Source organism: Frateuria sp. Soil773 (assembly GCF_001428405.1).
In the GTDB taxonomy this organism is placed as follows: Bacteria; Pseudomonadota; Gammaproteobacteria; order Xanthomonadales; family Rhodanobacteraceae; genus LMSL01.
This window is the reverse complement of sequence record NZ_LMSL01000040.1, coordinates 203,060-315,878: the sequence shown is the minus strand read 5'-3', so window position 1 is coordinate 315,878 and position 112,819 is coordinate 203,060. Positions and strand designations below refer to the sequence as shown.

The window sequence follows — 112,819 nt, the reverse complement described above, 5'->3', positions numbered from 1 at the left end:
CCAGCATTTCGAACACGGTATGCAGGGCGACGGGCGCCATCCCCGCCGGGCTCAGTCGTGGTGCGCTGCGCTGCGGTCGCGGCCGGCGCCCAGCTTGCGGTCGAGCGAGCCGAACAGCTTCTTGAAGGTGCGCGAGAACTTGCCGCGCCGGGTCTTGCGCACCTTCTCCTCCTCGCTGGTGAGCCAGGCCACCTGGATCACCCTGCGCTCGCCCTCGTAGGGCAGGTGGCCGTGGAAGGAGTTGTCGCAGCGCTTGAAGACCGCGAACTCGCCGTACAGCGGCTTCAGCTCCGGCGCCACCATGTCGTCGATGTCGTCGATGCGCTTGAGGAAGCGCAGGCAGCCGTCGCTGGTGTCCGGCCACTGTGTGTTGAGGTAGAGCAGGGCGGTGGCCACCTTGGAGCGGCTGTCGGTATGGATGGTGCCGTGGCGCCGGTTGAGCAAGCGGCACAGGGTCACCAGGGTCGGGTACTGGCCGAGGTTCTCGATGCCGAGCCGGCGCCCCACGGCGCTGGCGAACTCCGGCGCGGTCAGGTGCTGCACCAGCGCGTTGATGGTCGGGCCGCAGTCGCTGGAGTCGTAGGGAAAGAAGCCGGCGCTGGCGTAGCGCGGGAAATCCTGCTCCAGCGCGCTGCGCGCGTCGTCGGGCAACTGGCCGTGCGCGATCATGAACGGGAACGGTTCCAGCCGAACCTCGGTGTCCGAACGGTCGAGACGGGCAGGATCGAGCAGGACGGCGTGGTTCATGGATGGGACGGTCTCGGGCAGGTGGCGCGCTAGTTTAGCTCCGCTTAACGAGCAAACCACGAGCCATGTGACGCCACCGTTCACGTGGATCGACAGTGGACACGAAGGCCCTTCGCGCCTATCATTTCGTCCCGCCCAAGACTTCTCTCGACCCAAGGTCCACAAGCCTGCTACGCGCGGCTTGCGGACCTTGCTGTACCCAAAAGGCGGCCTTCCCATGCCCATTCCCGCTCTGCTTGCCCTCGAAGATGGCAGCGTGTTCCACGGCCATGCCGTGGGCGCGACTGGCGAAACCATCGGCGAGGTGGTGTTCAATACGGCGATGACGGGCTATCAGGAGATCCTCACCGATCCGTCCTACTCCCGCCAGCTCGTCACCCTGACCTATCCGCACATCGGCAACACCGGCTGCAACGCCGAAGACGCCGAATCCACCGCCGTGCACGCCGCCGGCCTGATCGTGCGCGACGTGCCGCGCCTGGCCAGCAACTGGCGCAGCCGCGAGAGCCTGCCCGCCTACCTGCAGCGCCACGGCATCGTGGCGATCGCCGGCATCGACACCCGCCGGCTCACCCGCATCCTGCGCGAGAAAGGCGCACTGAACGGCTGCATCGTGGCGGGCGAATCCGTCGACGAGGCTGCGGCGCTGGCCAAGGCGCGCGCCTTCCCGGGCCTCAACGGCATGGACCTGGCCAAGGTGGTCAGCGTGACCGAGCCCTACGCCTGGAAGGAAGGCAGCTACGACCTGGACCGCATGGCCTTCAACCAGCCGGCGCTGCGCTTCAAGGTGGTCGCCTACGATTTCGGCACCAAGCACAACATCCTGCGCCTCCTGGCCGAGCAGGGCTGCGACATCACCGTTGTGCCGGCGCAGACCCCCGCCGCCGAGGTGCTGGCGATGAAGCCGGACGGCGTGTTCCTGTCCAACGGCCCCGGCGACCCGGCGGCCTGCGACTACGCCATCGCGGCCACCAGGCAGTTCCTGGACGCGAAGATCCCGCTGTTCGGCATCTGCCTCGGCCACCAGATCATGGGCCTGGCGCTGGGCGCGAAGACGCTGAAGATGAAGTTCGGCCACCACGGCGCCAACCACCCGGTGAAGGACCACGACGACGGCCGCGTGCTGATCACCAGCCAGAACCACGGCTTCGCGGTGGACCCGGCCACGCTGCCGGGCAACGTGCGCGTCACCCATACCTCGCTGTTCGACGGCTCGCTGCAGGGCTTCGCGCTCACCGACCGCCCGGCGTTCTGCTTCCAGGGCCACCCGGAGGCGAGCCCCGGCCCGCACGACATCGTCTACCTGTTCGATCGTTTCGCCGCCCTGATGGAGGCCCGCAAGAATGGCTAAGCGCACCGACATCAAGAGCATCCTCATCATCGGCGCCGGCCCGATCGTGATCGGCCAGGCCTGCGAGTTCGACTACTCCGGCGCGCAGGCCTGCAAGGCGCTGAAGGAGGAGGGCTACCGGGTGATCCTGGTGAACTCCAACCCCGCCACGATCATGACCGACCCGGAAACCGCCGACGCGGTCTACATCGAGCCGATCAACTGGCAGACGGTGGAGCGCATCATCGCCAAGGAGCGCCCGGACGCGGTGCTGCCCACCATGGGCGGCCAGACCGCGCTGAACTGCGCGCTCGACCTCGCCGACCACGGCGTGCTGGACAAGTACGAGGTCGAGCTGATCGGCGCCAAGCGCGACGCGATCCGCATGGCCGAGGACCGCGAGCTGTTCAAGCAGGCGATGGCCGAGATCGGCCTGGACTGCCCCAAGGCGGAAGTCGCCAAGAGCTTCGAGCAGGCGGTGGAGATCCAGGCCAAGGTGGGCTACCCGACCATCATCCGCCCCAGCTTCACGCTGGGCGGCTCCGGCGGCGGCATCGCCTACAACAAGGAAGAATTCGAGGAGATCGTCAAGCGCGGCCTCGACCTCTCGCCGGTGCACGAAATCCTCGTCGAGGAATCGGTGCTGGGCTGGAAGGAGTTCGAGATGGAGGTGGTTCGCGACACCGCGGACAACTGCATCATCGTGTGCTCGATCGAGAACCTCGACCCGATGGGCGTGCACACCGGCGACTCGATCACCGTGGCCCCGGCGCAGACCCTCACCGACAAGGAATACCAGCGCCTGCGCGATGCCTCCATCGCGGTGCTGCGCAAGATCGGCGTGGACACCGGCGGCTCCAACGTGCAGTTCGGCATCAATGCCGAGAACGGCCGCGTGGTGGTGATCGAGATGAACCCGCGCGTGTCGCGCTCCTCCGCGCTGGCCTCCAAGGCTACCGGCTTCCCGATCGCCAAGATCGCGGCCAAGCTGGCCGTGGGCTACACGCTGGACGAGCTGAAGAACGACATCACCGGCGGCCTGACCCCGGCCTCGTTCGAGCCGACCATCGACTACGTGGTCACCAAGATTCCGCGCTTCGCGTTCGAGAAGTTCCCCGCCGCCGACGCGCGCCTCACCACCCAGATGAAGTCGGTGGGCGAGGTGATGGCGATGGGCCGCAGCTTCCACGAGTCGCTGCAGAAGGCGCTGCGCGGCCTGGAGATCGGCAAGACCGGACTCAACCCGACCGGGCTGGACATCGGCACGGGCGAGGGCCTGGCCACGCTCAAGCGCGAGCTGCGCGAGCCGCGGCCGGACCGCGTGTTCCACCTGGCCGACGCGTTCCGCGCCGGCCTGTCGCTGGAGGAGGTGCACAACCTCAGCCGGGTCGATCCGTGGTTCCTCGCCGCGTTCGAGGACATCGTGCTGGCCGAGAGCGAGGTGCAGGCGCAGGGCCTGACCGCGCTGGACGCCCCGCGCATGCGCGAGCTCAAGCGCATGGGCTTCTCCGACGCGCGCCTGGCCGAGCTGACCGGCACCGACGAGGCGGCGTTGCGCCACCTGCGCCGCACCCTGGGCGTGCGCCCGGTATACAAGCGGGTGGATTCCTGCGCGGCCGAGTTCGCCACCACCACCGCCTACATGTACTCGACCTACGAGGAAGAGTGCGAGGCGGCGCCGACCGCGCGCGACAAGATCATCGTGCTCGGCGGCGGCCCCAACCGCATCGGCCAGGGCATCGAGTTCGACTACTGCTGCGTGCACGCCGCGCTGGCGCTGCGCGATGACGGGTTCGAGACCATCATGGTCAACTGCAACCCGGAAACCGTCTCCACCGACTACGACACCTCCGACCGCCTGTACTTCGAGCCGCTCACGCTGGAAGACGTGCTGGAGATCGTCGACCTGGAGCAGCCCAAGGGCGTGATCGTGCAGTACGGCGGGCAGACGCCGCTGAAGCTGGCGCGCGCGCTGGAGGCCGCCGGGGCGCCGGTGATCGGCACCTCGCCCGACTCCATCGACCTGGCCGAGGACCGCGAGCGCTTCCAGCAGATGATCGTGAAGCTGGGCCTGCGCCAGCCGCCAAACCGCACCGCGCGCAACGCCGACGAGGCGCTGGCGCTGGCGCGCGAGATCGGCTACCCGCTGGTGGTGCGCCCGAGCTACGTGCTGGGCGGCCGCGCGATGGAAGTGGTGTACGACGATGCCGACCTGGCACGCTACATCCGCGAGGCGGTGCAGGTGTCCAACGATTCGCCGGTGCTGCTGGACCGCTTCCTCGACCACGCCGTCGAGGTGGACGTGGACATCATCGCCGACGCCGAGGGCAACGTGCTGATCGGCGGCATCATGGAGCACATCGAGGAGGCCGGCGTGCATTCGGGCGATTCGTCCTGCTCGCTGCCGCCGTACTCGCTGACCGCCGAGGTGCAGGACGAGATGCGCCGGCAGGTCGCCGCGATGGCGCGGGAGCTGAAGGTCGTCGGCCTGATGAACACCCAGTTCGCGATCCAGGGCGACACCGTGTTCATCCTCGAGGTGAACCCGCGCGCCTCGCGCACGGTGCCGTTCGTGTCCAAGGCCACCGGCGTGCCGCTGGCGAAGATCGCCGCGCGCGCGATGGCCGGCCGCTCGCTTGCCGCGCAGGGTGCGACCAGGGAAGTGATCCCGGCCTACTACTCGGTGAAGGAAGCGATCTTCCCGTTCCTCAAGTTCCAGAACGTCGACCCGATCCTCGGCCCGGAGATGCGCTCCACCGGCGAGGTGATGGGCGTGGGCCGCAGCTTCGGCGCCGCGTTCGCGCGCGGCCACGATGCCGCCGGCATCAAGACGCCGCCGAAGGGCAAGGTGTTCGTGTCGGTGCGCGATGCGGACAAGGAACGCCTGCTGCCGGTGGCGAAGGAAGTGCTGGCGCGCGGCTTCAGCCTGGTCGCCACCGAGGGCACGGCGCGCTATCTGGCCGAGCACGGCGTGGCATGCGAACGCATCAACAAGGTGATCGAGGGCCGGCCGCACATCGTCGACCTCATCAAGAACGGCGAGATCGTCTATATCGTCAACACCACCGAGGGCAAGCAGGCGATCGCCGACTCGTTCTCGATCCGTCGCGAGGCCCTGCAGCATCGCGTCACGTACTCCACCACGGTCGCAGGCGCGCGCGCGCTCGTCCACTCGCTGGATTTCCACGGCGGCGAAGACGTGTACAGCCTGCAGGAATTGCACAAGGAGCTGAGCGCATGAGTCGCGCCCCCATCACCAAGGCCGGTTCGGAGCGCCTGCGCGCCGAACTCGAGCGGCTGAAGACCGTCGAGCGGCCGCGCATCATCGCGGCCGTCGCCGAGGCCCGCGCCCACGGCGACCTGAAGGAAAACGCCGAATACCATGCCGCGCGCGAGCAGCACGGCTTCAACGAAGGGCGCATCGCCGAGCTGGAGGCGGGCCTGTCCACCGCCGAGGTGATCGACGTGACCAGGCTGGCGGCGGGCAGCCGGGTGGTGTTTGGCGCCACCGTGGATCTCGAGGACGAGGACAGCGGCGACGCGGTGACCTACCAGATCGTGGGCGACCTGGAGGCCGACATCAAGCAGCGGCTGATCGCGGTGTCCTCGCCGATCGCGCGCGCGCTGATCGGCAAGAGCGAGGGCGACAGCTTCGAGTTCACGGCACCCAACGGCGTGAAGCACTATGAAATCACCGGTGTGCGCTACGAATAGGCGAACCGGTTCCGTCGCTCGCCGCCTGCGCCTGCGGCGAGCGGCCCTGCGGCTCCCTCATGTGCCGGAAACGTTCTTGTGACCGAGGTCGTCGAATCGCCGCTCGCATACGCTGCCGATGGGCAGGGGTATGTCGGGTTGCTGTTGAAGCCGGGCGGTGGAACGTCGTCGGCGGCGGTGGCGCTGCTTCCCGACTGGCGCGGACAAAGCGCCCTTGCGCGCGACCATGCGCGCCATCTGGTCGCGCTCGGTTGCATGGTGGTCATCGTCGACCTGTATGGCGACGGCTTCAATCCCGACAGTCCCGACCAGGTTGGACCGATGGTCCAGCGCCTGATCGCGCATCGCGATCGCGGCGTTGCGGCACTGGCGTCGTGCGTCGAGGCATTGCGGCAGCAGGCCGGCGCAAGGACGCCGGTGTTCTGCCTGGGCTACAGCGCGGGCGGGATGGTTGCGCTGGACTACGGTCGCAGCGGCGCCGACGTAGCCGGCATCATCGTGTGTTCGGCGCTGCTGAAAACCGCCGAGCCGGGCAAGCCCACGCGCATCGAGGCACCCGTGCTCGCATTGCAGGGCACGCAGGACGTCGTCTCGCCGATGGAGATGATTGCCGCGGTCATCCGGGAAATGGATGCGGCCGGCAACGACTTCCGCTTCGAACTCTACGGCCAGACCCATCACGCGTTCGACAATCCCGAGGCAGGCTCAGACCCAGGCGCGCGGCTGGTCTATTCGGCGCAGTCCGCGTTGTGGGCGCAGCGTGCGATCGCGGGTTTCCTGGCCGAGCATGGCCGGGTCTAGCGCGAAGATCGGACCGCTCGGGCACAAAAAAGGCCGCATCAAGCGGCCTTTTTTGTGCGTGGTACGTCGCGCTTAGCGCTGACGAGCCTTGAAGCGCGGGTTGCTCTTGCAGATCACGAACGTCTTGCCGCGACGGCGCACAACCTTGCAGTCACGGTGCCGCGACTTGGCGGACTTCAAAGAGGAAAGCACCTTCACGGCCAGCTCCTGGAACGAATCGAAAATACGTAAGCCGGCGATTTTAACCGGTTGCATGGCTTATCACAAGCCCATGGCCAGCTTCGCTTCGCGTACGGTGTCCAGGAATTGCGTCAGCGCCGGCGAACGGTTGTCGCCGCGGCTGGCTACCGCGAGCAGGAGGTAGGCGTCGGGGTCTTCCAGCGGGACGTAGCTGACCCCGGCCAGCCGCACCGCCTGCATGCTCGCCGGCACCAGCGCCAGGCCCATGCCGGCGGCGACCAGGGCGATCAGGCCGTTGAGCTGCTGGGCCTGCTGGCACACCCTGGGATGGAAATCGGCCTTGGCGGCAAGCTGCACCAGCCGGTCGTAGAGGGTGGCGGCCAGCTCGCGCGGCTGGATCACGAAACCCTCGCCGGCGACCTCGCCCAGTTGCAGGCTGGCGCGGTCCGCCAGCGGATGGCCGGAGGGCAGGGCGAGCAGCAGCGGCTCGCGGTCGATCACTTCCAGTTGCAGCTCGCGCGCATCCGTCTCGTGGCGGGGCTCGTCGCGCACGAAGCCCACGTCGATATGGCCGGCGAGCAGGGCGGCGAACTGCGGCTCGGTATACATCTCGTGCAGCTGCACCTGCACCTTCGGCGCGTGCCGGCCGAAGCGCAGCAACGACTGCGGCAGCGCCGGATGGAACGAGACCGACACGGTATAGGCCAGGCGCAACTGGCCGCTGAAGCCGGCCGCGGCCTGGGCCACCTGGGTGCGGGTCTCCTCGGCCTTGGCGAGGAGCTGGCGGGCCTGTTCGAGCAGGACCCGGCCCGGCTCGGTCAGTGCCACGTTGCGCTTGTCCCGGTCGAACAGCCGCACGCCCAGGCTCTGCTCCAGGGCCTGGATCTGCTGCGACAGCGGTGGCTGCGAGATGTGCAGCCGCTGGGCAGCGCGGGTGAAGCTCAGCTCCTCCGCAACGGCCAGAAAGTAACGCAGTTGGCGAAAATCGAACATATAGGGAAATCGAATAAATCAGGCGCCAAATATATATTGGATAAAGATGGGAATCGATCTTATCTTGGCACCCGTCCCGCCACTGTCCCCTCCCCCCAGGTGGCGGCGACCCTCGCTCCGCAACGACGCTATCCCCGCGATATCCGGTCTCTCCTCCCCCTGAACCGATATCGACGCGTCGTTCGCGGAGCGCTTTCGTTTCCGGCGTTCGTGTTTTCCAGGCCGGGATACGGCTTCGGAGCCTGTCCAAGGTCTCCCTGCCGGACTGGAATCCCCTCGCGCTCCCGCTCGTCATTCCTGCGAACCCCGAAAAGGGGGCAAGAGCAGGAATCCAGCGACTTTGTCTTCCCAAAGGCCGTTAGAGGCACTGGATCCCAGCTTGACCAGCCCTTCGGCTGTTGAGAGCCGCTGGGATGACGCGTCATTGGGGATACCTGGGGAGCTTTGAACCGGCTCTCAGAGCGTCGCGGCCAGCCGGGTTCCTTGGTCGATCGCCCGTTTCGCATCCAGTTCGGCCGCCACGTCGGCGCCGCCGATGACGTGCACTTCGGCACCGGCGGCGATCAATGCGTCGGCGAGCTGCCGGTTGGGCTCCTGGCCGGCACAGACGACGACGTTGTCCACCGGCAAGATGCGGGTCTCGCCGTCGATGCCGACGTGCAGGCCCTGGTCGTCGAAGCGTCGGTAGCTCACGCCGCCCAGCATCTTCACCTGCTTGGCCTTGAGCGTGGCGCGGTGGACCCAGCCGGTGGTCTTGTTGAGTCGTGCCCCGGGCCTGCCTTCGCTGCGCTGCAGCAGCCAGACTTCGCGGGCCGGCGCTTCCGGCCGAGGCTGCACGAGGCCGCTGCGCCGGGCCAGTTGCCGGTCCACGCCCCATTCGCGGGTCCAGCGGCCGATGTCCGTGCTGGGCGAGGGCGCGTTTTCCACCAGGAATTCGGCGACGTCGAAGCCGATGCCGCCGGCGCCGACGATCGCCACCCGCGCGCCGACCGGCTTGCCGAGGGCCAGCACGTCCAGGTAGCTCAGCACGCGCGGATCGTCGCTGCCCGGGAAATCCACCCTGCGCGGGGTGATGCCGGTGGCCACGACGAACGCGTCGTAGCCGTCGCCGAGCAGCGCGGTGGCGTCGGCGCGCCGGCCGAGCCGGACGTCCACGCCCAGGTCGCCCAGGCGGTGGCCGAAGTAGCGCAGCGTCTCGTGGAATTCCTCCTTGCCGGGAATCCGCTTGGCGTAGTTGAACTGGCCGCCGATCGCGTCGGCCTGGTCGATCAGGCTGACGGCATGGCCGCGTTCGGCCAGGGTGCTGGCGCAGGCCATGCCGGCCGGGCCCGCGCCGATCACCGCGATGCGCCTGCGCCGTGCGGCCGGCGCAATCTCCAGCTCGGTCTCGTGGCAGGCGCGCGGGTTGACCAGGCAGCTCGCGCGCCGGTTCTGGAAGACGTGGTCCAGGCAGGCCTGGTTGCAGGCGATGCAGGTGTTGATGCGGTCCGCGCGGCCGTCGCGGGCCTTCGCCGCCCAGGCCGGATCGGCGAGCAGCGGGCGGGCCATCGAGACCATGTCGGCTTCGCCGGCGGCGAGGATCCGCTCGGCCGCCTCGGGCATGTTGATGCGGTTGGTGGCGACCAGCGGGATGCCGACCTCGGGCCGCAGCTTCGCCGTGACCCAGGCGAAGCCGGCGCGCGGCACGCTGGTGACGATGGTGGGGATGCGCGCCTCGTGCCAGCCGATGCCGGTGTTGATGATGCTGGCGCCGGCGGCCTCGACGGCCTTCGCCAGCGCGACGATCTCGCCCCAGTCCTGCCCGTCTTCGACCAGGTCGAGCATGGACAGGCGGTAGACGATGATGAAGTCTTTGCCGACCGCTTCGCGGGTGCGGCGCACGACCTCGACCGGGAAGCGCATGCGCCGGGCCGCGTCGCCGCCCCAGGCGTCGTCGCGGCGGTTGGTGCGCGATGCGATGAACTCGTTGATCAGGTAGCCCTCCGAGCCCATCACCTCGACGCCGTCGTAGCCGGCCTCGCGGGCCAGTTGCGCGCAGCGCACGAAGTCGTCGATGGTGCGCTCCACCCCGCGCGCCGACAGCGCGCGCGGGGTGAACGGCGTGATCGGGGATTTGAGCCGGGACGGCGCCACCGACAGCGGGTGGTAGCCATAGCGGCCCGCATGCAGGATCTGCAGGCAGATCCGCCCGCCCTCGGCGTGCACCGCCGCGGTGAGCTTGCGGTGGCGCGGCTTGTGCCAGGGCATCGACAGCCGGCCGCCGAACGGCTTCAGCCAGCCGGCGACGCTGGGCGCGATGCCGCCGGTCACCATCAGCCCGACCCCGCCGCGCGCGCGTTCGGCGAAATACGCCGCGAGCTTGTCGTAGTCGGCCGCCTTGTCCTCCAGGCCGGTGTGCATCGAACCCATCAGGATGCGGTTGGGCAGGGTGACGTGGCCCAGCTCGAGCGGGGCGAACAGGTGTGGGAAATTCATGGCGCACCGGATTCAAACATTCGTATGAATGTGCCGCCCTTTCCGGGGAAGAGCAAGCACCCGGCCCGGGCATCGGGCCGGCGACGGGCCGGGTCAGCGGGACAGGCCGGCGGATCAGGCCAGCAACTGGCGCACCAGGTCGATGTAGCGGCGCATGGCTTCTTCTTGCGGAACCCCGGCCAGTTGCGCCCAGGCCTCGTGCTTGGCGGTCCCGACGAAGTCGAAGAAGCCGGGTTGCTCGCCTTGGACGTCGCCTTCCGCCCCCTGCTTGTACAGGGCGTACAGGCGCAGCAGGGTGTCGTTGTCGGGGCGCTTGGCCAGTTTCTTGACGTCCTCGGCGGCCTGCTGGAACTCGCGGCGAAGATCGGTCATGGCAAGCGGCGGCCTGGAGGGCTTGGGAAGGGTGCGCGGCTAGATAGCATGCGCTCGGGAGGCGGTCAACGCGCGTACCATGGCGGTTCCTGTCGCCTGCCGGAAATGCCATGAGTCGTACCACCCCCGTACCCGTACTCACCATCGATGGGCCGTCGGGTTCGGGCAAGGGCACGATCAGCCGGCTGGTGGCCGACCGGCTCGGCTGGCGCCTGCTCGATTCCGGCGCGCTCTACCGCGCGGTCGGCTACGCGGCGGGCATGGAGGGGCTGGACCTGTCCGACGCCGACGCGGTGACCCGCTGCGCGCAGGCGACGAAGATCCGCTTCCACGCGGCCGCCGACGGCGGCGACACCCGGGTGGTGGTGAACGGGCACGACGCCACCGACGAGCTGCGCACCGAGACGGCCGGCGCCGCGGCCTCCGCGATCGCCTCGATTCCCTCGGTGCGTCAAGCACTTGTGGATCTCCAGCTAAGCTTCCGCAAGGCCCCGGGACTGGTCGCGGACGGGCGCGACATGGGCACGGTGATCTTCCCCGACGCCCCCTTCAAGGTGTTCCTCACCGCCAGCGCCGCCGAGCGGGCGAAAAGGCGCTATAAGCAGTTGAAGGAAAAGGGACTCAACGTTACACTTGGCGGCCTTCAGCGCGAAATTGAAGCGCGTGACGCCCGCGATGCCTCGCGGACCGTCGCGCCGCTCAAGCCGGCCGGGGATGCGGTTCTGGTGGATACCACCGGCATGCCGATCGCGGACGTCGTCGCCAAAGTACTCGCCGTCGTGCAGCCGTAAGCGGTTGCGTGGCGGTTTTCGCGCCCCTGCCGCGGCAGGGGTTTTGGTCAACGGTGCCAACGGCGCCGCCTTCGCGGGCGGCCCTGCGACACCCACAACCGGTGGGTTGTCCAGCCCGGTGCGCATTCACAACATCCGACGGCGCGCACTCGGTCAACAGCCTTTTCTAACCCTGGAATCAACATGACTGAAAGTTTTGCCGAACTGTTTGAACAGAGCCAGCAGGCCATCTCCAAGCTGAAGCCCGGCGCCATCGTCACCGGCATCGTCGTGGAAATCCGCAACGACGTCGTCGTGATCAACGCCGGCCTCAAGAGCGAAGGCATCGTCCCGATCGAGCAGTTCAAGGACGAGAAGGGCGAGTTGGAAGTGCAGGTCGGCGACGAGGTGAAGGTTGCCCTCGACGCCCTGGAAGACGGCTTCGGCGAGACCAAGCTCTCCCGCGAGAAGGCCAAGCGGTCGATGGTGTGGGACGACCTGGAGCAGGCGTTCGACAAGGAAGAGACCATCACCGGCATGATCTCCGGCAAGGTCAAGGGCGGCTTCACCGTCGACATCAAGGACGTCCGCGCGTTCCTGCCGGGCTCGCTGGTCGACGTGCGCCCGGTGCGCGACCCGGTCTACCTCGAGGGCAAGGAACTCGAGTTCAAGATCATCAAGCTCGACCGCAAGCGCAACAACGTGGTGGTCAGCCGCCGCGCCGTCGTCGAGACCGAGTTCTCCGAGGAGCGCGAGAAGCTGCTGGAGCGCCTGACCGAAGGCGCGGTGGTCAAGGGCACGGTCAAGAACCTCACCGACTACGGCGCGTTCGTGGACCTGGGCGGCATCGACGGCCTGCTGCACATCACCGACATGGCGTGGAAGCGCGTGCGCCATCCGTCCGAAGTCGTCAACGTCGGCGACGAGCTGGACGTGCGCGTGCTCAAGTACGACCGCGAGCGCAACCGCGTGTCGCTGGGCCTGAAGCAGCTCGGCGACGACCCGTGGGTCGCCATCGCCCGCCGCTACCCGGTCGGCAGCCGCCTGTTCGGCAAGGTCTCCAACGTCACCGACTACGGCTGCTTCGTCGAGATCGAGCCGGGCGTGGAAGGCCTGGTCCACGTGTCCGAGATGGACTGGACCAACAAGAACGTCAACCCGGCCAAGGTGGTGCAGGTCGGCGACGAGACCGAGGTGATGGTGCTGGACGTGGACGAAGAGCGCCGCCGCATCTCGCTGGGCATCAAGCAGACGCGTTCCAACCCGTGGGAAGCGTTCGCCGCGATGCACAAGAAGAACGACAAGGTCTCCGGCCAGATCAAGTCGATCACCGACTTCGGCATCTTCATCGGCCTGGAAGGCGGCATCGACGGCCTGGTCCACCTGTCCGACATCTCCTGGCAGGCCTCGGGCGAAGACCTCGTGCGCAACTTCAAGAAGGGCGACGAGATCGAGGCCGTGGTGCTGGCGGTGGATCCGGAGCGCGAGCGCATCAGTCTCGGCATCAAGCAGATGGAGCAGGATCCGTTCGGCCAGTTCATGGCCAACAATCCTCGCGGCACCATCGTCAACGGCACCGTGAAGGAAGTCGACGCCAAGGGTGCGGTGATCGACCTGGGCGACGGCGTGGAGGGTTACCTGCGCGCCAACGACATCGCCAAGGAGCGCATCGACGACGCCACCCAGCACCTGAAGGTGGGCGACAAGGTCGAGGCCAAGTTCACCGGCATGGACCGCAAGGGCCGCCAGCTCGCGCTTTCCATCCGTGCCAAGGACGAGGAAGACCTGAACGACGCCATGGCCGAGTACTCCTCTGCCGGCGGCGGTACGACCAAGCTGGGTGCGCTGCTCAAGGAGCAGCTCAACAAGGCCGACTGAGCTTCCGAAGCAGGAGCCTGACGCGGGGCGGCATGCGTGCCGCCCCGCCGTTTCACGTCACGGACATTGGGGACCATGACCAAATCCGAATTGATCGAGGCGCTGGCACGGCGCCAGACCCATCTCGCCTTTGGTGACGTCGAGCTTGCGGTCAAGAGCGTGATCGAGCAGATGAGCCACGCGCTGGCGCATGGCGAACGCATCGAGGTGCGCGGGTTCGGCAGCTTTGCGCTGCACTACCGGCCGCCGCGCATGGGGCGCAATCCCAAGACCGGCGATGCCGTGGCGCTGCCCGGCAAGCACGTTCCGCACTTCAAGCCCGGCAAGGAACTTCGCGAGCGGGTCAACCAGCACCTCGAAACGCAGGTGCAGGACGCCTGACGGCGTCACGTTCCGGCGTATTCCATGCAGGCAGGCGGCGCGAGCCGGTCCTGCCTTTTTTGTGCCCGCGCGGCGCGGCCGCCGAGGCCCGGTCGCCGGATGAATCCCTGCTGCCCGGAGCCATGGCGGCGCCTGTGCCTGCCATGGGCAATCGGGTAAAGTCAGGCCCATGCGACTGCTCGTCATCCTCCTGCTCGTGTTCTTCGTGGCCGCCGGCGTGGTGGTCGGCGCGCTCAATGCCGACCTGGTGAGCTACGACCTGGCCTTTGCGCACGTGCAATGGCCCAAGGGCGCGGCGCTGCTGGCCGCGGTCATCCTGGGCTGGCTGCTGGGCGGAATGACCGCCTGGCTCGGCCTGAGCGTCCGGCACCGGCGCCTGCGCCGCGTGAGGGCAGGCGGCCAGGCGGCGCGCGAACCCGACGGCAAGAGGTCGCCGGCCAGCGCATGAGCATCCTCTATGTGCTGGTCCTGCTCGTGCCAGCCGCCTTCGCCTGTGGCTGGTTCTCCGCCCGGCGGGCGGCGGTGCACCGTTCCGGGATGCGCGTCAGCGAGCTGTCGTCGGACTACTTCCGCGGCCTGAACTACCTGCTCAACGAGGAGCAGGACAAGGCGATCGAGGTGTTCCTCAAGCTCGCCGAGTACAACCGCGACACCGTCGAGACACACCTCGCGCTGGGCAACCTGTTCCGCCGCCGCGGCGAGGTCGATCGCGCGATCCGGCTGCACCAGCACCTGGTCTCGCGTCCCGGGCTCACCGATGCGATGAAGACGGTGGCCCTGCTGGAGCTGGGCGAGGACTACATGCGCGCCGGCCTGCTCGACCGGGCCGAGACGCTGTTCTCCGATCTCGTCGCGATGAATGCGCACGCTCCCTCCGCGCTGCGCCACCTGGTCGCGATCTACCAGCACGAGCGCGACTGGCACAAGGCGATCGACCATGCGCGCCGGCTGGAGGCGATGACCGGCGAGAACGAGGCGCCGATGATCGCGCAGTTCTATTGCGAGCTGGCCGAGCGGGCGCGCCAGCACGGCGCCCGGGTGGAGGCGCGCGACTACCTGCAGCAGGCGTTCGAGTGCCAGCCCGACTGCGTGCGCGCCTTCATGATCACCGGGCGGCTGCACGCCGAAAGCGGCGAGAACGCCGAGGCGGTGCAGGCCTACGAATCGGCGGTGGCCGCCGACATCGCCTTCGTGCCCGAGATCCTGCCGCCCCTGCTCAACAGCTACGCGCGTTCGCAGCAGATGGAGCGCGCCGAGCGCTTCCTGCGCGACATCCTGGCGCGCTACCACGGCATCTCGCCGGTGCTCGCGCTGACCCGGTTGTACGAGCGGCGCGACGGCGAGCGGGTCGCGATCGACTTCCTCACTTCGCAGTTGCGCCAGCGGCCGTCCGTGCGCGGCCTGATGGCGCTGATCGACGCCACCATGGACAAGATCGAGGGCGAGGCGCGCGAGAACTTCCTGATCCTGCGCGACCTGACCAAGAAGCTGCTGGAGGGGCAGGCGATGTACCGCTGCAGCCGGTGCGGCTTCGGCGCCAAGGCGCATCACTGGCAATGTCCCAGTTGCAAGAGCTGGAGCACCATCCGTCCCATCCACGGTGTGGCGAACGAATGATGCAGGGGCGTTGGGGGATCGCCTTTTCCGTGCTGCTGGCCGCGCTGCTCGTCTCCAGCCTGCTGGTGCGCGCTGCCATCGCCTACGCGCACCGGCGCGGCATGCTGGACCAGCCCGGACAGCGCCGTTCACACCGTATTCCGACGCCGCGTGGCGGTGGCATCGGCATCGTCGTCGCCTGCGTGGCGGCCATGCCCGTGGCGCTGTCGGCCTTGCCGCCCGCGTGGCCGCGCCCGATCGTGGCGGCGCTGGTCCTGGCGCTGTCGCTGGTGGCCCTGGTGGGCTGGTGGGACGACCACCGCTCGCTGGGGATCCGGCCGCGGCTGGCGGTCCAGTTGCTGGCCACGGCCCTGTTCGCCGCCGCGCTGCTCGGCGAGGAGCGCAGTTGGCTCTGGCTGCCGTTGCTGGTGCTGGCCGGCGCCTGGAGCATCAACCTGCACAATTTCATGGACGGCATCGACGGCCTGCTGGCGCAGCAGGCCGTGTTCGTCGGGGCGGGGTTCGGCCTGCTCGCGTGGCATGCCTCGCAGCCGGCGCTGGCGCTGGCCGCCGGCTGCCTGGCGGCGGCCAGCGCAGGCTTCTGGATCTACAACCGTTCGCCGGCGCGGATCTTCATGGGCGACGTCGGCAGCGGCAGCATCGGCCTGCTGGTGTTCGCCCTGGCGGCGATGCTCTGGCGCGTCGACCCGGGGCTGCTCTGGCCGGCCCTGATCCTCTGTTCATGCTTTATTGCAGATGCCAGCCTGACCCTGTTGCACCGCTTCATCCGTGGGCGGCGCTGGTACACTGCGCACCGTGAACACCTGTACCAGTGGCTGGTGCGTCGTGGACAGACGCACACCCGTGTAACGGCGTTCTACCTGGCCTGGAACGTGTTGGTTGCCGCCCCGGCGGCGTTCCTGTCCAGTGTTCATGCAGCCATGGCCTTGCCTGCCTGTCTCGCCGTCTATACGGCCGCAGCCGCAACATGGACCGTTACCCGGCGCCGTTGCCTGAGGCGCGATCTGCACAAGGTTCGTCATGTCGCTACGTAAGCTCATCGGCATCATCCACCCGCGTACCGCCGTGGTCGTGCACGACCTGGCGATGGCCTGCCTGGCCTGGTGGATCGCCAAGACGCTGCGCTACGCCCTGAAGCCCGACGAGGTGGTCAGCTTCGGCCTGCTCGAGTTCCCGGTCGTGCTGGGCATGCAGGGCCTCATGTTCTACTGGACCGGCCTGTACAAGGGCGTGTGGCGCTTCGCCAGCCTGCCGGACCTGTGGAACATCCTGTGCGGCGCGATCATGGGCGTCCTGGCGATCTACCTGGGGCTGTTCCTGTACCACCGGATGGAGGGCGTGCCGCGTTCGGTGCTGCTGATCTACCCGGTCATCCTCACCGCGCTGCTGGGCGCGCCGCGCCTGGCCTACCGCTTCTGGAAGGACAGCCGGCTGGACCTGTTCCAGACCCGGGTCGCCAGGCGCGTGCTGATCGTCGGCGCCAACCGGGCCGGCGAGGCGCTGTCGCGCGACCTGCGCCACGACGGCCGCTACAGCGTGGTCGGCTTCGTCGACGACAAGAGCAACCTGCGCGGCGCCAGCATCAACGGCTATCCCGTGCTCGGCCGGCTCGACCAGCTGGTGGAGCTGGCGCGCGAGTCGGCGGTGGAAATGCTGCTGATCGCTATGCCGGGCGCCTCCACGATGGAGATGCGCCGCGTCGTCGAGCTGTGCGACAGCACCGGCCTGCCGTACCGCACGCTGCCGCGACTGGACGACGTGGTGGCCGGGCGCGCCCAGTTCAACGAGATCAAGGAAGTGGCGATCGAGGACCTGCTGGGCCGCGACGCGGTGGAGCTGGACTGGACGGCGATCCGCGAGACCCTGACCGGCCGGCGCGTGATGATCACCGGCGGCGGCGGCTCGATCGGCTCGGAGCTGTGCCGCCAGGTGGCGCGCCTCGGCGCGCAGTCGCTGATCATCGCCGAGCAGAGCGAATACAACCTCTACCGCATCACCAGCGAATTGCGGGCGGACTTCCCGGAGCTGATCCTCGAGGGCGTGCTGGTCGATTGCGGCGACACGGTCGCGATGCGCAAGCTGTTCGCCGAGTCGAAGCCGCAGGTGGTGTTCCACGCCGCGGCCTACAAGCACGTGCCGATGCTGCAGGGCCAGTTGCGCGCGGCGTTCCGCAACAACGCGCTGGTGACCCGCGGCATGGCCGACCTGTCGCACGAGTTCGGGGTCGAGTGCTTCGTGCTGATCTCCACCGACAAGGCGGTCAACCCCACCAGCGTGATGGGTGCGTGCAAGCGCGTGGCGGAGATCTACTGCCAGAACCTCAACGCACATTCGGATACCCGCTTCATCACCGTGCGCTTCGGCAACGTGCTCGATTCGGCCGGCTCGGTGGTGCCGCTGTTCCGCCAGCAGATCCGCGACGGCGGCCCGATCACCGTCACCCACCCGGAGATGACGCGGTACTTCATGACCATCCCGGAGGCCTGCCAGTTGATCCTGCAGGCGTCCTGCCTGGGACGCGGCAGCGAGATCTTCGCGCTCGACATGGGCGAGCCGGTGAAGATCCGCGACCTGGCCGAGCAGATGATCCGCCTCGCCGGCAAGAAGCCCGGCAGCGAGATCCCCATCGTCTACACCGGGCTGCGCGCCGGCGAGAAGCTGTTCGAGGAGCTGTTCCACGCGCTGGAGAACTACAGCGCCACGGCGCACGCCAAGATCTTCCTGGCGCAGCACCGCGAGGTGTCGTGGGAGCTGCTGCAGGCGCTCCTGAGCAGGGCCGTCGAGGCGTGCGCGAGCTACAACGAGGAAGAGCTGCGGCGCTGCGTGTCCAGCCTGCTGCCTTCGTTCCGCTGGAGCGACGCCGCCCAGCCGGACAACGTGGTTTCCATCCGACGTGTCGAATCAGGAGAGAGTCAGTGAGCAAGCCCTTGCGCAAGGTGGTGTTCCCGGTTGCCGGCCTCGGTACGCGCTTTCTCCCGGCGACCAAGGTGGTGGCCAAGGAGATGCTGCCGGTGCTGGACAAGCCGCTGATCCAGTATGCCGTCGACGAGGCGGTGGAGGCCGGTGCGGACACCCTGGTGTTCGTCACCAACCGCTACAAGCACGCCATCGCCGACTACTTCGACAAGGCCTACGAGCTGGAGTCGAAGCTGCAGGAGAAGGGCAAGGACGAACTGCTCGCCCTGGTGCAGGGCACGCTGCCGCGGCACGTGCGCGCGGTCTTCGTGACCCAGCCCGAGGCGCTGGGCCTGGGCCACGCGGTGCTGTGCGCCAGGCCGGTGGTGGGCGACGAGCCGTTCGGTGTGGTGCTGCCCGACGATCTGATCTGGAACCGGGGCAAGGGCGCCCTGCGCCAGATGGCCGAGCTGGCCGAGGCCGAGCAGGCCGGCGTGATCGCGGTGGAGGAAGTGCCGCACGACCAGACCGACAAGTACGGCATCGTCGACGCCGAGCGCGTGGACGACCGCAGCGCGCGGATCCGCTTCATGGTGGAGAAGCCCAAGCCGGCCGATGCGCCGTCCAATCTCGCGGTGGTGGGCCGCTACGTGCTGCCCGGCCGCATCTTCCAGTTGCTGGAGCAGACCACGCCCGGCGCCGGCGGCGAGATCCAGCTCACCGACGCCATCGAGGCGCTGCTGAAGGAGCAGGGCAAGGTGCTGGCCTACCGCTTCGAGGGCACCCGTTTCGACTGCGGCAACAAGGCCGGCCTGGTCCGCGCCACCATGCACATGGCCATGCAGGACCCCAAGCTCGCGCCGACCGTGCGCGAGTTCCTCGGCCAGCTCTGAGGCTGCCGCGCTTCCGCCGCCTGGCGGAACAGGTCGGCCGGAGCGCACCGCTTCCGGAGCCTGCCGCGCCGCCATGCCATGACGGCGCGGCGGCGTAGCCGGGCAGTCCTGCCGGCTGCCTTCGATGGCGGCAACCTGTCAGAATCCGGACCGCGTCCTGCCATCCCGGATGTGCAGGATTCATGCGAGGGGAACCGGGTCCGCCGCGCACCGCTGCCCATGCGGCGGCCGCGTGCGCCCGGGGGTCCCCGCAGGGCCTTGCCGGCCTTTCACAGGACGACAGTCGGGGAAGCATCATGGATCTGCTGCGGTTTCTGCTCTTGTTGCCGGTGCGCCTGGTGCGCGGCCTGCTGTACGGAATCGCGTGGATCCTGCGGCCGCTGGTCGGCAGCGTCGCGTGGTCGGCGCCAGCGTGGATGCCCGCGAGCGCGGCGGCGGTGCGGCGCCGGCCGCTGCATTTCGCCGGTGCGCTGGCGGCGCTGGTGATCCTCGCCGCCGGCGGCTGGTTCGGCTGGCAGTGGTACAGGAACCGGCCGAAGCCGGTCGAGCCGGACCGCATCACCTTCGAGGTCAAGGCGCCGGCCATCACCGACTACACGGCGGCGACGATCAGCTTCCATCCCCTGGTGGTGGAGTTCTCCGGCTCGGCCGCGCCGATCGAGAAAAGCGGCAAGCCGGTGACCGAGGGCATCGTGCTGGAGCCGGCGCTGAAGGGCGCCTGGCGCTGGACCGACGACCACACCCTGCGCTTCGAGCCCGCCGAGGACTGGCCGGTGGGCCGGCACTACGCGGTGCGCTTCGACAAGTCCAAGGTCTTCGCCGGCCACGTGCTGATGGCCGAGGACCATTTCGGCTTCCAGACCCGGCCGTTCGAGGCGAAGATCGGCAACGGCGAGTTCTACCAGGACCCGCAGGACGCCACCGCGAAGAAGACCATCGTGCCGGTCAACTTCAACTATCCGGTCGATCCGGCGCAGTTCGAGAAGCGCATCGCGCTGGCGCTGCTCGACCGCAACGGCAAGCGCGGGCCGGCGCTGAAGTACACGGTCACCTACGACCAGTACAAGCTCAATGCCTGGGTGCATTCGCAGCCGCTGGACCTGCCGCGCGACGACGGCGCGGTGTCGGTCCGGATCGACAAGGGTGTGCGCAGTTCGCGCGGCGGCGACGGCAGCGCCGAGCCGCTGGAAGGCCGGGTCCGGATCCCCGGGCTGTACAGCCTGGCCATCAACGACATCAACCCCACCCTGGTCGACAACGACAAGTACGAGCCCGAGCAGGTGCTGGTGATGGACGCCAGCGGCAGCATCCGCGGCGAGGACCTGGCCGCGCTGACCAAGGCCTGGGTCCTGCCCGCGCGCAAGCCGGGCGTGGAGCAGGCCGAGGACGATCCGCCGTATGGCTGGAGCGTTTCCGAGGTCGGCGAGGACGTGCTGCGCCGCTCGCAGCCGCTGAAGCTCGAACTGGTGCCCACGGAGAACGACTACGAGGCCGTGCAGAGCTTCCGCTACCAGGCCACGCCGGGACAGCGCATCTACGTGCGCACGGACAAGGGCCTGAAGTCGTTCGGCGGCTACGTGCTCGGCCATCCGCGCAGCGAAGCGGTGACCGTGCCCGACTATCCCAGACTGCTCCGCTTCATGGCCGACGGCTCGCTGCTGTCGCTGAGCGGCAGCAAGCGGGTCTCGGTGGTGTCGCGCAACCTGCCGGGCATGCGGCTGCGGATCGGCCGCGTGCTGCCCGACCAGTTGCAGCACCTGGTCAGCCTCAACCAGGGCAACTACAGCCATCCCGACCTCGGCTACGGCTTCAGCGAGGATCACCTGGTCGAACGCTACGAGCAGAAGCTGGCCTTTCCGCAGAACGGCCCGAGCAAGGCGCACTACGAGGGCATCGACCTCGGCCAGTACCTGAAGGAAGGCCGGCGCGGCGTCTTCCTGCTGCACCTGTCCGGCTACGACCCGGTGAAGGCGAAAAAGCAGGCCGACGCCGCCGCCAAGGCGAAGGCCGATGCAGAGAACGACCATGCGCCACCCGCGGACGACGCGGATGAGGCGGCGCAGGACGGGGACAGCGAGGGCGACGACGGCTCGATGCCCACCGACACCCGCCTGGTGGTGATCACCGACCTGGGCATGCTGGTGAAGCGCGCCCTGGACGGCAGCCAGGACGTGTTCGTGCAATCGATCCGCAGCGGCCAGCCGGTGGACGGCGCCAGCGTGTCGGTGCTCGCGATCAACGGGCAGACCCTCTACACCCAGGCCACCGGCGCCGACGGCGTGGTGCATTTCCCCAGCCTCAAGGGCCTGGAGCGCGAGAAGAAGCCGGTGATGTACGTGGTGAAGAAGGGCGAGGACCTGTCCTTCCTGCCGATCGGCAGCTACGACCGCCAGCTCGACTATTCGCGCTTCGACATCGGCGGCGAGCGCAACGCGGTGAACCAGGGCCAGCTCTCGGGCTACCTGTTCTCCGACCGCGGCATCTACCGGCCGGGCGACACCTTCCACATCGGCCTGATCGTGCGTGCCGCGAGCTGGACACGCAGCGTCGCCGGCATCCCGCTGCAGGCCGAGGTGGTCGACCCGCGCGGCGTCACGGTGAAGCAGTTGCCCCTGGAGATGGATCAGTCCGGCTTCGGCGAGCTGTCCTACGCGCCGGCCGAGACCGCGCCGACCGGTACCTGGACGGTCAACCTCTACATCGTCAAGGACGGCAAGGCCGGCGCGCAGATCGGCAGCACCACGGTGCAGGTGAAGGAGTTCCTGCCCGATCGCATGAAGGTCACCGCCAAGCTGTCGCAGCAGGTGCCCGAGGGTTGGGTGAAGCCCGACCAGTTGAAAGGCCTGGTCGACGTGCAGAACCTGTTCGGCACCCCGGCGGCGGACCGCCGCGTCGAGGCCTCGCTGACCCTGCGCCCGGCGTGGCCGGCCTTCCATAGCTGGCCCGACTACCACTTCTACGACGTGCGCCGCGCCAAGGAGGGTTACGAGGAGGCGCTGCAGGACGGCAAGACCGACGAGCAGGGCCGCGCCGAGTTCGCGCTGGATCTGAAGAAGTACGCCGACGCCACCTACCAGCTCTACTTCCTGAGCAAAGCCTACGAAGCCGAAGGCGGCCGCAGCGTCGCTGCGGCCGCGCAGACGCTGGTGTCCAGCAACGACTGGCTGGTCGGCTACAAGGCCGCCGACAGCCTCGACTACGTCAACCGCGGCGCCAGCCGCAGCGTGCGCCTGGTGGCGATCGACCCGCAGGCCAAGTCGATCGCGCTGGGCGGGCTGAAGGCGCAACTGGTCGAGCGCCGCTTCGTCTCGGTGCTGACCAAGCAGGATTCGGGCGTCTACAAGTACGAGTCCAAGGCCAAGGAGATCCCGGTCAGCGAGCAGCCGCTGAATATCGCCGCGGGTGGCATGGACTACGCCCTGCCCACCGACAAGCCCGGCAGCTATGCCCTGGTGATCCGCCGCGCCGACCGCACCGAGGTCAACCGGATCGAGTACTCGGTGGCCGGCGCCGCCAACGTCTCGCGTTCGCTGGACCGCAACGCCGAGCTGCAGCTCAACCTCGACAAGCAGGACTACGCGCCGGGCGAGACGGTGGAGATCGCCGTGCGCGCGCCGTATGCGGGCAGCGGCCTGATCACCATCGAGCGCGACAAGGTCTACGCGCACGCCTGGTTCCACGCCGACACCACCAGCTCGGTGCAGCACATCGCCGTGCCGGCGGATTTCGAGGGCAACGGCTACGTCAACGTGCAGTACATCCGCGACCCGTCCTCGGACGAGGTCTTCATGAGTCCGCTGAGCTACGGCGTGGTGCCGTTCTCGGTGAACCTGGACGCGCGGCGCAATCCGCTCACGGTCGATGCGCCGGCGCTGGCGAAGCCCGGCGAGAAGGTCACCTTCAAGCTGCATGCGACGCAGCCGACCAGGGCGGTGGTGTTCGCGGTGGACGAAGGCATCCTGCAGGTGGCCCGCTACAAGCTGGGCGATCCGCTGAAGTTCTTCTTCCGCAAGCGCATGCTGGAAGTGAACACCGCGCAGATCCTCGACCTGATCCTGCCGGACTTCGAGAAGCTGATGGCGATGGCCGCGCCGGGCGGCGACGCCGATGCGGCGATCGGACGGCAGCTCAACCCCTTCAAGCGCAAGCGCGACAAGCCGGTGGCGTACTGGTCCGGCATCGTCGACGTCGATGGCGAGAAGGATCTCGACTACACCGTGCCGGACTACTTCAACGGCAAGCTGCGCGTGATGGCGGTGGCGGTATCACCCGAGCGCATCGGCACCTTCGAAGGCGCCACCACGGTGCGCGGCGATTTCGTGCTGTCGCCGAACGTGCCCACCACGCTGGCGCCCGGCGACGAGGCGGAGGTCAGCGTGGGCGTGGCCAATAACCTCACCGGGCTGGGCGGCAAGCAGGTGCCGGTGGCGGTGACGCTGAAGACCGGCCCGCAACTGCAACTGGTGGGCAATGCGACGCAGAGTCTGTCGCTGGGCGAAATGCGCGAAGGCGTGGCGCTGTTCCGGGTCAAGGCAACCGACAAGCTCGGCTCGGCCAACCTCACCTTCACCGCGGGCTATGGCGACAAGTCGGCGAAGCAGAGCGTGGACCTGTCGGTACGGCCGGCCTCGACCTGGCGCACGGTCGTCCATGTGGGCCGCGTCGCCGCCAACGGCAAGGGCGACGTCGCCGGCCTGCGCACCATGTACGACGCCTATGCCAAGCGCGACGCCGCCATCTCCAGCCTGCCGCTGGTGCTGGCGCAGGGCCTTACCGCCTATTTGGTCGATTTCCCGCACTACTGCACCGAGCAGGTGCTGAGCCGGGCGATGCCGGCGCTGGTCTTCGGGCAGCGCCCGGAGTTCAGGCGCGTGCTGAAGTCGTCCGACCAGACCGGCGGCGCCAGCGAGGCGGATGCCCTGGCCGGCCTGTACGACGTGCTGCACACGCGCCAGAACGGGCAGGGCGGCTTCGGCCTGTGGACGGCCACGCCGGACGCCAATGCGTTCCTCACCGACTACGCGATGCACTTCATGCTGGAGGCGCGCGACCGCGGCCTCGGCGTGCCGCGCGACATGTTCGACGCCGGCAACGCCTACCTGAAGCAGATCGCCGGCGACGAGGGTGCCGATTCGCTCGACAGCCTGCGCCAGCGCGCCTACGCGGTCTACCTGCTGACCCGCCAGGGCATGGTCACCACCAACTACCTGGCGGCGGTGCAGAAGCGCCTGCAGGAAGGCTACGCCGCGCAGTGGAAGGACGATCTGGCCGCCGCGTGGCTGGCCGCGTCGTACCAGTTGCTGAAGCAGGACCGTGAAGCGAACCAGCTCATCGCCGGCCCGCTCAGGCTGCTCACCCGTACCACTCGCGACAAGGACTGGCAGTACGGCTACTACTACGATCCGCTGGTGCGCGATGCCAGCGTGCTCTACCTGCTGGCGAAGCACTTCCCCGAGCGCCTGAAGAACCTGCCGCCGGCCGCGCTGGACAACATCGTGGCGCCGCTGCAGCAAGGCAGCTTCAACACGCTGTCCTCGTCGATGACCGTGCTGGCGCTGGACGCCTATGCCGGCAACGCGCCGGGCAATGCCGACCAGCTCGGCATCGGCGCGGTGCAGGCCAACGGCAGCGTGCAGCCGGTGGGCAAGGCGGAAGGCATGCTGCAGACCGCGACCTGGGGCGCCGGCATCGACCGCCTGCGTTTCACCGACGCCAGCAACCTGCCGGCCTGGTACGTGGTGAGCGAGGGCGGCTACGACCGCGCTGCGCCGGCCAAGGCCCTGCGCGAAGGCATCGAGATCGTGCGCGACTACACCGACGTCGACGGCAAGGCGCTGGACCAGGTGGGCATCGGGCAGGAGATCGACGTGCACGTGAAGATCCGCGCCACCGGCGAACAGGGCGTCGGCGACGTGGCGATCGTGGACCTGCTGCCGGGCGGCTTCGAGCCGGTGATCGAGCCCGCGCCGCCGGTCACCGACAAGCAGGAGGGTGAGGACGGCGAGGATGCCGGCGGCGACAGCGAGGTGGACGCATCCGCATGGCGCTCGCCGATCGGCCTGTCCAGCTCCACCTGGCAGCCGGAGTACGCCGACATCCGCGAGGACCGTGTGGTGATCTACGGCGACGCCATCCCGGACGTGCGCGAGTTCGTGTACCGGATCAAGGCCACCAATGCCGGCAAGTTCGTGGTGCCGCCGGCCTATGGCGAATCGTTGTACGACCGCCGCGTACAGGCCCGTTCGCCGGGCGGCGGTACGCTGACGGTGGTGCGCAAGCCGTGAGTCCGCGCTGTCACTTCCTCTCCCCGCTGGGGAGAGGAGCGAGGTGAGAGGCCGGCGCTCGCCAGGCTCCTCGGCATGACCAAGCCAAGGTTTGTTGTCCTGCGCGCACTGGCCCGCTGGCTGCACCGCTGGCAGAACTGGCTGGCCGGCTTCGTGCTGGTCGCCGCGCTGCTGGCGGGTTGCCGGCTGTGGCCGCATCCGGCCCTGCGCGACGCATTGCCTTCGTCCACCGCGCTCTACGACGACCACGGGCACCTGCTGCGGCTGACCCTCGCCAGCGACGACCGCTACCGCCTGTGGGTGCCGCTGAAGGACATCTCGCCGCAACTGGTGGACGGCGTGCTGCTGCACGAGGACCGGTGGTTCCGCTGGCATCCTGGCGTCAACCCGTACGGCCTCGCACGCGGCGCCTGGGTCACCTACGTGCGGCACGGCGACCCGCAGGGCGGCTCCACGCTCACCATGCAGTTGGCGCGCCTGCTGTGGCGGCTCAATACGCGCACGCCGCTGGGCAAGCTGCGCCAGATCGGTCGCGCCCTGCAACTGGAGCTGTTCTATTCGAAGGCGCAGATCCTGGAGGCCTACCTCAACTACGCGCCGTACGGCCGCAACGTGGAGGGCGTGGGCGCGGCCAGCCTGGCCTACTTCGACAAGGAGGCCGCCCGGCTCAGCCTGCCGGAGGCGCTCACCCTGGCGGTGATCCCGCAGGATCCCACGCGCCGCCTGCGCGCGGGCCAGTCGGGCGACGCGGTGATCAATGCGCGGCTGGCCGATTCGCGCAACCGGCTGTTCGCCCGCTGGCTGCGCAGCCACCCGCGGGATGCCGCGCTGAAGCCGCTGTTCGCACTGCCGCTCAACCTGCGCCCGCTGTCGCAGTTGCCGTTCGAGGCGCCGCACGCGGTGGAGCAGGTGCTCGCGGCGCGACGCATCGACGGCGACACGGGCGATGCGCGCGTGGCGACCACCATCGACCTGGGCCTGCAGCACGCGCTCGAACGCCAGGTACGCCGCTACGTGGAGCGCAACGATGCGCGCGGCATCCGCAATGCGGCGGCGCTGCTGATCGATACCCGCGACATGGGCGTGAAGGCGCTGGTCGGCTCGGCGGACTACGCCGACGCTTCCATCCAGGGCCAGGTGAACGGCACGTTGGCCAAGCGCTCGCCGGGCTCCACCCTCAAGCCCTTCATCTACGCGCTGGGCTTCGACCAGGGCGTGCTGCACCCGCAGACCGTGCTGCGCGACGTGCCCACCGCATTCGGCCCGTACGCGCCGGAGAATTTCGACGGCCATTTCCTCGGTCCGGTCACCGCCACCGAGGCGCTGATCCGCAGCCGCAACATTCCCGCGGTGTGGGTGGCGTCGCAGTTGCAGCAGCCGAGCTTCTACCAGTTCCTGCGCGATGCGGGGATCAGCCGCATGGCCAGCGAGAAGCACTACGGCCTGGCCCTGGTGCTGGGCGGCGGCGAGGTGACCATGCAGGAACTCGGCGGCCTCTACGCGATGCTGGCGAACCGTGGCGAGCTGAAGCCGCTGCGGCTGCGCGCCGACGAGCCGCAGGCGGCCGGCACGCGGCTGCTGAGCGAAGAAGCCAGCTTCATGGTGATGGACATGCTGCGGCAGAACCCGCGCCCCGACGAAACCACCGGGGCGCAGCCGTCGCGGCTGCCGGTGTACTGGAAGACCGGCACCTCGTGGGCGTTCCGCGACGCCTGGACCGCCGGCAGCTTCGGGCCCTACGTGCTGGTGGTGTGGGTGGGCAATTTCGACGGCGCCGGCAATCCCGCCTTCGTCGGCGTGGAGGCCGCTGCGCCGTTGTTCTTCAATATCGTCGATGCGTTGCGCGCGGAACGCCCGGGGCTCGCCGAGCCGATCCGTCACATGCCGGCCCGCCTCAAGCGCGTGCAGATATGCCTTGCCAGCGGCGACCTGCCGAACCAGTGGTGTCCGCAGAAGGGCACCACCTGGTTCATTCCCGGCAAGTCGCCGATCCGGGTCAGCAACGTGCATCGCCCGGTGGTGATCGACGACGCCAGCGGCCAGCCGGCGTGTCCGCCGTATGCCGGCAAGCGCACGCACGTGGAGGTCTACGAATTCTGGCCGTCCGACCTGCAGCGCGTGTTCGCGCAGGCCGGCATGCCGCGCCGCACGCCGCCGCAGAACCCGGCTTGCAGCGAAGCCGGCCGTCCGGACGGCGACCCGCCGCGGATCACCTCGCCGCTGCGCGGCAGCGCCTATGCGATGCGACTGAAGCAGGAGGGCCGGCAGCGCATCGCCTTCAGCGCCACCACCGATGCCGATGCCCATGCCTTGTACTGGTTCGTCGACGACGCCTACGTCGGCCGCAGCGCGCCGGGCGAACTGCTGTTCTGGCAGCCGCCGACCGCCGGCAGCTACGACGTGCGGGTGGTGGACGACCACGGCCGCAGCGACCAGCGCCCGCTGGCGGTGACCCGGATCGAGTGAGCGGCGGTGCGCTGCGTTATCCTCGTTGTCCCCGTGCACGACACGCGCCGCCCATGATGCCGTCGTCCGATCCGTCGTATTACCGCGCCACCGCCACCTCGTATGCGCCCTACGCGCCGCTGCAGGGCAGCGCGCAGGCGCACGTGGCGATCGTGGGCGGCGGCTATGCCGGATTGAACACGGCGCTGGGACTGGCCGAGCGCGGCGTGCGCGACGTGGTGCTGCTGGAGCGCGAGCAGGTCGGCTTCGGCGCCTCCGGGCGCAACGGCGGTTTCGTGTTCGCCGGCTATTCGCTGGGCGAGCAGGCGCTGCTCGACCAGCTCGGGGAGCAGCGCGCAAGGGCACTGTTCAAGCTCACCGTCGAGGGCGTGCACCGCATCCGCGAGCGCGTGGCGAAGTACGCCATATCCTGCGACGCGGTGGACGAGGGCGTGATCTGGGCCAACTGGTTCCGCGATCCGCGCATCCTGCGCGAGCGCCAGCAACTGCTGGCCGAGCGCTACGGTGTGCAATGGGAGTGGCTGGCCCAGGCCGAACTGCGCCGGCGAGTCCATAGCGACCGCTATTCGGACGGTCTGTTCGAGCGCGACGCGCTGCACCTGCATCCGCTCAACTACGCGATCGGGCTGGCCGCGGCGGCGAGCGGGCAGGGCGTGCGCATCCACGAACGCAGCGGCGTGCGGAGCCTCCGGCGCGACGGCCTGCGCTGGCGGATCGAGACCGCGCAAGGCGTGCTGCACGCCGACCAGGTGGTGCTGGCCTGCGGCGGCTACCTGGCCGGCCTGCAGAAGCGGATCGACCGCGCGATCCTGCCCATCGCCACCTACGTCATGGCGACCGAACCGCTGGGCGAGCGCCTGGCCGGGTGCCTGCGGACGCGGTCCGCGATCTACGACACCCGCTTCGCGTTCGACTACTACCGCCCGCTGCCGGACACGCGCCTGCTGTGGGGCGGCCGCATCTCGATCCGCAACCGTTCGCCGCGCGCGGTGCAGCGCCTGCTCCGGCGCGACCTGCTGCGGGTGTTCCCGCAACTGGAGGACGCGCGGATCGACTACGCATGGTCGGGCCTGATGAGCTACGCGCGGCACCAGATGCCGCAGATCGGCGGCAGCGGCGACGGCCTGTGGTGGGCGCAGGCGTTCGGCGGCCACGGCCTCAGCTCCACCTGCGCCGCCGGCGAGCTGCTGGCGGCGGCGATTGCGGAGAACGATGACGGCTGGAAGCAGTTCGCCGATTACAAACTGCCCAGCACGCACCGGCCCGCCGGCTACCTCGCCGCGCAGGCCAGCTACTGGCGGGCCGAATTCAACGACTGGCTGAAGACGAGAGTGGAAGGATGAGCGACAGTGACGCAACCCCGGCCGTGACCGAGATCGGCTGGGCCGATTTCGAGAAGGTCCTGATCGTGGCAGGCACGGTGACCCGGGTGGAGCCGTTTCCCGAGGCGCGCAAGCCGGCGTGGAAGGTCTGGGTGGATTTCGGACCCTACGGCGAGAAGAAGACCAGCGCGCAGATCGCCGCGCTGTACGGCGCCGAGCAATTGGTCGGCCGGCAGGTCGTGGGCGTGATCAACTTCCCCGAGAAGCAGATTGGCCCGTTCCGCTCGCAGTTCCTGCTCACCGGCTTTCCCACCGACGAAGGCGTGGTGGTGACCGCCATCGAGCGCCCGGTGCCGAACGGCACACGGTTGGCCTGACATGGACGGCGCATGGCAATTGCGTCCCGCCGAATTGGCGGACGCCGGGGAAATCGCGCGGCTCAGCGGCGAACTGGGCTATCCCGTGGGTGCGCAGGAAATGGCCGGCCGGTTGGCGGCGATCCTGCCGCACCCGATGCACCGTGTCAGCGTAGTGGCCGAAGGCGGCACGCTGTACGGCTGGATCGCGGTGGAGCGGAGATTGACCCTGGAGGCCGGCGAGCGGATCGAGATCGTCGGCCTGGTGGTGAGCGGCGCGATCCGGCGCGGCGGCGTGGGACGGGCGCTGGTGCAGGATGCGGAACGGTGGGCTCGCGCGCAGGGATTCGATGCGATCCAGGTGCGCTCCAACGTGGTGCGCACCGAGTCCCATCCGTTCTACGAGCGCCTGGGCTACGTGCGCCGGAAAAGCCAGCACGTATACGCCAAGCCGCTGGAAGCGGAGCCGGGCTAGGGCCCCGCTTCCGGCCGGCGCGCGCCGGCCAAGGATGCCAGTGTGCGCGAGAACGCATCGCTTTCAAGCCATGGATTGTTCGCGCACGAAGTGGTTTCTCAGGCAGCCTGGCGCTCGTCCTGCAGCATCTGGCCGGGCTGGCGCCGGATCGCCACGGCGATGCCGGCAGCGATCAGCCCGGTGATGCTGGCGATCACGAACGGCTGCAGGTAGCTGCCGCCCTGCGTGCGCATGAAGCCGGCGAAGAACGCGGCGGAGGCGGCGCCGATCTGGTGCCCGGCGGCGATCCAGCCGAGGTGCTGGCCGACGGCCTGCTGCTGATCGAAGGCTGTTACGCCTCGGGGCAAATGTTCGGCAGGAACGGCCCGGCGCGTTCGCTGGTCGAGGTGGCCGATGCGCTGATCGATGCGAGCCTGCGCCGCTGAGAGCGGCTTCGGTTGTGCCTTCGATTGTGCACAACGGCCCCGCCGTCATTCCAGCGAAAGCTGGAATCCAGTGAAATACCTCGTGCGAAGCACTCGAAATGGGTTTGTGTGCTTCGCACGAGTACCTGACTGGATTCCACAGCTTTCGCTGGAATGACGGGTGGGCGAAGGGCGGGCGATACGGGCGCAAGAGCGGGGGCAAGAGCGCAATCACCCGGGTGTCCGGCAGACGCCACACCGCCCCGAATCGACCCGGAAAAGGCCATGACGCGCGCAGGCAGGCCGGGCATCATGCCGCCTCGTCCATCAACAGGGATTCCCATGAAATTCCCCATCCTCGCCCTGTGGGCGGGAGCCGCCCTGGCGGCCGCGCCGCTGCATGCGCAGAACCCCGACTGGAGTCAGCCGCAGAAGCCTTTCCGCATCTACGGCAATAGCTGGTACGTGGGAACGCGCGGACTCAGCGCGATCCTGATCACCTCGCCGCAGGGCCACGTGCTGATCGACGCGACGACGCAGGACAACGCCGCGCAGATCGAGGCGAACATCCGCCGCCTCGGGTTCCGCCTGAAGGACATCCGCGTGATTCTCAACTCGCATGCCCATTTCGACCATGCCGGCGCCATTGCCCGGCTGGCCAGCGACAGCGGCGCGCAGGTGCAGGCGAGCGCGGCGGGCGCGAAGGCGCTGGAGGCCGGCGGCGCCGATCCGGACGATCCGCAGTACGGCGAGGCGGCGCGCTTCCCGCCGGTTCCGCATGTGAAGGTCGTGGGCGACGGCGGGACGGTGCGGGTCGGGCCGATCGCGGTGGTCGCGCACTACACGCCGGGCCACACCCCGGGCAGCACGTCGTGGACCTGGCGTTCCTGCGAGAAGGATCGCTGCCTGGACCTGGCCTATGCCGACAGCCTCACCGCCTACAGCCGCGACGGCTACCGTTTCAGCGACGATCCGCAGCGGGTCGAGGATTTCCGCCGTTCGTTCGCGACCGTCGCCGGCTTGCCCTGCGACCTGCTGATTACCCCGCACCCGGGGGCCAGCGGCTTCCTGGACAAGGTCGCGGCCCGCGACAAGGGTCAGCGGCCCGATCCACTGGTGGACCCGGGCGCCTGCCGGGCCTATGCGTCGCCCGGGGCGCCCGCGCGCCGCATGCTCGACGCGCGGCTGGCGAAGGAGCGGGGCCAGCCCTGACGGCGGGCCGGGCGGCGGCGGGGAAGCCGGTACGTTTGGCGGGAAGCCTCAACGGTCCAGCCAGACCGCCAGCCCCTGCGCATTCAACTCGATGTCCATGCCCAGCAGTTCGTACAGCGCGTCGCGGCCTTGCGTCCAGCCGTGCGCCTCGGCGCGGACCGCGTAGAGGTCGGTCAGCGCCTCCGTCATCGCGGCGTGGCGGTCGGGCTGGCCGTCCGCGGCGCGGGCCAGCGCCACCATCGCGTCGATCTGCGCGTGCAGGTCGGCGGCGAGCCGTTCGACCGTTGCCACCCGGCCGTAGTGGGTGAGGTACATCGCTTCGGGGCGCAGGGCGACCAGGCGGTCGATCGACGCGTGCAGCGCCTCCGGATCGAACTGCACCGGCGAGGTGGTCGGCAGGATGAACGGCCCCTGGGCAGTGTCGAACTCGCGGTAGCTCAGACCGAAGGTGTCGCCGGTGAAACAGACGCTGGCGCGCTCGTCGTAGACGCACAGGTGGTGCCTCGCGTGGCCCGGCGTATCGAGGCAGCGCAGGACGCGCCCGGCCAGGTCCACCACGTGGCCGTCCGGCGCCTGCACCACCCGCCCGGCCGGGATCGGGCGCAGCCGGCCGTAGGTCCGCTCCATTACCTCTTCGCCGTAGACCGCGCTGGCGCCGGCCCAGAGCTGGGCCGGGTCGATCATGTGGCGCGCGCCGCGCGGATGCACCGCCAGCCGCGCGTTCGGCAATTGCGCGATCAGTTCGCCGGCGCCGCCGGCGTGGTCCAGGTGCACGTGGGTGAGGATCAGCCAGTCCACGTCGGCGGGGGCGAGGCCGGCGTCGCCGAGCGCCGCCAGCATGCGCGGCACCGCGTGGTTGGTGCCGCAGTCGACGAAGGCGCCCCGGCCGCGCTCGACGATCAGGTAGGTCGCGTCGAAGCGCGGGCGCACGAAGCCGGTGTCGATGGTGTGGATGCCGTGGTTGTCCGTCATGCTCGCGTTGTCCGTCATGCCCGCCTCGCGCTAGCCCGATCCGGCGAGGGTAGCAAGTGCGTCCGGCGCGATCACTTGCACTTTGGTCGCGTCACCCGCGCTTCGCCGGCGTCCTGGCCGGCCGCGGCATGCGCCACAGGTACCACGCCGCGGCGGTCCGGTGCGGGCTCCATGCCGCGCCGATCGCGGCCATCGCCTTCGGGCCCGGCGCGGCGTCGAGCGACTTCAGCAGGCGATAGCCTTCGCGCACGCCGAAGTCGTCGGCGGGGAGGATGTCGTCGCGGGCCATGGTGTAGATCAGGAACATCTCGACGGTCCAGCGGCCGATGCCTTTCAACGCCACCAGCCGTTCGATCAGCGCTTCGTCGCCGAGCCCGAGCGCCTCGGCCCGGCTCGGCACGATGCCGGCGAGGGTGGCCTCGGCGAGGCCGCGGATCGTCTCCGCCTTGCGCGCCGAGAATCCGCAGGCGCGCATGGCGTCCAGTTCCGTGTCGAGCAGGCATTGCGGCGAAGGGAAGGCGCTTTCGGGTTCGAGCGCGAGCAGGCGCGCGACGATCGCATCGCCCGCTTTCACGTGCAGTTGCTGGTATGCCACCGCACGTACCAGGGCTTCGAACGGCTCGCGCGCGGGCTTGGGCTCGTGCAGGCAGGGACCGATTTGCGCGACGGCACGGGCCCAGTCGGCGTCGAGCGACGCCAGGAAGGTGGCGGCGTCGGCATGCGCTGCGCGCGGCGGCTTGCGAGGGTTCAACGGCATGGCTCCATGGATGGCATGGCGGGGAAGGCGGGCAATGGCCGTGGCGGCAGAGGCTACCGACCGGCAGCGCCGACGGCTAGCCGGCGCGGCGAAAGGTCAGGTTGATCCGGCATTCGCCCAGCGATGGATGATGGCCGGGCTTCAGCGGCAGCACGCCGTGGAAGCGCAGCCGGGCCGGTCCGCCCCAGACGGCCACGTCGCCATGCGCCAGCGGCACGCGGCGCTGGCGGTCGGTGCGCTGCATGCCGCCGAACAGGAACGTCGCCGGCAGGCCCAGCGATACCGAGACGATCGGCTGGCCGAGGTCGCGCTCGTCGCGGTCCTGGTGCAGGCTCAGCCGCGTGCCCGGCACGTAGCGATTGACCAGGCACGCATCCGGCACGAAACCGTCGAAGCCGGCCTGCGCCGCCGCCGCGCCGGCGAGGTGCAGGAACGACGGCGCCAGCGCCGGCCATGGCCGGCCGCTTTCCGGGTCGACCGGGTCGTAGCGGTAGCCGCGGCGGTCGCTCACCCAGCCCAGCGGGCCGGCATTGGTCATGCCCACCGACATGCGGAACCCGCCGGGCGTGACCAGGTGGCGGAACGGCGCCTGCGCCGCGATCGCGTCGATCGCCCGCAGCAAGGCAGCGGCGTCGTCCAGGGCGAAGCCGCGCAGCACCACCGCACCATCGCACAGCGGCTCGTCGCGGCGTTCCGCGGACGGGGCGAACAGGTCGAGGTTCATGGAGGGATCGGGGCAGTCAGGTCGCGTCGTGGAAGATCAGGCCCAGTGTATGCCGATGCCCGGCATGCACGCGGCTCACGCCGTGGCGATGGTTCACCCGGTAGATGCCGCGCGTGCCACGTACCGGGCGATGGTGCACGGCGAACACCACGGCGTCGCCCTGGCGCAGCGGCACCACCTCGGGCCGCGACTGCATGCGCGGCCGCTGTTCGGTCAACACGAATTCGCCGCCGCCGAAGTCGCGCCCCGGTTCGGACAGCAGGACGGCGACCTGCAGCGGGAACACGTGCTCGCCGTACAGGTCCTGGTGCAGGCAGTTGTAGTCGCCCGCGCCGTACTGCAGCAGCAGCGGCGTGGGGCGCCGCTGGCCGGCGTCATGGCAGCGCTCGACGAAGTCCGCGTGCGTGCCGGGATAGCGCACGTCCACGCCCATGGCGGCGTTCCAGCGGTTGGCGATCGGCACCAGCGGCGGGTAGAGCGTCGCGCGCAGGCGGGCCACGAGACCGGGCAGCGGGTAGTCGAAGTAGCGGTACTCGCCGCGCCCGAAACCGTGCCGCCCCATCACCACGCGGCTGCGGAAAAGCCCGTCCTGCCCGTACAGGCCGGCCAGCATCCGGCACTGCTGCGGCGCCAGCAGCGTCTCGATGATGGCGCTGCCGCGGGCGTCCAGATCGTCGGCGACGCGCGCCCAGTCGCAGCCGTCTAGACGCGCGACGCTTTCGTCCGCGTCGCGCATGGCGGCTTGCAGCGATGCATTCATGCCTGCGCCTCGCGCCGCAGCAGGAGGCGCTTGCGCGCCATGCCCCAGCGATAGCCGGACAGGCCGCCGTCGCTGCGCACCACGCGATGGCAAGGCACCGCCACCGCCAGCGGATTGGCCGCGCAGGCCTGGGCCACGGCCCGCACCGCACGCGGCGCGCCGATGCGGCGGGCGACCTCGGCGTAGCTGGCGGTGGCGCCCGCGGGGATCGCCAGGAGCGTTTGCCACACCTGCTGCTGGAAACCGGTGCCGCGCATGTCCAGCGGCAGGTCGAGGCTGTGGCCGGTGTGCTCGACGAAACCGGCTACCCGCGCCAGCCAGGGCGCGTGGCGGGAAGCGTCGGCTGCCAGCCGGGCATGCGGAAAGCGACGCTGCAGGTCGCGCAGCAGCGGCTCGGGCTCGTCGTCCAGCAGGATCGCGCAGAGGCCGCGCGCACTGTGCGCCACCAGGAGCGCGCCGAGCGAGCAGCGGCCGACCGCGTAGCGGATCTCCTCGGGAGCCTCGCCGTGCGCCGTCGCCGCGCGCTGCGGGGATGGGGCCAGGCGTTCGGGGCGGCAGCGCTTGCAGGGACGGAACCCGGCGCGCTCCGCCTCCGCGCCGGAGGCGTGGAAGGCCACGTTCTCCGGCCGCATCGGGCGGGCCGCGCAGGACGGCCGGCAATACACGCCCGTGCTCTTCACCGAATAGAAGAACCGGCCGTCGGCGTGCGGATCGCGGGCCAGCACCCGGGCCCAGCGCGGATCGTTCGAGGTGGCGGCCGCGAGGGCGGCCTTATGGGTGGACGGTTTCATGGGACATCCCTCGTGGGAGTTTGCGTGCGGTCGAGGCTAGGGCGTGACGGCCGTCGCGGCACTCCGTTTCTTGCGCTGCCGGCCGCACCCGGGAACGCGCGGACGCAGGGCGTTTCCCGTACCCTGTCGCCAGGGCCCTGCGGAAGGGACCGCGCCGTGGAGGCGCGGGAATCCGCCCGGCCGACGGCATCCATCGACAGGGGAGATTCCATGAAAACGTTCCTGAAACTGGCGTTCGCACTCGCCTGCGCGGCGTCGCTGCAGGCGTGCGTCGTCACCACCAGGGCCTATGTCGATCCGCAGCACCGGCCGGCCAGCCAGGCGGCACTGCTGCGGCCGGCGCAGCCGATCCCGGTGAAGGTGCGTGCCGAGTTCCGCACCAACGGCGTGCCCACCGCCAAGGCGACGCCGGTACTGCAGCATGAGGTGGAGCAGGCGCTGCTGGCCGGCGGCGTGTTCGTGCCGGCCGTCGATGCCGGCGCAACCCTCGACGTCACCGCCAACGACACGACCGACCTTAAGGATGCCCATGCCAAGGGCGTGCACTACGGCCTGACGCTGGGCTCGTCGGGCATTGCGGTGGACGACGACTACGAGTTCACCATCGTCTATCGCAGCGGCGCCGGCGGCGACCACCGCTCCATCTACCGGCACGCGATCCATTCGACCATCGGAGACATCAGCGGCCCGGCCGGTGCGCAGCCCACCACGACGGCGCAGGCGTTCCGGAGCGTGGTGGAGGACGTGGTGCTCGATTTCACGCGGGACGCCCAGGCCGCGGGCCTCACCGCGCCGTGACCGCATGCCGCGGCGCGCGGCATGCGACGCGTCGGCGGCACGGGTTCACCACTGAAGCATCAGCTTGCCGATGTGCGCACTGCTTTCCATCACCGCATGCGCACGGGCCGCCTCGGCGGCGGGGAATACCTGGTGGATCACAGGGCGCAGCTTACCGGCGGCGAGCAGGGGCCACACTTTCTCGTGCAATTGCCGCGCGATGGCGGCCTTGAAGGCGACCGGACGCGGACGCAGGGTCGAGCCGGTGATCGTGAGCCGGCGGCGCATCACCGTGGCCGCATCCACCGTCGCCCGGCTGCCGCCGAGCGTGGCGATCACCACCAGCCGGCCGTCTTCGGCCAGGGCGTCGATCTCGCGCGGCAGGTAGTCGCCGGCGACCATGTCGAGGATCACGTCCACGCCGCGGCCGCCGGTGGCCTGCTTCACCGCTTCGACGAAATCCTCCTCGCGATAGTTGATCGCGCGTTCCGCGCCCAGGCGTTCGCAGGCCGCGCACTTTTCCATGCTGCCGGCGGTGGCGAACACGCGATGGCCCAGCGCATGCGCAAGCTGGATCGCGGTGACGCCGATGCCGCTGGACCCGCCCTGGACCAGCAGGGTCTCGCGCACGCCGCCTTCGCCGTGGCCGAGCCGGCCGCGATCGAACACGTTGCTCCACACGGTGAAGTAGTTCTCCGGCAGCGCCGCCGCCTCGACCATCGAGAATCCCGCCGGCACCGGCAGGCACTGCGCCAGCGGCGCCACCGCGTACTCGGCGTAGCCGCCGCCGGCGAGCAGGGCGCAGACCGGGTCGCCGGGCTTCAGGCCGAACGGATTGGCGCTTCCCGTATCGCCGTCGGCCAGGATGCCGGCCACTTCCAGTCCGGGCAGGTCGGAGGCGCCTGGCGGCGGCGCGTAGTGCCCCTGGCGCTGGAAGACGTCCGGCCGGTTGACGCCGGATGCGGCTACCTTGATCAGCACCTCGCCCGGGCCCGGCCGGGGCATCGGTCGCCGGACCGGGCGCAGCACGTCGGCCGGACCGAAACGGCTGATCTCGATGGCTTGCATGGTGGTCATGGCGCGCTCCGTGGAGGGGTGGGGATCGAAGCAACATTGACGCGCTGCCGCGAATATCAAGCATGGCGCCGCGGGTTGCCGACTCCGGTTGACCCGGCGGCGCAGCGGCGATAGACAGGCGGCATCGTCCCGCCGGAAACTTCCCGATGCTGCATACCCTGTTGCTGGTGCTCGATCTCGCCGGCACCTTCGTGTTCGCGCTCAGCGGCGCGGTGGTGGCGGTCCGGCGCGAGCTGGACCTGTTCGGCGTGCTGGTGCTGTCGTTCGCCGCCGGCAACGCGGGCGGCATCACCCGCGATCTGCTGATCGGCGCCATCCCGCCGGCGGCGATCGCCGACTGGCGCTATCTCGGCGTCTCCGTGCTGGCCGGTCTCGTCACCTTCTACCGCTACGCCGACATCGAGCGCATGCGCAACCCGGTGCAGTTGTCCGATGCCGCCGGGTTGGCCCTGTTCGCCGTCGCCGGCGCACAGAAGGCGCTGGCCTTCGGCCTGAATCCGGCGATGGCCGCCTTGCTCGGCATGCTCACCGGCGTCGGCGGCGGCATGCTGCGCGACGTGCTGGTGACGCAGATTCCCACCGTGCTGCGCGCCGACCTGTACGCAGTGGCCGCACTGGCCGGCGCCGCGGTGGTGGTGCTGGGCAGTCTGCTGCACCTGCCGCCGACCGCGACCACGCTGGCCGGCGCGGGCGCCTGCTTCGGGCTGCGCTACATGGCGATCCGCCATGGCTGGCATCTGCCGCGGGCACGTGCGGATGCCGCCACGTCGACGGACGGGCCGGGCAAATAGAGCGGGGATCTGTCAGCAGGCCACGATCGTGCGGGAATGCGGCGCGAATATTCCTGCTTCAGCGTGATCGGAAAGCCATTGCATGAAAAATCAGGCGCATACCGGTATTTCCTGAAATGCCTTCATTTCGCAATAGCGATTGCATTTGCGCTGATGCTTGCGAGATGGGCCATTGGAGATGCCAAGCGATTATTCGCGTGTAATCCACGATTTTTGCGAAGCAATAGTGAGACGTGGTAGCCAGATCGGTGCGACTGTGGCGCAACATTTTACGATGCAGCGTATGTCCGATTCATTCGAAGTCCGGAATAATGTCTTGCATCTCAATAGCTTCAGGATTTTCGTAATATTTCTCGATACGAGAACCTGACTGGCGGCTTCATTGTGAGTTGATTCATCCCGTGTTAAAGCTGGATTCGCCAGGGAAGGCAATCGAAGCGCAAACGCACCCTGGCGTGTAGTCACTTCCAACCAAACGCAAGGAGCAGTTTATGAAGAAGTCTACATCCGTGGTGATTTCGGCCCTGACGATGGCCATTGCCGGCGTGGCCACCGCCGCTCCCGTGCAGCACACCAACTCGGTGCAGTTGTCGAACGACACGGCGGGCGCTCTCGGAGCCTCGACGCTGAACCTGACCGCGATGTCCAAGCACGTGGATGTCGATACCGGCGACGGCCACTGGCATTACGACCCGGCCTTCACGTCCGCTACGGCGCTGGCCGATGCGGGCAACGCGTCGTATTCGTTCGACGTGTAAGGCCTAGGGAAGCCGCATCGTCGATGCGGCTTCCCTTTCGCGTCGCCGGACATGCCCGGCCTCACTCCACCTGCATGGACGCATCATGGCCACACCTTCGCCCAGGGAAATCTTCCAGGTCGTGGAAACCGGGCTCGACCCGGACGGTATCCTCGAACGCCTCCAGCTTGCCCGCCTGGCCTTGCAGCGCGACCGGCTGGCCCAGGCGATCGGCGGTACGCCGGAAGCGGCCTGCCTGACCGCGTCGTACGAACAACTCGGCGCCGTCCACCAGGCACGGCTCCTGCTCAGCGCCGACCTGGGGGAATGGCTCGCCCTGTGGGAGAAGGAGCGCAACGAAGGGGTCCATTCGACGAGCCTGGCGCAACTTGAAGAACTGCTCGACAGCGAGCGGATAGCAGCCAGTGCGCTGGGCGGTATGCCTTGCCCGCTCGACGAGGCGAAGGGACGCATTTGGTCGCCCATGGGCGACTATTCCTTCCTGCATCAGGGAGGCAGCGTCGAGGTGATACCGGCGCCCCGCATCGGCGACGTCATCGCCATCGATTTCGACAGCCCGTTGGCAAGATCCATGGACTACGCCAGCGGCGTGCTGTCGCAACCGCCGCTTCCCCTGGACGAAACCGAGAAAACGCGGGCGGTCGAAGTATTGCAGGCCGGGCTGGAACTGATCGACGCCTCGATGCCGTATTACGGGCGCCTGATACGCGAATTCACCCGCCGGATCATCGTGAGGAAATCGCTCGAGTCGGTGTCCGATGCCGTACCCGGCGCATCCATCTTCGCGTCGGAGCACATGACCCGGCAGATCGGCGCGATCCGCATGCTCAATCCGCACCTGCCCGAGTTCTCGGCCGCGATGGCGGCCGAAAAGATACTCCACGAGTCCATCCACAATTACCTGGCGGCGTGCGAGTACGTGCACGGGAGCTTCTGCCACAGGGGCAACGAGGTGCGGCCGGTATCGCCGTGGTCCGGCAATCCGATTCCCAATTCCTCGTTCATCCATGCGGTCTTCGTCTATTTCGCCTGCTTCAAGTTGATGGAGGCCGCCGGCGAGGCCGGGCTGCTTTCGGCGCCGGAGCACGACCAGGCGAGAATCCGTGCGCGGACGCTGCAATTCGTCTCCGGTTTCTTGAGCAATCAGTCCATGACCGATTTCCTGATCACCGCGGAAGGCGTCGACGCCGTTTTGCTCGAGCGCCTGGATGCCATGCAGGAAGCGATCCGCGCCAGGGTGCGCGTCGAGGAGGAGGACGTCGAATATGCCTAGGCCAGCCGTGCTTCTGCTGCACTCGGAGGGAGATCCGCTGCTGAAGATCGTCGCGGCGGCGGCGGACGGCGGCCCGGTCCGCATGGGGCTGGCCGAGCTTTGCAGCCATGTCCACGTGGATCACGGCAAGACGCTCCCGCGCGTGCTGCTTCGCGAAAGCGCCGGCGAACTGCGTGCCTACGGCTACGTGATCAACCGGCTCTTCGACATCGATGCCAGGTCGCTGTCCGCACACGTGGCCGGCTGGGGAAACCTTTCGCCATCGTGGTTCCACCGCGCCATGGTCAGCCTGTGGCCGGCAGGCACGGTGTGCTATCCCTGGGCCGCCAAGGGTGCGTCCCTGGTGCAACTGCCGCTTCCCACGCAGTGGCACGTAGTCGCCAGGAGCGGGATCGCCGTCGCGGTGCCGCGCTACGTGTTCGGCTTCGGCGAAAGTATTCCCGACACCAGCGCGCTGCGCGATCCGATCCGCAAGTCCATCTGGTCGTATTTCAGCTGGAGGGATGGCGACGTCATCGATGGCCCGGCAGGGACGCGCAACAGGTTCTACGTCGAGCGGCCGCAGGGCATCCCATTGCTCGGCGCACGCATCGGTGACGAAATCGTCACCAGGCCACTGCGCGGCGAGCGGATTCCCGAGCCGGAACGCCTGCGGCATGTGACCCGCCTGGTCAGCGACCTGTTCGACTGTCCCCTGTGCGAGATGCTGTTCTATTACGGCGACGATGGCGTGCTCACCTTCCATGCCTGCTCGACGCGCCTGGGTAGCGTGGCGGAAGACGCGTCGGCACGCGCGTCCATGCAACGCTGGCTGGCCTCGCTCTGCGCCGTCCAGGCGCCGTCGCGGCCAGCGGCAAGCCGGCGGGAGGAGGCTTTGGCACCATGATCCGTTTTCAGTCGATCCGCGCCGGAAACGTCCGGGCCAGCCATCAACGGCGGCGGAGGCGGGCATGGGCCGTGTGGCTGCTCCCGTTGCTTGCCGTATTAGGCCATCTGCCGGTCGCTTCCGCCGGAACGCCCGGTATCGCGGGCAGGCAGGACTGCGGTGTCCTTGCCACCGACGACATGCTGCGGGTCTGCGACCAGGGCCATGCCTTGACGTTCGTGCGGCAGCAGGATGGCTCGTACCGGATCGAGCCGTCGCCCGATGACGGCTTCTGGGGGCTTCGCGCCAACGAGCGGCTGCTCTCCGTGGATGGGCAGCGGGCCAGGACGCCACGGGACCTGCTTGCCCTGCTCGGGCGAAAACGGGCCGTTACCGTCCAGCTTGCCGACGGCAACGGAGCGCCGCTGCGCCGCCGTCTCGACGACGAGCGGTTGGCCGTATTCAGGTCCCTCGCGAAGGGCCCGGAACCGGCACCGCCGCCTCCGGGCGGCCTGCCCGTACCGCCATCGCCCGAGCCCGTGGTCCCAGGCAGGTAGCCGGCAATGGGCTTTCCATGATCGTGCGCGAAGCTGTCTCCAGAGGTTGCGGCATGTTTCTCTACTATTTCCGAGTGGCTTTGCGCAGCCTCGTCTCGTCCCCGGCGATGACCCTGCTGATGGTCGCGGGCCTGGCGGTGGGCGCGGGTACCTCCGCCGCCACCCAGACGGTCGTCGACAGCCTGGGCGCCGATCCGGTGCCGAGCCGGCGCGGCCAGCTTTTCCACATCGAGCTGGGCACCCTGGCACCGGGCCATGCCCACAAGGACGGCAAAGCCGCCAATGGGGAGTTGCTCAATTTCGATACGGCTCTTCAGATCCTGCGCGCCAGCCGGTACCCGCTCAGCCCGTTGGCTCTGTCCAACGTCAGCCTGCCGCCCACGGGGCAGGAGCGCTATCCGCGGCGGGCCAATGCCCTGATCGCCACCAGCGCCGTCTTCCACACCTTCGACATCGGGTTCCGCGAGGGCCGCGCCTGGTCGAAGGACGCCGATACCGATCCCACCTTCCAGGTGGTCATTTCCGACGAGCTGGCACGACGCTTGTTCGGGGAAGGCAGCGCGGTGGGGCGCATCATCAGCGTCGCCGGCCACAGCCTGTCGATCGTCGGCGTGGCGCGGGACTGGCAGCCGCAGCCCCGCTTCTACGCGTCGGACCTGGGCGGCGACCCGTTCGGGTCGGCCATCGACATCTACGTGCCGCTCAGCGTGGCCAGGGCAATGGCGATGCAGCCGCGGCAACTGGAATGCACCGGAGGGGAGACGAGCCCGCAGGCGTCCACCTGTGCCTGGCTGTCGCTCTGGACGATACTGGAGGATTCCGGGCAGCAGCGCGGGTTCCGGGATTTCCTTGCCCGGTTCGTAAGCCAGCAGAACTCGCTCGGCGCGAGCCTCGATCCGGCGACGGCGGCGGTGACCCCGCTCGTGAAATGGCTGGCCTCGCACAGCGCGGTTCCCGACGAGGCCAGCACCCAGCGCTGGCTGGCGCTCGTGTTCCTGATCGTGGGCATCGTCAATTCCATCGCGCTGCTGCTGGCCAAGTTCATGCGACGCAGCGGCGAGACGTCGTTGAGGCGCGCCCTGGGAGCCAGGCGAGCCGACGTCTTTGCGCAGTTGATGATCGAATCGGCGGTGGTGGGCCTGGCCGCAGGCCTCGTCGGGGCGTTCATTGCCTGGGCAAGCCTCATGGCGATAGCGGCGCAGCCGTCCCGCTACGCGCACCTGATCGGGATCGGCGTCACGACGCTGGGCTGGTGCATCGTCTTTTCGATCGGCGCCGCGGTACTGGCAGCGTTGCTTCCCGCATGGCGGGCCTGCCGGATATCCCCGGCGGGCAACCTGAAACTCCTCTAGGCATCCGGACCAGCCATGTCTCCAGCCGTATCCGCCCTCAAGCGCCATCGCCTGTCCGCGACGCTGATCGTCCTGGAAATCATCGTGGCGATGGCCGTACTGGTGAACGTGATCCACCTGACCGTACGCCACATGCGGGAAGTCTCGCTGCCCAACGGCATCGACGAGACTGCCCTGCTGGTGGCCCGGATCGGCGGCGGGAATCCCGCGGACAACGCCGATGCCGCGCGCTCGGCGCTGAGCCGGATCAGGGCGCTGCCGCAGGTCGCCGCCGCCGCGCCGACCAATGCGACGCCGCTTTCGGAGGCCAATTTCGTGGCCAGTTTCTCCACCGTGCCGCAGAACCACGATACGGATACCGTGTCCGCATCCAGCTATTTCGGGCTGGAAGGGTTCGCCCGCGCGCTGGATCTGCGCGTGATTGCCGGTCGGCCGCTGCAGCACGACGACTACGTGGGAGCGGACCTGGACCTGTTCACGCCCACCGGCGATGCCGTCCTGGTGACGAAATCCCTGGCGGAGCAGCTATGGCCCGGTGGACACGCGGCGGGGGCGCTGCTCTACGGGCCGCAGCGCGCGTACCACGTGGTCGGTGTGATCGACGACATCCTGCGGCCCAGCATGGATGCGGCCAATCCGTTCGCCGCGGTGGTCTTTCCGCTGGGTGCGGTCACCGCCGTCAACGCACCCTTCGTGAGCCAGTTCGCCATTCGGCTGAAGGCGCCCGGCTGCGTCGAGGCCGACGCATGCGAAAAGCTCATCGCGTCGATCGATTCCATTCTCCGCACCGAGTACGCAACGGCGGAAAAAGTCTCGGTCGATTCGTTCGCCCACATGCGCAGGGCCTATTTCTCCGCGGAGACCACTACCGCCTGGACGCTGTTGCTGGCGGCGATACTGACCATGGTCTTCACGGGCCTGGGCATCTTCGGGCTCACCTCGTTCTGGGTGCAGCAGCGGCGCAAGCAGGTGGGCGTCATGCGCGCGCTGGGCGCCAGCAGGACGGCCGTGTTCGGCTACTTCCTGGGCCAGAACGCGGTACTTACGGCGGCCGGCGTCGTCCTAGGAGGGGGCCTGGCCGTGAGTGCCAACCATGCGCTGCTCGTCTACCGGTCCGGTACGGCATTGCCGTTCCAGTACATCCTTTACGGCGCCTTGGCGGTGTTCGCCCTGAGCCTGCTCGCCACGCTGTTCCCGTCGGTGCTGGCGACCCGCGTGTCCCCGGCCAGCGCGATGCGTGGGCGTTAGCCGGGGTCGGTCTTTCCTCTGTTGCAAGAGACGCGGCGTGGTGCGGGGCGTCCGGCACCCTTCGGTATAGGAATCCCCGATGCCCGGGAACCGTTTCCCGGGCAAGGAAGCATATGCATGCAGCCACCGTCATCCGAACGGGAGGGCTATCACGGCGCCGCGTCGACCAGCACCAGTTCCGCGTCTTCCAGCGCGGTGACGCGCAGCACGGCTTCGTCGCGGATCGCCGCGCCGTCGCGCGCGTCGAGCCTTACGCCGTTGATCTCGACCGCGCCCTTGGCCGGCACCAGGTAGCCGTAGCGGCCGGCGGCCATGGTGTATTCCGCGCTTTCGCCGGCCTTGAGGGTGGCGCCGAGGACGCGCGCATCGGTGCGTAGGGGCAGGGCATCGGCGTCTTCCTTGAAGCCGCTGGCCAGCGCCACGAAGCGTCCGGAGCGGTCGCCCTTGGGGAAGGGGCGGGTGCCCCACGCGGGTGGCTGGCCCTGGGTGTCGGGGATGATCCAGATCTGGAAGATCCGCGTGGTGTCCGCCTCCTGGTTGTACTCGGCATGGGTGATGCCGCTGCCGGCGCTCATCACCTGCACGTCGCCCGCCTGGGTGCGACCCTCGTTGCCGAGGCTGTCGCGATGGCTGATTGCGCCCTCGCGGACATAGGTGATGATCTCCATGTCCGCATGCGGATGCGGCGGGAAGCCGGTCTGCGGCGCGATGGTGTCGTCGTTCCATACGCGCAGCGCGCCCCAGCCCATGCGGTTCGGGTCGTGGTAGCCGGCGAAGGAGAAATGGTGCTTGGCGTCGAGCCAGCCGTGGTCGGCACCGCCCAGGCTGTCGAAAGGTCTGCGTTCGATCACGGGAATGCTCCTGTGCATGGATGTCCGCGCCGTTGCGCGGCTGGCCGCCAACATAGGGGTACGCCGTCCGGTCTTGTAGGGGCGTGAAGGAAACGATCCGTTGCCGGAACGCATGGCCGGCCACCCCGGTTGCGGCGCCGCGGTGCCGATGGCTCCGGCACAGGCGATCCCCGCATCGACGGTTTGCTTACACATCCTCGGCCATTGCGGCTTAAGGTGCGCGGATTGCACCGTCCGGGAGAGCCCATGTCCACGCCAAGCGCCGTACCGCACATCGTGATACTCGGCGGCGGCTTCGGCGGCCTGTGGGCCACCCGCGCGCTGCGCTCGGCGCCGGTGCGCATCACCCTGGTGGACCGCACCAACCACCACCTGTTCCAGCCGCTGCTGTACCAGGTGGCCACCGCGGGCCTGTCCGGGCCGGACATCGCCGCGCCGCTGCGGCACATCCTGCGCCGGCAGCGCAACGTCACCGTGCGCATGGACGAGGCGCGCGGCATCGATCTGCGGCAGCGCCGCGTCGCGCTGGCCGGCGGCACGCTCGACTACGACTACCTGCTGGTGGCGACCGGATCGAGCCATGCCTACTTCGGCCACGACGACTGGGCCCGTCATGCGCCCGGCATGAAGACCATGGACGATGCGCTGGCGATCCGCCGCCGCATCCTCAGCGCCTTCGAGGCGGCGGAGCGCGAGCCAGATCCGGCACGCCGCGCCGCATGGCTGAGCTTCGTGGTGATCGGCGCCGGCCCCACCGGCGTCGAGCTGGCCGGCACGCTGGCGGAGATCGCGCACCACACCCTGCGCGACGAGTTCCGCGAAGCCGACCCGCGCACCGCGCAGATCCACCTGGTGGAAGCCGGGCCGAGGGTGCTGGCGGCAATGCCGCCGACGCTGTCGGCCGAGGCGCAACGCAGGCTCGAACGCATGGGCGTGCGCGTGCACCTGGGCGCCGCGGTCACCGGCGTGGACGAGGCCGGCGTGCAGGTGGACGCGCAGCGCATCGAGGCGCGTACCGTGCTGTGGGCCGCCGGCGTGGCCGCCTCGTCGCTGGGTGCGCAACTGGGTGCGCCGTGCGACCGTGCTGGGCGCGTGCTGGTGGAACCCGACCTGTCGCTGCCCGGGCATCCGGAGGTGTTCGTGGCCGGCGACCTCGCCCACGTCGAGCAGGACGGCCGGCTGGTGCCGGGCCAGGCCCCGGCGGCCAAGCAGATGGGCCTGCACGTCGCCGGCGCGATCGGCGACCGCCTGGCGGGCCGTACCACGCGCGCTTTCCGCTACCGCGACTACGGTTCGCTCGCCAGCATCGGCCGCGGCGCGGCGGTGGTCGACGTGCGCGGCATGCGCCTGTCGGGCCTGTTCGCCTGGTGGTTCTGGCTGGTCGCGCACATCTTCTTCCTGATCGGTTTCCGCAACCGCCTGGTGGTGATGCTCGACTGGGCCTGGTCGTACTGCACCTGGCAGCGCAACGCGCGGATCATCGTCGGCAAGGGCAATGACGATGATGATGACGCCTAGCGTGCAACCCGCCTCGCACGCTTGCGCGATGCGGCACGTGCCATTACCCTGCGAACCCCCATCCACCCAGACGCGCATAAGGAGGTCAAGAGAAATGATTGTTTCGTCCCACATCTCCGCCGGGCTGGCGCTGCACTGATCTTCCTCCGGATGGCCGCGACGCGGCGCATCCGCAGCCATTGGGCATGTCGACCCCGGCGTTTTCGTCCGGCTTCCCGCAAGGGCGGCCGCTGCGTATCGTCTTTCCCTGGGGTTCCACGCATGCCGTTTCCGACATTCACGCTCCACCAGCTCGGCTGGCGGCCGGGCCATGCCCGCCATCTCACGCTCGAGGACTTCGAGGCCGGCTATCCCGCCCGCGTCGTCGGCGTGCACCGCAATGGCCTGTCCGTGCTGTCCGCCCGCGGTGCGGCCCTGGTCGCGCTGCCGCACGCCGTGGCCGCAGCCATCGAACCCGCGGTCACCGTGGGCGACTGGGTACTGCTCGAAACGGAGGCGCCGCGCGTGCTCCGCATCATCGAGCGGCAGTCGCTGGTCGCGCGCATCGCGGCCGGCGGCGAGCACCGCATGCAGGCGATCGCCGCCAACCTCGACAGCCTGTTCGTGGTCACCTCGTGCAACGACGACTTCAATCCGTCGCGGCTGGAACGCTATCTCGCGGTGGCGTTCGAGGCCGGCATCGAGCCGGTCGTCGTGCTGACCAAGGCCGACCTCTGCGCGGACACCGCCGGCTACGTCGATGCCGTGCAGGCGATCGCCGCCGGCGTCGCCGCGGTGGCCGTCGATGCGACGTCGCCCGCTTCCGCCGCGCGGTTGGCTCCGTGGCTGGAAGAGGGACGGACGGTGGCGTTCGCCGGTTCGTCCGGCGTGGGCAAGTCGACCCTGGCCAACAGCCTCGTGGGCCGCGCCGCGCAGGCCACCGGCGGCATCCGCGAGGACGACGCCAGGGGCCGGCACACCACCACCTCGCGCGAGATGTTCGCCTTGCCGTCCGGCGCCTGGGTGATCGACACGCCGGGCATGCGCGAGTTGCGCATCGGCGCGGTCGAGGCCGGCGTGGGCGCGGTGTTCGACGACATCGAGGCGTTCGCCGCGCAGTGCCGCTTCCGCGATTGCAGGCACGAGGGCGACGCGGGCTGCGCGGTCGAGCGGGCGCTCGCCGAAGGCCGGCTGGACGCCCGCAGGCTGGCCAGCTATCGCAAGCTGCAGCGCGAAGCGGCCAAGGCGGCGTACACGGCGCGCGAACGCCACGAGCATGCGCGCCGCTTCGGCCTGATGAGCCGGCAGGTGCAGCAACTGCAGCGCGAGCGCAAAGGGCGCGACGCCTGAACGCGCGCGACGGGCGTCCCGGAGGTTCGCGGAACCTCCGGGACGCTCCTTCGCGGTGCGCGGCATGGCGTCCGCGAAATGCAATTGTCTAACAGCGGGGCGGATCGATAGCATCGCCGCATGCCTCGCTCCACGCCCACGCTGCTGACCCGCCTGCGCCGCCACCGCGGCCTGTGGGTACTGGCCGTGGCGGTGCTGTTGATCAAGCTGGTCAGCGGCACGATCTGCCTGGGCGACAGGCCGGCGGCGCGCATCGCCGCGGTCTCCGCGGTGCCGACGGTCGCCGTCGCGATGGCCCCGGCCGACGCCTCCGTCGATGCCGCCGACGCCTGCCTGCTCGGCGAGGCGGGCGGCTGCCACTGCGCCTGCGCGCACTCGGCGGCCTTGCCGGCGGCGCTCGTGCTGCCGGTGGCGCACATGGACGTCTCGTTCGCCTCGCCCGAAATCCATTCGGGCTTCACGCCGGCCGCGACCGGCTCGTTGCTGCGCCCTCCGATCGCCTGAAAACGCCCGTTCCGCGATGAAGCCGCCGTGCAGGCGGCGCGTCGCTCCGTGACCGTTTCCAGGAGAAGATTTCATGTCCGTCCCACGTACGGCATCGCTCGGTGCCGCATGCCTGCTGGCCATGGCGACCTTGAGCGCCGCGCCACGCCCCGATCCATCCCCATCCGCCGCCGCGCAGGCACCGTCGCCGTTGCAGGACGCCGTGCGCCGGGTCTGGGCGGCCAGCCCGGACGTGCAGGCCGCGCGCGCCGGGCTGGCCGCCGCGCAGGCGCGCGCGCAGGCGGCCGCGCAACCGCTGTACAACCCGTCGCTGTCGCTGGAGGCGGAGAACGCCGACGTCGACCGGCGCACGGCCGGAATCAGCCTGGCGCTGGATCTTTCCGGCAAGCGCCGCGCCCGCGCCAGCCAGGGGAGCGCCGACCTGCTCGCCAGCGAGGCGGGCTACGAACTGCTGCGGCGGGACCTCGCCGCGCGCTGGCTGAAAGCGTGGGCGACAGCGTCGCTGGCCGCGCGCCAGCGCGCGCTGGGCCAGCGCCGGCTGGCGCTGATGCAGCGTTTCGACGCGCTGGCCGCCGAACAGCTCAAGGTCGGCGACATCAGCAGCCCCGAACGCGACCTGGCCGGCCTTGCGCTGGGCGAGGCGCAGATCCAGCAGGCGGCCTTGATCGGCAACGAGGCCGCGGCGCGCGCGACGCTGTCGTCGATCGGCGGCGACGCGGTCGATCCACTGCCGGCGCTGGACAACGGCATGCCGCCGCCGGCGGGCATCGTCCCGTTGCCTGACGACGAGCGGCCCGAGTGGCGCCAGGCAAGCGCGCGGCAGGCGAGCGCCGATGCCGGCGTGCAGGTGGCGCGCCGTGCGCGGATACCCGATCCCACGCTCGGCCTGGTCGGCGGCCGCGTGCGCAACGGACCGCTCAGCGACCGGGTGATCGGGGTGATCATCGCGATCCCCTTGCCGGTACTCAACAGCGGTCGTGCCGAAGTCGCCGCCGCGCGCGCCGAGGCCGAGGCCGCCGCGGCCGAGCTGCGCGCACAGCGGCAGCGGCTGCATGCCGGGTTGCAGGAAGCGCAGGCGCGCTATGCCGCCCTGCGCGATGCGGCCGCCGCGTTCCGCCAGGGCCGCGCGGCCGCCTTCGAGGATCGTGCCGCCCTGCTGGAGAGGCTCTGGCGCGCCGGCGAGATCGGCACCTCCGACTACCTCGTGCAGCTCAAGCAGAGCCTGGACACCGCGCTGTCCGGCCAGGAACTGGAAAGCCAGGCCTGGCAGGCCTGGTTCGACTATCTCGGCGCCGCGGGCCGTCTCACCGACTGGCTCGACGGCCGCACCCAGGAAACCTCCCGATGAACCGTACTTTCTTCAAACGCAGCCTGCTCGGCCTCGCGCTGGGCTTTTCGATCCCGCTCGGCGCATGGGCGCAGGAACCCGCGCCGGCCGATCCGCTGGCGCTCGACGCCGAGGCGGTCAAGGAGGCCGGCATCGCGGTCGGCGTGGCCGCGCCGCAGGCGCTGGCCGAGGAGCTGAAGGCGCCCGGCGAAGTGGTCGTCGATGCGTATTCGACCGTGCTGGTGGCGCCCCGGGTGGAGGCGCAGGTGCTTTCCCGCAAGGCCAGGCTCGGCGAGGTGGTGAAGGCCGGCCAGCCGCTGCTGGTGCTGTCCAGCGTGCAGGCGGCCGAGACCCAGGGCGCGCTGATCGTGGCCGAGCAAGACTGGCGGCGGATCGCCTCGCTCGGCCCGCAGGCGGTGTCGGCGCGGCGCTACAACGAGGCCCGCGTGCAGCGCGACCAGGCCCGCGCCAAGCTGCGCGCCTACGGCTTGTCGGACGGCCAGATCGGCGCGCTGCTGCGCAAGGGATCGGCCGCCGCGGACGGCAGTTTCGAGTTGCTTGCGCCGGTCGCCGGACGCATCACCACCGATGCGTTCCTGGTCGGCGAACGGGTCGAACCCGGCCGCACGCTGTTCACCCTGGTGCAGGAGGACTCGGTGTGGGTGGAGGCGCAGCTGGCGCCGTCCGACGCCGAGCGGGTCAAGCCCGGCGGCGCCGCGCGCATCCTGGTGCACGGCGGCGAGCTGCCCGGCAAGGTGGTGCAGCGCGCGCACCAGACCAGCGAGCGCACCCGCACCGTCTCGGTGCGCATCGCGGTGGACAACCGCGCCGACCTGCTGCATCCGGGCGAACTGGTCGATGCGCGGCTCGCCATCGGCGACGCGGCGCCGGCGCTGGCGGTGCCGGCCGAGGCGGTCGTGCTGCTGCAGAACCAGCCCAGCGTGTTCCTCGACAAGGGCAACGGCCGCTTCGAGCCGGCGGCGGTGGAGACCGGCGAGTCGCGCGACGGCTGGATCGTCGTCACGCACGGACTGAAACCCGGCGCCCGCTACGTGCGCAAGGGCGCCTTCGCGCTCAAGGCGCGGCTGCTGCGTTCGCAACTGGGAGAGGAATGATGCTGGAGCGACTGGTCGAACTTTCCCTGCGCTACAAGGTGCTGGTGCTGATCGCCTTCGCGGCGGTCGGCTTCCTGGGTTTCCAGGCGGTGCGCCAGTTGCCGATCGATGCGTTCCCCGACGTCACGCCGGTGCAGGTCAACGTGTACACCGAGGCGCCCGGACTGGCCGCCGAAGACGTCGAGCAACTGCTGACCACGCCGGTGGAGTCGGCCCTGGCCGGCCTGCCGAAGGTGGAGCAGATCCGCTCGGTGAGCCTGTTCGGGCTGTCCTACGTGTCGGTCTATTTCGACGACGGCATGGACATCTACTTCGCCCGCCAACTGGTCAACGAGCGGCTGCAGCAGGTCGGCGACCGCCTGCCTGCCGGCTACGGCAAGCCCGAGATGGGGCCGAACACCTCCGGCCTGGGCCAGGTGTTCTGGTACACCGTGGAGCGTGCCGACGAGCAGCCGAGGGAGGCGAAGGGCGCCGCGCCGGACGACATGGACCTGCGCACGTTGCAGGACTGGACCATCCGCCTGATCCTGCGCACCGCGCCCGGCGTCGACGACGTCACCTCGTGGGGCGGGCAGGAGAAGCAGTACCAGGTGCGCATCGACCCGGTGAAGCTGATCGCGCACAAGCTCGGCTTCAAGGACGTGATCGCGGCGCTGCAGGCCAACAACGCCCAGGTCGGCGGCAACTTCGTCGACGTCGGCCGCGAGCAGTACCTGGTGCGCGGGCTGGGGCTGGTGCGCAATGCGCAGGACCTGGGCAGCATCGTGCTGAAGACCGAGGACGGCACGCCGGTGTACGTGCGCGACGTCGCCGCGGTCGTCGAGGCGGGCGCGCCGCGCACCGGCGCGGTCACCCGCGACGGCCGGGAAGTGGTGATGGGCCAGGCGCTGGCGCGCATCGGCGAGAACGCCAAGAGCGTGGTCGACGCGGTCAGGTCGAAGCTCGACACGGTGAGGCAGGCGCTGCCGCCCGGCGTGGCGGTGAAGCCGGTGTACGAGCGCACCGGGCTGGTCAACGCGGCGGTGGACACGGCGGTGCGCGCGCTGGTCGAGGGCTCGATCCTGGTGGCGCTGGTGCTGTTCCTGTTCCTCGGCGAGCTGCGCAGCGCGCTGGTGGTCGTGCTGGCATTGCCGCTGGCGATGCTGATCGCCTTCATCTGCATGGAGCAGGCCGGGCTCTCGGCCAACCTGATGTCGCTGGCCGGGCTGGCGATCGGCATCGGCATGATGGTCGACGGCGCGGTGGTGATGGTGGAGAACGCCTTCCGCATCATGGCCAAGCGCAAGTCGCACGGCCTGCCGGTGGACCGCAGCGCCGCCGTGCTGGCGGCGGCCCGCGAGGTGGCCAACCCGGTCGCGTTCGCCATCGCCATCATCATCGTGGTGTTCCTGCCGCTGTTCAGCCTCGAAGGGCTGGAAGGCAAGATGTTCAAGCCGATGGCGTTCAACATCGGCTTCGCCATGGCCGGCTCGCTGGCGCTCGCGCTGACCCTGGTGCCGGTACTGGCCGCGCTGGTGCTGAAGCCGAAGGAGGAGAAGGACACGCGCCTGGTCGCCTTCCTGAAGCGCCGCTATGCCCGGGTGCTGGATTGGTCGCTGGCGCATCGCCGGTGGGTGCTCGCCGCTGCCGCCATCGCGCTGGTCGGCAGCCTGGCGCTGTTCCCGTTCCTGGGCAAGGAGTTCATGCCGAACCTGAAGGAGGGCGCCATCATGTGGCGCATCACCTCGATTCCCTCGGCCTCGCTGGATGAATCGATCGCCATCTCGCGGCAGGTATCGGCGCTGGTCAAGCAGCAGTTTCCCGAGGTCGAGACCACGCTGGCGATGATCGGCCGCGCCGAGAAGGGCGAGACCGCCGACGTGAACTACATGGAGGTATACACGCCGCTCAAGCCGAAGCAGCAATGGCGCAAGGGCGAGACGCTGGAAAGCATCGAGCAGGCGATGCAGCAGGCCCTGTCCGACGCGCTGCCGACCGCGGTGGTGAGCTACACCCAGCCGATCCAGATGCGCATCGAGGAGCTGATCTCCGGCGTGCGTGCCACCCTGGCGTTGAAGCTCTACGGTGACGACCTGGGCGAGCTGGACCGTTTGAGCGCGCGCATCAAGGATGTGCTGGCCGGCGTGCCAGGCGTCGCCGACCTCGCGCTGGAGGCGAACCTAGGCAAGCCGCAGATCCGCATCCGCGTCGACCGCGAGGCGCTGGCGCGCTACGGCCTGAATGCCGACGACGTGCTGACGGTGGTGAAGAACGGCATCGGCGGCGAGCCGGTGACGAGCCTGCTCGACGGGGTGAAGCGCTTCGATATCGCCGTGCGGCTGGACGATGACGACAAGGCCTCGCTGCCGGCGATCCGGCGCATTCCGATCCGCGCGCCGGATGGCGCACTGGTGAAGCTGTCGCAGGTGGCCGAGGTGAGCGATGCAGAGGGCTACTCGTTCATCCGCCGCGAGCAGTTGCAGCGCTACGCCGTGATCCAGATGGACGTGCGCGGACGCGACATCGACGGTTTCGTGCAGCAGGCGAATGCCGCGATCGCGCAACAGGTGAAGCTGCCGCCGGGCTATTACAGTGAGTGGGGCGGCGCGTTCGAGAACCAGCAGCGCGCGCTTAAGCGGCTGGCGCTGATCGTGCCGGCGACGATCTTCTTCATCTTCGTGCTGCTCTACACCGCCTTCAATTCGGTGAAGTACGCTGCGCTGATCCTGGCCAACGTGCCGTTCGCCACCATCGGCGGCATCGTCGCGCTGGCGGTCACCGGACAATACCTGTCGGTGCCCTCGGCGATCGGCTTCATCGCGGTGTTCGGTGTGGCGATGCTCAACGGCATCGTGCTGGTGAGCTTCCTCAACGGGCAGCGCGGCATGGGGCTGGCGGTGCGCGACGCGGTGCTCCGCGGCACCGCCTTGCGCCTGCGCCCGGTGCTGATGACCGCCAGCGTGGCGATCCTGGGCCTGGTGCCGATGCTGCTGTCCAGCGGCGTGGGCGCGGAAACCCAGCGCCCGCTCGCCACCGTGGTGGTCGGCGGCCTGATCAGCTCGACCCTGCTGACCCTGGTGCTGCTGCCGGTGCTGTACGACTGGATCGAGCAGCGTGCGGCCCGGCGTGCGGCGGTTCGCACGCCATGACGCGCATGGCGTTCAGAAGGAGGCGCAGGCAGGCGAGCGCACGCGCAGCACCGCCTCCTGCGCGAAGCGCGCCTTGTAGGCGCCGGCGATCGCGCGCACCGCCTGCTCGCTGGCGTCGTCGTCGGGATGGACCAGGGTGACCGCGTAGGCCGGTTCGCGCACGATCCCGCCGTCGGCGCCGCGCCATTGGCCGGAAGCGGCGGATACGGTGAGACCCTGCGGGAAGCGGGGCGTCACCGTGTCGCGCAGGAAGCGGTCCCAGTCGCCGGGCGATACCTGTCCCTGCGGCATCGCGGTGCCGAAGTACAGTTCGTCGCGCACGGCACCGTGCATGCCGGGCCCGCAGGCGCCGTTGGGCAGGCTTGCGCATGCGGCCAGCAGCAGAGGCAGGGCGGCTATCGCCGCGCGGCCGGGCCGCCGCGGCATGGCGCGGCGGACGAAGCCGCCGGCGCGTGCCTGCAACGATGCGGCGATACGCATGGCCGGTCTCTGCTGATGGGGGATCGCCATGATGGCCGAACCGGGCGCGGGCCGGGTATCCAGGTACGGCCACCGGACCGGCATGTGCCGGCCGGTGGCCGTGGTTCGGGGCTCGTCATGCCCAGCCGGCGGTGCGTCTTCGTCCACCGTGGATCGGCTTGCCTGGGTCTGGCAAGGAGCCTGGCGCGGCAGTCGGGCGATTGCCCTGAACCGGCGCTCGCAGATTCCGTGCGGGCAATGCTGAAGTTGCAAGGTGTGGGCAGGGCTCAATCGGTGCCGATGATCTTGCCCGTCTCCGGATCGATCTGCAGCTTCACGCGCTTGCCGGCCCGGTCGTCCGCCTTGGCGTGCCAGACGCCGTGCTTGAAGCCGACGTCGTGCACGTCGGTATAGCCCTCGGTGGAGAGCGCGGCGCGTACGTCGGTCTCGCTGAGGCGGGAAACCTGCTCGTCGGGGAAAGCCTGGCCGGTCCTGGGATCGACCCGCACGGACACGCGCGTACCGTCGCCGCTGCGGGCATGCGCCCGCCACATGCCGTCGTCGAACTTGAGGTCGTGCACCTTGGTGTAGCCCTGCTGTTCGAGCTGGGTGCGCACCTGGCGCTCGGTGAGGGCATCCTGCGCCATGGCGGCGCCGGCCAGCCCCAGGGTGAGCGCGGCGGCGAGAATGGCGGTGTTCTTCATGGCGGTTTCCTCGTGGGAGCGAGGCCCGGAGTGTTGGCGCGCGAAGATCAGCAACGGGTGAATTCGGTGTTGCCATGGCCGCCGTCCGTTCACCTTGGCGGCCGCAGGCGTGCACGGCGGATCAGGGCTCGGCATCCCAGTAGTCGAGGCTGTTCTCGCTGCGCTGCACCACATGCAGCCGGGTAGCGTCGTCGCGGACGGCGATCGCCGCGTACTTGCCCGAATCGGGGTACTCGACCAGCTCGGGCGTCTCGCGCGTGCCGATGGACAGGTATTTCAGCGGCGCGTCGGAAGTGTTGACGATCTGGTGCGGGTAGTCGGGGCCGGGCGGGACGAAGATCACGTCGCCGCTGCGGATCGGCAGCGTCTCGCCGGCCACGCGCAGGGTCCCGTGGCCCTCCAGCACGATGAACATCTCCTCCTGCGCGTAGTGGAAGTGGTACGGGCACGAACGCTTGCCGGGCGCGACGGTATCGATCGAGGCGCCCAGCTTGCATGCCGCCGTTCCCGGCGCCAGGCGGGCGCACAGGGTCTCGTAGAGCGGGTCGCGCACATGGTGCTCGAGCGCGGCGTCGTTGAAGTTGCGGATCAGCCGGTCGGCCAGTGCGCGGGCTTGCTCGGTCATCGGGTTTCCTGCGTCGATCGGCATGTTCCGCCGCGGAGGCGGGCGAGGGTACAACGCGTCGCCAGGGGACTGCCGTTTTCCGGGGCGGATCAATGGCTGCGGCGCCTCCGCTACCGGGACGGGCGCGCCGGTGGGCTATCCCAGCGCGACGAGCTGCCGCGCCACGTATACCGCCAGGAAGCCGGCCATGACGATCAGCAGCGGCGCCATCACGCGTTCCAGCAAGGTGCCGCCGTAGGCATGGACCTGCTCGCTGTCGATCAGCTTGCGGTTCCGGTTGAAGCGCACGGTGGCGAGCAGCACCACCAGCGCCCCGAACAGCAACAGCAGCAGGCCCAGCCATTCGGAAGCGCGCACGTGCAGGCCGGGGATCGAATGGCCGGCGGCGCGGGCGGCATAGGACAGGAAGATGTCGAACCGCTCCAGCAGGAAGCCGAACGCCATCACCGCGATCGCCGTGCGCACCCAGGCGAGATAGGTGCGTTCGTTGGCGGCGTGGTCGCTGAAGTGCGGGATCATGGGATGCATCCATGCCGCACCCGGCGTCCAGGGCAAGTGAAGCGGCTTGCCCGCATGCCACGGGGCGCCGCTTGCGCGATCATGTGCGGTCCGCCGCACTGGACGCCAGGATGCCCATGAACCGGATCACCACCGTCGACCCCGGCGAATACGAGGCACTGGCCGCGCTGTGGGAAGCCTCGGTGCGCGCCACCCACGACTTTCTCGACGAGGCGGACATCGCCGCGCTGCGGCCCCTGGTCCTGCACGACGGCCTCCCCGCGGTGACGCTGCGCGCCTGCCGCGACGAGTCGGGCCGCGTGCGCGGTTTCGTGGGCGTGGCCGGCGGCAAGGTCGAGATGCTCTTCGTCGATCCGGCCAGCCGCGGCCGGGGCATCGGCAGGGCCTTGCTGGCCCATGCGGTCGAGGTGCTGGCCGCCGATGCGCTCGACGTCAACGAGCAGAACGTCCAGGCGCTGGGTTTCTACCGGCAGGCCGGCTTCGAGGTCGTCGGCCGCTCGCCGCTGGACGGCCAGGGGCGGCCGTTTCCGTTGCTGCACATGGCGCGGCGGCCGCGGCGCGCCGGCGGCGAGTAAGCACGCGGCGGGTTGCCTTCGGCCACCGCACGGGCGCAGCCGGGCCGTTGCGCGCCGGCCGCGGCCGGCGTGCGCGGCGCGGGCCGCATGGCGCATGCGCTAGCATGTCGGCCTGCATTTGCATCGAAGAACCCTCCATCCCCGCATGTTCACGTTCGTTCTTGTCGCCCTGGCCCTGGTGACCCTTGGCCTCGTGGTTTTCCGTCGGTGGCGCGCCTTGCGCAATCGCGGACGCAATACCCGCCGCGCGGTCCGCCGGCCCGCGTCGGCGCGGCGGGCGCAGCAGGGCAGGAAGTCCGGCACGGTTTCACGGAGTGCCGCGCAGCCGGTGGCTTCGCCGAACCCGTATGCGCCGAAGATCGCCACGATGGAGACGCCGGCCGAGCCGTGGCGGCTGCAACGCCCGGTCGCGCCGCGGCAGGAGCGTGTCGCGGCCGGCATGCCGGAAGGCCGCGGCACCCGCCCGCCGGGTACGTCGACCGCCAGCATCGTGCGCGCCCTGAGCGGCATGGCCGGAACGGGGCCAGCGCGCGCGCCGGAAGCCGGGCGGATCGTGATGCGTCCGCCCGTACTGGCGAAGCCGAGCGACCATGCGGAAGCCACGGCCGTCGCCGATGCGTCTGGGTCCCGCCTGCCAGGAACGGAAGCGGTCGCGGACGTGCCTGCCCGGGCACCCGTCGCGGAAGACACATCCACGGCCGGGCCGGCCGCCGTGCGCATCGAGCCCGCAGGCGCCGCCGTGCGCGTGCTGCCGTCCACCCTGCGCAGCGCCTCGAACGACGATGGCGCACCCGCGGCGCGTGCGGCACTCGCCCCGCCCAGCCGGCCGGCCGTGGCCGAGCCGGCGCAGGCTGCCCCGCGCAACTTCGAGCTGCCGCCGCTGGACCTGCTGCTGACCCGCTCCGATACCGGCGACGTGGCCTCGGCCGAATCGCTGGCGGAGACCGGGGTGCTGATCGAGCAGCGCCTGCGCGAGTTCAAGGTGCCGGTGACCGTGGTCGGCGCCTCGGCCGGTCCGGTCATCACCCGCTACGAAGTGGAGCCCGCCGTGGGCGTGCGCGGCAACCAGATCGTCGCGCTGATGAAGGACCTGGCCCGCGGCCTGGGCCGTACCTCGATCCGCGTGGTCGAGACGATTCCCGGCAAGACCTGCATGGGCCTGGAGCTGCCCAACGAGCAGCGGCAGACGATCGGCCTGGCCGACATCTTCCGCTCCGACGCCTACCGCGGACACGACTCGCCGCTGGCGCTGGCGATGGGCAAGGACATCACCGGCGAACCGGTGGTCACCGACCTGGCGCGCGCGCCGCACATGCTGGTCGCCGGCACCACCGGCTCGGGCAAGTCGGTGGCGGTGAACGCGATGATCCTGTCGATGCTCTACCGCGCCACGCCCGACGACGTGCGCCTGATCATGATCGACCCGAAGATGCTGGAGCTGTCGATCTACGAGGGCATCCCGCACCTGCTCGCGCCGGTGGTCACCGACATGAAGCTCGCCGCCAACGCGCTCAACTGGTGCGTGGCCGAGATGGAGGAGCGCTACCGCGCGATGTCGGAACTGCGCGTGCGCAACCTCGCCGGCTACAACCAGAAGATCCGCGACGCCCGCGCGGCCGGCACGCCGCTGCACAAGCCGGCGACCGAGCCCGGCGCGGCGCCGGAGCCGCTCGACACGCTGCCGCTGATCGTGGTGGTGATCGACGAGCTGGCCGACCTGATGATGGTGGCCGGCAAGAAGATCGAGGAACTGATCGCGCGGCTGGCGCAGAAGGCGCGCGCCGCCGGCATCCACCTGATCCTCGCCACGCAGCGACCGTCGGTCGACGTCATCACCGGCCTCATCAAGGCCAACATCCCCACCCGCGTGGCGTTCCAGGTTTCCTCCAAGATCGACTCGCGCACCATCCTCGACCAGATGGGCGCCGAATCGCTGCTGGGGCAGGGCGACATGCTGTTCCTGCCGCCCGGCACCGGCTACCCGCAGCGCGTGCACGGCGCCTTCGTCTCCGACGAGGACGTGCACCGCGTGGTCGCGCACCTCAAGCGCCACGGCGCGCCGGCCTACCGCGAGGACATCCTCGCCGGCCCCGCATCGGAAGCCGCCGACCTGTTCGGCGACGAGCATGGCGACGCCGAACTCGACCCGCTCTACGACGAGGCCGTCGCCTTCGTGCTGCGCAGCCGCCGCGCCTCGATCTCGTCCGTGCAGCGGCAGTTGCGCATCGGCTACAACCGCGCCGCGCGGCTGGTCGAGAGCATGGAAGCGGCGGGGCTGGTATCGGCGATGGGGCACAACGGCGTGCGCGAGGTGCTGGCGCCCGGTCCGGACGACGGCTTGTAGACATCGGGGGCGCCGATGACGGAAGCGCGTACCTTGCGCTCCCGCGAACCCGTTGCCGCCTCCATGGCGATGACCTGGATGGCGAAAACGGAGGACGGATAGCCGTCCGGCAGACCTCCCACGGATGGCTTTTCGCCGGGTCTGGTGCCGCTGGCATGTCGCCGCCACCCGTGCCGAAGGTAGCCATGACCTTTGACCCTTCGACGCAGGCCGGTCACCGGCGTACGCTGCGCGCGACCGGCCGGCCCGTGGTGAACGGGTGGAGGTCGCCGGTAGCTGCCGTCCCCAGCAGCTACCCGCCTGCCTGCCAGCGCAGCCAGGCGAGGTTGTTCAAACGCTTTACCACGCAACTGCCCGGTTTCCGGGTGGTTCGTGTCCCCACAGTCCCCACAATGGAATCAGGAAAATCACCATGAGCAACAACGGCTCTCTTTCGAACAATCATTCCCGGCGCCATCTCGGCTCGATCCTGGGAAGCCTGGCGATCGCGGCTGCCGTCGGTGTCTTTGGCCTGGCGGGCTCCACCGCGGCCCACGCGCAAGCCACGGCGGGCAGCATCTTCGGCAAGGCGCCGGTGGGTGCGACCGTCTCGGCGCACAACACGACCGGTGCCCAGCGCCACGTCTCGGTGGATGCCAAGGGGCGCTACACCATCGGCGCGTTGCCGGTAGGCATCTACACGGTGGAACTGGAACTGGACGGCCACGTCGTCAGCCAGAAGAACGGCGTCCAGATCATCGTGGGGCGCGGCTTCAAGCTCGACTTCGATTGCGCCAATGACCAGTGCAAGGGTCCCAGCAACGGATAAGCGGCTACCGGCGTGGCAATGAGCCTTCAAGGCCATTGCCGCCCGCCGGGATGCATGGCGGGCAACCATCGAAAGCCCGGTGCCTTGGCGCACCGGGCTTTCGTCTATCCGGGAGCCGGCGCACGATCCGCGGAATCGGGCACCGGTACAGGCGTCAGAGCGCCTCGAAGATCCCGGCAGCGCCCATGCCGGTGCCGATGCACATCGTCACCATGCCGTACTTCTGCTTCCGGCGGCGCAGGCCGTGGAGCAAGGTGGCGACGCGGATCGCGCCGGTGGCGCCCAGCGGATGGCCCAGCGCGATGGCGCCGCCGAGCGGGTTGACCTTGGCCGGATCGAGCTTGAGGTCGCCGATCACGGCCAGCGCCTGGGCGGCGAAGGCTTCGTTGAGTTCGATCCAGTCGAGCCGGTCCTGGGCGATGCCGGTCTGCTTGAGTGCCTTGGGGATCGCTTCTTTCGGGCCGATGCCCATGATCTCCGGGCGCACGCCGGCGACGGAGAAGCCGACGAAGCGGGCCAGCGGCTGCAGGTTGTATTCCTTGATCGCCTTTTCGCTGGCGAGCAGCACGGCGCCGGCGCCGTCGGACATCTGCGAGGAGTTGCCGGCGGTGACGGTGCCGCCGAACTGGCCGTTGCGGAACACGGTCTTGAGCTTGGACAGCACTTCCAGCGTGGTGCCGGCGCGCGGGCCTTCGTCGGCGCGGATGGTGCGGCTGTCGGTGACGATCTTGCGGGTAGCCAGGTCGGGGTAGTGGTCGTCCAGCGCGAACGGGCTGATCTCGTCGTCGAACTCGCCGGCGGCCTGGGCAGCGAGGGCGCGGCGGTGGCTTTCCACCGAGAAGGCGTCCTGCGCCTCGCGGCTGATCTTCCATTCCTTGGCGACGTTCTCGGCGGTGATGCCCATGCCGTAGGCGATGCCGATGTTCTCGTCCTTGAAGATCGCCGGGTTCATGGCGATCTTGTGGCCCATCATCGGCACCATGCTCATGCTCTCGGTGCCGCCGGCGAGCATCAGGTCTTCCTCGCCCAGGCGGATGCGGTCGGCGGCCATCGCCACGGCCTGCAGGCCGGACGAGCAGAAGCGGTTGATGGTGACGCCGGGCACGGTGTCGGGCAGGCCGGCCAGCAGCACGCCGATGCGCGCCACGTTCATGCCCTGCTCGGCCTCGGGCATGGCGCAGCCGATGATGGCGTCGCCGATGCGGTGCGGATCGACGCCCGGCGCCTGCGCCATCACGGCGCGGATCACGTGGGCGAGCATGTCGTCCGGGCGGGTATTGCGGAACACGCCGCGCGGCGCCTTGCCGACCGGGGTACGGGTGGCGGCGACGATGTAGGCGTCTTGCACTTGCTTGGTCATTTTGGCTTTCTCCGAAAGCCGGGATTCGGGATTGGGGATTCGGGATTCGTCAGAGCAGTTCGACGCAATCCCGATCTCCTTGGCCTCTGGCCCGGCACTTCAAAAAACGAATATCTGGTGGAGTGATGGTCGGAATGATTCCGGAATTCGTGGGGCGCAGGATTCGTTGCTCTAACGAATCCCGAATCCCCAATCCCGAATCTCAGTTCCTGAGCGGCTTGCCTGTCGTCATCGTGTGGGCGATGCGGGCCTGGGTCTTCTCGGTCTTCGCCAGTTCCACGAAGTGCTTGCGCTCCAGCGCCAGCAGCCACTCCTCGTCCACCGTGGCGCCGCGCTCGATCGCGCCGCCGCACAGGGTGTCGGCGATGCGCGCGGCGATGTCCACGTCGTGCCCGGAGGCGAAGTAGCCGGCCTGCAGGTTGGCCAGCGAGGCCTTGAAGGTGGCGGTGCCGACGTCGCCGGCGACCGGGATCGCGCGGGCCGGCAGCGGCGGGCGGTAGCCGCTCTCGGCCAATGCGCCGGCCACCTGCTTGGCGACGTAGAGCAGCTCGTAGGCGTTGAACACCACCACATCGCTGTCGCGCAGCAGGCCCATGTTCTTCGCCTCGATCGCGCTGGGCGAGACCTTGGCCATCGCCACGGTCTCGAACACCTTCTTCAGTTCCTCGAACGGGTCGGCGGGATTGGCCTTGCCCGCGCGCACGGCCAGCTCGTGCAGGCCGCCGCCGGCCGGCAGCAGGCCCACGCCGGCCTCGACCAGGCCGATGTAGCTTTCCAGCGCCGCCACGGTGCGCGCCGAGTGCATCTGGAATTCGCAGCCGCCGCCCAGGGCCAAACCGCGCACGGCGGACACCACAGGCACCAGCGCATGCTTGATGCGCATGCTGGTGCGCTGGAAGTTGGCGACCATCGCCTCGAACTGGTCGAACTTGCCGTCCTTCAGCAGGCCCAGCGCGCCCTTCAGGTCGGCACCGGCGGAGAACGGCTCGGAGTCCTGCCAGATCACCACGGCCTTGAGCTTCTCCTCGGCGATGCCGATGGCGTGCTGGATGCCGTCGAGCACGTGGTCGTTGACCGTATGCATCTTGGTCTTGAAGGAAATGATGCCGATGGCGTCGTCGCCCAGCGTCCACAGGCGCACGCCGTCGTTCTCCCACACCGTGCTGCCCTGGTCGAAGGTCTCGCCCAGGATCGGATCGGGGAACAACTGGCGCCGGTAGACCGGATGCTGCGAGCGCGGCTTGTAGCTGCCGGAGGCGGCCGACCAGGAACCGTCCTTGCCGTGCACGCCCTTGCGGCCGTCGGTGACCCAGGCGGGCAAGGGCGCCTTGCTCATCGCCTTGCCGGCGGCGATGTCCTCGGCGATCCAGCCGGCGACCTGCTGCCAGCCCGCGGCCTGCCAGGTCTCGAACGGGCCGAGCTTCCAGCCGTAGCCCCAGCGGATCGCGAAATCCACGTCGCGCGCGGTGTCGGCGATGTCGGCCAGGTGATAGGCGGCGTAATGGAACAGGTCGCGGAAGGTCGCCCACAGGAACTGCGCCTGCGGGTCGGCGCTGGCACGCAGCTTGCCGAACTTCTCGGCCGGGTCCCTGATGGCGAGGATCTGCGCGGCCTCGTCGGACGGCTTCTGCTCGGAGGGGCGGTAGTCCTGCTTCGCCACGTCCAGCACCACGATGTCCTTGCCGGCCTTGCGGTAGAAGCCGGCGCCGGTCTTCTGGCCCAGCGCGCCCTTCTCGATCAGGCCGGACAGCCACGCCGGCGCCTTGAAGTAGGCGTGCCACGGGTCGTCGGGCAGGGTGTCGGCCATGGTCTTGATGACGTGGGCCATGGTGTCCAGGCCGACCACGTCGGCGGTGCGGTAGGTGGCGCTCTTGGGGCGGCCCACGGCCGGGCCGGTCAGCGCGTCGACGGTGTCGAAGCCGAGCTTGAACTGCTCGGTGTGGTGCATGGTGGCCAGCATCGAGAACACGCCGATGCGGTTGCCGATGAAGTTGGGGGTGTCCCGCGCAGTCACGACGCCTTTTCCGAGTGTCGTGGTGAGGAAGGCTTCCAGGCCGTCCAGCACGCCCTTGTCGGTGAGCCGGGTCGGGATCAGCTCGACCAGGTGCATGTAGCGCGGCGGGTTGAAGAAATGCACGCCGGAGAAGCGGTGGCGCATTTCCTCCGGCAGCGCCTCGGCCAGGCCGTTGATCGAGAGGCCCGAGGTGTTGGAGGCGATGATCGCGGTCTTCGACAGGTGCGGCGCGATCTTCCGGTAGAGGTCGAGCTTCCAGTCCATCCGCTCGGCGATCGCCTCGATCACCAGGTCGACGTCCTTGAGATGGTCGAGGTCGTCGTCGTAGTTGGCCGGAATGATCGCGCTGGCGAGATTCCTGTCGGCCAGCGGGGCAGGCGACAGCTTGGCCAGGTTGGCGATGGCCTTGAGCGCGATGCCGCTCTTGGGGCCTTCCTTGGCGGGCAGGTCGAACAGCACGGTCTCGACGCCGGCATTGGTCAGGTGCGCGGCGATCTGCGCGCCCATGACGCCGGCGCCCAGCACGGCGGCCTTGCGGATGCTGAGGGCTGACTTCGGTGACGGTGCAGCGGTCATTGGCTTCTCCGGTGGATCGAACTCGAAAACGCGGGACAGGGAAGGACGGCCGTCGCCGGCCGGCGATGCGGAATCAGGGGTGGCTCAGGCCGGCGGCGGAAAAGCGGATCAGGTGCGCGGCGGTCTGCTCGCGGTGGATGCGCTCGGGCACGTCGCTCTTGCGCTGGATCATGCCGAAGCCGGACATGGCGTGGGTCAGGGCGCCTGTGACCAGGTCGATGCGCCAGTACAGCTCCTCCTTGCTGAGCTGCGGCAGCAGGCGCGCGAACTCGGCGGTGAACTGGCGCATCACGTGGCCGTAGTTCTCGGACAGGAACTGGCGCAGGTTGTCGTCGTGCTCGGCGAAGGCGCGCGCCAGCACGCGCATGAACAGCGAGCCGCTGCCGTCGCTGGACAGCTCCAGCGCCGGCCGGATGAAGGCGGCCAGCACGTCTTCCAGGGTGGTGTCGGGCCGGCCGGCCACCTTGGCCAGCGCGGCGAGGCGCTGCGCGTTGAGGGCGTCGAGCCGGCGGCGGAACACTTCCTCGACCAGCCGGTCCTTGGAGCCGAAGTGGTAGTTGACCGCGGCCAGGTTGACGCCGGCGGCGGCGGTGAGCTGGCGCAGCGAGCCGCCGTCGAAGCCGCGCTGGGCGAACAGCACCTCGGCAGCGGTGAGGATGCGTTCCTTGGTGGAGACGGAACTGTTCAAGGCGGGCGACCCCGGAGGCTGGAATCAAACGATCGTTTGAGCATACGCGCGACGCTTCCGGGGCGTCAAACGATCGTTTCCAACAAACGGCGGGTGGCTTGCGAATCAGTTAGAATCTGTCAAACTTTCGTGCGCTAAATCCGCATTCCGTGTCGGATTTGGCCCTACATTGCGTCGGCACGAGGCCGGCCCGCCCACTCAGATACCCGTTTTTCCGGAGCAGACCCATGGCGCTGGAGCGCACCCTTTCCATTATCAAGCCCGACGCCGTTGCCAAGAACGTGATCGGCGAAATCTATGCCCGCTTCGAAAAGGCGGGCCTGAAGATCGTTGCAGCGAAGATGAAGCAGTTGTCCCGCAAGGAGGCCGAGGGCTTCTACGCGGTGCACCGCGAGCGTCCGTTCTTCAATGCGCTGGTCGAGTTCATGATCTCCGGCCCGGTGATGATCACCGTGCTGCAGGGCGAGAACGCCGTGCTGGCCCACCGCGACCTGATGGGCGCCACCAACCCGAAGGAAGCCGCGCCGGGCACGATCCGCGCCGACTTCGCCGAGTCGATCGACGCCAACGCGGTGCACGGCTCCGACGCCGCCGAGACCGCCAAGGTGGAGATCGCCTACTTCTTCGCCGAGACGGACGTGCTCCCGCGGTAATCCACCCGATGCGCCCGACGGCGCGAGGAACAGGAAGCGGCCGCCGCGCGGCCGCATTCTCCAGAACATGAACCAGGTAGTCGCCATTCCATCCGATCCGACCGGCGCCGCCGGCAAGGTCAACCTGCTCGATTTCGATCGCCAGGGCCTGCGCGATTTCTTCACGCAGATCGGCGAGAAGCCGTACCGCGCCGAGCAGGTGATGAAGTGGATCTACCATCACCTGGAAGACGATTTCGGCAAGATGACCGACGTGGGCAAGGCGCTGCGCGCCAAGCTCGAGGCCACCTGCTACGTCGGCCCGCCGAAGACCCTCTTCGAGAAGGCGGCCCAGGACGGCACCCACAAGTGGCTGCTCGGCATGGACGGCGGCAGCGCCGTCGAGGCGGTCTACATCCCCGAGCCCACGCGCGGCACCCTGTGCGTGTCCTCGCAGATCGGCTGCGGCCTCAACTGCCAGTTCTGCTCCACCGCCACGCAGGGCTTCAACCGCAACCTGTCCACCGCCGAGGTGATCGGCCAGATGTGGGTGGCGGCGAAGTACCTGGGCAACGTCACCCACCAGAACCGCCGCATCACCAACGTGGTGATGATGGGCATGGGCGAGCCGCTGCTGAACTTCGACAACGTGGTCAAGGCGATGAGCCTGATGCGCGACGACCTGGGCTTCGGCCTGGCCTCCAAGCGCGTCACGCTGTCCACCGCCGGCCTGGTGCCGATGATCGACAAGCTGTCCGAGTCGATCGACGTGTCGCTGGCGGTGTCGCTGCACGCGGCCAACGACGAGCTGCGCACCGAGCTGGTGCCGCTCAACAAGCGCTACCCGATCGCCGAGCTGATGGCAGCCTGCCAGCGCTGGCTCGCCCGCCGGGCGCGCACCTCGATCACCTTCGAATACACCCTGATGAAGGGCGTGAACGACCAGCCCGAGCACGCGCGCCAGTTGATCAAGCTGATGCGCAGGATGCCGACCTGCAAGGTCAACCTGATCCCGTTCAATCCCTTCCCGGGCACCCGCTTCGAACGCTCCGGCGCCGATGACATCCGCGCGTTCCAGACCCAGTTGCTCAATGCCGGCGTTTTGACCATGCTTCGCCGCACGCGCGGCGACGACATCGACGCCGCATGCGGCCAATTGAAGGGGCAGGTGCTGGATCGCACGCGCCGTCAGGCCGAGTTCCGCAAGCGTCTGGAAGGGGGAGTCGCTCATGCGTCTTGATCGAATCGCGCTGGCCGGCCTGATGCTGGCGCTCGCCGGCTGCGTCACCACCAGTTCGGGCGGCGACTCGCTGAGCGAGAAGATCCCGAAGGCCAACAAGAGCGACGAGGCGAAGGACGCCGCGCGCATCCATACCGAGCTGGGCCAGCAGTACATGGCCAACGGCGACCTGCAGACGGCGCTGGAAAAGCTGACCAAGGCGCTGCAGTTCGACCCGAACTACGCGCCGGCGCACACGGTGATCGCCGTGCTGTACGAGCGCATCGGCAAGCTGCCGGAAGCGGAGGAGCACTACCGCAGGGCGGTGGCGCTGGAGCCGGCCAAGGGCGGCCCGAACAACAACCTCGGCGCGTTCCTGTGCAAGATCGGCAAGTCCGCCGAGGCGCAGTCCTATTTCGCGAAGGCGGTCGCCGACCCGTTCTACCAGACGCCCGCCGTGGCCCTGACCAACGCCGGCGTCTGCCAGTTGGGCGCCGGCGACCGCGCCGGCGCCGAGGCTAGCCTGCGCGAGGCGCTGGCGCGCGATCCGCAGAACGGCGAGGCGCTGCTGCAGCTTGCCAACCTGCTTTATCTGAATAACGATGCGTTCCGGGCGCGCGCTTTCCTGCAGCGGTTCGACGCCCTGGGCCAGCCCAGCGCGGCATCGCTCAAGCTCGGCCACGACATCGAATACCGACTGGGCAACAAGGATTCGGCCCTCAATTACGGCAGGCGACTGCAAAGCCAGTTCCCGGATTCGGAACAGGCGCACGCCCTCGACGCAACTGTTAGCCCATGACATCCCAGCAGTCCAATCCGGTCGGCGACGACTCGCGCGAGATTGATCTGTTCGACACCGCCGCGGTGAATACGGATGATCAATCGCCCCAGATCCTGCCGGCAAGCTTCGGCACCCGCCTGCGCGCCGCCCGCGACGCGCGCGGGCTGGATCTCGAATCGTGCGCGCATGCGCTGAAGCTGCCGCTGCGCATCCTGCGCCAGTTGGAAAACGATGCCCACGAGAGCCTCGACTACGGGGTCTACCTGGGCAGCTACATCACCAAGTACGCGCGCCACCTCGGGCTCGACGAGGACATCATCCAGGCCGAACTGGGGCGCATCAAGCGCGACGCGCCGACCCTGGTGGCCACCGGCGGCATCTCGCACTCGCGCTACCTGCTGGAGCGGTATGCCACCGCGGCCACCTACGTGGTGCTGACCGCGGTGATCGTGGTGCCGATGGTCTGGCTCGGCGTGCGCGGCACGCTGGACCGCGACATGAGCCATCTTTCCCCGCTCGACGCCGCCCCGGTGGCGCAGCAGGACGTGCCTGCGCACAGCGCCAGCGCCGCCGGCACCCAGGTCGCCCGCGTGCAGATGCCGCCGCCGCAGGTGGCCGCTCCGGACGACGATCAGCCGCTGCTCGCCTCGATGGTGCCCAACCTGAGCAGCGACAACCTGCAGCCGGCCAGGCCGGTGGCGCCGCCGGCCGATACCGGCAGCGGCAAGCACAGCCTCAGCCTCGACCTGACCCATGCGAGCTGGGTCGAGGTCACCGCCACCGACGGTTCGCGCCTGGAGTACGGCCTGCTGCCGGCCGGCAGCAGCAAGGTCTACCACAGCGACCAGCCGCTGGAGGTGCGCATCGGCAACGCCAGCGGCGCGCAGGTCAGCGTGGACGGCCAGCCGGTGGCGCTGGACGGCTACCGCCGCGCCAACGTCGCGCATTTCCGCGTCGCCATCCAGGACGGCAAGGCCGCGCCCGCCGGTACCTGATGCCGCGCCGCCCGTCGCCGGGCGGCGCATTTCGGTTATGCTTGCCCATTGTCCGCGGCCCGCCCGTGGACAGGAGCTGTTTTCCCTTTCTTTTCCGCGCCGGGCCGGCGGTTCGCACGACACGCTGCATGGCCCGCCAATGGTGACTGCATGGCATTTGACGCATACGACGATTACGAACAGGGCGAACTCGTACAGAAGTGGTTGCGCCAGAACGGACTCTCCATCGTCGTTGGCATCGCCATTGGCCTGGTGGCCATCTTCGGCTGGCAGCAGTGGCGCAGCCACCAGGCGGCCAACCAGGCCGCGGCCGCCGACCTCTACCAGCAGTTGCAGACCGCGCTGGCCAGCGGCAAGCAGACCCAGGCCGACCAGTTGATCGACCAGTTGCAGAAGGACTACGGCAAGTCGTCGTACGCCGTGTTCGCCGTCAGCGAGCAGGCGCAGCGCGACGTGCAGTCCAAGCAACTGGACAAGGCGCTGGCCTCGCTCGCCTGGGCCGAGGGCCACGCGCAGAACCCGGCCCTCAAGAGCCTGACCCAGTTGCGCATCGCACAGGTGCAGCTCGCCGCCGGCAAGACGAACGACGCGCTCGCCACGCTGGACCGCATGCAGGCGAAAGGCTACGAGGCGCTGGCGCAGGAACTACGCGGCGATGCGCTGGTCAAGCTAGGTCGCACGGACGATGCCCGCAAGGCCTACCAGGCGGCGATGGCGGTCCTTGGCGACGATGCGCCGCAACGCGGTGCCTTGCAGGTGAAACTCGACGATCTGGCCGTGGCCGGGAAGCAGGGCGCATGAATTTCGATGCAAAAAAGAAGCGTGGTTGGATGAAGCACGTGCGGCTGGCCGCACTGGCGTCGCTGGTCGTCATGGCCGGCTGCCATTCGTTCAAGAAGGAAAACGTCCAGCCGCCGACGCCGCTGGCCAAGGATTTCAAGCCGACCGTGCAGGTCACCCGCGTGTGGCGCAGCAGCGTGGGCAAGGGCGCCGGCGACAGCGGCGTGCGCCTGCGCCCGGCCGTGCAGGACAACGTGCTCTATGCCGCCAGCCCCAGCGGCGAGATCGCCGCGCTCGACGCGGCCACGGGCAAGACGCTGTGGTCGAAGAGCTCGCGCACCCAGGGCTGGTTCGGCTGGGGCGACAAGAAGCGCAAGGACGTCTTCTACTCCGGCGGCCCCGCGGTCGCCGGCGACCTGGTCGTCGTCGGCACGCTCGACGGCCACGTCTACGGCCTCAACGCGAAGGACGGCAGCCCGCGCTGGGAAGCCACGCTGAATTCGGAAGTGCTTTCCTCGCCGGTGATCTCCGGCGGCCTGGCGATCGTGCGCACCGGCGACGGCCGCCTGTACGGGCTGGACGCCGGCACCGGCGAGCGCCGCTGGGCCTACGACCAGACCAGCGTGCCGCTGCTCAGCCTGCGCGGCAACGGCCCGCTGCTGGTCGCCAACGGCGTGGTGTTCTTCGGCAGCGACGGCGGCAAGCTGGTCGCGCTGCGCATGGACACCGGCGAAAAGCTGTGGGAGCAGAGCCTGGCCAGCGGCGAAGGCCGCACCGAGATCGAGCAACTGGACGACGCCGACGGCGCGATCCTGCTCGACGGCTCCACCCTGTACGGCGCGGCCTACCACGGCAACCTGGTCGCGGTGGACGGCCCCAGCGGCCGCCCGCTGTGGACGCATCCGTTCTCCACCTTCACCTCGATGGCGATCGGCGGCAACGCGATCTACGGCGTGAACGACGACTCGCAGGTGTGGGCGTTCGACAAGAACGGCGGCGCCGACATGTGGAAGAACGACGCGCTGAAGTACCGCTGGCTGACCGGCCCCGCCGTGCAGGGCAACTACATCGTGGCCGGCGACATGGAAGGCTACGTGCACTGGCTGCAGTCCGGCAACGGCGCGCTGGCCGCCCGCGAGCGCCTGTCGAAGAAGGCGATCCGCGCCCAGCCGCTGGTGGTGGGCGATACCGTGTACGTGGAAGACGTCGAGGGCCGCATCGGCGCCTACCGTCTGTCCGCGCACTGACCGCCCAAGGAACCATGCGCTCCCATGCTGCCCGTCGTCGCCCTGGTCGGTCGCCCCAATGTCGGTAAATCGACCCTTTTCAATGCCCTGACGCGCAGCCGCGACGCCCTGGTGGCCGACATGCCCGGGGTGACCCGCGATCGCCACTACGGCGTCTGCCGCACCGGCGAGCGTCCCTTCGTGGTGGTCGATACCGGCGGCCTGTCCGGCGTCGAGGAAGCGATGGACGTGCTGACCGCCCAGCAGGTGCGCCTGGCCATCGAGGAGGCGCAGCTGCTGGTGTTCGTGGTGGACGCGCGCGACGGCCTGCTGCCGCAGGACCACGTGATCCTCGGCGAGCTGCGCCGCAGCGGCAAGCCGATCATCGCCGCGGTCAACAAGACCGACGGCCTGGACGAGCAGGACGCGCTGGCGGAATTCGCCTCGTTCGGCATCGGCGCCACGCTGCCGCTCTCGGCCGCGCACAACCGCGGCACCGAGGAACTGATCGCCACGGTGCTGCCGCTGCTGCCTGCCGACGAGGCCGAAACGGCCGACGAGGACGAGGACGACAGCATCCGCGTCGCCATCGTCGGCCGCCCCAACGCCGGCAAGTCCACCCTGATCAATCGCCTGCTCGGCGAAGAGCGGCTGATCGTCTCCAACGTCGCCGGCACCACCCGCGACCCGATCCGCGTGCCGCTGGAGCGCGACGGCCGGCGCTACACCCTGATCGACACCGCAGGCGTGCGGCGCAAGGCGCGCGTCGAGGAGGCGGTGGAGAAGTTCAGCGTGATCAAGACGCTGCAGTCGATGGCCGCCGCCCAGGTGGTGGTGGTGATGATCGACGCGCGCGAGAACCTCGCCGACCAGGACCTCACCCTGATCGGCCACGCGGTGGACGAGGGCAGGGCGCTGGTGATCGCCGTCAACAAGTGGGACGGCATGGACGCGTACCAGCGCGAGCAGTGCCAGCGCGCGCTGGAGCGCCGGCTGGTGTTCGTGGACTGGGCCAAGCAGGTGTTCATCTCGGCCCTGCACGGTTCGGGGCTGCGCGAGCTGATGCGCGCCGTGGTCCGCGCGCATGCCGCGGCGACCAAGGAGCTGGGTTCGTCCGAGCTGACCAAGACGCTGGAAAAAGCCTACGAAAGCTACCAGCCGCCGCTGGTGCGCGGGCACGCGCCGAAGCTGCGCTTCGCGCACCCGGGCGGCAGCAATCCGCCGACCATCGTGATCCACGGCAGCCGCACCAAGCACATCGCACCGGCCTACCAGCGCTACCTGGAGAACTTCTTCCGCAAGCGTTTCCGGCTGGAAGGCACGCCGATCCGGATCAGCTTCCGCGACGGCGACAACCCGTTCGCCGGCAAGAAGAACGTGCTCACCGAAGGCCAGATCCGCAAGCGCCAGCGGATGATCCGCGAGATGAAGAAGCGCAAGCGCTGAGCCGTTCCCGGGGCGGGCCGGCGCCTCGCATGCCCGCGCTGCCGGGTCTCCACGGGCCGCAAGGCTCCTACCGGCCGCCGCGTTTGACTAGACTGGCCGCATGGACGAATCACCGAACCGCGATGCCTTGCTGGACGCGCTGCGCGCGCGCGTCGCCGAGGTCACGCCGGCACAGGCCCTGGCCCGCCAGGCGCAGGGCGCGCTGCTGATCGACGTGCGCGAGGATGCCGAGCGCGCGGCCGGTTCGCCGGCGGGCGCGCTGGGGCTGTCGCGCGGATTCCTGGAACTGCGCATCGAGCAGGCCGAGCCGGACCGCGAACGCGAAATGCTGGCGCTGTGCGGCAGCGGCCAGCGCTCGCTGCTGGCGGCCGAGTCGCTGCAGCGGCTCGGCTACCGCCGGGTGGCTTCGGTCGCCGGCGGCTTCAACCGCTGGAAAGCCGAGGGCCTGCCCGTCGCGGCCGGCGGCCCCGACGCCGATGCGGCCGAGCGTTACGCGCGACAACTGCGGCTGCCGCAGGTCGGCGAGGCCGGGCAGGCCCGGCTGGCCGCGGCGAAGGTGGTGCTGCTCGGTGCCGGCGGGCTGGGCGCGCCCGCGGCGCTGTACCTGGCGGCGGCCGGCATCGGGCAACTGACCCTGATCGACGACGACCGCGTCGAACGTTCCAATCTGCATCGCCAGGTGATCCATGCTGACGCGCGGGTCGGCATGGCCAAGACCGAATCCGCCCGCATCGCCCTGCAGGCGCTCAACCCCCGGGTGAGGATCGAGGTCCGCACCGAACGGCTCCGGGCGGACAACGTGGAGTGCCTGCTGGCCGGCCACGACGTGCTGGTCGACGGCGCCGACAATTTCCCCGCGCGCTACCTGCTGGCCGCCGCGTCGCAGCGCCTGCGGCTGCCGATGGTGTACGGCGCCGTGGAGCGTTTCCGCGGCCAGGTCAGCGTGTTCGACCCGCGCCGCGCCGACTCCCCGTGCTACCGCTGCCTGTTCCCCGAGCCGCCGGCCGCGGCCGATGCGCCGAACTGCAGCGAGGCGGGCGTGCTGGGCGTGCTGCCGGGCACGGTCGGCCTGCTGCAGGCCACCGAGGCATTGAAGCTGGTGCTCGGCCTGGGCGAGCCGCTGGTCGGCCGGCTGCTGGATTTCGATGCGCTGGCGATGCGTTTCCGCGAAAGCCGGCTGCCGCGCGATCCGGCATGCCCGGGCTGCGGGGCCGGCGCGGTCTTTTCCGGCTACGAGGACATGCTGCGGCTCTGTGCCGCCGGCTGAGCCAGGTCCGAGGGGATCAAGCCGTAGACGGCGGCATCCATGGGCCGTTGCCAGGCCCATATGCGCTGGCGCGCGACGGCCTCGAAGCGGGCGCCGAGTTTTTCCGCCGTGCGCAGGCTGGCGCGGTTGTCCGGCAACACCACGACCTCGATCCGGATCAGGTCCAGCCGCGCGAAGCCGAAGCGCGCCACCTGGGCGGCCGCGCGCGCCGCGATGCCTTCGCCCTGGCGCGACTGGCGCACCCAGTAGCCCAGGTTGCCGCTGCGGTGCGGCCGGTTGCGCTGGTTGATCCCGGCGCCGCCCAGCAACGTGCCCGAGGCCTGCTCGAGAACCGCGAAGGCGTAATGCTCGCCGGCCGTCCATCCTCGGCGGCAGAACGCGACCCAGTCGTGCGCCGCGGCCAGGTCGTAGCCGGCATGGCACCACGGCAGCCAGCGACCCACGGTCGCCAGCGATTCCTGCACGGCGGCGAGCAGGGCGGGGGCGTCCTCCGTCCGCCAGGGGCGAAGCAGCAGTCCGTCGCCATCCGGCTCCAGGGCATGCGGGATCGGTTCGGGCGTATCCATCGGGATCGTTTGATAAGCGTGCGGCCGAGCCGGGATAATACGCACCTTCGCAGCAGGAACCATCATGGGCGCACGCATTCTCGACGGCAAACGCATCGCGCAGGAACTGCTGGACCGGATCGCCCGCCGGGTCGGCGAACGCAAGGCGCAGGGCCTGGTCGAGCCGGGGCTGGCGGTGGTGCTGGTAGGGCAGGATCCCGGCTCCGTCGTCTATGTGCGCAAGAAGCGCGAAGCCTGCCACCAGGTCGGTTTCCGCTCCTTCGACTTCGACCTGCCGGCCAGCACCACCCAGGACGAACTGTTCGCGCTGATCGACCGGCTCAACGCCGACCCGGCCGTGCACGGCATCCTGGTGCAGTCGCCGCTGCCGGAGCACATCGACGAGGACGCGCTGGTGGACCGCATCGACGCCGGCAAGGACGTCGACGGCTTCCAGGCGGTGAACGTGGGCCGCCTGGCCCTGCGCCGCTTCGGGCTTCGCCCGTGCACGCCCAAGGGCGTGATGACCCTGCTCGGCCATACCGACCGCCCGGTGCGCGGCCAGCACGCGGTGGTGGTGGGCGTGTCCAACCACGTCGGCCGGCCGCTGGCGCTGGAGCTGCTGATCGCCGGTTGCACCACCACCTGCTGCCACCGCTTCACCCGCGACCTGGAAGACTTCGTGCGGCAGGCCGACATCGTGATCGTGGCGGTCGGCAAGCCGGGGCTGGTCAAGGGCGAATGGATCAAGCCGGGCGCGGTGGTGATCGACGTGGGCATCAACCGCCTGGACGACGGCAGGCTGGTCGGCGACGTCGAGTTCAAGCCCGCGGCGCAGCGCGCCAGTTGGATCACGCCGGTGCCCGGCGGCGTCGGCCCGATGACGGTGGCGACCCTGCTGGAGAACACGCTGGAAGCCGCCGAGGCATACGGCCCGCAGCCCGGCGGCCGCTGAGGCGGCGGGACATTCCGCCGCAGATATGGCGAGCCCCGCGGCGAGGCGCGTATAATTCCCTCTTTGCAGCGGGACTTTTCGCATGCGCATCCTCGCCGAGGCCCTGACCTACGACGACGTCTACCTGGTTCCGGGCCACTCCGTCGTCCTTCCGCGCGACGTGGACACCTCCAGCCGGCTCACCCGCAACCTGCGGCTCAACATTCCCATCGTTTCCGCCGCGATGGACACGGTCACCGAGGCGCGCCTCGCCATCACCATGGCGCAATGCGGCGGCATCGGCATCATCCACAAGAACATGACGGCCGAGCAGCAGGCGGCCGAAGTGCGGCTGGTGAAGAAGTTCGAGGCCGGCGTGATCCGCAGCCCGATCACCGTGGGGCCGGGCACCTCGATCCGCGAAGTGCTGCGGCTCACCCACGCGCACAACATCTCCGGCGTGCCGGTGGTCGACGGCGAGCAACTGGTCGGCATCGTCACCAGCCGCGACCTGCGCTTCGAGCGCAAGCACGACGACCCGGTGCGCAACATCATGACCCGCCAGGACAAGCTGGTGACGGTCAAGGAAGGCGCCAGCCAGGACGAGGTGCTGCAACTGCTGCACAGGCACCGCATCGAGAAGGTGCTGGTGGTCAACGACGCGTTCCAGTTGCGCGGCCTGATCACCGTGAAGGACATCCAGAAGGCGCGCGACAACCCCAATTCGGCCAAGGACAGCAACGAGGCGCTGCTGGTCGGCGCCGCGGTGGGCGTCGGCGGCGATACCGAGCAGCGCGTCGCCGCGCTGGTCGACGCCGGCGTGGACGTGTTGGTGGTCGACACCGCGCACGGCCACTCGCAGGGCGTGATCGAGCGCGCCGCGTGGGTCAAGAAGCACTACCCGCAGGTGCAGGTGATCGCCGGCAACATCGTCACCGGCGAAGCGGCCCGCGCGCTGCTCGACGCCGGCGTGGACGCGGTGAAGGTGGGCGTCGGCCCCGGCTCGATCTGCACCACCCGCGTGGTCGCCGGCGTCGGCGTGCCGCAGATCACCGCGATCGACATGGTCGCCACCGCGCTGAAGGACGAGATCCCGCTGATCGCCGACGGCGGCATCCGCTATTCCGGCGACATCCCCAAGGCGCTGGCCGCCGGCGCATCCACCGTGATGCTCGGCTCGATGTTCGCCGGCACCGAGGAATCACCGGGCGAGGTGGAGCTGTTCCAGGGACGCTCGTACAAGAGCTACCGCGGCATGGGCTCGATCGGCGCGATGGCGCTCGGTTCCAAGGACCGCTACTTCCAGGACGAGGCCGACGCCGACAAGCTGGTGCCCGAGGGCATCGAGGGCCGCGTGCCGTACCGCGGCCCGCTGCGCAACATCATCCACCAGTTGATCGGCGGCCTGCGCGCCTCGATGGGCTACCTCGGCGCGGCCACCATCGAGGACGTGCGCAGCAAGGCGCAGTTCGTGAAGGTGACCTCGGCCGGCGTCACCGAGGCGCACCCGCACGACATCCAGATCACCAAGGAAGCGCCGAACTACCGGCTCAACTCGTGAGGCAGGGCGGGGAAGGCGAGACGACCATGATTGCCGCCTTCCCCGTACCGATGGCATCCGCGATCGATCTTCCGGAGCGGCCCGCGCCGACGCGTCGTTTGCCCGCCCGTCATTCCAGCGAAAGCTGGAATCCGGCGCCTTCCTGCGCTGCCCGGCAAAGGCGCTGGATCCCGGCCTTCGCCGGGATGACCGGCGTGGAGTCATACGCGAGCCGCGACGTCCGGGCATGCCGCTCCATCTTCTTCTCGACCTCAGGTCTTCGCCGTCCATGACCAACATCCATTCCGACAAGATCCTCATCCTCGACTTCGGCGCGCAGTACACCCAGTTGATCGCGCGGCGCGTGCGCGAGCTGGGCGTGTACTGCGAGATCTGGGCCTGGGACCACGATCCGTCGCAGATCGCCGCGTTCGGCGCCAAGGGCATCATCCTTTCCGGCGGCCCGGAATCGACCACGCTGGAAGGCGCGCCCAGGGCGCCGCAGGAAGTGTTCGACTCGGGCCTGCCGATCCTCGGCATCTGCTACGGCCTGCAGACGCTGGCCGCGCAGCTCGGCGGCGCCACCGAGGCGGCCGATGCGCGCGAGTTCGGCCACACCACGGTCGACATCGTGGCGAAAAGCCGCCTGTTCGACGGCCTCAGCGACCATGCCGGCAGCCACCGGCTCGACGTGTGGATGAGCCACGGCGACCACGTGGCGAAGGCGCCGCCGGGCTTCGTCGTCACCGGCGTCACCGACCGCATCCCGGTCGCGGTGATGGAGAACGAGGACAAGCGCTGGTACGGCGTGCAGTTCCATCCCGAGGTGACGCACACGAAGCAGGGCAGTGCGCTGCTCAAGCGCTTCGTTACCGACATCTGCGGCTGCGCCACGCTGTGGACGGCGGCCAACATCATCGAGGACCAAGTCGCCCGCGTGCGCGAACTGGTCGGCGAGGACCACGTGCTGCTGGGCCTCTCCGGCGGCGTGGATTCCTCCGTGGTGGCCGCGCTGCTGCACAAGGCCATCGGCGAGCGCCTCACCTGCGTGTTCGTGGACACCGGCCTGCTGCGCTGGCAGGAAGGCGACCAGGTGATGGCCACCATGGCTGCCGCGTCTGATGAGAGCGGCATGGGCGTCAAGGTCATCCGCGTCAATGCCGCCGAGCGCTACTTCAAGGCGCTCGAAGGCGTGGCCGACCCGGAGGCCAAGCGCAAGATCATCGGCCGCCTGTTCGTGGAGATCTTCGACGAGGAGTCGGAAAAGCTGATCGCCGCGGGCGGCAAGGTGAAGTGGCTGGCCCAGGGCACCATCTACCCCGACGTGATCGAATCCGCCGGCAGCAAGACCGGCAAGGCGCACGTCATCAAGAGCCACCACAACGTGGGCGGCCTGCCCGAGCACATGAAGCTCAAGCTGGTCGAGCCGCTGCGCGAACTGTTCAAGGACGAGGTGCGCCGCATCGGCGTGGAACTCGGCCTGCCGCGCGAGATGGTCTACCGCCACCCGTTCCCCGGTCCCGGCCTGGGCGTACGCATCCTCGGCGAGGTGAAGCCGGAGTACGCCGAACTGCTGGCCCGCGCCGACGCGATCTTCATCGAGGAACTGCGCAAGGCCGACCTGTACGACAAGACCAGCCAGGCTTTCGCGGTGTTCCTGCCGGTGAAATCGGTGGGCGTGGTCGGCGACGCCCGCGCCTACGAATGGGTGATCGCGCTACGCGCGGTGGAAACCATCGACTTCATGACCGCCCACTGGGCGCACCTGCCGTACGACTTTCTTGGCAAGGTGTCGAACCGTATTATCAATGAGTTGCGTGGTGTTTCTCGTGTCGTTTATGACATAAGCGGCAAGCCGCCGGCAACGATCGAGTGGGAGTGAATTTACGTCCTTCGAGGACTATTGCCAGCTATCGGAGGGTTGGCATAAAGCATTGATTTAGAAGTTAATGCGTTGCGTTGGCTATAGGTGGCTATCGCCAGCGATACCGTCATCTTCCGCTGCGACTACCGATTCAACGGGCTTCGGCTACGCCGCTCCCAGCGTGATGCACGAATTCGGTGCGCGATCGACGGGCGAGCCAGCCCACGAGGAATTGCCTGCGATGTTGCGAGTCTAGTCGTGGGTGTGGGCTTGCCGGCCTCTAGCGGCGCGACCCGATGCCCGCCAGCGGACGTTTAGCCCTGCTCGACGATGGCGTCAGCTTCAGCCTGGTGCCGTAGCGTCCAGAGATCGAGGCGAGGCTGTGGCAATCACCGGCCGCGACGGTACGGGGTGGCGGGGCATCCTGGAGATCGGGCGGTCGTGCGGTCTCGGTGTGGGTTGATAGGGCGCCATGACTTCACATCGAAGCCATGACCGCCTGCCAGGCGGCGTGTGCGACCTCGGGATGAGCGATATCGCTGTGCGCGCCGGAGATGCCGTCCCCATTCCTGATGACATCGCTTGCATCGATGTTGTAGACCTTCGATTTCTCGAACGCGTACGTCGCGTTGACGTCCCCTATCGTTATCTCCGACGCGATCGGGGACACGCCCTGGAGGCCAAACGCGCCGACCCCGCCGTATTTCGGATATGCCACCATGACGACCTGCCTCGCAAGGCGTGCCGCCAAGGGATAGAGATTGCCGACCGCGCCATCGTGCGTCGACCACGTGGTGAGAATGGGTCCCGATACCCGGCCTTGGCTGACGATCCGTTCGAAGTAGCCGGGCTCACCCATTCCCAACGTGGAGTACGACCAGAGCGAGAGCGCGCCCTGTACGAGGAACACGGAGTTGACCGGCCTGACCAGCGGCTCCCAGTTCCTGCCTGCCACCGCCGCGGAAGAGACGATGCAGCCGAAGCTGTGACCCATCAAGTGGAAGCGAACGGGTCTGGCGGTCGACCGCTGCAAAGCTCGCAGCAGACCCGCCACGCCGGTCTCGCCCACTGTCTTCGCGCGGGCTTTCATGGTCCAGAAGGACAACTGGCGCAGGGGGGACAACAGGGCATCCTTGATGTCGGCGATGCCGAGCGTCATCGGCTCGGCCGTGACGTCGATAGCCGTATTCACCACATCCTGGGCGTTCCAGTTTTCGATATGGCCGGAAGGGCCTGCCGTTTCGTCGGACCAGAGATCGGCTTCGCGCAACAAGGTGTCATACGCGTGGAGCACGTCGGCGCCCAGTTCACGCTCGCCGCCACGCTCCACGGCCGATCGGACGATGGTGTCGATCGCCTCCCTTGCGGGAACCGACGACGAAATCGATTCGGCGAACTGGTCCACGAGGGCGTCGACATCTTCATCGCCCGGCGATGCGCCGCCGAGCAGACCCGCTCCGCCGCCATCGCCGCTCGCGGGAATGGATTCCTCCCCCCAAGGCTGGCTCGGCCAATGAACGCCGACGAGCAGCGCCTTGAACGTCGGGTCCTTTGCTCGGATGGCCTGGCGATCCACCGCCATCTTGGCCATCTCGCCCATCCATTTGTTGCACTGCTCGATCGCTGCGGGCACGTCTCCCTTCCAGCCGTGGCTGGCAAAGAAGACGTCCGTGATCGGCTCGGCGTCGGCAGCGAGCAGGCCGCACAGCCGCTCACTTTCCATGGCGCCGTCCTCGCTGCGCTCATTGCCCGACTTGTCGAAGCTGATCAGGTAGTAGGAGAGATCGGTGCCCGGAAGGTTGACTCGCATGGCTCACTTCCTCGCGGCTGGATGGAGGCTAGGGGAGTGGATCTATCTGCGTATCGGCATTGCAGTGCACGCCGTACAAAAGCCCAAGCGGATTCCCGCCCTCGTCGAAAAATTCGTTCCGCAGATCGTGCACGGTTTCACCGATGGGCGATCCGCGAAGGAACTTGTCGAAGAATCGCCTTGCCCATTCGGAGGCGAACAAGGCTGGCACCTTGCACTCCGTACCGATCACGCCGCGCGCTCCCTTGCTCAGGAAGTACGGCACGAAGCCGTTGTAGAAAAGCGGGGACAGCTCGCCCGATTCGCACGCGTTGATGAAGACCAGTGGCGCGCCTCGCAGCTTCTGCTGGGCCGGTGCGTCGAGGTTGAGGTCGTCCAGGGTCACCTGCTCCGGACCGGACATGATGAGCCTTGATTGGCCTGGCCCGCCCCCGGCACCCAGGCCCAGGGATTCGGCATGGCAGTAGAAATAGATGATCTGGTCGGACAGGGTCTCGTCCTTGAGCGAGTTGATGAGGTCGGCCTTGCTCGTCCGGGCAACCGACCTGATCCTCGGAGAGCTCTCGGTCACGGTGTGCCAGTACGCCTGCTGGACCGCAACGAGCCCGCCGCCGAACTGCACATCGATGTCGCTGTTGAAGTTCAGCGACACCGCCAAACCATCCGGAATCCCCGGGATGCGGGTATCCCGCCGGTTGCTGTCGTTGCACAACGGTATCTGTTCCACGATGAGCTTGGCGCCCAGGAATCCTTTCCATTGGACGGCATTTTCGTCCCATGCGTCGGTGAGGTAGAGGAGCGACCACGGCACGGGGAAGTCACGCGCCAGTACCTGCAGCGTGAAGCCCTCGTCCGCTTTCGTCACCTCATTCACCAGGTACGTCCCCATACCCTGGCATTGCGCGTCCGCGGCGGGATGAAAGAACAGGCTTCGAAACAACAGATAGCCGGCCTTTGCGATGACCCGCAGGCCACGCGCGCTGATGGCCGGGTCGATGACAATCCCATGCTGGAACGGGCTGCCACCGTTTGCGTCCTTCGCCATGACGACGCCAAGCAACGCCTTCCTGACGTTCTCGATCCCCTGCGCCAACTCGCCTGCGGAGATGGGCAGGTGCGCGAAGGAGGCCGTCGCTCCCCAGGTCATGCAGTCATAGCCACCGAGCGGAGAGGGCTGTATCGATAGGCCGATGTCCCTTCTCGAGAGAGATTGCGCCACCTCGACAGGGCGGCCGACGGACGTTACCGTCGTTCCCTCCAGTGTTTTCTTTCCGACTTCGAGTGCAATATCGAGTTGCTGCACGAAGTTGTTTTCGCGATGGATGACCGCCGCGAGACGCGCAGAGCCGCTCGTGATTTTCGGCTGGATGTCGAACCTTGCCTTGCCGACCGACAGCCCTGCTTTGCTGATCATCAGGGGCCGCTGCGGCTCCGATATGTCGAAGTCGCTGCTGTTGAGCGTGACGGTCAACCTGATCTCGGCGCCAGGGTCGCGCGTCAGATGACTTGCCGGCGCCGCTCCCACGGCATCGGTGCCGGTCGATTCGTCGAGGTCAATGCTGATCGCGAGCACGTAGTTGCCCCGGAAGACGAGGGGCTCACCGGCGTCGTGGTCCTCCAGCACGGCGTTTACCCAGCGACCGCCCTCGGGCTCTTTCGCCGGGTCGAGCTCGGGGAAGGTCGGCGCCGCGGCTTCCGCAGCGAGGACGCCGGGGGAGGGGGCGACGTCGTCCAGAGGTTCGCATGGAGCGGCACTGTGGATCTCGTCGTCAGCCGGCAGAACGATGGCATCGTCGTGCGCCGGCAGACCGAACGACGGGAAGTCAGGATCGACCCCTGCGCCTAGCATGGGCGGATGATCGACAGGTACTTGCCAAGGTGCACGCGCCCACTCAGCTACCTCTCGTTCTCGGAGAACCCGATCCCGTTGCCAATACGCCGAGCCATCGGGCGGCAACTGCATCGGTGGATGCGTTGTGACGGGATCAGGCGCGGCGGCAGGCGGGGGCGGCTTTTTGAACAAACCGGGCTTGCCACCCCGAACAGGGCGTTCCCAAAGGGCCAACTTGCCTAAAATGCCTCGACTGACGGCCCGGCCGTACATTTCACCGGCACGGTCCTTGGTCGAGGTCTTCGCCAGTCGGCTGGCGGGTGCCATCCGGCCGACATAAAGCGCATCGCATGCGCCCATCGTCTGCAGCAGCTCGCCAATGGAGGTGCCGTCATCGACCGGTGGTGAGGCATGCGTCGCCGGCAGGAAAGCCTCGAGGAACTCGGCACGCGATCCGACATACCAGCGCCGCTCGACGCGCACAACGATCCACTCCCCGGAATCCATCAGGCGCGCCGAAAACTCCCGGACTCGCATCCGTCCGTCGATGATGCGTCGTGGATCGAATTCCGCAACCTTGATCCAGTGGCCCGACATGCGCAATTCCTCCATCCAAGAGAAACCTGCTGCGGCTAAGGTACGATCTTTGCTGCCTTGCATCCATAGGCATTTGATGGCATGCACGACCCACGCACCTCGTTGAAGCCCGGCGTGCATGCCCACAGGGGCGATAGCCTGCCGATGGCAGGCGCGGGATGCGGTTGATATAGTCCCCGGCAATCCATCGGAAGCATGTGGCGCGGGGAATCCGGGATTCAGCCACGGTCGGATCGTAGGTCCATTGCACGATCGAGGGAGCCGGCAATGTTGATCGTATGGCGCGGGTTGGCGATAGCTGTCCTGGGCATCCTGTCGAGCGCGGCATCGGCACAGGATGCGACCGGCGGCGAATGGACGTTCCGCATCGCCCCGTACCTGTGGGGTACGGCGATCGACGGCAACGTCGCGCACGCACGATTGCCCGTCGATCTGCATGCGGGCATGAGCTTCGGCGACGTCTGGGACAACCTCGACCTCGGCGCCATGGGAGCCTTCGAGGCACGGAAGGGCAGGTACGGGGTGCTTGCGGACGGAATGTTCGCCAACCTCTTCACCACCGTGTATGCGCCGATAGCCGGCGCGTCCTTGCCGGTCCGTCTCAAAACGCGCACGGCGACGGGCCTGCTCGCATTCCAGTACGGCTGGATCGAGAGCGATGCCGGGTACCTCGATCTCGTCGCGGGCGTGCGCGTATGGTCTGCGCGCACGCGGCTGGCCTATTCGATACCGGTCCCGGTGCCGCCTCCCGTACCGCGGCAATACTCGGGTTCGCAGCAGGAGCGGTGGGTCGACCTGCAGGTCGGCGTCAAGGGCCGGCGCATGTTCCCGAACGGGATGTTCGTGGGCGGCTGGGCATTGGCCGGCAGCGGCGAATCCGACCTCTCGACGGACGTGATGCTCATGGCGGGCTACGGCGTCAACGATCGACTCTCGGTCATGGCCGGCTACCGCTGGCTTTCGACCGACTTCAGGACGTCGAATGGATTCAAGTTCGACACCACCCTGCAGGGGCCGGGGATCGGCCTGGAATACCGGTTCTGACGTCGATCACGCAGTCCCCGCAATGGAACCACCCAGCACAGGCGAGGCAGATGCAACATCCACGGACGCACGACCACGTGCCGCCCCTGCTCAGGGGACTCGGGTTCCTGCTGATCCTGCTCACCAGCCTGACCGTCGGCCTGATGGAGCATCGCGCCAATGCCGAGGCGAGGACGAGGATGGCGCAGGCGAAGGCCCAGGTGAATGCCGTGGCCGAAGCATCCGGGGACGGCCGCGGGGTCGATTCGATTGCCCGGGAGATCCGGCTCCTGCGGCTGCAATTGCAGGAAGAGGACTTTGCCGACAGGGTTTTCGAGAATCCCTGGTTCCAGCTTCTGGGAGCGCTCGGCACCGCCCTGGTCGCCCTGTCGTTTCTCTACGAGGCGCGGGCGAAGTGGCCGCGGCGAAATCGGCCGGAACGCTCCCCGCCGCCACCGGCCTGATCGCCGGCGAGCCTCGCTCGTCCGTTTCATCCACCCCAGGAGGTTGAACATGCGACATCCCATCGGACGCTGGCTCCTAGGCGCCGCTCTTGCAGTGGCATCGTCGACCACCGCGCCGTCCTTCGCGTGTACCCGCCTGGTGTACCTGGGTGCGGACGGAGACGTGATAACCGCCCGGTCCATGGACTGGAAGCTGGATGTCGGAACGAATCTCTGGGCGTTTCCCCGCGGCATGCGGCGCGAAGGGAAAGCCGGGCCGAACTCGGTGGAATGGACGTCGAAATACGGAAGCGTCATTGCCTCGGGATACGACATCTCGACGACCGACGGGTTGAACGAGAAGGGGCTGTCGGCCCAGCTCCTGTGGCTCGTGGAAAGCCAATATCCCACCTACAGCAAGGACAAGCCCGCACTTTCGCTGTCGTTGTGGGCGCAATACGTCCTGGACAACTTCGCAACGGTGGACGAAGCCGTGGCGGCGCTCGAGAAAGACCCGTTCATCGTGGTCACGGACAACGTTCCCGGAGAAAGCCGCCTGGCCACGCTGCATCTTTCGATGTCGGACGCGAGCGGCGACAGCGCGATCGTCGAGTACATCGACGGCAGGCAGGTGATCCACCACGGCCGCCAGTACCAGGTCATGACGAACTCGCCGGTGTTCGCGGAGCAACTCGCGCTCAACGAGTACTGGAAACAGATCGGCGGCACCGTGATGCTGCCCGGAACCAACCGCTCGGCCGACCGGTTCGCGCGGGCGTCGTTCTACGTGAACGCGATTCCCAAGAGCGAGGATCCCGCCGTCGCGCTGGCGAGCGTGTTCAGCGTGATCCGCAACGTCTCCGTGCCTTTCGGCATCACCACGCCCGGGCAGCCGAACATTTCCTCGACCCGCTGGAGAACCGTTGTCGACCACAAGCGCATGCTGTACTTCTTCGAGTCGGCGCTCACGCCCAACACGTTCTGGGTCGATCTCCACAAGCTCGATTTCTCGGCCGGGACGGGCAGGGTCATGAAGCTCGACCTGGGCAAGGACCAGCGCAACACCTTCAGCGGCGAGACCAGCGCCGACTTCAGGCCTTCAAAGCCTTTCGCCTTCCTGGGGATCTGATCGCGCTGGGGATCTGATCGCAGATCCGGGGCGTCCTTGCGTCGCCTGGTTCGCGATGGCCGCCGTTCGCAACGGCACCGAATGCTTTCGACTCCGTTCCACCGGGGCCGGCGCGGGCGTGCCGCAAGCCTGGCGGGTCGTCCGGTCGTCCGGTCGGCTGTCGCACCGGCCGGGCGGGCGATTTCGCCGCCGCGATGCTCCTGCCGAAGCGACCGCCGCGTGGGCGGCTGCGGCGATATGTCCTCGCCCCGCCTGCGGGCGCTTGACCCGGGTCAAGGCATGGGCGGCCGGGGTTTCGCAGACTGCCATCATGAACCACATCATCACCGCCCCCGAGTTCGATCCGGCACTGGTCGCCCGCTATGACACCGCCGGGCCGCGCTATACCAGCTATCCCCCGGCGCCGCAGTTCCGCCGCGACTTCGACGAGATGGCCCTGCGCGAGGCGATCCGCGCCTCCAACGAAGAACCGATCCCGCGTCCGCTGTCGCTCTACGTGCACGTGCCGTTCTGCCTGAGCCCGTGTTTCTACTGCGGCTGCAACCGGATCATCACGCGCGACATCGGCAAGGCCGACCGCTACCTGGAGCGGTTGTACCGCGAGATCGAGCTGATGGCGCCCCTGTTCGACCGCGACCGTCCGGTGCGGCAACTGCATTTCGGCGGCGGCACGCCGAACTTCCTCGACCTGCCGCGCATGCACGAACTGATGGAGTCCCTGGCCCGGCATTTCAGCTTCAGCGGTGCGCGCGACCGCGAATACGGCATCGAGCTCGATCCGCGGTTCGCCGACGGCGACTATGTGCGCGGCCTGGGCGAGCTCGGCTTCAACCGGCTGTCGGTGGGCATCCAGGATTTCGATCCGGCGGTGCAGCAGGCGGTCAACCGGATCCAGAGCGTGGCGCAGACGCGCGAGGTGCTGGAGGCAGGGCGCGCCTCGGGCTTCGTCTCGGCGAGCGTGGACCTGATCTACGGCTTGCCGCGGCAGACCCTGGCGGGCTTCGAGCGCACGCTGGAGGAGGTCGTGGGGCTGGCGCCCGACCGGGTGGCGGTATACGGCTACGCGCACCTGCCGGAACTGTTCAAGGCGCAGCGGCAGATCGACGCCGCCGAGCTGCCCGACCCGGCCACGCGGCTGGCGCTGTTCGGCCGTGCGCTGGAGCGGCTTGGCGCGGCAGGGTACGTCTACGTCGGCATGGACCATTTCGCCCGCGCCGACGACGAACTGGTGCGCGCGCAGCGCGCAGGCACGCTGCAACGCAATTTCCAGGGCTATTCCACCCACGGCGAGTGCGACATCGTCGGGCTCGGCGTAAGCGCCATCGGCCGCATCGGCGACAGCTACGGCCAGAACGCGCGCGACCTCACCGGCTACTACGCCGCGCTGGACGCCGGCCGGCTGCCGATCGCGCGCGGCCTGCAACTGGACGAGGACGACCTGATCCGCCGCGCGCTGATCGGCGAGCTGATGTGCCATGGCGAGCTGGACATGCAGCGGTTCGGCGCCCGGCACCGGCTGATCTTCGCGCAGTACTTCGCCCCCGAGCTGGCGCGCCTGCGGCCGCTGGCCGCGGACGGGCTGGTCGGCATCGACGAGCGCACGATCCGCGTGACCGCGCGCGGCCGGCTACTGGTGCGCGTCATCGCCATGTGCTTCGATGCCTACCTTGGCGATCAGTCGACCCCGCGCTACTCGCGCACGATCTGATCCGGCGCGGTCACCACAGGCGTTTTCACGATGCGTCCCAGCCAACCGCCCTTTGGCCGGTTACCCGAGCCACCCAGTCCGATTGCCGACGACGGCGACGAAGTCCATTTCTGCCGCACCTGCGCGTTCGCCGGGGCATGCATAGCGGTGGGCTACGGCAAGCCGGAACTGGCGGCGCTGCATTGCCTGGTCGAGCACGTGGGGCCCTACCACGGCGGCGAGTTCATCTTCCGCAACGGCGACCCGTTCCGCGCGATCTACGCGGTGCGCGCCGGCACGGTGAAGACCAGCCTGATCGACCGTGACGGCCACGAACAGGTGCTCGGCTTCTACCTGCCCGGCGAGGTGATCGGATTGAACGCGATCTATCCGGACCAGTTTCCATGCGATGCGGTGGCGCTGGAAACCTCGCACTTCTGCCGCTTCTCGTTTCCGGCGATGAGCGCCCTGGCGGCGCGCATGCCGGCGGTGCAGCAGCAGCTTTTCCGGCTGATCAGCAAGGAGCTGGGCACCGCCAGCCTGCTGGCCGGCGACCACAGCGCGGACGAGCGCATGGCCGCTTTCCTCACCGACCTGGGCGAGCGCTACGCGGCCCGCGGTTTTTCCGGCACGCGCTTCCGCCTGAGCATGTCGCGCGGCGACATCGCCAACTACCTGCGCCTGGCCGCCGAGACGGTCAGCCGCGTGCTGGGGCGCTTCCGCAGCCAGGGGCTGATCCAGATCGAGGGACGCGAGCTGCTGCTGCGCGATCCGGCCGGGTTGCGCGGGATCGGCCAGGGCCTGCTCGCTTCCTGATGCGCTGGGTGCACGGTTGACTGGCCGGTCGCTGCCGCGCGCCGGTGCGGCGGCATAGATGCCTGCCGTTCCGGCACTTCTTCCCGCTCCTCGTCCTTGATCCAGTCGCCGGCGGCTGGCGACCGCTTCCGCGGCTGCGTCGCGACGCCCGGTGCATCCACGGGCGTGCGGCCGGATGTCTTTCATCCGGGCTCCTTTCTTTCGTAAAGCGACCCTCCCTTTTTCGGGGACCGGCGGATCGGTAACCGCAGAGGGTGTGGCGTGTTGTCACGCGGGTCGTTTACCGGGACGGATTTGACCGGCGTCAGTCCGTATCGCGCGCGTGCTGCGGAGACTGCGCCCAGACCCCCAAGGAGCTACGCCATGAATACGACACGCACGAGCCTGCTGGTCGCCTGCTTGCTGGCCGCGCTGGCGGGTGCCGGCACGACCCGCGCCGGCACCGCGCCCGCCGGTTCCGCCGATGCGCCGCTGCAACTGGAATGGGATGCGCGACTGCGCCACGAGCAGGTCGACGACGACGCCTTCCGGCGCGATGCGCGCGCCGATACGTTGCGCCTGCGGCTGGGCCTGCGCGCGCAGTTCGGCCATGGCTGGAGCGGCCTGCTGGAAGGCGCGGGCGTGGCCAGCGCGGGAGATCGCTACAACAGCGGTGCCAATGGCCGTACCGGTTACCCGGGCATCACCGATCCGCGCGGCGGCGAGCTCAACCAGGCCTGGCTGGCCTGGCAGGGAGAGGAGTTCGGTGCCGTGGTGGGCCGCCAACGCCTGCTCCTGGACAACCAGCGCTGGATCGGCAACAGCGGCTGGCGCCAGCACGAGCAGACCTTCGACGCCGTGACCCTGCAGTGGCGACCGGCGGCAGGCTGGGCACTGGGCTATAGCTGGCTCGACCGCGTGCATCGGGTGGCCGGCCGCGATGCGCTGAATCCGCTCATGCGCGAGCGCCGGCTCGACACCCACCTGTTCCATGCCGCCTGGACGCACGGAGAGCAGCAATGGACCGGCTACGCCTACCTGCACGAGGACCGCGACGTCGCCAGCGCCTCCACGGGCACGTACGGCGTGCGCTGGACCGGCCAGCCGGCGGCAGGGCAGGGCTTCGGCTGGACCGCGGAGGTGGCGCGGCAGGACGACTATGCCAACAACCCGCAGCACTTCTCGCACAGCTACTGGTTCCTGGAACCGGCGTGGACGCAGCACGGCATCACCGCGAAGCTGGGCTGGGAGCACCTGGGCGGCAACGGTCGCCACGCGTTGCAGACGCCGCTGGCGACCCTGCACGCGTTCAATGGCTGGGACGACCAGTTCAACGTGACGCCTGCCGGCGGCCTGGAAGATCGCTACGCCAGCGTCAACGGCCGCTTCGGGCAGACCGGCGTGGCGGGCAGGCTGGCCTGGATGCTGGCCTGGCACGACTATCGCGCCGACCGCGGCGGACGCTACGGCAGCGAGTGGAATGCGTCGCTGGGCTATCCCCTGGCGAAGGGGCTCGGCGCCCTGCTGAAAGTGGCCGACTACCGCGCCGACGGCTACGGCCGCGACAGTACCAAGCTGTGGCTGCAACTGGAATGGCATGGCGCGCAGGCGATGGGCGCGCGATGAGCGCGCAGCACGCTGCCCCGGCGTTGATCCAGGTCAGCGCGCCGGCGCGGCGTGCGCGGTGAGATAGCCGTCATGTCGTCGTTCCTTCCTTCCACTTCCATGCCGGCCGAACTGGACCTGCGCTGGCTGCCGTCGCCCGAGCCGCTGGAACGGGCCCTGGCGGCAGCCGATGCGCTGGCGCCGGGGCAGGCGGTCCAGGTGCTCACGCCGAGGCTGCCGCTGCCGCTGTTCGAGGCGCTGCGCGAGCGCGGCCTGCATGCGCGCGCCTTCGTGCTGCCGGGCGGCGGCGCGCGCGTGCTGATCCGCCGTCCCCACGACGATGTCCCGGCTCGCGATTGACCGCGCGCCGGCGGTCGCGCTGCCGCGCCGCTTCCTGCTCAGCGCGCCGCCATGGGGCATGCTCGCCGGCGTGCTGCTGGCCGTCGACGCCGACCGCCTGCTGCAGTCGCGCTGGCAGCCGGGCACGCTGGCGCTGGTCCACGTGTTCACGCTCGGCGTGCTCGGCAACGCCATGTTCGGCAGCGTGCTGCAGTTCCTGCCGGCGGCGGCCGGCGTGCGCCTGCGCGGGCTGCGTTGGGGCGGTGTGCTGCACGGGCTGCTCAATCTCGGCAGCGCCTTCCTGGTGGCGGGACTGCATGCGGGATGGCGCGGCGGCCTCGTGACGGCCGGTGTGCTGCTGCCTGCGGCCTTCGTGCTGCTGGCGGCGATGACCTTGCCGGGCGTGTGGGAAGCCGGCATGCAGCGCCTGCTGCGCGCCGGCCTCGCCGCGGCGCTGGGATTCGCGCTGCTGGCTGCGCTGCTCGGCGGTGGCCTCGTGCTCGCGCTGGGCGGCGTGCTGGCCTGGCCGGTCGCGTTGCCGACGCTGGCCGACGTGCATGCGGGCTGGGGCCTGCTCGGCTGGATCGTCCTGCTGCTGGCGAGCGTGGCGCCGGTGGTCATGCCGATGTTCCAGGGCACCGCCGCGCCGCCGGCGAAGCTCCAGGCATCGTGGCTGGCGGGCGCGGTGGCTGCCCTTCTCGGCGGGGCATGGCTGCACCTGTGGCGCGGCGAGGCCGCGGTGCTGCGGATGGCGCCTGCGGCGCTGGCGGGCACGTTCGCGGCGGCCTCGCTGTGGCTGCAATGGCGCGCGCCGCGGCCGCGCCGGGGACCGTTGTGGTGGAGCTGGCGCGGCGGCCTGCTCGCACTGCTGGCCGCCGCGCTGGCCTGGCTGTTCGATCCCGGCAGCGCCTTGCGGGCCGCCGCGCTGGCCCTGCTGGTGGCGTTGCCGTGGCTGGTCAATGGCATGGCCCTGGAGATCGTCGCCTTCCTCGGCTGGATCGAGCTGCATCGCCGCGTCGGCCGCGGCGTGCAACTGCCCGGCGTGCAGCGCCTGCTGCCGGAGCGCGACAAGTGGCGCGTGCTGCATGCGCAATGGCTTGCCGCGGCACTGCTGTTCGCCGCGGTGATGCTGTCCGGCCGGGGCGGGCCGGCCGCATGGCTGGCGCGGGCGGCCGGCGCGGGACAACTGCTTGCCTGGTGGCTGCTGTGGCGGGCCCTGCGCGGTGTTCGCCGGCGTTCGCACCGCTTCCTGTCGAACCTGGAGAGTTTCCGATGAATGCCAAGTTGCCGCTGGTCTATGCCTGCTCCGGCTGTTCCAGCGCGGCGCAGATGGCCAACCATCTCGCGTTGAAGCTGGACCGCGCAGGCATCGCCGAGATGTCGTGCATCGCCGGCGTCGGTGGCGGCGTCGCCAGCCTGGTGCGCAGCGCGCGGAGCGGCCGGCGCATCCTTGCGCTGGACGGCTGTGCGCTGAAGTGCGTCGCGGCCTGCCTCGCCAACGTGGGCGTGGTGGCCGACACCCATCTGGTGCTTTCCGGGCATGGGGTAAAGAAGCGCCGGCATGCCGACTTCGACCCGGTCCTGGCGCGGCGGGTCTACCTGGCCGCGGCATTGCCCGCGGCGCACGCCTTGAAGCCGGATGCGGTGCGCACGGACGGGGAGCGCGCCGATGCGTCCGCCGCGGCTTGAGCGTTTCGCGCTCGCTCGCACGCGCGATGCGATCGACCGCATCGACGACGGCCTGATCGTGCTGCTTGCCGCGCGGCGTCCGCTGGTGCACGCGGCGGCCGCGCTCAAGCCGCATGCCGGCATACCGCCGCGCGATCCCGAACGCGAGCGCAGGGTGCGCATCCGGGCGCAGCGACTGGCGGTGCGGCTCGGCGTGCCGGGAACCTCGGCACAACGGCTCCTCGACCTGGTGATCGGCGATGCCTGCCGCCAGCAGGGCCTGCCGGCGGCTCCGGCGGAAGGCGCCGCGGCCGACCCGGGACTTGACCGGGATCAGGGCACGCCGACGCGCACCATCGCGATGATCGCTCCCGCCATGCTGCCCAATCCCGCCTCCGCCGCGCCTCGACTGTTGCGCCTCTTGCCGCCGCCACGACGGCTGGCGCCCCTGTTGCACGCCTTGCCCGGGCGCTGGCAACGCCGTCTCCTCGAGGCGGCGATGGCGCGGGTGCTGGCGGCGCCGCTGCGCGACGGCTCGCTGGACTTCATGCGCGGGCGCCGGCTCGCCGTCGAGGTGAGCGACCTGCGCTTGCGCTGGGTGCTGGAACTGCGCGGCGGACGCCTGGTCGCGGTCGACGAGGCGCCGGAAGCCAGCGTGCGCGGCAGCGCGACCGACCTGTTGCTGCTGGCCGGCCGGCTGGAGGATGCCGATACGCTGTTCTTCCAGCGTGCCCTGGTGCTCACCGGCGATACCGAACTCGGCCTCACCGCGCGCAACCTGCTCGAACGCCTGCCATGGGAGGCGGTGCCGCTGGGCCTGCGCATCGCGCTGAACCGCGGTGCGCGCCTTGCCCGCGCCGCGCGTGCCGCATACCGCGGCGACGTCTGAACTGCGGCACCGGCCGGGCCCGGCTGCCGCGCCGTTCGCACGGCCATCGCCGGCGCCGTCTACGGACAGGCTGCGACCAGGAGCCGCATGCGCCGGGCCGCTTGATTCGCATCAAGGCGGCCGACCGGACGTCCACGCAGACTCGCCGGCACACCCACTGAATGAAGCATCCATGAGTCTCCCTTCCTCGTTCGACTACAACCAGCTGCTTGCCTGCGGCCGCGGCGAGCTGTTCGGCGACGGCAACGCGCGCCTGCCGTCGCCGCCGATGCTCATGTTCGACCGCATCACCCACATCGCCGACCATGGCGGCGCCTACGGCAAGGGCGAGGTCCGCGCCGAGCTGGACATCCATCCCTCGCTCTGGTTCTTCGACTGCCACTTCGCCGGCGATCCGGTGATGCCCGGCTGCCTGGGGCTGGATGCGATGTGGCAGCTGAGCGGGTTCTTCCTGCCGTGGCTGGGGGAACCGGGACGAGGCCGCGCGCTGGGCGTGGGCCAGGTGAAGTTCACCGGCCAGGTGCTGCGCAGCGCGAAGCGGGTGAGCTACGCGATCGACATCCGCCGCGTGGTGCGCGGCAGGCTGGCGATGGTGATCGCCGACGGCAGGACCTGCGTCGACGACCGCCCGATCTATACGGCCAGCGACATGCGCGTGGGCCTTTTCCAGTCCACGGAGGGCTTCTGATGCGCCGGGTGGTGGTGACCGGCATGGGCATCGTGTCGTGCCTGGGCAACGTGGCCGACACCGTGACACGCGCGCTGCGCGAGCTGCGCAGCGGCATCCGCGCGATCCCCGAGTACGCCGCGCTAGGCCTGCGCAGCCAGGTCGCTGCCGCGCCGCAGATCGACCTGGACGGAGCGATCGAGCGAAGGCTCAAGCGCTTCATGGGCGATGCCGCCGCCTACGCCTACGTGGCGATGCGCTTGGCGATCGCCGATGCCGGGCTCACGCCCGAGCAGGTGCGCCACCCGCGCTGCGGGGTGATCGCCGGTTCCGGCGGCGGGTCCGCGCAGTGGCAGGTGGAGACCGGCGACCTGCTGCGCGGGAAAGGGGTGCGCAGGATCGGCCCGTACATGGTGCCGCGCACGATGTGCTCGACCGTGTCGGCCACGCTGGCCACAGCCTTCGGCATCCTCGGCCTCAGCTATTCGATCGCGGCCGCCTGCGCCACTTCGGCGCACTGCATCGGCGCGGCCGCCGACCTGATCCGGCACGGCGCGCAGGACGTGATGTTCGCCGGCGGCGGCGAGGAACTGCACTGGGGCATGACCGCGCAGTTCGACGCCATGGGCGCGCTGTCCAGCCACTACAACGACACGCCGCACGCCGCCTCGCGCCCCTACGACGCCGGCCGCGACGGCTTCGTGATCGGCGCCGGCGGCGGCATGCTGGTGCTGGAGGCGTACGAACACGCCAAGGCGCGCGGCGCGCACGTGCATGCCGAGCTGGTCGGCTATGGCGTCGCCTCGGACGGCGCCGACATGGTGGCGCCGTCGGGCGAGGGGGCGGCGCGCTGCATGCGGATGGCGCTGGCCGGGGTTAAGGCGCCGGTGGACTACCTCAACACCCACGGCACCGCCACGCCGCTCGGCGACCTCGTCGAGCTGGCGGCGGTCCGCGACGTGTTCGGTTCCGCCGTGCCGCCGCTGTCCTCGACCAAGGCGCTGACCGGGCATTCGCTGGGCGCGGCCGGCGTGCACGAGGCGATCTACAGCCTGTTGATGCTCAACGGCGGCTTCGTGTCCGGCTCGGCCAACATCGAGTCGCTCGATCCGCGGGCGGAGGGCTTGCCGATCCTGCGCGAAAGCCGGCCCGCGAAACTGTCCACGGTGATGTCGAACAGCTTCGGCTTCGGCGGCACCAACGGCACCCTGGTGTTCGCCAGGGTCTGAGCCTGCGCGGGCCGCGGCGGCCACGGAGCCGCCGCGACTACCCGCCGACGGCCCTGGCCGCCCGTCCTTCCATGGCCGTGTCCGCATTCGCACGCGGGCATGGCACGAGGCGAGAGCCAAAGCCGGCGCCCACGCCGCGGCCATCGCCGCGAAGGACGCCGGGCCGTGCGGCGCATCCGCCGCTTCGGAGGCGCCGCGGCGGCGGGGATGGCTACATCGCCTCGACCGGCCGCATGCCCGGCTCGCCGTGCCAGTAGCCGTTGCGCGCGGCGACGCGCGGCGGCGGCTGGGGCGAGCGGCGGGCGAGGTTGAAATGGGCCACTGCCTCGGCCATGCCTTCGGCCTGCGGGTACAGGCGCAGCACGTCCACGCCCAGCTCGCGCAGCGCCGGCATTTCGGGGCCGAGGTCGGTGACTTCCTCGCCCTGGATCTGGATGCCGTTGATGCGCAGGAACGGCCGCCCCTCGCGCGTGGCCAGCGGCAGGCCGTCCGGGTAGTCGATGCAGCGGAAGCCGCACTGGTCCTTGGCCAGGTCCAGCGCGCGGGCGGTGAAACAGCGCGCCGACCATGCCAGCGGCAACCGGCCGAAAGCGATCACTTCCAGCTCCGGCATCGATCCGCCCCCGGCCAGCATCGCGTCGCGCAGGTCGCGCAGCAGGGCCCGGCCCTGTTCCACGCCGGGTACCCAGCGGCGCAGGCCGTCCTCGACCAGCATCGCCAGCGCGCGATGGTTGTAGACGTTGAGCGAAGGGCCGGCCACGAACGGCACACGATGGGTGCGGCACATCTGCACCGCGGAGAGGTCGTTCGCCTCGATCCAGCAGCGGCCTTCCCCGACCAGCCGCAGCAGTACGCCCAGTTCCGACTCGGCCTCGATCAGGGCCAGCGACGAGAGCACGGCCTGCTTGCCGCTCTCGGCCAGCTCCGCCGCCAGCGCGATCCAGTCGCGCGTGGACAGCTCGCGCCGCTTGCTGCACACCGTCTCTCCCAGGTAGACGATGTCCAGCGGCCAGCCGGCGGCTTCGCGGTAGAACGCCAGCGTGCGTTCGCGCGGCCAGAAATACTGCAGCGGGCCCAGGCTCAGTTTCATCGTGTCCATCGGTCAGTGCCAGGAGCGGTGGTAGGGGCCGAGCGTGGTCTGGCGACCCTCGGCATGCTTCGACAGCGCCTGCTGCCAGCCCGGCCGCGGGCTCCAGTGCGCCGGCGACGCGCGGTAGCGGTCCAGCGCGTCGCGCCAGGTCCGGGTGACCGAGGCGACGTACGCCACGCCGCGCTGGCGGCCCTCGATCTTCAGTGCGGCGACGCCGGCGCGCGCCAGCCGCGGCAGCAGCTCCAGCGTGTTGAGGCTGGTCGGTTCCTCCAGCGCGTGGAAAGTCTCGCCGCCCACCACGAAGCGGCCCTTGCACACGGTCGGGTAGCCGGCCGGTTCGGCCGGCTCGAACCTGTCCATCAGCACGTCGTTGAGGCGCACGCTGCGGCGGCCGTCGCCGTGCTCCTCCCAGCGCACGAAGCTGGCCGGCGAACACACGCCATGGCGGTTGGGCGAGGCACCCGTGACGTAGCTGGAGAGCTGGCAGCGCCCCTCGACCATGATGCACAGGCTGCCGAAGGCGAAGACCTCCAGCGGCACCGGCGAGGCTTCGCACAATCGTTCCACCTGCTGGATCGACAGCACCCGCGGCAGCACCGCGCGGCCGATGCCGAAGCGCTCGTGCGCGTAGCGCAGGGCCGGCGCGGTGGTGACCGAGCCCTGCACCGAGAGGTGCCGGTGCATCGACGGGTGCGTGCGCGCGGCGTAGTCGAGCACCGCCATCTCGGCGGCGATGATCGCGTCGCAGCCGAAGCCGGCGGCCTTGTCCACCGCCTCGTGCCACTGCTTCAGGCGCGCGCTGTCGGGGTAGGTGTTCAGCGCCAGGTAGACCTTGCGCCCGCGTGCGTGCGCATAGGCGATGCCGCGGCGCAGTTCGTCGTCGCCGAAGTTGAGGCCGGGAAAGGCGCGCGCGTTGGTCTGGTCGCGGAAGCCCGCGTAGACCGCATCCGCGCCGGCGTCGATCGCCGCTTGCAGCGCCGGCAGGTTGCCGGCGGGACAGACCAGTTGCATGGGCTTCTCGCTCGATGGACCGGCGGATATCGTGGACCCGGCCGGCGCGGGCATCGTTGACGTGGATCAGATCCCGTGCCCGGGGCGCCGACTACGATGACTGCATCCGCGACGCGTCCGTCGCATGCAGGAGTCGTTCGCATGACCACGCTTCTCGCCAGATTCGCCGTGGCGGCAGCCGGCGCCATCGCCTTCGCCGCGGCGGTACAGGCTTCGCCACGGCACGATCACGCGGCGCACGCAGCCTCCACCGGCGCCCAGGCGCCGATGCCGGCGCAGCGCTGGGCCACCGATGCGCCCTTGCGCGACGGCATGGGCCGCATCCGCGTCGCGCTGGACGAACTGCGCCACCACGAGATGGGCCACATGAGCGATGCCATGGCGCTGGACCGCGTCGCGCTGATCGAGGCAGCCGCCGCCGACATCTTCGCCAGGTGCAAGCTCGCCGCGCAGGCCGACGCGGCCCTGCACGGCATGCTGGTGCCGCTGCTCGCCGCCGCGCACAAGCTCAAGGCCGATCCGCAGGACGTGGCCCAGGTAGCCGCGATGCGCCAGGCCGTGGCCGCCTATCCACGCTATTTCGACGACCCGGGCTGGCCCGCCGAAGCCGCCCCGGCCCCGGCCCCGCATCACGCGCACTGAGGCCAGGGAAGGGCGCGCATGACCGACTACATCCAGGCCTGGCAATGCATCGGCTGCGGCAAGATCGAGGCGCCGCAGCCGTGCATCGGCGTATGCCGCGACAAGAAGATCCTGGTGGTCGGCAAGGACGAGCACGAGCGCGCGCTGGCCGAAGGCGAGGCGTTGCGCGCGCAACTGGGCAAGGCGCACGCCATGCTGCAGCGCTTCGGGCTGGCCCGGCCCCGCGAGGGCCAGTGGGAACGTTCGTGGCTCGCCCTGCAGGTCGAGCTGCGCGAGGCGCTGGCGGTGCTGGAGAGTGCGCTGCCGCCCGCGCCGTGAAACGGCTTCGCGTCTCCCCATCGCCCGCCATCGTGGCGGGTACGGCGCGCCGTGGGCGGCAGCCGTCGATTTCCGTGCGCAGCGCGGCGGTTTTCCCGGCGCCGCGGTGACCCGCGCGGCCGTGGCCCGAATCGCCGGCGCCGGTCAGGGCAGGGTGGGCTCGCGCACGGACCGCAGCGCCGTCCACAGCGCATCGACGCGCCGCTCCACGGCGGCATCGGGCACGATCGGGCGGCTCCACGCGCGCGCGGTCTCGGCCGGCCACTTGCCGGTGGCGTCGAGGCCGAGCTTGGAGCCCACGCCCGCGACCGGGCTGGCGAAGTCGAGGTAGTCGATGGGCGTGTTCTCCACCAGCATCGTGTCGCGCGCCGGGTCGACCCGGGTCGCCACGGCCCAGATCACCTGCGACCAGTCGCGCACGTCGATGTCGTCGTCGGTGACGATCACGAACTTGGTGTAGGTGAACTGGCGCAGGTACGACCACACGCCCATCATCACGCGCCGCGCGTGCCCGGCGTACTGCTTGCGGATGCTGACCACGGCGATGCGGTAGGAGCACGCCTCCGGCGGCAGGAAGAAATCCACGATCTCCGGAAACACCTTCTGCAGGATCGGCACGAAGACGTCGTTCAGGGCCAGCGCGAGCACCGAAGGCTCGTCGTGCGGCGCGCGGCCCATGTAGCTGCCGTGGTAGATCGCCCCGCGACGCAGGCGCATGCGTTCGACGGTGAGCACCGGGAAGCGGTCCTGCGCGTTGTAGTAGCCGGTGTGGTCGCCGAACGGGCCTTCCAGCGCGGTGTCGCCGGGGCGGATGAAGCCCTCCAGCAGGATCTCCGCGCCGGCCGGCGCGTCGAGTCCGGTGAGTTCGCTGTGCCACAGGCGGCTGCGCTGGCCGCGCAGCAGGCCGGCGAACTCGTGCTCGGACACGCTATCGGGCACCGGCGCCACCGCCGCCAGCATCGTCGCCGGGTCGGCCCCGAGCGCCACCAGCACGGGGAAGGGCTGCTGCGGATGCGCCGCGCACCAGTCGGCATAGTCGAGCGCGCCGCCGCGGTGCGGCAGCCAGCGCATGATCGCCCGGTCGGGTCCGAGCACCTGCTGGCGGTAGATCGCCACGTTCTGTCGCGGCTTGCCCGGGCCGCGCGTCACCACCAGGCCGAACGTGATCAGCCGGCCGGCATCGCCGGGCCAGCAGTGCTGGACCGGCAGGCGCGCGAGATCGACGTCGCCGCCGCGCAGCGTCTCGTGCTCGAAGGCCGCCTCGCGCACGCGCCGGGGCGCGACGTGGGCGAGCTGGGCCAGTTCCGGCCAGGTCGCCAGGGCCTGGCGCAGGCCGGATGGCCAGCGCGGCTCCCTGATCGCCGCGAGCAGCCGGCCGAGTTCGCGCAGCGAAGCCAGCGGACGCCCGGCCAGGACCAGCTCGATGCGCCGGCGATGGCCGAACAGATTGCCCAGCAGCGCCTGCGCCGCGCCCTTCGGATGCTCCATCAGCAGGGCCGGCCCGCCCGCCCGCAGCGCGCGCAGGCACAGCGCGGTGGATTCCAGGTACGGATCGACCGGCGCCGCCACGCGCTGCAATTGCCGCTCGCGCTCGAGGCGCGCGAGGAACCCGCGCAGGTCGTGGAAGCTCATGCAGGCGGCCCGGGGATGGCCAGGCCGTCGCCGTCCGCGTCGGCCAGCAACCGGCGGTGTACCCGTTCGAGTTCCGCCAGCAGTTGCGCACGCGCCTGGGCGGCGAACGGATTCTCGCGCTGGATCGCGGCGAACAGGTGGCCCGCGTCGCCGCGCACCGCCGCCAGCATGTGTCGCATGCCCCGGAACGAAGGCGGCGCCACCGCCAGGCCGTCGTCCACGCCGATCCCGACCAGCCCCTTGGCGACGAAGAACGCCAGCGCGTGGGTCGTCGCCATGGCGCGGTCGTGGCTTTCCGGATTCTGCACCACCACTTCGCAGCCGAGCCCGCGGAACAGTGCGGCGGCGTCCGCCGCGGCCTGCGGATGAGCCGCGGCCGGGCAGATCACCGCCTGTCGCGGATGCTCCCCGCGGGCCAGGCTGAGCGGGCCGAACAAGGGGTGCGAGCCGACGTGCGGGATCGCCGCGCCGAGCAGTTCGTCCATCGCCGCGCAGGGATGGACCTTGACGCTGCCCACGTCCAGCACGACATGGCCGCCGTGCAGCAGCGGGCGCAGCGCCAGCACGGCGCCGCGCACCTGCGTCACCGGCATCGCCAGCACGATCCATCGGGCCGCGCCGACCGCGGCCTGCATCGAGCCGGCGGCCAGCGCGGCGGGAACCTCGGCGTGCGGATCCCAGGCATGGACGCGATGGCCTGCCCGCCCCAGCAGGTCGGCGAAGGCCGCGCCGAAGCGGCCGTAGCCGAGCATGGCGAAGGTGCCGGAGCCGTGCGGTCCGGCGGTCTTCATGCGGCCAGCGGCGGCCGGCCGCTGTCCAGGCTGGCGCGCAGCGCGGCATCCCACGGTGCGAGGTCGATCCCGCGCGCGGCGAGCCAGTCGCGGTCGAACAGCGTCTGCGCATAGCGTTCGCCGCGGTCGCACAGCAGGCTGACGATGCTGCCGCGCTCGCCGCGTTCGCGCATCGCGGCGGCCAGTTGCAGGCAGGCGACCAGGTTGGTGCCGGACGAGCCGCCGTAGCGATGGCCGAGCAGCGACTCCAGCAGCCAGGCCGCGGCGATCGAGGCGGCGTCCGGCACCTCGGCCACGCGGTCGACCACGTCGAAGATGAAGCCCGGTTCCACCCTCGGCCGGCCGATGCCTTCGATCACGGTGGGCCTGCTGGCGACGGCCTGCGCATCGCGCGTGCGCCAGCCGTGCACGTAGGCGCTGCCGGCCGGCTCGGCCACGCACAGCCGCGTGTACAGCCGGCGGTAGCGCAGGTAGCGGCCGATCGTGGCCGAGGTGCCGCCGGTGCCGGCGCCGCAGACGATCCAGGCCGGCTCGGGTTCCGCTTCCATCGCCAACTGGCCGATGATCGACTCGGCGATGTTGTTGTTGCCGCGCCAGTCGGTGGCGCGCTCGGCGAGGCCGAACTGGTCCAGGTGGCAGGCGCCCCGCGCGGCGTGCCCGGCGGCGCGGGCATGCACTTCGGCGGGCGAGTCGACCAGGTCGCAGGTACCGCCCAGCGCCTGCACGTCGCGGATCTTGCCCGGCGCGGTGCAGGCGGGCATCACCGCGGTGAACGGCAGGCCGAGCAGGCGCGCGAACCACGCCTCCGAGATCGCGGTGCTGCCGGAGGATGCGTCGACCACGGCCTGGCCGTCGCGCAGGCGGCCGTTGCACAGCGCGTACAGGAACAGCGAGCGGGCGAGGCGGTGCTTGAGGCTGCCGCTGGGATGCGCGGCCTCGTCCTTGAAGTAGAAGTCGATGCCGTGGAAGCCGGGGAAGTTCAGCTTGAGCAGGTGGGTGTCGGCCGATCGCGCCGCTTCCTGCGCGAGCGTGGCCAGGGCGTTGTGCACCCAGCGGCGCTCGGCTTCGCTTTTCAGGTTGACCAGTCGCACGATGCTGTCCATGGGGCTCCGTCGGGTTGGGTGGGACCGGCCGGGGGAAGCGCGGCGCGCGGTCCGGCGGGCGTCGGCCGTACAGGGCTCATGACAGCCATCCGTGCAGCCAGCCCAGCGGGTGGTGCATGCGCGCGATGCCCAGGATGCCGACGTAGGCGAGCAGCGCGGCGAGGTAGAGGGCAAGGCGCGCACGCGCGGTGCGCGCGCGCCTCAGCGCGAGCATGCCGAGCGCGACGTAGCCCGCGACCAGGACCAGCTTGGCGGCGAGCCAGCCGTTGGCGAACATCGCGCCGGGCAGGATGGTGAGCAGCATCAGCGCCGCGGTGAGCAGCGTCGTGTCGATCGCGTAGCCGAGATAGCGCAGCGGCGCCCAGTGCGCGGCGCCGGCGCGGCCCAGTTGCAACAGCAGGCCGCGCAGCGCGAACAGGCCGCCGCTGGCCAGCACGCAGGCCACGTGCACCCATTTGATCTGTGGATAGAACTCGAGCATGCGGGCATCCGCCGGTGGGAAGGGCGCGCGCCGGCCGGCGCGCGCCCGGGGTCGTGCCTTACGGGCGCTACGCGCTCTCGCCTTCCGCCTGCGGCAGCGGCAGGCGGGCCGGCCGGGGCTTGCGCGCGAGCCAGAGCGAGGCGACGAACAGGGCGATCAGCAGTGCGCCGACAGCGAACAGGCTGTCGCCCGGCACGCGCATCCACACCAGCATGTGGATCAGCGGGCGGTCCATGAAGTCGGCCGAACGGGCGAACCAGTAGCCGTGCTCGAGCGCCGCCTGCAGTTGCAGCAGGCCGAGCGGCAGCAGGGTCAGCAGGCCCATCAGCGAAAGGCCGATGTTGAGCGTCCAGAACGCGCCGCGCAGCCAGCCCTCGCGCCATTCGGCATCCGGCTTGATGCCGCGCAGGCAGAACAGCATCAGGCCGAGTCCGAGCATGCCGTAGACGCCGAACAGCGCGGTATGGCCGTGCAGCGGGGTGAGGTTGAGCCCCTGCATGTAATACAGCGCGATCGGCGTGTTGACCAGGAAGCCGAACATGCCGGCGCCGACCAGGTTCCAGAAGCTCACCGCCACGAAGAACATGATCGGCCAGCGATAGCGCGCCATCCACGGCGCCGCGTGCTGCTTGCGCCAGGTGTCGTAAGCCTCCAGCCCGATCAGCGCGAGGGGGACCACCTCCAGCACCGAGAAGCTCGCGCCCAGGGCGATCACCGCCGTCGGGGTGCCGGTGAAGTAGAGGTGGTGCAGGGTCCCGAGCACGCCGCCGGCCATGAACACGATGGTCGCGAACAGGACGCTGGTCGTCGCGGTCCTGACCCGCAGCAGGCCGAGCTTGACGAACAGGTAGCTGATGACCGCCGTCGCGAAGACCTCGAAGAAGCCCTCCACCCACAGGTGCACCACCCACCAGCGCCAGTACTCGACCATCGCGATGTGGGTGTGCTCGCCCCACATCAGGCCGGCGCCGTAGAGCAGGCCGATCGCCACGGTGGAGAGGAACAGCAGGCCCACGATATGCGAGGTTTCGTCGCGCCGCCTGATCGCCGGCCACAGCGCGCGGCCGACCAGGAACAGCCAGAGCATCAGGCCGACGAACAGGAACAGTTGCCAGAAGCGGCCGAGGTCGGTGTATTCCCAGCCCTGGTGGCCGAACCAGAAGTTGTACTTCAGGCCCATCTTGTCCATCACGGCGAACCACTGGCCGGCGAACGAACCCACCACGATGACCAGCAGGCAGACCCACAGGAAGTTCACCCCGAGCCGCTGGAACCTCGGCTCGTGGCCGGAGATCGCCGGCGCCATGTAGAGGCCGGTGGCGAGCCAGGCGGTGGCGATCCACAGCACCGCCAGTTCGGTGTGCCAGGTGCGGGTGAGGCTGTAGGGCAGGTAGTTGGCCAGGGCGATGCCGTAGGCCTGCTGGCCCTCCACCTGGTAGTGCGCGGTGGTGGCGCCGAGCAGGATCTGCACCAGGAACAGCGCCAGGACCGTCCAGAAATACTTGGCGGTGGCCTTCATCGACGGCGTCGGCTTAAGGTCCGCCAGCGGATCGCGCGCCGGCGGCGCCGCCGGCGCCTCCCGGTGGCCCTGCACCGCGTGGTACCAGGCCAGCAGGCCGATGCCGCAGATCATGAACAGCACGCTGAAGATCGACCACATGAAGCTGGTCGGCGTGGGCCTGTTGCCCACCAGGGGGTCGTAGGGCCAGTTCTGCGTATAGCTGATCGTGCGCCCGGGACGCTCGGCGGCGGCGGCCCAGGCGGTCCACCAGAAGAAGGCGGTGACCGTGCGGCGGCGTTCCATCTCGGCGATGGTGTTGTCGCGCATGGCGTAGCTCTTGCGCAGCCCGGCGGTCGCCGGATCGTTGCCGAACAGGCTCTCGTAGTGCGCCGCCACGGCCGCCATCGCCTGGGCGCGCAGCGGCGACACCACGATCACGTCCCTGGCCGCGTCGTAGGTGTTGCGGCGAAGCTCCGGCAGGATGCGCGCCTCGAGCGCGGCCTTGCGTTCCGCATCGAGCGCATCGAACGAGGCGGCGCCTTCGTCGCGGGCCAGCAGCTCGAGCATGGCGGTGGCCTCGCGGTGCAGCCAGTCCGCGCTCCAGTCCGGCGCGACCAGCGCGCCATGGCCCCAGATCGAGCCAAGCTGCTGGCCGCCGATGCTCTGCCAGACCTCGCGCCCGCGCTCCATGTCGGCATGGGTATACAGCGTATGGCCGTCGCTGGTGACCACGGCCGACGGCAGCGGCGGCGCCTGCTGGTGCACCTCCTTGCCGACCCACAGCAGCACGGCGAACGAGGCCAGCAGCAGGGCGGCCAGTCCAAGCCAAAGTTTTCGGGCGGTACTCATGCGCGCATCTCCTCAAAGATGCGCGCATGCTCCGGCGTCGCCGGCGCGCCGGCCCTGATGCAGATCAAGCCGGCGCCGGCTGGCCGGGCGTACGCGTTGTCGCAGGCGCTGCGTGCGGCCGTCCGCGCATCGCCGCACGCAGTGCGCGCAGGCGCGCGGCCGGGCTTGCGCGGGCATGGGCGCGGGTGCGCCCCGGCGCCGTGCTTGATGCAGGTCATGGCCCGGCGGCCGGCGACGACGGAAGCTGCATCGTCACCCTGCGTCGAGGTCTGCGATGGCTGCCTGGTATCCGTGGATTGTGCTTGTGCACCTGGCCTGCGCCATCGTGTTCGTCGGCGCGGTGGCGTTCGAGGTACTCGTGCTCGAAGCCCTGCACAAGCCGCTCGGCGCGACCGCCATGCAGCGGCTGGAGCAGGCGGTGATGGCGAGGGTGCGCCGCTTCATGCCGGTGGTGGTGCTGTTGCTGTTCGTCAGCGGCGGCATGCTGTTCGCGGTCCGCTGCGGCGGCACGAGCTGCCTAGGCTCGCGCTTCGGCTACCTGCTGCTGGCGAAGGTGGCGCTGGCGTTCGGGGTGCTCGGCGTGTTCGTCAATGCGATGTGGGCCTCGCGGCGCGGCCGCATGGACGTGTGCCGTTTCCGCCATACCCATCGCATCGTGCTGGCGCTGATGGCGGGCATCGTGTTCCTGGCCAAGACCATGTTCTATCTGTAGGCCGTCCGCCGCTGCGGAGACGCGCTTCCTGCCGCGGAAGTCGCTCCGCCAAGCGGCGGGGTGGGCAGGCGACGCCGCCCGGCTTCGTGATCCCAAATCGAAGCTGAACGCCGTCCGGCGGCCCTTGAAATCGGTTTTCCCCGATCCTAACTGGCGCTTGCGGATGCCTTCGGGGTCCGCCGTGAGAGCGTCGGTTCCGATGCTTCTTCATGCCCATGTTGCTTGAACTTCTGAGGATATGGCTATGAGGACCACACTCGATTTCTCTCCCCTGTTCCGTACCGGTATCGGCTTCGACCGCGTGTTCGACGTGCTCGACTCCGCAGCGAGGGTGCAGCCTTTCGACAACTGGCCGCCGTACGACATCGTCAAGCAAGGCGAGGATACCTACCGCATCGTCATGGCGGTCGCCGGCTTCGACCGCGACGAGCTGACCTTGACCGACCGGCCCAACCTGCTGGTGGTCGCGGGAGCCAGGAAGGGCGACTCGCAGGAAGGCACGTACCTGCACAAGGGCATCGCGGAGCGCGAGTTCGAACGCCGCTTCGAGCTGGCCGACCACGTAAAGGTGGCGCACGCTTCGCTGGCGAACGGACTCCTGACCATCGATCTGCAGCGAGAGATTCCCGAGTCGCTGAAACCGCGGCGCATCGAGATCCGCGATGACGGGTCGCAGGACGCACCGCGGGTCGCGCGCCAGATCGATGCCCCCAAGGTCGCATGACCGGGCATGCCCGGTGCCGGCGCATCGCCGGCATCGGGTGTTCGGCGGCATGACACGCAATGCGGCTCGCAGCGGCTTGCCATCGTGGCGGAAGGCCGTGCGCAAGGGGAGGGGCCAGTACCGCCATCGACCCCCGTGGCTCCGAACCCGACCCTTTCCCGCTGCACCGCAGCGGCCTTCACGCCGCAGGCAGCCGCCCCTGCACCTTCATCTGTCCCGGTTCGTCCGCGGGAACGAGGCGCCATGCCTTCGGCGCAACGTCGGTTCCGCGCCGGGTGCGATAGCCCGGCATCCGCAGCACGACCGCGTCGCCGTCCGCCTCCTGCAAGCGGCCCGTGGCGACCACGCCGTCGCTGAACTCCACCAGCATCCCGTCGCCGCGGGACGGCATCGCTCCGCCGAGGGCATCGAGAGCGCGCAGGAACGCCCCGGGATAGAGGTGCGTGTGGTTGGCGGAGAAACGCCTGAGCATCCCAACCTTCCGTCGTGCCGGAGACATCCGCGGCCGATCCTATCGTCGCCGGACGTGAAGGTTCCATGGGTTGTACGTCCGTCTGGATCGGGCCGCGGCGGCGGGGCGCACGCTTGCCTGCGTTGCCACTGGCCGCCGCGGCGGGTGCATGGCTACGATACGCCCGATCCCATGTCGAAATCCGCACCGCCGGTTCGTCTTTCGACAGAGTGCCGGCCATGGTGGCCGCCAGAACCGGAGAGGCACCCGTGTCCGACGACAAAGTGAAAGGTCCCGCATCCTATTTCCCCTCGATCGAGAAGAAGCACGGAAAACCGATTGGCCACTGGCTGGCTATCCTGGACCGCGCGAAGGACATGAAGCACATGGAGGCGGTAGCCATGCTCAAGTCGGAGCATGGGATGGGCCACGGCCACGCCAATGCGCTGGTCGCCCATCACCGCGCCAGTGCCGGCGCCTGACGCGGCAGAGCCATTGGCAGGATGCCGCCCGACGATGGAGAAAGCCGGCCCGGGCGCTACCCACCGGTCCCTGGACGATACGGGGGAATGCTTCGCTTGCGCGCGGCAGCCGCTGCGGGACGGCGATGGCGATCAGCAGCGCGTCACGCGCGTATCGCTCCATTCGAGGGGACGCCCCTTGGCCGAACGCAGCTTCAGCTTTCCCACCGGCACATCCGTCCTGGCCTCCACCAGCGAGGAGCGGCGTTCGCCGGGGCGATAGAGATAGTCCTCGCCCCATTGCCGCAGCGCCACGATGACAAGGAACAGGCCGCGTCCTTTCTCCGTCAGCACGTACTCCCTGTAGGCGGAGCCGTCCGACGCGGGCGCGGTATCCAGGACGCCTTTCCCGACCAGGCCGCGCAGGCGGGTCGCCAGCATGCCCTTGGCGATCCCGAGGCCGGCCTGAAACTCATTGAAGCGCCGCACGCCGTCGAAGGCGTCGCGGATGATCAGTAGCGACCACCAGTCGCCGATGACGTCCAGCGCCCGCGCGACCGGGCACCCTGCATTCCACAGGCTGACTCGCTTGGCCATGGCCTTCGCCCTCCGTCCGCCGATCCGGTCCTGAAAAAGAACTGGAATTTGTTCTGGCAAGTGGTCTCATTATGAGACTTCATATGCGGATGCGGAAGATCGCCATGCCTCAATGGAACGGACATCACGGCCAGGAACCCTCCACCGGCACCCTGTCGAAAGCGATGACGCTGCTGTTTGCAGCCGCCGCCGGCCTCAGCGTCGCAAACATCTACTACGCGCAGCCGTTGCTCGATGCGATGGCGCGGGATTTCGGCATCCCGCCTGCCGCGATCGGCCTTGTCGTGATGCTGACGCAGGTCGGCTACGGGCTGGGCCTGATCTTCATCGTGCCGCTCGGCGACCTGGTCGATCGCCGGCGCCTCGTCGTCGGCCAGGGCATCCTGTCCGTTGCCGCGCTAACCTGTGTCGCAACGGCCAGGACCGAAGCGATCCTGTTCGCCAGCCTTGCGGCGATGGGGCTGCTTGCCGTCGTGGTGCAAGTGCTGGTGGCCTTTGCGGCGACACTGGCAGCGCCTGCCGAGCGCGGCAGGGCGGTCGGCAGGGTGACAAGCGGTGTCGTGATCGGCATTCTCGCCGCCCGCTTCGTGGCTGGCTTGCTTGCCGACCTCGGCGGCTGGCGCCTGGTTTACCTGGCCTCCGCCATCCTGACCGCGGCGATGGTCGGCGTGCTTGCGCATGTCCTGCCGCGCCGGCTTCCGCCGGACAGCAACGACAGCTACGCCACCGCGCTGCGCTCGATCCCCAGGCTGTTCCTGCGCGACCGGGTCTTGCTGGCCCGCGGCTTCCTGGCGCTGCTGGTGTTCGCGGCGTTCAGCACGTTCTGGACGGCGCTGGTGCTGCCGCTCAGCGCCGCGCCGTTCTCCTATGGCCATGCCCGCATCGGCCTGTTCGGCCTCGTCGGCATGGCCGGGGCGATGGCGGCGACAGGCGCGGGGCGGCTCGCCGACCGCGGCCTGGACCAATGGACGACGGGGCTGTCGCTCGCGTTCCTGCTGGCGTCCTGGGCATTGATCGCCATGTTGCCGACGTCGCTGTTCCTTCTGCTGGTTGGCGTCGTCGTGCTCGACCTGGCCGTGCAAGCCGTGCACGTCACGAACCAGAGCATCGTTTTCGAGCGCCATCCCGATGCGCGAAGCCGCCTCGTGGGCGGTTACATGGTGTTCTATTCCATCGGCAGCGCAATCGGCGCCATCGCCTCCACGGTGGCGCATGCCCGGGCAGGATGGGCTGGCGTGTCGATGCTGGGCGCCGCCTTCAGCGCCATGGCCTTGCTGACCTGGGCGGCAACAAGGTGGCTCGGGAAACGCACCGCGATTTACGTCGATGCGGGAAGGGCCTGAGAGGCCGGGCACGATCTCCAGGTATCCCCCATGAAGCGTCATCCCAGCGAACCCCGAAAAGGTGGCAAGAGCCGGGATCCAGCGCCTTGGAAGCTTTGGAGCGTCAAGTCACTGGACGACCGGCCCTTCGGCTGTTGAAAAGCGCTTCCCGCTTTTGCAGGAATGGCGATGAGGCGGTTGAACCGGCGGGTAGATCGTGAGCAGGCTTTCAGCGGGCCTTGTCGGCTCCATGCCGGCATGAGGCCGGCTCCTGACGCATGCGATGCATACGGCCGCGGTTATCGGTGGATCGCCAGGGATTCCTGTTGGATCGCGGCACGCGACGATGGCGGTACAGTCACCGCGCAGCCGCGCCGGCCATGAAGAACGCCAGTGCGCCGGCCAGCTCGTCGGCCAGTCGGGCCTGGCGGTTCTCCAGCCAGCGCAAGACGGCGCCCAGGTAGAGGAAGTGCAGGTGGCTGGACAGGAGCGTCGCTGCGATGTCGTCGCGGATCTCGCCCTTTGCCTGCGCCTGCGCGATCAGGCTGGCGTAGAGCCGCAGCATGTCCGAATCGCCCTCGCCAGCCTGGCCGTCGGCCAGCGCCTGGAAACGGTAGCGGATGTACGGCGCGGCATAGCCGCGGTGCGCCTCCCACCATTGCGCCGACGCCTGCATCACGCCGGCGAGCCGGGCCTGCACGCTGCGCCGGGCCATGACCCGGCGCAGCAAGGGCGCCAGGTCGTTTGCCAACTGCGCGTGCATGGCATGCGCCAGTACGGCCTCCTTCAGCGGGAAGTGGTTGTACAGCGTGCCGCGGGCGACATCCGCCCCGGCGGCGATCTGCTCCATGGTGACGGCTTCGTAGCCGTGCCGTTCGAACAGCGCCTGCGCCGTCGCGGCCAGGTGGTCGCGGGTGCGGGCGCGCTTGCGGTCGGTGCGTGTCGAGGCAGTCATGCTTGCAGTGGTTCAGGTCAATGTTCAAAATTGTACATTGTTCAATATCGATCCGGTGCCGGCGAGGCATCCGCGCCGCGGCGGTTGCGGCCGGGCAGGCCGGGTCGGCCTCTCTCCCCATCCATCGGCAAGGCGCGCCATGTCCCTCGATTCCCCTCCCTGCATCGTACTCGGCGCCGGCCTGGCCGGCCTTTCCGCGGCCCTGGCGCTGGCGCGCGCGGGGCGCGAGGTCGTTTTGCTGGAAGCCGCCGACACGGTGGGAGGCTGCTGTTCGAACGCGCAGGTGGAGGGTTGCACGTTCAACAACGGGGCGGTCTATGTGGCCGTGCCGTCGCTCTTGCGCCGTGCCTTCGGCGAGCTGGGCCTGGACTTCGACGCCGAGGTGCCGCTGGCTCCCATCGTGCATCCGCACGAAACGCATCTCGACGACGGTGCCGTGGTGCACCTGGGGGCGCTGGATGCGGCAAGGGTGGAAGGCCCCGGGGGGCGGACGCGTACCGCCTTGCTGCGCGACGGCCTGCGCGCCATGCAACGCGACTGGCAACCGCTCTATCGCTGCCTGCTCGACGAAATCCTGCCGTTCGAGCCGTCGCTGCCGCGCACCCTGGCGCGCCTGTGGCGCTACCTGCCGAAGCTCGCCGGCAGGGCGGACCGCGCGATCGGCCGCTATTTCCCCGATCCGGCGCTGCGGGCCGCCGTGGCCTCCATCCTGCTCTATACCGGCACGGCGCCGCAGCGCCTGCCGGCTTCGCAGTTGATCGGGCTGGTAGCACTGCTGGAAGAAGGCTTCCACCTGCCGCGGACAGGCATGGGAGCCATTGCTGCAGCCCTGCATCGTGCCTTGCTGGCAGCGGGCGCCACGGTGCGCTGCGGTTGCCGGGTCGAGCGCATCGAAGTGCGGCAGGGGGCCGTGGCGGCCGTCGTGCTGCCGGGTGGCGAGCGCATTCCCGCACGCGACGTCATCGCCACATGCGCGGGGTTCGCGGTGGTCGAGCGCCTGTTGCCGCCGCAGGACGTGCCCCGCGCCCTGCGGCGCACCGCACGCAGGGCGCCGCTGTCGCATCGCGCCATCGCCGTGCAATTGGCCGGGCGGTTCGAGCCGCCGTCCGGCGCCTTCATCGTCAACCACGTGCCGGACATGGAACGACAGGGCGAACTGCATCGGGCGGCCGGAGCCTCGGCGCGATGGTTGTCGTGGACGGCGCCGACGACGGTCCTGCCCGGGCTGGCCCCGGCGGGCACGACCATCATCGAGACCTATGCGCCCGTCTCCGGCATCGCGCGTGCGGACGACTGGACGCCGGCCATGACCGGGCAGGCGCTGGAATGGCACCTGGCCGGCCTGCACGCCCGCCTGCCTGGCCTGAAGGTCGAGACCCTGCGCACGCTCGACCCACGGGATTTCGCCGACCGGCATCACCTGTACGAAGGCGCGCTCTACGGCATCGCCCCCGGTGCCGCGCCCGATCGCTACTTCCCGCACCGCACGCCGTTGCCGGGGCTGTTCCTCGCCGGCCAGACCACTTTTCCGGGCTTCGGCGTACCGGCGGCGATGTACTCCGGCCTGCAGGCGGCGGGAGCGTTGCTCGCCATGAAGGGCGATGCCGGCGCGAAGTGACGGAGGGCGCCAGGGCGCTCCGCCGTTCGCGGGAAAGCCAGGGAAGCCGGTCGAGCGAACGGACCGCGCATGTTAAAAAGCCACGGCAAAAAGCCGGCTCGGCAGCCTCGCACCTTGGGATCGGCCGGATCCCGAAGAGCGGTGAATGAACAGGCTTGACAAGTTACTATATGTTTATTCATCAAGCATTTGATATGAAAGAAAATAAAATCCAGACTCCCACGTTGCCACCCGCATTCACTCCCGAAGACGAACGCCACATGCGCCATGCGCTCGAACTGGCGTTGCACGCGCGCGATGCGGAGGACGAGGTGCCGGTCGGTGCCGTGCTGGTGCTGGACGGCAACGTCGTGGGGCTGGGCTGGAACCGGAACATCACCCTGCACGACCCGACGGCTCACGCCGAGATCATGGCCCTGCGCGCCGCAGGCGAGAAACTGGCCAACCACCGCATCACCGGCGCCACGCTCTACGTGACGCTCGAACCCTGCGCCATGTGCGCCATGGCCCTGGTGCACGCGCGCATCGGCCGCGTGGTCTACGCAGCCACCGATCCCAAGACCGGCGCCGCCGGCAGCGTCTTCGACACGCTGGTCTCCGACCGGCACAACCATCGGGTGCGGGTCGAAGGGGGGCTGCTGGCCGACGAGTCCTCGCAACTGCTGCGGGATTTCTTCCGTTCGCGCCGTTGAGCGCGACCACGGCGGTCATGCCTCTCCGTGACGACAGGGCGGGGGTGAAACATCCATCCGTCTATTTGCGCGTCTTGCCGACGAAGCCCAGCGCCTTCATCCACTCCGCGTCCTGGCGTTGCGTCGAGCTGCGCTGGGAGCGGTAGTGCCGCTCGGCGCGGTTCTGGATCAGGGTCACCCAGGCGCGCAGCCAGCGCCGGCTGATGTGCGTGCCGACCACCAGCCGCGCCATCAATGCCCGGCCGGGCCCGGGCGCGAAGCGGCGGAACAGTTCGTCGTCGACGCTGACGATGGCCTCGGTCGTGCCGGGGTCGCCCTGGCGCGCGCAGCGCCCGAACAACTGGCGGTCGACGCGCGCCGATTCGTGGAATTCGGTCAGGATGACGTGCAGGCCGCCGGCCTGTTCGGAACGCGTGTCCAGCTTGATGTCGGTGCCGCGCCCGGCCATGTTGGTGGCTACCGTGATCCGCCCCGGCTGCCCGGCGAGCGAGACGGCCTCGGCCTCGGCCTCGTCCTGCCGGGCGTTGAGCACGGTGTGCTCCGCTCCTTCCCCGGCGAGCAGCGCGCTGAGCCGTTCCGAAGCCTCCACCGAGCGGGTGCCGATCAGCACCGGCCGCCCGCCCGCGGCCACCTCGCGGGCGCGCCGCGCCACCTCGCGCCAGCGCAGCGACGTGTCGGCGCAGATGCGGTCCGGCAGGCGGGTGCGGCGGCTCGGACGGTGCAGCGGGATGCGCGTCACCGCCAGTCCATAGGTGCGCCCCACCTCGGCGGCCACTTCCTGCGCGGTGCCGGTCATGCCGCACAGCAGCAGGTAGCGGCCGAAGAACCGCTGGTAGGTGATCTGCGCCAGGGTGCGTCGTTGCCCGGTCACCTCGCAGCCCTCCTTCGACTCGATCATCTGGTGCAGGCCGCGCTCCCAGGTGCGGTCGGGCATCACGCGGCCGGTCGATTCGTCCACGATCTGCACCTTGTCGTCCGCCAGGATGTAGTGCTGGTCGCGCTGGAAACCGTGGATCGCGGACAGCGCCTTCTGCACGAACTCCTCGCGCCAGAGCGGCGAGCGCCACAGCCCGCCATGGTCGTCGGCCGCTTTGCGGATCGCCTGCTTGCCCTTCGGCGTCAGCCACACGTCGCGATGCTCGCCCGACATGAAGTCGATGCCCGGCCGCAGCGAGTCCGCCAGCGCGATGGCCTGGGTGTAGATGGCCGGGTCGAGATCGTCCGGCAGCGTCTCGGAAATGATCAGCGGCGTGCCGGCCTCGTCGATCAGCACGCTGTCGGCCTCGTCGATGATGGCCACGTGCAGGCCCCGCAGGATCGGCGGTTCGCCGCGCCCGCCGCCGGCGAACTCGCGCAGGCGCTGCTGGGTCGCCGAGGCCTCGCCCAGCGCGATGCAGTCCTTGAGGTAGTCGAAGGTGAGTTCCTTGTTCGACACGTAGGTGATGTCGCAGGCATAGGCCTGACGGCGCCCGGGCACGTCCATGTCCTGGAGCACCACGCCGACGCTCAGGCCCAGCAGCTCGAACAGCGGGCGGTTGTGCTCGGCGTCGCGCTCGGCCAGGTAGTCGTTCACCGTGACCACGTGCACGGCCGCGCCGGTCACGGCCGCCGTGCAGGCGGCCAGCGTGGCGGCCAGGGTCTTGCCTTCGCCGGTCGACATTTCCGCCAGCCGGCCGCGGAGCAGCGTGCGGCCGGCCAGCAACTGCACGTCGTGGTGGCGCATGCCGAGCGTGCGCCGCGAAGCCTCGCGCACCAGGGCGAAGGCCGCGGGCAGGGTGCGGTCGTCGAAGCCGTGGCGGCGGATCTGCCGCACCGCCTCGTCCAGGCCGGTGCGCAGCGCGGCGTCGGTCCGGCTGCGGGCGGATGCCTCCAGCCCGTTGGTGGCGTGCAGGAAGGCCTGCGCACGCCGGTGTTCCGGCCGCGGCAGCCGGTCCAGCAGCGAGCGTAGCCGGTCTTCCCAGGGGCGGCGCGGCGGGTCCAGCCGCTCGAGGTAGGGGCCGTCCCCCAGCGGCAGGTCGCGGCCGGCCAGCAGGGCGCGTACGTCAGACACCGAAATGGCTCAGGAAGACCTGCCGCAACCGGCGCATGCCCTGCCGCAGCGGCGATTCGCTGCCGTGCTCGAAGCGCACGTACACGCGCTCGCCGAACGGGGGCCGGACGTGCGGCGGCAGGGCGAGGTCCACCACGAAGACCCGCTGCAGCGTCTTCAGGCCGTTC

General features: G+C 69.4%; 102 protein-coding genes and 1 pseudogene (2 of these 103 cut by a window edge). 67 read left to right on the top strand and 36 right to left on the bottom strand.

What is annotated here, in order from left to right:
* A protein-coding gene (locus ASG87_RS15545; protein WP_056007155.1) for a prolipoprotein diacylglyceryl transferase family protein crosses the window boundary here: on the bottom strand, positions 1-40 show its 5' portion. 713 nt of this gene lie to the left of the window's left edge; only the first 40 of its 753 coding nucleotides appear in the window; the start codon lies at positions 38-40; its stop codon lies beyond the left edge, outside the window.
* Between the two features lie 11 nt (positions 41-51).
* Positions 52-747, bottom strand: coding sequence for a 2OG-Fe(II) oxygenase (locus ASG87_RS15540; protein ID WP_056007152.1), 696 nt, complete (start codon positions 745-747; stop codon positions 52-54).
* 217 nt (positions 748-964) lie between these two features.
* On the opposite strand from ASG87_RS15540, the gene carA reads away from it, so the two are divergent.
* The 4 genes from carA to ASG87_RS15520 all read left to right on the top strand — a co-directional run bounded on the left by carA (position 965) and on the right by ASG87_RS15520 (position 6,592).
* Entirely contained in the window at positions 965-2,098 is a 1,134-nt protein-coding gene (gene carA, locus ASG87_RS15535; RefSeq protein ID WP_056007149.1) for a glutamine-hydrolyzing carbamoyl-phosphate synthase small subunit, read from the top strand.
* Complete coding sequence (gene carB, locus ASG87_RS15530) at positions 2,091-5,318, top strand: carbamoyl-phosphate synthase large subunit (protein WP_056007147.1); 3,228 nt, start codon at positions 2,091-2,093, stop codon at positions 5,316-5,318. The genes carA and carB overlap by 8 nt, the downstream gene beginning before the upstream one ends.
* Complete coding sequence (gene greA / locus ASG87_RS15525) at positions 5,315-5,791, top strand: transcription elongation factor GreA (protein ID WP_056007144.1); 477 nt, start codon at positions 5,315-5,317, stop codon at positions 5,789-5,791. Before carB ends, greA begins: the two co-directional genes overlap by 4 nt.
* Positions 5,792-5,869: 78 nt before the next feature.
* Positions 5,870-6,592, top strand: a complete 723-nt coding sequence (locus ASG87_RS15520) for an alpha/beta fold hydrolase (protein WP_082583028.1) — start codon at positions 5,870-5,872, stop codon at positions 6,590-6,592.
* Positions 6,593-6,664: 72 nt separating this feature from the next.
* On the opposite strand, the gene ykgO is transcribed toward ASG87_RS15520, so the two are convergent.
* The 4 genes from ykgO to ASG87_RS15500 form a co-directional block, all read right to left on the bottom strand.
* Positions 6,665-6,790, bottom strand: a complete 126-nt coding sequence (gene ykgO, locus ASG87_RS15515; RefSeq protein ID WP_056007405.1) for a type B 50S ribosomal protein L36 — start codon at positions 6,788-6,790, stop codon at positions 6,665-6,667.
* Between the two features lie 63 nt (positions 6,791-6,853).
* Positions 6,854-7,765: a LysR substrate-binding domain-containing protein gene (locus tag ASG87_RS15510; protein ID WP_056007139.1), complete on the bottom strand. Its 912-nt coding sequence runs from the start codon at positions 7,763-7,765 to the stop codon at positions 6,854-6,856.
* A 456-nt stretch (positions 7,766-8,221) separates the two neighbouring features.
* The gene (locus ASG87_RS15505; RefSeq protein WP_056007136.1) at positions 8,222-10,240 is read right to left on the bottom strand and encodes an NADPH-dependent 2,4-dienoyl-CoA reductase; all 2,019 of its coding nucleotides are present in this window, start codon (positions 10,238-10,240) and stop codon (positions 8,222-8,224) included.
* Positions 10,241-10,354: 114 nt separating this feature from the next.
* Positions 10,355-10,612, bottom strand: coding sequence for an acyl-CoA-binding protein (locus ASG87_RS15500; protein WP_056007133.1), 258 nt, complete (start codon positions 10,610-10,612; stop codon positions 10,355-10,357).
* A 110-nt stretch (positions 10,613-10,722) separates the two neighbouring features.
* On the opposite strand from ASG87_RS15500, the gene cmk reads away from it, so the two are divergent.
* From cmk to ASG87_RS15435, 13 genes are all read left to right on the top strand, one after another.
* On the top strand, positions 10,723-11,403 hold the full coding sequence (cmk, locus tag ASG87_RS15495) for a (d)CMP kinase (protein WP_082583027.1): 681 nt from the start codon (positions 10,723-10,725) through the stop codon (positions 11,401-11,403).
* 183 nt (positions 11,404-11,586) lie between these two features.
* Positions 11,587-13,260 carry a 30S ribosomal protein S1 gene (rpsA, locus tag ASG87_RS15490; RefSeq protein WP_056007130.1) on the top strand — a complete coding sequence of 558 codons (1,674 nt, stop codon included), beginning with the start codon at positions 11,587-11,589 and terminating at the stop codon, positions 13,258-13,260.
* 75 nt (positions 13,261-13,335) lie between these two features.
* Positions 13,336-13,641: an integration host factor subunit beta gene (locus ASG87_RS15485; RefSeq protein ID WP_056007128.1), complete on the top strand. Its 306-nt coding sequence runs from the start codon at positions 13,336-13,338 to the stop codon at positions 13,639-13,641.
* Between the two features lie 169 nt (positions 13,642-13,810).
* Positions 13,811-14,089 (top strand): hypothetical protein, encoded by a 279-nt coding sequence (locus ASG87_RS15480; protein ID WP_056007125.1) that lies wholly within the window; start codon positions 13,811-13,813, stop codon positions 14,087-14,089.
* Complete coding sequence (gene lapB / locus ASG87_RS15475; protein WP_056007122.1) at positions 14,086-15,258, top strand: lipopolysaccharide assembly protein LapB; 1,173 nt, start codon at positions 14,086-14,088, stop codon at positions 15,256-15,258. The genes ASG87_RS15480 and lapB overlap by 4 nt, the downstream gene beginning before the upstream one ends.
* On the top strand, positions 15,258-16,292 hold the full coding sequence (locus ASG87_RS15470) for a glycosyltransferase family 4 protein (protein ID WP_056007399.1): 1,035 nt from the start codon (positions 15,258-15,260) through the stop codon (positions 16,290-16,292). Before lapB ends, ASG87_RS15470 begins: the two co-directional genes overlap by 1 nt.
* Positions 16,279-18,177 (top strand): nucleoside-diphosphate sugar epimerase/dehydratase, encoded by a 1,899-nt coding sequence (locus tag ASG87_RS15465; protein ID WP_056007119.1) that lies wholly within the window; start codon positions 16,279-16,281, stop codon positions 18,175-18,177. Before ASG87_RS15470 ends, ASG87_RS15465 begins: the two co-directional genes overlap by 14 nt.
* The gene (galU, locus tag ASG87_RS15460; protein ID WP_056007116.1) at positions 18,174-19,046 is read left to right on the top strand and encodes a UTP--glucose-1-phosphate uridylyltransferase GalU; all 873 of its coding nucleotides are present in this window, start codon (positions 18,174-18,176) and stop codon (positions 19,044-19,046) included. Before ASG87_RS15465 ends, galU begins: the two co-directional genes overlap by 4 nt.
* Positions 19,047-19,342: 296 nt before the next feature.
* Positions 19,343-25,330, top strand: a complete 5,988-nt coding sequence (locus ASG87_RS15455; protein ID WP_056007114.1) for an alpha-2-macroglobulin — start codon at positions 19,343-19,345, stop codon at positions 25,328-25,330.
* Between the two features lie 75 nt (positions 25,331-25,405).
* Complete coding sequence (gene pbpC / locus ASG87_RS15450) at positions 25,406-27,796, top strand: penicillin-binding protein 1C (protein WP_056007111.1); 2,391 nt, start codon at positions 25,406-25,408, stop codon at positions 27,794-27,796.
* Between the two features lie 56 nt (positions 27,797-27,852).
* Positions 27,853-29,139 carry an FAD-binding oxidoreductase gene (locus ASG87_RS15445; RefSeq protein WP_157511127.1) on the top strand — a complete coding sequence of 429 codons (1,287 nt, stop codon included), beginning with the start codon at positions 27,853-27,855 and terminating at the stop codon, positions 29,137-29,139.
* Positions 29,136-29,495: a tRNA-binding protein gene (locus ASG87_RS15440; RefSeq protein WP_056007105.1), complete on the top strand. Its 360-nt coding sequence runs from the start codon at positions 29,136-29,138 to the stop codon at positions 29,493-29,495. Before ASG87_RS15445 ends, ASG87_RS15440 begins: the two co-directional genes overlap by 4 nt.
* Position 29,496: 1 nt before the next feature.
* Positions 29,497-29,949: a GNAT family N-acetyltransferase gene (locus ASG87_RS15435; protein ID WP_056007102.1), complete on the top strand. Its 453-nt coding sequence runs from the start codon at positions 29,497-29,499 to the stop codon at positions 29,947-29,949.
* Positions 29,950-30,047: 98 nt separating this feature from the next.
* Here the strand turns inward: ASG87_RS15435 and ASG87_RS21055 are convergent, their stop codons facing one another.
* On the bottom strand, positions 30,048-30,296 hold the full coding sequence (locus tag ASG87_RS21055) for a hypothetical protein (RefSeq protein WP_235499667.1): 249 nt from the start codon (positions 30,294-30,296) through the stop codon (positions 30,048-30,050).
* 399 nt (positions 30,297-30,695) lie between these two features.
* Between ASG87_RS21055 and bla the strand changes: the two genes are divergently transcribed.
* Positions 30,696-31,565: a subclass B3 metallo-beta-lactamase gene (bla, locus tag ASG87_RS15430; RefSeq protein WP_056007099.1), complete on the top strand. Its 870-nt coding sequence runs from the start codon at positions 30,696-30,698 to the stop codon at positions 31,563-31,565.
* 48 nt (positions 31,566-31,613) lie between these two features.
* On the opposite strand, the gene ASG87_RS15425 is transcribed toward bla, so the two are convergent.
* From ASG87_RS15425 to ASG87_RS15405, 5 genes are all read right to left on the bottom strand, one after another.
* Positions 31,614-32,537 carry an MBL fold metallo-hydrolase gene (locus ASG87_RS15425; protein WP_056007396.1) on the bottom strand — a complete coding sequence of 308 codons (924 nt, stop codon included), beginning with the start codon at positions 32,535-32,537 and terminating at the stop codon, positions 31,614-31,616.
* Between the two features lie 91 nt (positions 32,538-32,628).
* Complete coding sequence (locus ASG87_RS15420; protein WP_235499666.1) at positions 32,629-33,288, bottom strand: DNA-3-methyladenine glycosylase 2 family protein; 660 nt, start codon at positions 33,286-33,288, stop codon at positions 32,629-32,631.
* A gap of 82 nt (positions 33,289-33,370) precedes the next feature.
* A complete protein-coding gene (gene alkB / locus ASG87_RS15415) occupies positions 33,371-34,018 on the bottom strand; it encodes a DNA oxidative demethylase AlkB (protein WP_056007094.1) in 648 nt (215 codons plus the stop codon).
* Between the two features lie 16 nt (positions 34,019-34,034).
* On the bottom strand, positions 34,035-34,778 hold the full coding sequence (locus ASG87_RS15410) for a 2OG-Fe(II) oxygenase (protein WP_056007091.1): 744 nt from the start codon (positions 34,776-34,778) through the stop codon (positions 34,035-34,037).
* Complete coding sequence (locus ASG87_RS15405) at positions 34,775-35,569, bottom strand: methylated-DNA--[protein]-cysteine S-methyltransferase (RefSeq protein ID WP_056007088.1); 795 nt, start codon at positions 35,567-35,569, stop codon at positions 34,775-34,777. Before ASG87_RS15405 ends, ASG87_RS15410 begins: the two co-directional genes overlap by 4 nt.
* Before the next feature lie 210 nt (positions 35,570-35,779).
* On the opposite strand from ASG87_RS15405, the gene ASG87_RS15400 reads away from it, so the two are divergent.
* Positions 35,780-36,367 (top strand): hypothetical protein, encoded by a 588-nt coding sequence (locus ASG87_RS15400; RefSeq protein WP_056007085.1) that lies wholly within the window; start codon positions 35,780-35,782, stop codon positions 36,365-36,367.
* A gap of 45 nt (positions 36,368-36,412) precedes the next feature.
* Here ASG87_RS15400 and ASG87_RS15395 read toward each other — a convergent pair whose 3' ends face one another.
* Entirely contained in the window at positions 36,413-37,414 is a 1,002-nt protein-coding gene (locus ASG87_RS15395) for an NAD(P)H-quinone oxidoreductase (protein WP_056007393.1), read from the bottom strand.
* Between the two features lie 158 nt (positions 37,415-37,572).
* Here ASG87_RS15395 and ASG87_RS15390 point away from each other — a divergent pair, with 158 nt between their 5' ends.
* From ASG87_RS15390 to ASG87_RS15360, 7 genes are all read left to right on the top strand, one after another.
* Positions 37,573-38,214, top strand: coding sequence for a trimeric intracellular cation channel family protein (locus ASG87_RS15390; protein WP_200949132.1), 642 nt, complete (start codon positions 37,573-37,575; stop codon positions 38,212-38,214).
* 491 nt (positions 38,215-38,705) lie between these two features.
* Positions 38,706-38,972: a hypothetical protein gene (locus ASG87_RS15385; RefSeq protein ID WP_157511119.1), complete on the top strand. Its 267-nt coding sequence runs from the start codon at positions 38,706-38,708 to the stop codon at positions 38,970-38,972.
* An 85-nt stretch (positions 38,973-39,057) separates the two neighbouring features.
* Complete coding sequence (locus ASG87_RS15380; RefSeq protein WP_056007078.1) at positions 39,058-40,245, top strand: HEXXH motif-containing putative peptide modification protein; 1,188 nt, start codon at positions 39,058-39,060, stop codon at positions 40,243-40,245.
* 7 nt (positions 40,246-40,252) lie between these two features.
* A complete protein-coding gene (locus ASG87_RS15375) occupies positions 40,253-41,131 on the top strand; it encodes a hypothetical protein (protein ID WP_056007075.1) in 879 nt (292 codons plus the stop codon).
* Positions 41,128-41,667, top strand: coding sequence for a hypothetical protein (locus ASG87_RS15370; protein WP_056007072.1), 540 nt, complete (start codon positions 41,128-41,130; stop codon positions 41,665-41,667). The genes ASG87_RS15375 and ASG87_RS15370 overlap by 4 nt, the downstream gene beginning before the upstream one ends.
* 53 nt (positions 41,668-41,720) lie before the next feature.
* Complete coding sequence (locus ASG87_RS15365) at positions 41,721-43,019, top strand: ABC transporter permease (protein ID WP_162258382.1); 1,299 nt, start codon at positions 41,721-41,723, stop codon at positions 43,017-43,019.
* A 90-nt stretch (positions 43,020-43,109) separates the two neighbouring features.
* Positions 43,110-44,267, top strand: a complete 1,158-nt coding sequence (locus ASG87_RS15360; RefSeq protein WP_235499670.1) for an FtsX-like permease family protein — start codon at positions 43,110-43,112, stop codon at positions 44,265-44,267.
* 149 nt (positions 44,268-44,416) lie between these two features.
* Here the strand turns inward: ASG87_RS15360 and ASG87_RS15355 are convergent, their stop codons facing one another.
* A complete protein-coding gene (locus tag ASG87_RS15355; RefSeq protein WP_056007062.1) occupies positions 44,417-45,118 on the bottom strand; it encodes a pirin family protein in 702 nt (233 codons plus the stop codon).
* A 246-nt stretch (positions 45,119-45,364) separates the two neighbouring features.
* On the opposite strand from ASG87_RS15355, the gene ASG87_RS15350 reads away from it, so the two are divergent.
* From ASG87_RS15350 to ASG87_RS15325, 6 genes are all read left to right on the top strand, one after another.
* Positions 45,365-46,636, top strand: coding sequence for an NAD(P)/FAD-dependent oxidoreductase (locus tag ASG87_RS15350; protein ID WP_056007059.1), 1,272 nt, complete (start codon positions 45,365-45,367; stop codon positions 46,634-46,636).
* Positions 46,637-46,897: 261 nt separating this feature from the next.
* Complete coding sequence (rsgA, locus tag ASG87_RS15345; protein WP_056007055.1) at positions 46,898-47,965, top strand: ribosome small subunit-dependent GTPase A; 1,068 nt, start codon at positions 46,898-46,900, stop codon at positions 47,963-47,965.
* A gap of 120 nt (positions 47,966-48,085) precedes the next feature.
* The gene (locus ASG87_RS15340; protein WP_056007054.1) at positions 48,086-48,469 is read left to right on the top strand and encodes a hypothetical protein; all 384 of its coding nucleotides are present in this window, start codon (positions 48,086-48,088) and stop codon (positions 48,467-48,469) included.
* A gap of 73 nt (positions 48,470-48,542) precedes the next feature.
* Entirely contained in the window at positions 48,543-49,817 is a 1,275-nt protein-coding gene (locus ASG87_RS15335) for a TolC family protein (protein WP_082583025.1), read from the top strand.
* Positions 49,814-50,911 carry an efflux RND transporter periplasmic adaptor subunit gene (locus ASG87_RS15330; RefSeq protein WP_056007051.1) on the top strand — a complete coding sequence of 366 codons (1,098 nt, stop codon included), beginning with the start codon at positions 49,814-49,816 and terminating at the stop codon, positions 50,909-50,911. Before ASG87_RS15335 ends, ASG87_RS15330 begins: the two co-directional genes overlap by 4 nt.
* The gene (locus ASG87_RS15325) at positions 50,911-54,039 is read left to right on the top strand and encodes a CusA/CzcA family heavy metal efflux RND transporter (RefSeq protein WP_056007388.1); all 3,129 of its coding nucleotides are present in this window, start codon (positions 50,911-50,913) and stop codon (positions 54,037-54,039) included. The genes ASG87_RS15330 and ASG87_RS15325 overlap by 1 nt, the downstream gene beginning before the upstream one ends.
* A 12-nt stretch (positions 54,040-54,051) precedes the next feature.
* Here the strand turns inward: ASG87_RS15325 and ASG87_RS15320 are convergent, their stop codons facing one another.
* The 4 genes from ASG87_RS15320 to ASG87_RS15305 form a co-directional block, all read right to left on the bottom strand.
* Positions 54,052-54,519 (bottom strand): DUF3574 domain-containing protein, encoded by a 468-nt coding sequence (locus ASG87_RS15320; RefSeq protein ID WP_200949129.1) that lies wholly within the window; start codon positions 54,517-54,519, stop codon positions 54,052-54,054.
* A gap of 266 nt (positions 54,520-54,785) precedes the next feature.
* The gene (locus ASG87_RS15315; RefSeq protein WP_056007381.1) at positions 54,786-55,202 is read right to left on the bottom strand and encodes a PepSY domain-containing protein; all 417 of its coding nucleotides are present in this window, start codon (positions 55,200-55,202) and stop codon (positions 54,786-54,788) included.
* A gap of 121 nt (positions 55,203-55,323) precedes the next feature.
* Positions 55,324-55,827, bottom strand: a complete 504-nt coding sequence (locus tag ASG87_RS15310; protein ID WP_056007048.1) for a cupin domain-containing protein — start codon at positions 55,825-55,827, stop codon at positions 55,324-55,326.
* A gap of 135 nt (positions 55,828-55,962) precedes the next feature.
* Positions 55,963-56,346 (bottom strand): DUF202 domain-containing protein, encoded by a 384-nt coding sequence (locus ASG87_RS15305; RefSeq protein ID WP_056007047.1) that lies wholly within the window; start codon positions 56,344-56,346, stop codon positions 55,963-55,965.
* A 116-nt stretch (positions 56,347-56,462) separates the two neighbouring features.
* On the opposite strand from ASG87_RS15305, the gene ASG87_RS15300 reads away from it, so the two are divergent.
* From ASG87_RS15300 to ASG87_RS15290, 3 genes are all read left to right on the top strand, one after another.
* Complete coding sequence (locus ASG87_RS15300; protein ID WP_056007044.1) at positions 56,463-56,921, top strand: GNAT family N-acetyltransferase; 459 nt, start codon at positions 56,463-56,465, stop codon at positions 56,919-56,921.
* Between the two features lie 328 nt (positions 56,922-57,249).
* Positions 57,250-59,265 (top strand): DNA translocase FtsK, encoded by a 2,016-nt coding sequence (locus ASG87_RS15295; RefSeq protein ID WP_326937903.1) that lies wholly within the window; start codon positions 57,250-57,252, stop codon positions 59,263-59,265.
* Between the two features lie 412 nt (positions 59,266-59,677).
* Positions 59,678-60,073, top strand: a complete 396-nt coding sequence (locus ASG87_RS15290; RefSeq protein WP_082583023.1) for a carboxypeptidase-like regulatory domain-containing protein — start codon at positions 59,678-59,680, stop codon at positions 60,071-60,073.
* 154 nt (positions 60,074-60,227) lie between these two features.
* On the opposite strand, the gene ASG87_RS15285 is transcribed toward ASG87_RS15290, so the two are convergent.
* The 3 genes from ASG87_RS15285 to ASG87_RS15275 all read right to left on the bottom strand — a co-directional run bounded on the left by ASG87_RS15285 (position 60,228) and on the right by ASG87_RS15275 (position 64,711).
* Positions 60,228-61,433: an acetyl-CoA C-acyltransferase gene (locus tag ASG87_RS15285; protein ID WP_056007041.1), complete on the bottom strand. Its 1,206-nt coding sequence runs from the start codon at positions 61,431-61,433 to the stop codon at positions 60,228-60,230.
* Between the two features lie 202 nt (positions 61,434-61,635).
* Positions 61,636-64,023: a 3-hydroxyacyl-CoA dehydrogenase/enoyl-CoA hydratase family protein gene (locus tag ASG87_RS15280; RefSeq protein ID WP_056007038.1), complete on the bottom strand. Its 2,388-nt coding sequence runs from the start codon at positions 64,021-64,023 to the stop codon at positions 61,636-61,638.
* 73 nt (positions 64,024-64,096) lie between these two features.
* Complete coding sequence (locus tag ASG87_RS15275) at positions 64,097-64,711, bottom strand: TetR/AcrR family transcriptional regulator (RefSeq protein ID WP_056007035.1); 615 nt, start codon at positions 64,709-64,711, stop codon at positions 64,097-64,099.
* A gap of 227 nt (positions 64,712-64,938) precedes the next feature.
* On the opposite strand from ASG87_RS15275, the gene ndk reads away from it, so the two are divergent.
* The 8 genes from ndk to moeB all read left to right on the top strand — a co-directional run bounded on the left by ndk (position 64,939) and on the right by moeB (position 73,057).
* Positions 64,939-65,364, top strand: a complete 426-nt coding sequence (ndk, locus tag ASG87_RS15270; protein WP_056007032.1) for a nucleoside-diphosphate kinase — start codon at positions 64,939-64,941, stop codon at positions 65,362-65,364.
* Positions 65,365-65,431: 67 nt separating this feature from the next.
* A complete protein-coding gene (rlmN, locus tag ASG87_RS15265) occupies positions 65,432-66,583 on the top strand; it encodes a 23S rRNA (adenine(2503)-C(2))-methyltransferase RlmN (RefSeq protein ID WP_056007029.1) in 1,152 nt (383 codons plus the stop codon).
* Entirely contained in the window at positions 66,573-67,361 is a 789-nt protein-coding gene (gene pilW / locus ASG87_RS15260; RefSeq protein ID WP_056007026.1) for a type IV pilus biogenesis/stability protein PilW, read from the top strand. The genes rlmN and pilW overlap by 11 nt, the downstream gene beginning before the upstream one ends.
* Positions 67,358-68,338: a helix-turn-helix domain-containing protein gene (locus ASG87_RS15255; protein ID WP_082583022.1), complete on the top strand. Its 981-nt coding sequence runs from the start codon at positions 67,358-67,360 to the stop codon at positions 68,336-68,338. The genes pilW and ASG87_RS15255 overlap by 4 nt, the downstream gene beginning before the upstream one ends.
* 150 nt (positions 68,339-68,488) lie before the next feature.
* Positions 68,489-69,139 (top strand): tetratricopeptide repeat protein, encoded by a 651-nt coding sequence (locus ASG87_RS15250; protein WP_056007023.1) that lies wholly within the window; start codon positions 68,489-68,491, stop codon positions 69,137-69,139.
* Complete coding sequence (gene bamB / locus ASG87_RS15245) at positions 69,136-70,365, top strand: outer membrane protein assembly factor BamB (protein ID WP_235499665.1); 1,230 nt, start codon at positions 69,136-69,138, stop codon at positions 70,363-70,365. Before ASG87_RS15250 ends, bamB begins: the two co-directional genes overlap by 4 nt.
* 24 nt (positions 70,366-70,389) lie before the next feature.
* Positions 70,390-71,790, top strand: coding sequence for a ribosome biogenesis GTPase Der (gene der, locus ASG87_RS15240; RefSeq protein WP_056007017.1), 1,401 nt, complete (start codon positions 70,390-70,392; stop codon positions 71,788-71,790).
* Positions 71,791-71,890: 100 nt separating this feature from the next.
* Positions 71,891-73,057: a molybdopterin-synthase adenylyltransferase MoeB gene (gene moeB / locus ASG87_RS15235; RefSeq protein WP_056007014.1), complete on the top strand. Its 1,167-nt coding sequence runs from the start codon at positions 71,891-71,893 to the stop codon at positions 73,055-73,057.
* On the opposite strand, the gene ASG87_RS15230 is transcribed toward moeB, so the two are convergent.
* Positions 73,021-73,623, bottom strand: a complete 603-nt coding sequence (locus ASG87_RS15230) for a GNAT family protein (RefSeq protein ID WP_056007011.1) — start codon at positions 73,621-73,623, stop codon at positions 73,021-73,023. The two genes, moeB and ASG87_RS15230, sit on opposite strands and share 37 nt — an antisense overlap.
* Before the next feature lie 64 nt (positions 73,624-73,687).
* Between ASG87_RS15230 and folD the strand changes: the two genes are divergently transcribed.
* The 4 genes and pseudogenes from folD to ASG87_RS21050 all read left to right on the top strand — a co-directional run.
* Complete coding sequence (gene folD / locus ASG87_RS15225) at positions 73,688-74,557, top strand: bifunctional methylenetetrahydrofolate dehydrogenase/methenyltetrahydrofolate cyclohydrolase FolD (protein WP_056007008.1); 870 nt, start codon at positions 73,688-73,690, stop codon at positions 74,555-74,557.
* Between the two features lie 82 nt (positions 74,558-74,639).
* Positions 74,640-76,097 carry an IMP dehydrogenase gene (gene guaB, locus ASG87_RS15220; RefSeq protein ID WP_056007005.1) on the top strand — a complete coding sequence of 486 codons (1,458 nt, stop codon included), beginning with the start codon at positions 74,640-74,642 and terminating at the stop codon, positions 76,095-76,097.
* A 268-nt stretch (positions 76,098-76,365) separates the two neighbouring features.
* The gene (gene guaA / locus ASG87_RS15215; RefSeq protein WP_056007002.1) at positions 76,366-77,958 is read left to right on the top strand and encodes a glutamine-hydrolyzing GMP synthase; all 1,593 of its coding nucleotides are present in this window, start codon (positions 76,366-76,368) and stop codon (positions 77,956-77,958) included.
* Between the two features lie 251 nt (positions 77,959-78,209).
* Positions 78,210-78,416, top strand: a pseudogene (locus ASG87_RS21050) (DUF3363 domain-containing protein); the annotation flags it as partial.
* A gap of 2 nt (positions 78,417-78,418) precedes the next feature.
* Here the strand turns inward: ASG87_RS21050 and ASG87_RS15210 are convergent.
* Together ASG87_RS15210 and ASG87_RS19615 are read right to left on the bottom strand one after the other, a co-directional pair.
* On the bottom strand, positions 78,419-79,750 hold the full coding sequence (locus ASG87_RS15210) for a hypothetical protein (RefSeq protein ID WP_056006999.1): 1,332 nt from the start codon (positions 79,748-79,750) through the stop codon (positions 78,419-78,421).
* 28 nt (positions 79,751-79,778) lie between these two features.
* Positions 79,779-82,178 carry a CHAT domain-containing protein gene (locus ASG87_RS19615; protein ID WP_162258380.1) on the bottom strand — a complete coding sequence of 800 codons (2,400 nt, stop codon included), beginning with the start codon at positions 82,176-82,178 and terminating at the stop codon, positions 79,779-79,781.
* Between the two features lie 267 nt (positions 82,179-82,445).
* Between ASG87_RS19615 and ASG87_RS15200 the strand changes: the two genes are divergently transcribed.
* From ASG87_RS15200 to fabB, 12 genes are all read left to right on the top strand, one after another.
* On the top strand, positions 82,446-83,222 hold the full coding sequence (locus tag ASG87_RS15200; protein WP_056006993.1) for a hypothetical protein: 777 nt from the start codon (positions 82,446-82,448) through the stop codon (positions 83,220-83,222).
* A gap of 77 nt (positions 83,223-83,299) precedes the next feature.
* Entirely contained in the window at positions 83,300-83,665 is a 366-nt protein-coding gene (locus ASG87_RS15195) for a hypothetical protein (RefSeq protein ID WP_056006990.1), read from the top strand.
* A 49-nt stretch (positions 83,666-83,714) separates the two neighbouring features.
* Entirely contained in the window at positions 83,715-84,773 is a 1,059-nt protein-coding gene (locus ASG87_RS15190; RefSeq protein WP_056006989.1) for a linear amide C-N hydrolase, read from the top strand.
* A gap of 310 nt (positions 84,774-85,083) precedes the next feature.
* Positions 85,084-86,481, top strand: a complete 1,398-nt coding sequence (gene hemN, locus ASG87_RS15185) for an oxygen-independent coproporphyrinogen III oxidase (protein WP_056006987.1) — start codon at positions 85,084-85,086, stop codon at positions 86,479-86,481.
* A 30-nt stretch (positions 86,482-86,511) separates the two neighbouring features.
* Positions 86,512-87,276: a helix-turn-helix domain-containing protein gene (locus ASG87_RS15180; RefSeq protein ID WP_056006984.1), complete on the top strand. Its 765-nt coding sequence runs from the start codon at positions 86,512-86,514 to the stop codon at positions 87,274-87,276.
* Positions 87,277-87,639: 363 nt separating this feature from the next.
* Entirely contained in the window at positions 87,640-88,881 is a 1,242-nt protein-coding gene (locus tag ASG87_RS15175) for an alginate export family protein (protein ID WP_056006981.1), read from the top strand.
* A gap of 72 nt (positions 88,882-88,953) precedes the next feature.
* Positions 88,954-89,220 (top strand): DUF2249 domain-containing protein, encoded by a 267-nt coding sequence (locus ASG87_RS15170; protein ID WP_056006978.1) that lies wholly within the window; start codon positions 88,954-88,956, stop codon positions 89,218-89,220.
* Positions 89,201-90,475: a hypothetical protein gene (locus ASG87_RS15165; protein WP_056006975.1), complete on the top strand. Its 1,275-nt coding sequence runs from the start codon at positions 89,201-89,203 to the stop codon at positions 90,473-90,475. The genes ASG87_RS15170 and ASG87_RS15165 overlap by 20 nt, the downstream gene beginning before the upstream one ends.
* Positions 90,472-90,888, top strand: coding sequence for a putative zinc-binding protein (locus ASG87_RS15160; RefSeq protein WP_056006973.1), 417 nt, complete (start codon positions 90,472-90,474; stop codon positions 90,886-90,888). The genes ASG87_RS15165 and ASG87_RS15160 overlap by 4 nt, the downstream gene beginning before the upstream one ends.
* Positions 90,869-91,756, top strand: coding sequence for a chorismate mutase (locus tag ASG87_RS15155; RefSeq protein WP_056006970.1), 888 nt, complete (start codon positions 90,869-90,871; stop codon positions 91,754-91,756). Before ASG87_RS15160 ends, ASG87_RS15155 begins: the two co-directional genes overlap by 20 nt.
* 172 nt (positions 91,757-91,928) lie before the next feature.
* The gene (gene fabA, locus ASG87_RS15150) at positions 91,929-92,444 is read left to right on the top strand and encodes a 3-hydroxyacyl-[acyl-carrier-protein] dehydratase FabA (protein WP_056006967.1); all 516 of its coding nucleotides are present in this window, start codon (positions 91,929-91,931) and stop codon (positions 92,442-92,444) included.
* Positions 92,444-93,652 (top strand): beta-ketoacyl-ACP synthase I, encoded by a 1,209-nt coding sequence (gene fabB / locus ASG87_RS15145; RefSeq protein WP_056006963.1) that lies wholly within the window; start codon positions 92,444-92,446, stop codon positions 93,650-93,652. The genes fabA and fabB overlap by 1 nt, the downstream gene beginning before the upstream one ends.
* Positions 93,653-93,863: 211 nt before the next feature.
* Here the strand turns inward: fabB and ASG87_RS15140 are convergent, their stop codons facing one another.
* Entirely contained in the window at positions 93,864-94,742 is an 879-nt protein-coding gene (locus ASG87_RS15140; RefSeq protein ID WP_056007367.1) for a U32 family peptidase, read from the bottom strand.
* 12 nt (positions 94,743-94,754) lie between these two features.
* A complete protein-coding gene (locus tag ASG87_RS15135; protein WP_056006961.1) occupies positions 94,755-95,753 on the bottom strand; it encodes a peptidase U32 family protein in 999 nt (332 codons plus the stop codon).
* A 141-nt stretch (positions 95,754-95,894) separates the two neighbouring features.
* Here ASG87_RS15135 and ASG87_RS15130 point away from each other — a divergent pair, with 141 nt between their 5' ends.
* Together ASG87_RS15130 and ASG87_RS15125 are read left to right on the top strand one after the other, a co-directional pair.
* The gene (locus ASG87_RS15130; protein WP_056006956.1) at positions 95,895-96,395 is read left to right on the top strand and encodes a hypothetical protein; all 501 of its coding nucleotides are present in this window, start codon (positions 95,895-95,897) and stop codon (positions 96,393-96,395) included.
* Between the two features lie 18 nt (positions 96,396-96,413).
* Complete coding sequence (locus tag ASG87_RS15125) at positions 96,414-96,713, top strand: hypothetical protein (RefSeq protein ID WP_056006954.1); 300 nt, start codon at positions 96,414-96,416, stop codon at positions 96,711-96,713.
* A gap of 144 nt (positions 96,714-96,857) precedes the next feature.
* Here the strand turns inward: ASG87_RS15125 and ASG87_RS15120 are convergent, their stop codons facing one another.
* The 5 genes from ASG87_RS15120 to ASG87_RS15100 all read right to left on the bottom strand — a co-directional run bounded on the left by ASG87_RS15120 (position 96,858) and on the right by ASG87_RS15100 (position 103,070).
* Positions 96,858-98,345: a UbiD family decarboxylase gene (locus ASG87_RS15120; RefSeq protein WP_056006951.1), complete on the bottom strand. Its 1,488-nt coding sequence runs from the start codon at positions 98,343-98,345 to the stop codon at positions 96,858-96,860.
* Positions 98,342-99,136, bottom strand: a complete 795-nt coding sequence (locus ASG87_RS15115) for a prephenate dehydrogenase/arogenate dehydrogenase family protein (RefSeq protein ID WP_056006948.1) — start codon at positions 99,134-99,136, stop codon at positions 98,342-98,344. The genes ASG87_RS15120 and ASG87_RS15115 overlap by 4 nt, the downstream gene beginning before the upstream one ends.
* Positions 99,133-100,239, bottom strand: coding sequence for a PLP-dependent cysteine synthase family protein (locus ASG87_RS15110; protein ID WP_056006946.1), 1,107 nt, complete (start codon positions 100,237-100,239; stop codon positions 99,133-99,135). Before ASG87_RS15110 ends, ASG87_RS15115 begins: the two co-directional genes overlap by 4 nt.
* 76 nt (positions 100,240-100,315) lie before the next feature.
* On the bottom strand, positions 100,316-100,720 hold the full coding sequence (locus ASG87_RS15105) for a SirB2 family protein (RefSeq protein WP_056006943.1): 405 nt from the start codon (positions 100,718-100,720) through the stop codon (positions 100,316-100,318).
* A 67-nt stretch (positions 100,721-100,787) separates the two neighbouring features.
* The gene (locus tag ASG87_RS15100; protein ID WP_056006940.1) at positions 100,788-103,070 is read right to left on the bottom strand and encodes a nitric-oxide reductase large subunit; all 2,283 of its coding nucleotides are present in this window, start codon (positions 103,068-103,070) and stop codon (positions 100,788-100,790) included.
* 274 nt (positions 103,071-103,344) lie between these two features.
* Between ASG87_RS15100 and ASG87_RS15090 the strand changes: the two genes are divergently transcribed.
* Both ASG87_RS15090 and ASG87_RS15085 read left to right on the top strand, forming a co-directional pair.
* Positions 103,345-103,782 (top strand): hypothetical protein, encoded by a 438-nt coding sequence (locus ASG87_RS15090; protein WP_056006934.1) that lies wholly within the window; start codon positions 103,345-103,347, stop codon positions 103,780-103,782.
* 244 nt (positions 103,783-104,026) lie between these two features.
* Positions 104,027-104,506 carry an Hsp20 family protein gene (locus tag ASG87_RS15085; RefSeq protein WP_056006931.1) on the top strand — a complete coding sequence of 160 codons (480 nt, stop codon included), beginning with the start codon at positions 104,027-104,029 and terminating at the stop codon, positions 104,504-104,506.
* A gap of 178 nt (positions 104,507-104,684) precedes the next feature.
* Here ASG87_RS15085 and ASG87_RS15080 read toward each other — a convergent pair whose 3' ends face one another.
* Positions 104,685-104,978 (bottom strand): hypothetical protein, encoded by a 294-nt coding sequence (locus tag ASG87_RS15080; RefSeq protein WP_056006928.1) that lies wholly within the window; start codon positions 104,976-104,978, stop codon positions 104,685-104,687.
* 218 nt (positions 104,979-105,196) lie between these two features.
* Between ASG87_RS15080 and ASG87_RS15075 the strand changes: the two genes are divergently transcribed.
* Entirely contained in the window at positions 105,197-105,439 is a 243-nt protein-coding gene (locus tag ASG87_RS15075; RefSeq protein ID WP_056006926.1) for a DUF4287 domain-containing protein, read from the top strand.
* A gap of 132 nt (positions 105,440-105,571) precedes the next feature.
* On the opposite strand, the gene ASG87_RS15070 is transcribed toward ASG87_RS15075, so the two are convergent.
* A complete protein-coding gene (locus ASG87_RS15070; protein ID WP_056006923.1) occupies positions 105,572-106,015 on the bottom strand; it encodes a helix-turn-helix domain-containing protein in 444 nt (147 codons plus the stop codon).
* 104 nt (positions 106,016-106,119) lie between these two features.
* Here ASG87_RS15070 and ASG87_RS15065 point away from each other — a divergent pair, with 104 nt between their 5' ends.
* Complete coding sequence (locus ASG87_RS15065) at positions 106,120-107,358, top strand: MFS transporter (protein WP_056007363.1); 1,239 nt, start codon at positions 106,120-106,122, stop codon at positions 107,356-107,358.
* A 337-nt stretch (positions 107,359-107,695) separates the two neighbouring features.
* On the opposite strand, the gene ASG87_RS15060 is transcribed toward ASG87_RS15065, so the two are convergent.
* A complete protein-coding gene (locus ASG87_RS15060; RefSeq protein ID WP_056006921.1) occupies positions 107,696-108,292 on the bottom strand; it encodes a TetR/AcrR family transcriptional regulator in 597 nt (198 codons plus the stop codon).
* A 139-nt stretch (positions 108,293-108,431) separates the two neighbouring features.
* On the opposite strand from ASG87_RS15060, the gene ASG87_RS15055 reads away from it, so the two are divergent.
* Complete coding sequence (locus ASG87_RS15055) at positions 108,432-109,910, top strand: NAD(P)/FAD-dependent oxidoreductase (RefSeq protein WP_056006918.1); 1,479 nt, start codon at positions 108,432-108,434, stop codon at positions 109,908-109,910.
* Between the two features lie 194 nt (positions 109,911-110,104).
* Positions 110,105-110,602: a tRNA adenosine(34) deaminase TadA gene (gene tadA / locus ASG87_RS15050; RefSeq protein ID WP_056006915.1), complete on the top strand. Its 498-nt coding sequence runs from the start codon at positions 110,105-110,107 to the stop codon at positions 110,600-110,602.
* Positions 110,603-110,663: 61 nt separating this feature from the next.
* Here tadA and ASG87_RS15045 read toward each other — a convergent pair whose 3' ends face one another.
* Together ASG87_RS15045 and ASG87_RS15040 are read right to left on the bottom strand one after the other, a co-directional pair.
* Positions 110,664-112,652, bottom strand: coding sequence for a preprotein translocase subunit SecA (locus tag ASG87_RS15045; protein WP_056006911.1), 1,989 nt, complete (start codon positions 112,650-112,652; stop codon positions 110,664-110,666).
* Positions 112,645-112,819, bottom strand: the end of a protein-coding gene (locus ASG87_RS15040) for a site-2 protease family protein (RefSeq protein ID WP_056006908.1). The gene runs 1,970 nt beyond the window's last position; the window shows 175 of its 2,145 coding nt (coding positions 1,971-2,145); its start codon lies off the right edge, out of view — the gene reads right to left on this strand; the stop codon is at positions 112,645-112,647. The genes ASG87_RS15045 and ASG87_RS15040 overlap by 8 nt, the downstream gene beginning before the upstream one ends.

What these genes read in the sequence shown, in the direction of transcription:
- ASG87_RS15305 (WP_056007047.1), bottom strand. Translation starts at nt 56,346, where the DNA reads ATGATCCCGCACTTCAGCGACCACGCCGCCAACGAACGCACCTATCTC.
- ASG87_RS15470 (WP_056007399.1), top strand. Translation starts at nt 15,258, where the DNA reads ATGCAGGGGCGTTGGGGGATCGCCTTTTCCGTGCTGCTGGCCGCGCTG.
- ASG87_RS15400 (WP_056007085.1), top strand. Translation starts at nt 35,780, where the DNA reads ATGAAAACGTTCCTGAAACTGGCGTTCGCACTCGCCTGCGCGGCGTCG.
- ASG87_RS15350 (WP_056007059.1), top strand. Translation starts at nt 45,365, where the DNA reads ATGTCCACGCCAAGCGCCGTACCGCACATCGTGATACTCGGCGGCGGC.
- ASG87_RS15055 (WP_056006918.1), top strand. Translation starts at nt 108,432, where the DNA reads ATGTCCCTCGATTCCCCTCCCTGCATCGTACTCGGCGCCGGCCTGGCC.
- ASG87_RS15360 (WP_235499670.1), top strand. Translation starts at nt 43,110, where the DNA reads ATGGCCGTACTGGTGAACGTGATCCACCTGACCGTACGCCACATGCGG.
- ASG87_RS15105 (WP_056006943.1), bottom strand. Translation starts at nt 100,720, where the DNA reads ATGCTCGAGTTCTATCCACAGATCAAATGGGTGCACGTGGCCTGCGTG.
- lapB (WP_056007122.1), top strand. Translation starts at nt 14,086, where the DNA reads ATGAGCATCCTCTATGTGCTGGTCCTGCTCGTGCCAGCCGCCTTCGCC.
- ASG87_RS15280 (WP_056007038.1), bottom strand. Translation starts at nt 64,023, where the DNA reads ATGACCGCTGCACCGTCACCGAAGTCAGCCCTCAGCATCCGCAAGGCC.
- ASG87_RS15310 (WP_056007048.1), bottom strand. Translation starts at nt 55,827, where the DNA reads ATGACCGAGCAAGCCCGCGCACTGGCCGACCGGCTGATCCGCAACTTC.
- rsgA (WP_056007055.1), top strand. Translation starts at nt 46,898, where the DNA reads ATGCCGTTTCCGACATTCACGCTCCACCAGCTCGGCTGGCGGCCGGGC.
- ASG87_RS15085 (WP_056006931.1), top strand. Translation starts at nt 104,027, where the DNA reads ATGAGGACCACACTCGATTTCTCTCCCCTGTTCCGTACCGGTATCGGC.
- alkB (WP_056007094.1), bottom strand. Translation starts at nt 34,018, where the DNA reads ATGAACCTCGACCTGTTCGCCCCGTCCGCGGAACGCCGCGACGAGCCG.
- ASG87_RS15540 (WP_056007152.1), bottom strand. Translation starts at nt 747, where the DNA reads ATGAACCACGCCGTCCTGCTCGATCCTGCCCGTCTCGACCGTTCGGAC.
- pilW (WP_056007026.1), top strand. Translation starts at nt 66,573, where the DNA reads ATGCGTCTTGATCGAATCGCGCTGGCCGGCCTGATGCTGGCGCTCGCC.
- ASG87_RS15340 (WP_056007054.1), top strand. Translation starts at nt 48,086, where the DNA reads ATGCCTCGCTCCACGCCCACGCTGCTGACCCGCCTGCGCCGCCACCGC.
- hemN (WP_056006987.1), top strand. Translation starts at nt 85,084, where the DNA reads ATGAACCACATCATCACCGCCCCCGAGTTCGATCCGGCACTGGTCGCC.
- ASG87_RS15300 (WP_056007044.1), top strand. Translation starts at nt 56,463, where the DNA reads ATGAACCGGATCACCACCGTCGACCCCGGCGAATACGAGGCACTGGCC.
- ASG87_RS15250 (WP_056007023.1), top strand. Translation starts at nt 68,489, where the DNA reads ATGGCATTTGACGCATACGACGATTACGAACAGGGCGAACTCGTACAG.
- ASG87_RS15380 (WP_056007078.1), top strand. Translation starts at nt 39,058, where the DNA reads ATGGCCACACCTTCGCCCAGGGAAATCTTCCAGGTCGTGGAAACCGGG.
- ASG87_RS15335 (WP_082583025.1), top strand. Translation starts at nt 48,543, where the DNA reads ATGTCCGTCCCACGTACGGCATCGCTCGGTGCCGCATGCCTGCTGGCC.
- ASG87_RS15200 (WP_056006993.1), top strand. Translation starts at nt 82,446, where the DNA reads ATGTTGATCGTATGGCGCGGGTTGGCGATAGCTGTCCTGGGCATCCTG.
- ASG87_RS15290 (WP_082583023.1), top strand. Translation starts at nt 59,678, where the DNA reads ATGAGCAACAACGGCTCTCTTTCGAACAATCATTCCCGGCGCCATCTC.
- carB (WP_056007147.1), top strand. Translation starts at nt 2,091, where the DNA reads ATGGCTAAGCGCACCGACATCAAGAGCATCCTCATCATCGGCGCCGGC.
- ndk (WP_056007032.1), top strand. Translation starts at nt 64,939, where the DNA reads ATGGCGCTGGAGCGCACCCTTTCCATTATCAAGCCCGACGCCGTTGCC.
- ASG87_RS15230 (WP_056007011.1), bottom strand. Translation starts at nt 73,623, where the DNA reads ATGGATACGCCCGAACCGATCCCGCATGCCCTGGAGCCGGATGGCGAC.
- ASG87_RS15425 (WP_056007396.1), bottom strand. Translation starts at nt 32,537, where the DNA reads ATGACGGACAACCACGGCATCCACACCATCGACACCGGCTTCGTGCGC.
- ASG87_RS15505 (WP_056007136.1), bottom strand. Translation starts at nt 10,240, where the DNA reads ATGAATTTCCCACACCTGTTCGCCCCGCTCGAGCTGGGCCACGTCACC.
- ASG87_RS15405 (WP_056007088.1), bottom strand. Translation starts at nt 35,569, where the DNA reads ATGAAACCGTCCACCCATAAGGCCGCCCTCGCGGCCGCCACCTCGAAC.
- ASG87_RS15410 (WP_056007091.1), bottom strand. Translation starts at nt 34,778, where the DNA reads ATGAATGCATCGCTGCAAGCCGCCATGCGCGACGCGGACGAAAGCGTC.
- carA (WP_056007149.1), top strand. Translation starts at nt 965, where the DNA reads ATGCCCATTCCCGCTCTGCTTGCCCTCGAAGATGGCAGCGTGTTCCAC.
- ASG87_RS15180 (WP_056006984.1), top strand. Translation starts at nt 86,512, where the DNA reads ATGCGTCCCAGCCAACCGCCCTTTGGCCGGTTACCCGAGCCACCCAGT.
- moeB (WP_056007014.1), top strand. Translation starts at nt 71,891, where the DNA reads ATGGACGAATCACCGAACCGCGATGCCTTGCTGGACGCGCTGCGCGCG.
- ASG87_RS15140 (WP_056007367.1), bottom strand. Translation starts at nt 94,742, where the DNA reads ATGAAACTGAGCCTGGGCCCGCTGCAGTATTTCTGGCCGCGCGAACGC.
- ASG87_RS15435 (WP_056007102.1), top strand. Translation starts at nt 29,497, where the DNA reads ATGGACGGCGCATGGCAATTGCGTCCCGCCGAATTGGCGGACGCCGGG.
- ASG87_RS15365 (WP_162258382.1), top strand. Translation starts at nt 41,721, where the DNA reads ATGTTTCTCTACTATTTCCGAGTGGCTTTGCGCAGCCTCGTCTCGTCC.
- ASG87_RS15315 (WP_056007381.1), bottom strand. Translation starts at nt 55,202, where the DNA reads ATGAAGAACACCGCCATTCTCGCCGCCGCGCTCACCCTGGGGCTGGCC.
- ASG87_RS15120 (WP_056006951.1), bottom strand. Translation starts at nt 98,345, where the DNA reads ATGAGCTTCCACGACCTGCGCGGGTTCCTCGCGCGCCTCGAGCGCGAG.
- ASG87_RS15320 (WP_200949129.1), bottom strand. Translation starts at nt 54,519, where the DNA reads ATGCGTATCGCCGCATCGTTGCAGGCACGCGCCGGCGGCTTCGTCCGC.
- ASG87_RS15445 (WP_157511127.1), top strand. Translation starts at nt 27,853, where the DNA reads ATGCCGTCGTCCGATCCGTCGTATTACCGCGCCACCGCCACCTCGTAT.
- ASG87_RS15075 (WP_056006926.1), top strand. Translation starts at nt 105,197, where the DNA reads ATGGTGGCCGCCAGAACCGGAGAGGCACCCGTGTCCGACGACAAAGTG.
- ASG87_RS15110 (WP_056006946.1), bottom strand. Translation starts at nt 100,239, where the DNA reads ATGGACAGCATCGTGCGACTGGTCAACCTGAAAAGCGAAGCCGAGCGC.
- ASG87_RS15370 (WP_056007072.1), top strand. Translation starts at nt 41,128, where the DNA reads ATGATCCGTTTTCAGTCGATCCGCGCCGGAAACGTCCGGGCCAGCCAT.
- ASG87_RS15165 (WP_056006975.1), top strand. Translation starts at nt 89,201, where the DNA reads ATGTCCCGGCTCGCGATTGACCGCGCGCCGGCGGTCGCGCTGCCGCGC.
- ASG87_RS15210 (WP_056006999.1), bottom strand. Translation starts at nt 79,750, where the DNA reads ATGCGAGTCAACCTTCCGGGCACCGATCTCTCCTACTACCTGATCAGC.
- ASG87_RS15465 (WP_056007119.1), top strand. Translation starts at nt 16,279, where the DNA reads ATGTCGCTACGTAAGCTCATCGGCATCATCCACCCGCGTACCGCCGTG.
- ASG87_RS15115 (WP_056006948.1), bottom strand. Translation starts at nt 99,136, where the DNA reads ATGAAGACCGCCGGACCGCACGGCTCCGGCACCTTCGCCATGCTCGGC.
- bla (WP_056007099.1), top strand. Translation starts at nt 30,696, where the DNA reads ATGAAATTCCCCATCCTCGCCCTGTGGGCGGGAGCCGCCCTGGCGGCC.
- ASG87_RS15130 (WP_056006956.1), top strand. Translation starts at nt 95,895, where the DNA reads ATGACCACGCTTCTCGCCAGATTCGCCGTGGCGGCAGCCGGCGCCATC.
- ASG87_RS15440 (WP_056007105.1), top strand. Translation starts at nt 29,136, where the DNA reads ATGAGCGACAGTGACGCAACCCCGGCCGTGACCGAGATCGGCTGGGCC.
- ASG87_RS15190 (WP_056006989.1), top strand. Translation starts at nt 83,715, where the DNA reads ATGCGACATCCCATCGGACGCTGGCTCCTAGGCGCCGCTCTTGCAGTG.
- ASG87_RS15395 (WP_056007393.1), bottom strand. Translation starts at nt 37,414, where the DNA reads ATGCAAGCCATCGAGATCAGCCGTTTCGGTCCGGCCGACGTGCTGCGC.
- greA (WP_056007144.1), top strand. Translation starts at nt 5,315, where the DNA reads ATGAGTCGCGCCCCCATCACCAAGGCCGGTTCGGAGCGCCTGCGCGCC.
- ASG87_RS15135 (WP_056006961.1), bottom strand. Translation starts at nt 95,753, where the DNA reads ATGCAACTGGTCTGTCCCGCCGGCAACCTGCCGGCGCTGCAAGCGGCG.
- rlmN (WP_056007029.1), top strand. Translation starts at nt 65,432, where the DNA reads ATGAACCAGGTAGTCGCCATTCCATCCGATCCGACCGGCGCCGCCGGC.
- ASG87_RS15125 (WP_056006954.1), top strand. Translation starts at nt 96,414, where the DNA reads ATGACCGACTACATCCAGGCCTGGCAATGCATCGGCTGCGGCAAGATC.
- ASG87_RS15155 (WP_056006970.1), top strand. Translation starts at nt 90,869, where the DNA reads ATGCGTCCGCCGCGGCTTGAGCGTTTCGCGCTCGCTCGCACGCGCGAT.
- ASG87_RS15325 (WP_056007388.1), top strand. Translation starts at nt 50,911, where the DNA reads ATGCTGGAGCGACTGGTCGAACTTTCCCTGCGCTACAAGGTGCTGGTG.
- folD (WP_056007008.1), top strand. Translation starts at nt 73,688, where the DNA reads ATGGGCGCACGCATTCTCGACGGCAAACGCATCGCGCAGGAACTGCTG.
- ASG87_RS15160 (WP_056006973.1), top strand. Translation starts at nt 90,472, where the DNA reads ATGAATGCCAAGTTGCCGCTGGTCTATGCCTGCTCCGGCTGTTCCAGC.
- ASG87_RS15175 (WP_056006981.1), top strand. Translation starts at nt 87,640, where the DNA reads ATGAATACGACACGCACGAGCCTGCTGGTCGCCTGCTTGCTGGCCGCG.
- bamB (WP_235499665.1), top strand. Translation starts at nt 69,136, where the DNA reads ATGAATTTCGATGCAAAAAAGAAGCGTGGTTGGATGAAGCACGTGCGG.
- fabA (WP_056006967.1), top strand. Translation starts at nt 91,929, where the DNA reads ATGAGTCTCCCTTCCTCGTTCGACTACAACCAGCTGCTTGCCTGCGGC.
- ASG87_RS15485 (WP_056007128.1), top strand. Translation starts at nt 13,336, where the DNA reads ATGACCAAATCCGAATTGATCGAGGCGCTGGCACGGCGCCAGACCCAT.
- ASG87_RS15065 (WP_056007363.1), top strand. Translation starts at nt 106,120, where the DNA reads ATGCCTCAATGGAACGGACATCACGGCCAGGAACCCTCCACCGGCACC.
- ASG87_RS15510 (WP_056007139.1), bottom strand. Translation starts at nt 7,765, where the DNA reads ATGTTCGATTTTCGCCAACTGCGTTACTTTCTGGCCGTTGCGGAGGAG.
- der (WP_056007017.1), top strand. Translation starts at nt 70,390, where the DNA reads ATGCTGCCCGTCGTCGCCCTGGTCGGTCGCCCCAATGTCGGTAAATCG.
- ASG87_RS15500 (WP_056007133.1), bottom strand. Translation starts at nt 10,612, where the DNA reads ATGACCGATCTTCGCCGCGAGTTCCAGCAGGCCGCCGAGGACGTCAAG.
- ASG87_RS15330 (WP_056007051.1), top strand. Translation starts at nt 49,814, where the DNA reads ATGAACCGTACTTTCTTCAAACGCAGCCTGCTCGGCCTCGCGCTGGGC.
- rpsA (WP_056007130.1), top strand. Translation starts at nt 11,587, where the DNA reads ATGACTGAAAGTTTTGCCGAACTGTTTGAACAGAGCCAGCAGGCCATC.
- ASG87_RS15070 (WP_056006923.1), bottom strand. Translation starts at nt 106,015, where the DNA reads ATGGCCAAGCGAGTCAGCCTGTGGAATGCAGGGTGCCCGGTCGCGCGG.
- ASG87_RS19615 (WP_162258380.1), bottom strand. Translation starts at nt 82,178, where the DNA reads ATGTCGGGCCACTGGATCAAGGTTGCGGAATTCGATCCACGACGCATC.
- ASG87_RS15385 (WP_157511119.1), top strand. Translation starts at nt 38,706, where the DNA reads ATGAAGAAGTCTACATCCGTGGTGATTTCGGCCCTGACGATGGCCATT.
- ASG87_RS15100 (WP_056006940.1), bottom strand. Translation starts at nt 103,070, where the DNA reads ATGAGTACCGCCCGAAAACTTTGGCTTGGACTGGCCGCCCTGCTGCTG.
- ASG87_RS15060 (WP_056006921.1), bottom strand. Translation starts at nt 108,292, where the DNA reads ATGACTGCCTCGACACGCACCGACCGCAAGCGCGCCCGCACCCGCGAC.
- ASG87_RS15455 (WP_056007114.1), top strand. Translation starts at nt 19,343, where the DNA reads ATGGATCTGCTGCGGTTTCTGCTCTTGTTGCCGGTGCGCCTGGTGCGC.
- ASG87_RS15090 (WP_056006934.1), top strand. Translation starts at nt 103,345, where the DNA reads ATGGCTGCCTGGTATCCGTGGATTGTGCTTGTGCACCTGGCCTGCGCC.
- fabB (WP_056006963.1), top strand. Translation starts at nt 92,444, where the DNA reads ATGCGCCGGGTGGTGGTGACCGGCATGGGCATCGTGTCGTGCCTGGGC.
- ASG87_RS15080 (WP_056006928.1), bottom strand. Translation starts at nt 104,978, where the DNA reads ATGCTCAGGCGTTTCTCCGCCAACCACACGCACCTCTATCCCGGGGCG.
- ASG87_RS15285 (WP_056007041.1), bottom strand. Translation starts at nt 61,433, where the DNA reads ATGACCAAGCAAGTGCAAGACGCCTACATCGTCGCCGCCACCCGTACC.
- ASG87_RS15255 (WP_082583022.1), top strand. Translation starts at nt 67,358, where the DNA reads ATGACATCCCAGCAGTCCAATCCGGTCGGCGACGACTCGCGCGAGATT.
- guaB (WP_056007005.1), top strand. Translation starts at nt 74,640, where the DNA reads ATGCGCATCCTCGCCGAGGCCCTGACCTACGACGACGTCTACCTGGTT.
- pbpC (WP_056007111.1), top strand. Translation starts at nt 25,406, where the DNA reads ATGACCAAGCCAAGGTTTGTTGTCCTGCGCGCACTGGCCCGCTGGCTG.
- guaA (WP_056007002.1), top strand. Translation starts at nt 76,366, where the DNA reads ATGACCAACATCCATTCCGACAAGATCCTCATCCTCGACTTCGGCGCG.
- ASG87_RS15480 (WP_056007125.1), top strand. Translation starts at nt 13,811, where the DNA reads ATGCGACTGCTCGTCATCCTCCTGCTCGTGTTCTTCGTGGCCGCCGGC.
- tadA (WP_056006915.1), top strand. Translation starts at nt 110,105, where the DNA reads ATGAAAGAAAATAAAATCCAGACTCCCACGTTGCCACCCGCATTCACT.
- ASG87_RS15170 (WP_056006978.1), top strand. Translation starts at nt 88,954, where the DNA reads ATGTCGTCGTTCCTTCCTTCCACTTCCATGCCGGCCGAACTGGACCTG.
- cmk (WP_082583027.1), top strand. Translation starts at nt 10,723, where the DNA reads ATGAGTCGTACCACCCCCGTACCCGTACTCACCATCGATGGGCCGTCG.